Here is a 114,300-nt window from a genome sequence, read left to right as displayed (position 1 = left end):
TGCTGGTCGCGGTCGCGGTCGCCTGGACCGTCGTGCTGTACACGTGGCGGTGGTTCGCCGGGCATGCCGACTCGCTGCTCGCGCGGCTGCTGTCGTGGTCGCGGCGCCATCCGTTGTTCGAGCGATACGCGATCGCACTGGTGGACCCGAACCGGCCCGAATCGCCGTCGCTGCTGATGCTGGCTGTGTGCCTGCTCGCGATCAGCTGGGTGTGGTTCTCGCTGGTCGCGCTGCTGCTCGCGAACGGTGGCCCGCTCGGCATCGACTACCGCGTGCACGAGATGATGATGTCGCTGCGCAATCCGCTGGCCGACCAGTTGATGGCCGGGCTCGCGAGCCTCGGCGATGCGCAGGTGCTCGGTCCCGCCGCGGCGGTCGCGCTGGTCTATCTGGTATGGCGACGCCGCTGGATGGCCGCGGCGCACTGGCTCGCCGCGGTGGTGTTCGGCCTTGCGCTGACCGCAATGCTCGAAGCAGTGGTCGACATGCCGCGCCCGCCCACCGCGCCGCCCGGCTTCGGGTTCCCGTCGGTCGCGGTGACGATGATGACCGTGGTGCTCGGCTTCTTCGCGGTGCTGATCTCGCGCGAATTGCCGGGCCGACGCCGCGTCTGGCCCTACCTGCTCGCAGGCGTGCTGACGACGCTGGTCGGCTTCGCGCGGCTGTACCTCGGCGCGCACTGGACCAGCGACATCGTCGGCGGCACGGTGTTCGGCATCGTCTGGCTGCTGGTGCTCGGGCTCGCCTACCGGCGCCACGTCGCGCGCTCGTTCTGGATGCGCCCGCTGGCGACGCTGTTCTACGTCGCATTGCTGGCCGGCGCGCTGTGGCATGCGCCGCGTGCATCGGCGCCGCTGCTCGCGCGCTTCACGCCGCCCGAGGCGACGCTGGTGCTCGACGCGAACGCATGGTGGACGACCGATTGGCGACAGCTGCCCGCCGCACGCGAGGATGCGGGCGGTCTCGGTGGCTGGCCGTTCAACGTGCAGGTCGCGGGCGATGTCGCGCCGGTGCGCCGCACGCTCGAATCGCGCGGTTGGCGCGTGCAGCCGCAGGCGGACTGGAAAGCCGTGCTCGGCCTGCTCGACGACGACATTTCGCCGCAACGTCAGCCCGTGTTGCCAGCCAGCTTCGGCGCACGCGCCGAGACGTTGCTCATGGTCCACGACGGCGCGCGTTTCGACGAACGCTTCGTGCTTCGGCTGTGGCGCGCGCCGGCGGTGTTGGGTGACGGCACGCCGCTGTGGATCGGCACCGCGCAGCGACTGGTGCTGACGCGACCGTTCGATGCACTCGCGCTCTGGCGGCCGCAGCGGTTCACGCCGACCGATGCGCAACTCACGTTCAATGCGCTTGGCGCGCTGCCATCGCAAACGCAGGACGCGGGCGACGGCACGTCGGTACTGCGGATCCGCACGACGCGCTGAGCGTCGTCGCAGTAATCAACCCGCGGACAGTACGCCTTCGGCACGCAGCAGCTCGACGAAGCGACGCGGCGCACCGTCGAAACCGCCGTTCGACATGAACACCACGTGGTCGCCGGGATGCACGCGGCTGTGCAGTTCGCGCATCAACGTGTCGACGTCGGGAACCGTCAGGCCGTCGCCGCGCAACGCGCCGACCACCTTGGTCGCATCCCACGGCAGTTCCGGCCGATGCAGGAACACCACGATGTCGGCCTGCGCCAGCGACGGTGCAAGCGCATCGGAATGCGCACCGAGGCGCATCGAATTGCTGCGCGGCTCCATCGCCACCGCGATGCGTGCATCGCCGACCTTGCTGCGCAGGCCTTCGAGCGTGGTTTCGATCGCGGTCGGGTGATGGGCGAAGTCGTCGTACACCGCGAGGTCGCCGACGATGCCCACAACCTCCATGCGGCGCTTCACGCTCTTGAAGCGCGCGAGGGACGGAATCACCTTGCGCGGCTCGACCCCAACCGCATGCACAGCGGCGAGCGCAGCCAGCGCATTCATCACGTTGTGCCGGCCAAGCAGCGACCAGTGCACCTCGCCCTGCTCCTTGCCTTTGTGCAGCACGACGAACTTCGAGCCGTCGGGTTCGGTGAGTCGCGCCGTCCAGTCGAAGGGCTTCGCACTGACGTCGGCATCGGCCAGGCCGAAGGTTTCGACCGGCGTCCAGCAGCCCATCTCCAGCACTTCGGAAATGCGCGCGTCCTCGCCATTGACGATCAGGCGGCCGCGGCGCGGAACGGTGCGTACGAGGTGGTGGAACTGGCGCTGGATCGCCGCGACGTCGGGAAAGATGTCGGCGTGGTCGAACTCGAGGTTGTTGAGGATCGCAACCGTCGGCCGGTAGTGCACGAACTTGCTGCGCTTGTCGAAGAACGCGGTGTCGTACTCGTCCGCTTCGACGACGAATTCCTTGCCGGTGCCGATGCGCGCCGACACACCGAAATCCTCGGCGACGCCACCGATCAGAAAGCCTGGATCGCGATGCGCGGCTTCGAGCAGGAACGCGAGGATGGTGGTCGTCGTGGTCTTGCCGTGCGTACCGGCGACGGCGAGCGTCTCGCGTCCCGGCAGCACGTTCTCGGCGAGCCACTGCGCGCCCGAGGTGTAATCCATCTGCGTGTCAAGCACATGCTCGACCGCGGTATTGCCGCGCGAAAGCGCGTTGCCGACAACCACTTGGTCGCAGTCGGCGTCGATCCATTCGGGCGAGTAGCCCTGCGCGAGCTGGATGCCGAGCTGTTCGAGCTGCGTCGACATCGGCGGATAGATCGCCTGGTCGGTGCCCTGCACGTCGTGGCCGAGCTCGCGTGCGAGCGCGGCGACGCCGCCCATGAACGTGCCCGCGATGCCGAGGATATGAAGCTTCATAGGGAATCCGTCATGCGGTCCCCGGCGACGCGGGGACGGGTCAAGGCGTGGCGAGTCGGCTGTTGCGGCAGCCCGAGCTCACGCATTCGCGCACACGATCCTGCAGGAAGCGTGTGCGCTCGATCGTGGTGCGCGTGGCGCAGTCGAGGTCGACGTAGAAGCCGTCGCCCTTGCGCATCGAGCACTGCTCGTTGCGCTGGCGCATCCACGCGAGCTGGCCGTCCTTCAACGCGGTGTGGCCGGCGGCGTCGAGCTTGCCGTTGAGCGCCTTGTACGCCGTGTTGAGATCGGTGTCGGCCTGCTGGTAGACCTTGTTGAGGCAGTACAGCCCGTCGAAATCGTTGTTGACGCGGTCGCAGGCCGAGTTCGCGAACGCGGTGCCGGACACGGCGAACAGTGCGAGGGCGATGAATCCTTTCATGTGCATCTCCTTGGGAAAATCAGCCGACTTCCTTCACCGGCGCGATCGTCTCGACGATGCGGGTGAACACGTCGTCCAGCGAGCCCACGCCGTCCACGACCTTGAGCTGGCCATGCTGGCGGTAGTACTCGACGACCGGCGCGGTCGAGTCGTTGTAGATCTGCAGGCGCTTGCGCACCGATTCGGGGCTGTCGTCGGCACGGCCTTCGGCCTTGGCGCGGCCGGCGATGCGCTCGACCAGCAGCTCGGTCGGCACGTCGAGGCAGACCGCGTGGTCCATCGGCTGGCCGATGCGCTGCAGCAGCGTGCCCATGGCGTCGGCCTGCACGAGGTTGCGGGGGTAGCCGTCGAGGATGAAACCGCCGCGGGTGTCGGGACGCGAGAAGCGGTCCTCGAGCATGCCGAGCAGGATGCCGTCGCTGACGAGCTCGCCGCGCGCCATGATTTCCTTGGCTTCCAGACCGAGCGGGCTGCCGGCGGCGACTTCCGCGCGCAGCAGGTCGCCGGTGGAGATGTGCGGTACCTGCAGGTGCTCCCTGAGCCTCGCGGCCTGCGTGCCCTTGCCCGAGCCCGGGGCTCCCAGAAGTACCAATCGCATTCGTCGCTCCTGATGGATCTCCGACCTGTTCGCAGCCGCTCCACGCGGGGCGACGCCAATGCCGGCATGATGTCGGCAGCTTACCGCATACCGTCCCGAATCCTCGACACCCATGGCCGCCGGAACCCTGCTCTACGCCCAGTCGGGCGGCGTCACCGCCGTCATCAACGCCACCGCCTCGGCCGTCATCCAGGCCGGCCGCCAGCACGGCGTGCGCGTGCTCGCCGGCCGCAACGGGATCCTCGGGGTGCTGCGCGAGGAACTGGTCGACACGACCCCGTTGTCGGCGTCTACGGTGAAGGCGCTGGCCCATACGCCGGGCGGCGCGTTCGGGTCCTGCCGCTACAAGCTGAAGTCGCTGGACGCCGACCGCGCGAAATACGAGCGGCTGATCGACGTGTTCCGCGCCCACGACGTGCGCTGGTTCCTCTACAACGGCGGCAACGATTCGGCCGACACCGCGCTCAAGGTGTCGCAGCTGGCCGGGGAGTTCGGTTATCCGCTGACCTGCGTCGGCGTGCCGAAGACGGTCGACAACGACGTCGCGGTGACCGACACCTGCCCCGGCTTCGGCTCGGCCGCGAAGTACACCGCGGTGTCGGTGCGCGAAGCCGCGCTCGACGTCGCCGCGATGGCCGATACGTCGACCAAGGTGTTCGTCTATGAGGCGATGGGGCGGCATGCGGGCTGGCTCGCTGCCGCCGGCGGACTCGCAGGTCGCGGGCCGGACGACGCGCCGCATCTCATCCTGTTTCCCGAGCGCGCGTTCGATGAAGCCGCGTTCCTGTCGAAGGTGCGCGAGGTCGTCGAGCGCGTTGGGTTCTGCGTCGTCGTCGCTAGCGAAGGCATCCGCACCGCGGATGGCACGTTCGTCGCCGATGCGGGCGCGGGCAAGGACGCGTTCGGGCACACGCAGCTCGGCGGCGTCGCGTCGCATCTCGCCGCGCGCGTCAAAGACACGCTGGGCTACAAGGTGCACTGGACGCTGCCCGATTACATGCAACGCTCGGCGCGGCACCTCGCATCGGAAACGGATCTCAAGCAGGCGCTCGCCGTCGGCCGCGCGGCCGTCGATTACGCGATGAAAGGCCGCAACGCGGTGATGCCGGTGATCGTGCGCATGAAGGATCGCCCGTATCGATGGACCGTCGCGCCGGCCGCGTTGTCGGACATCGCGAACCACGAACGCACGATGCCTGACGACTTCATTCGCGACGATGGCTACGGCATCACCGATGTCGCGCGTCGATACCTTGAACCGCTGATCCGCGGCGAAGCGCCACCGCCGTACGGGCGCAACGGGATACCGAAGTACGTGCAGGTGGATCTCTCTCTCGTGCCGCCACGCCTTTCCGCGTTCCCATAACGCGCTGCTAGACTTCCGAGACCGCGCTTGCTGCGCGGGCCTACTCTCGACAAGGACGCCATGAACACTGCAAGGATCGCGGTTGCTGCCGCGCTGTTGACGATGTGCGCCGTGGGCACGGCATCGGCCCAACGCATCTATTCTCGCTCACGCCATGACACGGTCGAGCACCGTGACGGGCTCTTCGATACCGCCGAGGCAGAGAGACTACTGGAGCCGGGCACAGGCAGCCTCAGCGGCGTACTGATGCTCGCGTCCAAGCCCGGGCTACTCGCGCGAAAGCAGGTGGTGTACGCCGACCGCGAACTCGTCACGCTGTTTCCGATGACCACGTATCTGAAGAGTTGGCTCGATAAGTACCAGACCGACATGGTGATCGGAATGACATTCATGTCGGATGATGCGGCGCGTTACACCGCACGCGTGATAACCGACAAAAACGGTCGCTTCGAGATCCGCGGTCTTCAACCGGGCCGCTACCTCCTGCACGCATCCGTACCGTATTCGGTGGATGGAGTGCGACGCGAAGAGACAGGTAAGCGCCAATACAACATCGACTACTGGAACGGAACCGCGACATCGAGCCCGATCTACAACGAAACCGCGATCAAGATGGATCTCGAGCACTACGTCAACATGGTCGTTGACGTACAAGCCGGAAAGCCCACAGTTCTCGACGCCATCAAGTAACGACAAGGAAGTCGATATGAACCGCCACAACTGCCTAACCCGAGCACTTCCCGCCGTCCTTTTTGTTCTCGGCACCGTCGCCGCGCTACCTGCATTCGCTCGCGAGGGCTGTACGCAAGGCCCACGCTGTTGGTACGTAATCTTTGGCACGGGCGATACACCGAAACGTGACCTGTTCCTTGCCCGGCGCGTGGGCGCACAAGACGGCGATGAGCGACGCGTCGCCGTGACGCAGGTGTTCGAAACGCCTTCGCCTAGCGACTACGTGACCTACTCGATTGCCATCCGTTGCGGGACGCGACAGATAAAGGTGGAGCGGATGTTAGCGGCTGCCACCAACAGCCAATTCATGACGAAGGACAACGTCCTTGATTGGCGAGCGGCGCCGCAGAGCTGGATCCAACGTGCAGTCGAGTTCGCCTGTGACCCGGCGGCCCAGTCTTCGCCCGAGCGACTACAGATGAGCTTCTTTTCCGAGATCTACCGGGATGTCGATGCGGCCGCGCTCGCCCGGCAGGCGTTCTGGCAGGAGATGCTATATCGCTGACACGGACAGCCGATGTGCTGCGTAGCCGCCAAATGCGGTGGCTGACGACCCGCGTCTACTAGCGACGTCGGCAGCCGTAACCGTTTCGCGCCCGCTTACGCGCCACCGCAAACCTTCCCTTCCAACGCGACCTTCGCCGTATACGCAGGCGTCGGTGCGGCCTTCGCGGCGTTGGCCTTCGCGTCCTGCAGGTAGAGGCGCGCGCGGCCCTGGGCGTCGAGCTGCAGGGTTTTGCCGTCGGCGGTCAGACGCCAGATTTCGACGACGGCCTGCAGGCCCGGGCAGTCCTTCGACGGAATGCGCACGACGTCGTTGAGCTTCCAGCCCGATGCCTCGCTCGGCTTCGCCTTCTCCGGATTCAGCAGTCGCGCGCGGGCTTGGCAGGTCGGGCTGCTGCGCACCGGCGCGAACTTGTACGGCGCGGACGCGTTGCCGGTGAACGTGCCTTCGAGCCAGGCGCAGGCCTCGGGAATCGCACGGACCATATGGGTGACGCCGTTCGCCTGCGGCGCGCTGGCGGGGCGCTGGATCTCCGGGGTCGCGGCGGTGGCGAGCCCGGTCGCCAGCACGAGGAACGAGGAAAGGACGGCTGCGCGCATGGACGGTCTCCTGTCGAATGGCGGCGAGCCTCGCACGGATGCACTGAACCGGGCGTTCACCGGCCGCTGGCGGCTCATCACGCAGCGCAACATTCGTTGTCGCAATGCCTGTGCCATAGTCCGGCGGTCCGCGCGGCCGAGGCCGCCAGGAGCTCAAAACACCGTTGTCCGATGTCCACTTTCTAGTTGGGGAGGGGGTTCATGCTGGAGCAGTACGGTTTGATGTTGGCGGTGATCTGCGCCGTCGTCGCGATCCTGTACGGGATCATTTCAGCGCGGTGGATCACCGCTCAGCCCGCGGGCAACGAACGCATGCAGGAGATCGCGGGTGCGATCCAGGAAGGCGCGCGGGCCTACCTCAACCGCCAGTACATGACGATCGCGATCGCGGGCGTGGTGCTGTTCGCATTGATCGGCTTCTTCCTCGGCTGGCCCACGGCGATCGGCTTCCTGGTCGGCGCGGTGCTCTCGGGCGCGGCCGGCTACATCGGCATGAACGTGTCGGTGCGCGCGAACGTCCGCACGGCCGAAGCCGCACGCCGCGGCATCGGCCCGGCGATGAATGTCGCGTTCAAGGGCGGCGCCATCACCGGCATGCTGGTGGTCGGCCTCGGCCTGCTCGGCGTCGCCGGTTACTACGCGATCCTGCACCTGCACATGGGCTACAGCGAGGAAGCGTCGCTGCACGCGCTGGTCGGTCTTGCATTCGGCAGCTCGCTGATCTCGATCTTCGCGCGACTCGGCGGCGGCATCTTCACCAAGGGCGCGGATGTCGGCGCGGACCTGGTCGGCAAGGTCGAAGCGGGCATTCCGGAGGATGACCCGCGCAACCCCGCGGTGATCGCGGACAACGTCGGCGACAACGTCGGCGACTGCGCCGGCATGGCAGCCGACCTGTTCGAAACCTACGCAGTGACGGTGATCGCGACCATGCTGCTCGGCGGGCTGATGTCGGCCGAAGCCGGCACGCACGCCGTCCTCTACCCGCTCGTGCTCGGCGGCGTGTCGATCATCGCCTCGATCTTCGGCACGTTCGTGGTCAAGGTCAGCGAAGGTGGCTCGATCATGGGCGCGCTGTATCGCGGCGTCATCGTGTCGGCCGTGCTCGCGGCGATCGCGTTCTTCTTCGTGACGCAGCAGCTGATGGGCGATTCGAAGTACGGCGCGATGTCGCTGTACTACTGCGCGCTGATCGGCCTGGCGCTCACCGGCGCGATCGTCTGGATCACCGAGTACTACACCGGCACGCAGTACAAGCCGGTGCGGCACGTCGCGCAGGCGTCGACCACCGGCCACGGCACCAACATCATCGCGGGCCTGGGCGTGTCGATGAAGTCGACCGCGATGCCGGTCATCGCGGTGTGCCTTGCGATCTGGGGCGCGCACTACTTCGGTGGCCTGTACGGCATCGCGATCGCAGCGACCTCGATGCTGTCGATGGCCGGCATGATCGTTGCGCTCGACGCGTACGGCCCGATCACCGACAACGCCGGCGGCATCGCGGAGATGGCGGAGCTGCCGCCGGAAGTGCGCAATGTCACCGATCCGCTCGATGCGGTCGGCAACACGACCAAGGCGGTGACCAAGGGTTATGCGATCGGTTCGGCCGCGCTCGCGGCACTCGTGCTATTCGCCGACTACACGCACAACCTCGATGTCGCCAACGCCGCGCGGGCCGCGGCGGCGGGTGTCGCGGCGACGCCGATCACCTTCGATCTTTCCGACCACTACGTGATCATCGGCCTGCTCATCGGCGGCCTGATTCCGTATCTGTTCGGCGCGATGGCGATGGAAGCGGTCGGCCGAGCCGCGGGTGCGGTGGTGGAGGAAGTGCGCCGCCAGTTCCGCGACATCCCGGGAATCATGGAAGGCACGGGCAAGCCGCAGTACGACCGCGCGGTCGACATGCTCACCAAGTCGGCGATCAAGGAAATGATCATCCCGTCGCTGCTGCCTGTCGCCGTGCCGATCGTGGTCGGGCTCGTGCTTGGTCCGAAGGCGCTCGGTGGCCTGCTGATCGGCACGATCGTCACCGGCATCTTCGTCGCGATCTCCATGACCACCGGCGGCGGTGCATGGGACAACGCGAAGAAGTACATCGAGGACGGCCACTTCGGCGGCAAGGGTTCCGAGGCGCACAAGGCGGCGGTGACCGGCGACACCGTCGGCGATCCCTACAAGGACACCGCGGGCCCGGCGATCAACCCGCTGATCAAGATCATCAACATCGTCGCGCTGCTGCTGGTGCCGCTGCTCGGCTCCTGATGCATCGACACAACGCGTGAAAGCGAAGGGCGGCCTGCGGGCCGCCCTTCGTCGTTTCGGACAACGGACAACAGCTCAACGCGACGTTGATCGTCGCTTCGCTACGGTCCCGGGCTGCCGTGCGCCGCATGGCTTTCGTGGAGCCCGACGTGAACGACACCAACTGGCAGGCCTCGTTGCAGAACTCCCTGGGCGTCTACCTGCCGAGCGTGCTCGGAGGCATCGCCATCCTGCTGGTCGGCTGGATCATCGCGCTGGTAGCGGCCACGGCCACGCGACGCGCGCTCGCGGCGATGGGCACCAACCAGCGCGTCGGCGCGCATACGCAGAGCCATGTCGACTTCGAGCGCATCGCCGGGCGCATCGTTTTCTGGCTGATCATGCTGCTCGCGCTGATCGGCATGTTCAGCGTGCTGCGCGTCAACGGCGTCTCCGGCCCGCTCAATACGCTGGCGACGACAGTGATGCTGTACGTGCCGCGCCTTCTCGTCGCGGCCGCGCTCGCTGTCGTGGCATGGCTGGTGGCGACGGTGGTGCGCACGCTGGTCAACCGCACGCTGTCGACCACGCGCGTCGACGAGAAACTCGCGCGCAATGCGGACATGAAGCCGCTGTCGCAGTCGATGGGCAACGTCGCCTACTGGCTCGTGCTGCTGCTGTTCCTGCCCGCGATCGTCGGCGCGCTGCAGATCGAAGGGCTGATGACGCCGCTGACGGGCATGACGTCGACGCTGCTCGGCATGCTGCCCAACCTGTTCGCCGCGGTGATCATCGGCGGCGTCGGCTGGCTGATCGCAAAAGCGGTGCGCGGGCTGGTCAGCAACCTGCTCGCCAGCACCGGCATCGACCGCTGGAGCCAGAAGCATCCCGATACGCGCGGACTCAAGCTGTCCGACCTCGCCGGCACGCTCGCGTTCGTCATGGTCATCGTGCCGGCGCTGATCGCCGCGCTCGATGCATTGAAGATCACCGCGATCTCCGCGCCGCTCACGCGCATGCTGAGCATCTTCTTCGACGCGATCCCGAACCTGCTCGCGGCCGCGGCGATCCTCATCCTCGCGTGGTTCCTCGGCCGCTTCGTCGCGAGCCTGGTCGAGCGCCTGCTGTCGGACCTCGGCTTCGATCGCCTGCCCGCGCGTCTCGGTCTCGGCCATGCATTCAGTGATCCGGACGCGACGTCGACCGCGACCACTGACGCCACATCCGACGTGCTGATGGCGACGTCGACCATGGAACGCGCCGCGGAAGCTGAAGACGCGTTGCCGACGCCGACCGATGCAATGGCGCGCACGCCGGAGTCGACGCCGACCTCGACGATCGCCGCAACGCGCGCATCGTCGACCGGCACGCTGTCCGCGTTCGGCGGCAAGCTCGCGCTGTTCTTCATCATGCTGTTCGCGACCGTCGAGGCCGCCTCGCTGCTCGGCTTCGCCGGCATCAATGCGCTGCTGCAGCAGTTCATCGACTTCGGTGCGGACGTGCTGCTGGGGCTCGTCATCCTCGCGGTCGGCTGGTGGCTTGCCGACGTCGCCGCGCGCGCGATCGAGCGCGCGAACCCGGAAGGCCGCGGCCTCGCCCGCATCGTCCGCTTCGCGATCCTCGGGCTGGTCATCGCCATGGGCCTGCGCGCCATGGGCGTGGCCGACGACATCGTCAACCTCGCCTTCGGGCTGGTGCTGGGCGCGGTGGCCATCGCATTCGCGCTGGCGTTCGGCCTGGGCGGCCGCGACGCCGCAGGCCGCATCACCCGCCGCTGGGCCGACGACTACCTCGAACGCCGCCCGCCGGACGAACCGCATTGAGGGCGCCGGCGGATGACGTCACCTCGTCGACGTCATCCGCCGGCCGGGGCCCGGGTGCTGCAGCGCAGCACAAGGACCGCTAAAATCCGCCACCCGCGCCCGCCGACCGGCGGGCGCATCGCTATCTGGAGCACAACCGCCATGGGCCTGGACCTCGTCCCCACCGGCAAGAACCCGCCGCACGAGATCAACGTCATCATCGAGATTCCGAAGGACGCGGAGCCCGTCAAGTACGAGGTAGATAAGGAAACCGGCGCGATCTTCGTCGACCGCATCCTCTCCACGCCGATGCGCTACCCGTGCAACTACGGCTACGTGCCGCACACGGTCTGCGGCGACGGCGACCCGGCCGACGTGCTTGTCATCCTTCCGCTGCCGCTGATCCCGGGCTCCGTGATCCGCTGCCGCCCGGTCGGCGTGCTGAAGATGACGGATGAAGCGGGCTCGGACGAGAAGATCCTCGCGGTGCCGGTCGACAAGGTCTTCAACGGCTACTCGCACATCAACGACATCGACCAGGTCTCGCCGCACTGGTGCGACCGCATCGGCCACTTCTTCGAGCACTACAAGGATCTCGAGAAGGGCAAGTGGGTGAAGATCTCCGGCTGGGGCGGCGCGGAAGACGCGAAGCAGATCCTCGCCGAGGCGATGAAGAGCTACGACGATTCGAGCGACAAGCCGAAGTATTGATCGGTCGTTCGTTGACGAAAACGGCGCCTTTGGGCGCCGTTTTCGTTTCGGGAGTCATGCGGCGTCGGGTCGCACCGCGACCTGCGCGATCGTCGAGATCATCGCGCCATGCCAGGCCAGTTCGTTGTCGAGTGCGAGCGGTTGGCTGATCGGCGTGACCGCATCGACATAGCGGCGTAACGCGTCGCGGAAGCGCTCGCGACCGACTGGCTCGTCGCCGAATTCGAACCACAGGCCTTGCCACTCGCGCGCGAACCGCGCGGTGAGCTCATGCACGGCGCGCCATGCCGGATGCGGCACTGCGTGCGAGAACAACAGGCCGAAGAGCGACGTCATCTCCCACGGGCTCATCACCGTCGGAAGGTTTCGCGCCTCGCAGGCGAACTCGATGTCCGCATCGCCTTCGCCCGGGGCGATGAGCGTTGGTGACCAGTCCGCACGTCGTTCGTCATGACGGCGGCCGCGCGCGACGAAGTCCCAAAACGTACCGCCGCCCACCGTGTCGACGACGAGATGGATGCGCGACTCAACCGCGTCGTTGAGCACGCGATGCTGCCGCCACGTATCGAAGATCCAGCACTCGCCGGCGGCCATGTTGATCGCAGCGCCACCGCATTCGAAACGCACGGTCGGCTGGGTGACGATGGGAACGTGCACGCGAACGCGCTCCGCCCAGTAATAGAACTGATCGGCGTGGCGGGTGACCTCGGCATGCCCGGAGAGGCGCATCAGCCGGCTACGGCCGACGGTCGCACCGAGACTGGCGAACACGCGACGCAGGTACGGCGAACGCTGCAGCGCGGGCGTCGGACGCATCACGCCGGTAAACGACTCGTCGTGCGGATTACCGTCGACGGCGAGCAGCGGCAGCATGGAATTGCCGGCGAATCCCTGCGGATGCGGCATCCACGCATCTTCGCCGAGTGCATCGACTTCGCGTGCAAGCGCCTCAGCGTCGAAACGCAGCGGCAACTGGATAAACGGAGCGTGGAGTTTCATCGGTGTCGGAACGGGAAATCGCCGTCATCCTACTCCGCGAGGCTGCGACCGGCCGCGGCCGCGGCCCGTTTCGCCAGCTCGCCTCGGGTCGCGAGTTGCGCTGCGACTTCCGCCTCGCGGCGACGCCATTTCGACGCGTCGGGCTTCGTCGTCGTGTAGCGGGATAGCGGCAGGTCGCCGGTGAGCGGGCGGTCCCATTCGAAGCCGGCCCAGTCGCATATGCGCCGAAGCTCTGCATCGGGGTCATCGAGCAGTGCGGCGTAGTCGACTCCGAGCACGCGGTCCGGTTCGAGGGCGGCCAAGTCATCCAAGAGCACGCGCGTCGTTGCTTCCCACTGGTGCCCAACGATGTCGGCAAGGGGTCGGCCGGACAGTTCGCGCCATCCGGGCACGAGCAACAGCGACCACGGCGGGCCGTCCCAGCCCGGCAGCGAGGGATACGTGCGGAATCGCCCCGACTCCCAGCTCTCGAGCATGCTGGCGATCACCTGTCGCGGGTCGCGATGCAGGTAGACAAACCGCGCCTCGGGAAACACCGCCCGCAGGAACGGAATCCGCAGGGCATTCTTCGGCGTCTTCTCCAGCATGCGCACCGGCGACATGCCGTCGACGCGGTGGCCGTCGCGATCGCGCAGCTGGTCCATGAAGCGTGTTCGCAGCGCTGCGGAAACGGCCGGAATCGCATCGCCGGCTCGCAGGATGTTCGATTCAAAGTCATGCGCCGCAGGTGTCAGCGACTCGATGCCTTCGATCAGCGAATGGCTTTCATCGCCGATGGTGACAACACCGCGGGCCCGCGCCAGCGTTTCGAAGAGCAGCGTCGAACCTGCGCGCGGCGGGCTGACGATGAAGACCGGGCGGTCGAATTGCGGATCGCGCGTCTCAAGTGCCGCCAGCCGATCGCGGCTGCTCGCGTCCGCCGAACCGTCCAACCAGGCGAACACCTGGTGCTCGAGCACCGTCACGAAACCGAGTCCGTTGCGAAGGCGGACCGTGTCTGCGCCAGCGCGCTGTAGTCCCACGCGCGCGTCGTCGATCAGTGCGCGATTCCGCGCGGCGGTGTCGACTGTCGCCGCCCAATCACCGCGCCACGCACGTACGAACCGCGAGAGCACCGGTTGAATCCGATCAACGCCGGGGCTTACGACATCGGCAAGCAATGCACCGATCGTCGATTCGATTTCCCACGGGTCAGGCATTCGTTCCTTGCGCCCGAGTCGTAACGACGGAAACTCGCCGCCGTTTCGCGACGCGTACGGCTCCGGCATACCGCAGGCATCGGCGACCAGCGCGAACCCGCGATCGTTGCCGAGATTCGCGAGTCGATGCGGACGCCACGTGTCGATCGCACCCACCTGACGGGGCTGCAGCGGGATGCGGCCGCCGTCGACGTCCAGTGCCCAGCCGGGCGTGAGCGGTACCAGCACCTGCATTCGATCACGCGCCGCGCGCTGTGCATCGGTTTGCAGCGGTGTGTGCGCGCCGGCCTCGAAGCGAAGCACGCGTGCTTCCGCCCAGGCCACGTCGAACGCCGCGAGCCACTGCGTGAACGCGTCGTCCGGTGCCACGTTCGCGGCCCCGGGGCCGACGAGCGCGATCGCCGCGCGCTCACCGACGCCGTCAACCGCATGCCACGCCGATCGGTCGATGCAGCGCACCGCGTCCAGCAGCGTGGACACGGGTGCGGGAAACGGCAACGGCATCCACGGCCGCGGAAGCCTCACCCGGGGTCTCCGCTACCGCCCGCGATGCGTGGCGATTCGTGCATCACGCCTTGTGATAGACCTCAGCGCCCGTCGCACGGAACTCCGCCGACTTCTCCGCCATGCCTTTTTCGATCTCGACCAGCGATTCCGGGTGGTCCTTCGCGTAATCGCGCACGTCCTGAGTGATCTTCATCGAGCAGAAGTGCGGGCCGCACATCGAGCAGAAGTGCGCGCTCTTGTGCGCGTCCTTCGGCAGCGTTTCGTCGTGGTACTCGCGGGCGCGTTCGGGGTCGAGGCCGAGGTTGAACTGGTCCTCCCAGCGGAACTCGAAGCGCGCCTTGCTCATCGCGTTGTCGCGCGCCTGCGCGCCGGGGTGGCCCTTGGCGAGGTCGGCGGCGTGCGCGGCGATCTTGTAGGCCATCAGGCCTTCGCGGACGTCGTGCTTGTTCGGCAGGCCGAGATGCTCCTTCGGCGTGACGTAGCAGAGCATCGCGGTGCCGAACCAGCCGATCATCGCGGCACCGATCGCGCTGGTCATGTGGTCGTAGCCCGGCGCGATGTCGGTGGTGAGCGGTCCCAGCGTGTAGAACGGCGCCTCGCCGCATTCGGCGAGCTGCTTGTCCATGTTCTCCTTGATCAGCTGCATCGGCACGTGGCCGGGGCCTTCGATCATGGTCTGGACGTCGTGCTTCCACGCGATCTTGGTCAGCTCGCCGAGCGTTTCGAGTTCGCCGAACTGCGCGGCGTCATTTGCATCCGCGATCGAGCCCGGACGCAGGCCGTCGCCCAGCGAGAAGGCGACATCGTACGCCTTCATGATTTCGCAGATGTCCTCGAAGTGCGTGTAGAGGAAATTTTCCTTGTGATGCGCGAGGCACCACTTCGCCATGATCGAACCGCCGCGCGACACAATGCCCGTCACGCGGCTCGCGGTGAGCGGCACGTAGCGCAGCAGCACGCCGGCATGGATCGTGAAGTAGTCGACGCCCTGCTCAGCCTGCTCGATCAGCGTGTCGCGGAAGATCTCCCAGTTGAGTTCTTCCGCGCGGCCATCGACCTTCTCCAGCGCCTGGTAGATCGGCACCGTACCGATCGGCACCGGCGAGTTACGGATGATCCACTCGCGCGTTTCATGGATGTGCTTGCCGGTCGACAGGTCCATCACCGTGTCGGCGCCCCAACGCATCGACCACACCAGCTTCTCCACTTCCTCCGCAATGCCCGACGACACCGCGCTATTGCCGATGTTCGCGTTGACCTTGGTCAGGAAGTTGCGACCGATGATCATCGGCTCGCTTTCCGGGTGGTTGATGTTGTTCGGGATGATCGCGCGGCCGCGGGCGACTTCGTCACGCACGAACTCGGGCGTGATCAGCTTCTGGATGTTCGCGCCGAACGCTTCGCCCGGATGCTGGCGCAGCAGGTGCGCTTCGCGGATCGCCTCGATGCGCTGGTTCTCGCGGATCGCGATGAACTCCATCTCCGGCGTCACGATTCCGCGTCGCGCGTAGTGCATCTGGGTGACGTTCGCGCCGCCGATCCCGCGACGCGGAAGCGCGCGGTTGCCGAAACGGATGTGCGCGAGCTTGGGATCGTGTTCGCGCGCGCGGCCGTATTCGGACGACAGGCCGGGAAGCACTTCGGTGTCGCCGCGCTCGGCGATCCACTGCGCGCGCAACGCCGACAGGCCGGTCGACAGATCGATCGTCGCGGTCTCGTCGGTGTACGGGCCGGAGCAGTCGTACACCGCTAGCGGTGCGTTCTCTTCGCCACCGAACAACGTGGGCGTGCGCGCCAGCGCGATCTCGCGCATCGGCACGCGGATGTCCGGGCGCGAGCCTTCGACGTGGATCTTGCGCGAGCCCGGAATCGGGCGGACGACGTCGGCCGAAAGCTTTTCGGCCTGCTGGAGGAGTTCGGTGGCGACTGCGTTCATCGGGTCATCCGCTGCATGAAAGGTCGAACGTCGAAGGTCGACGTTCACTGCGAGCGGGCGGCGCGAGGGCGCAATGCGCCCCGCGAAGCTTCCCTACGGCGGTCTCAACCGCATCAGGTTCGAAGGGACTCTCTCAACCGGTCCGGCCGGTACCCCCGCTTCGAGGCGCATTTCAACACGCGGGCCCGCCCGGGGCCACCGGCCGGGCCAAGCGGCCGTAGCGACAAAGCCTTTGACAAGCCCGGCGCGGCGGGCGTTTACTCGGGTCGTGAGCGCCCTTCGCGCCCCTGCCGCCGCATCTTCCGTCGCGACCTCCGCGACGTGCGGCGCCATGCGCAACGGCCTCGGTACCAGCACCCGCACCACCACGACTCCGTGGCGGATGCGGTTGCGCGTGATTCCGGACTGACCGTCCGCCACCCGCCCCGCATCCGATCAGGATGCGGCGGTAATGCATCCCAACGGACACGGGGCTCCTGCCAAGGAGTGCCCTGCCATGTCCGCCGTACTGACCGAACGCCGACGACCCGCCCCGTTACCGCAGCACGCGCCGCGTGGCGCGTGCGCGCGGACTGCCACCACCACGATCGCGCTCGGCCTGGTGGGCCCCGGCAAGGTCGGCCGCGCGCTGCTGGCGCAGTGGGCCGACGTCGCCCCGCGCTTGCGTGCGCAGGGCATCGACCTCGTGCTGCGCGGCGTGATGGATCGTCGCCATCTGTGGCTCGGCGCCGCGCGCGCTGATCTCGACACGGTGATGCACGAGTTCGATGCGACGTCCGCACCCGACGTCCACCGTTTCGCGCCGCACCTGGTCGACGAAGGGCGCGTGCAGGCGGTGGTCATCGACTGCTCGGGCAGCGACGACGTGGTCGACCACTACGCGCGCTGGCTCGGCCAGGGCCTGCACGTGGTCACGCCCAGCAAGCGCGCCGGCAGCGGCCCGCTCGGACGCTGGCGCGCGATCCGCGACGCCACGCGCAACGGTGCGCGATTCCGCCACGAAGCCAGCGTCGGCGCAGGTCTGCCCGTGATCCAGACGCTGCGCAGCCAGCTCGACACGGGCGACGACCTGCTCGGGGTCGACGGCGTGCTGTCCGGAACGCTCGCGTGGCTGTTCCATCGCTTCGACGGCACGCGCCCGTTCTCGGAACTTGTCCGCGAGGCGCTGGACCTCGGCTACACCGAGCCTGATCCGCGCGACGATCTGTCGGGCCTCGACGTCGCACGCAAGCTCGTAATCCTCGCGCGCGAGGCCGGCCATGCGATCGAACTCGACCACGTCGACGTCGAAAGCCTCGTCCCGGCCGAACTGCGCGACGTGCCGCGCGACGCATTCCTCGCGAAACTCGACACGCTGGACGCGCCGATGCAGGCGCGCTTCGACACGGCGCGCGCGTCCGGCCGTTCGCTCCGGTACATCGCCAGCTTCGACGGTCGCGACGCGCGCGTCGGCCTGGTGATGCCCGGTCCGGACGACGCGACGGCGCACGGCCGGCTCACTGACAACCTGATCCGCTTCCGCACCCGCCGCTACGCGGATAATCCGCTGGTGGTGCAAGGGCCCGGCGCGGGCCCCGAGGTCACGGCCGCCGGCGTGTTCGGCGACGTCCTCGCGATCGCCCAGTATCTCGGAGCCCGCCTGTGAACCAACCCGATGTCAGCCCTCGCGATGTGACCGACCTGCGCCGCGTCGCCCGCGCCTTCGCGCCGGCCAGCATCGGCAACATCGGCGTCGGCTTCGACCTGCTCGGCCACACCATCGAAGGGCCGGGTGATTCGGCGACGGTGCGCATCATCGACGAGCCGATCGTGCGCATCGATGGCATCGACGGGGACGTGCCGGGCTTGTCGCGCATTCCGCTCATCGCCGAGCGCAACACTGCGGGGCGTGCATTGATCGACCTGCGCGCGCATCTCGGTTTGACGCGCGGCTTCGCGCTGACGCTGCACAAGGGCATCGCGCTGGGTTCCGGGCTCGGCGGTTCTGCAGCATCGTGCGTTGCTGCGCTTGTCGCGGCGAACGCGTTGCTCGACGTGCCACTTTCGCGCGAAGCGTTGTACCCGTTCGCGCTGGCCGGCGAATCCGTCGCGAGTGGCAGCCTGCATGGCGACAACGTCGCGCCGATGCTGCTCGGCGGCGTGGTGCTGGCGACCGAAACACGTGCGATTCGGCTCGATGCGCCCGAGCTGTTTTGCGCAGCCGTGCATCCGGCGTACGTGCTGGAAACGCGTGACGCGCGCGCCGTGCTTGCCGCGCCGTATCCGTTGGGTGAGATCGTCCACCAGACGTCGCATCTCGCGCTGTTTCTCACTGGGTTGGCGCGCGGCGATCGTTCACTCATCGGTGAAGGTTTGCGCGACGTACTGGTGGAACCGCGTCGAGCATCACTGATTCCCGGGTTCGCTCAGGTGAAGCAAGCGGCCATCGATGCCGGCGCGCTCGGCGCGAGCATCTCCGGCGCCGGCCCTACGGTGTTCGGCTGGTTCGATACACGTACGCAGGCCGAAACCGGCGGTGCCGCGATGGTCGAAGCCTTCCGTAGCGCCGGCCTCGACAGCCGTGCCTACGTGTCACCGGTGAACGGCCCGCGCGCCGAAATCGTTGCATGAGGTACGTCAGCACGCGGGGCATCGCGCCGGCTGTGGATGTCGACAGTGCGCTTGCGGCGGGTCTAGCGCCGGATGGCGGGCTCTACATTCCCGAGACCATTCCTTCTGTGGCGTCGATCGATCCGTCGCACGGACTTGCACGCACGGCGGCGTCACTGCACGCGCCCTACTTCGACGACTCCCGCATCGCCGATGCGCTGCCATCGATCTGCGATGCCGCGTTCGACTTCCCGGCGCCGCTGCGCGAACTCGATCGCAACACATTCGTCCTCGAGCTCTTCCATGGCCCAACCGCCGCGTTCAAGGATTTCGGCGCGCGTTTCCTCGCCCGTGCGCTCGGCGCGTTACGTCGACCGGATGACCGCGAAACGACCATCCTCGTCGCCACGTCAGGCGACACCGGCGCTGCGGTCGCCGCTGCGTTCCATCGTCGGCCCGGTTTCCGTGTGGTCGTGCTGTATCCCGACGGCCGCGTATCACCACGACAGGCGCACGGTCTGGGCTGCTGGGGCGACAACGTCCGCGCGTTGCGCGTCGACGGCACGTTCGACGACTGCCAGCGGCTGGTGAAGCAGGCGCTCACGGACACCGAACTTCGCGCGAAAGCCGCGCTCGGCTCCGCGAACAGCATCAGTCTCGGTCGCCTCCTGCCCCAGGCTGCGTACTACGCGCAGGCCTCGCTCGAGTTCCAGCGCGACCACGGCGAACCGCTCAACTTCGTCATCCCCACCGGCAACCTAGGCAACGCGACCGCATGCTGGCTCGCGCGACGCATGGGCCTGCCGATCGGCGACATCGTGCTCGCCTGCAATGCCAACGACGTCCTGCCTCGCTATTTCGCGGGCGAGGACTACGCACCCGCCGACACCCGCGCAACGCTCGCGAATGCAATGGACGTCGGCGCCCCGAGCAACTTCGAGCGCCTGCGCGCGTGGCATGCGGACGACGATGAACTCCGCGGCGCGATGCGTGCGGTCAGCGTGAGCGATACAACCATCCTCACCACCATCGACGCGCACCACGCGCAACACGGCGAGCCCATCTGCCCGCACACCGCAACCGGATTCGACGTACTTGCCCAGCTGCGCAGGAGCGGCGATGCGCGACCTTGGGCGGTCGTCGCGACCGCGCATCCCGCCAAGTTCGAAATGGTGGTGGAAGCACGGCTCGGCCACACGATCGAACCACCGCCCGCGCTCGCAGCCTGCCTTGCGCGCCCTGCCACCGCCGAGCCGATCGGCGCGTCGTATCGTGAATTGACTGACGTCCTGCTCGGTTAGATCGATGGCGCGGGCGCGCTGCGTATGATCCGCGCATGACTGCCGCCTGCCTCGTCTGCGAATCGGCCACCGACCATTTCGCACGACATCCCGTGCTGGGTCGGCACGACGCCGAATATCGTCGCTGCACGCGCTGCGGCTACATCTTCGTCGTCGAGCCGCACTGGCTGGGCGAGGCCTACGGAACAGCGATCGCAGCGCTCGACACGGGAATCGTCGTCCGCAACCTGTGGCTGGCGGACGTCACGACTGCCCTGCTGGGCTTGGCGTTCCGCGACGCGGAGCGCACCGTCGATTACGGCGCGGGCACCGGCCTGTTCGTGCGCCTGATGCGCGATCGCGGACACGACGTGCAGTGGAACGATGCCTACAGCCCGAACCTGCTCGCGATCGGGTTCGAGGCCGATATGTCGCAACGCTACGACCTTGCCACCGCGTTCGAGCTCGTCGAGCACCTGCCTGATCCGCGCGCTGCATTCGACACATTGGGCGCCCTCGCGCCACGGCTGCTCATCTCCACGGATCTGCTGCCGGATCCCGCGCCACCGATCGACGCGTGGCCCTACTACGCGCCGGAGAGCGGCCAGCACATCGGGTTCTTTACGCGTTCGGCGCTGCAGGTCGTCGCCGAACGGCTCGGTCGACGCCTGTCGAGCAACGGGCGCAACCTGCATGTCCTCGCCGATACACCGGTCAACGAGCGCCTGCTGCGTCTGCTGCGAAGGCCTAAGCGTGCGAAGTGGCTTGCGCGCTTCGGGCGACGCCCCTCGCGTACGTATCTCGATGCGGACCTGATGGTTGAGCGGCTGCGAGCGGCGCGCCTGCCGTCGGACCCGTGACGACCGCGACCGGCATCGTTCGGCCGAACGCAACGGTCGTCGTCAGCGACCGCGCCTCTGACCCGCGACGCCGCTACCATGGCGGCGTCCGCGGTCGCGACGGGGAGGTCGCTCGATGGCACAGGGAGTTCTCGGCTGGACGCGGTGGCGCGGGCGGTTGCGGCGTCGCGATTTCCTCGCGCGGCTCGTCATCGCGACGCTGGTGTTCGTGGTGCTGTTCGTTTTCCTCGATCGCATCGTCGGTTACGACAGCACGCTCGTGCTGTATCCGCCGTACTTCGTCGTGCTCGCATCGTTGATGACGCGCCGCCTGCATGACCAGGCGCGCTCGGCGTGGTGGCTGCTGGTGCCGATCATTCCCGTGCTCGGTCCGCTGATCCTCGCCTGGCGGCTGCTGCTGACGTGCGGTACGCACGGCACGAACGAGTACGGCGACGATCCGCGACTGCGCGGCTACGACTACCTGCAGGTGGCGATCCATGAACCGGCCTGACGTCCCGGCGATGAGCACGGGCGTGATCGTCAACGACGTCACGCGGCTCAATCCGGTGCGGGTCTGGGCTGTCGCTACGCCGACGTCGACCGACGAGGTCGTGGAAGCGATCCGTCGTTCGGATGGGCCGATCTCGGTAGGTGGCGGCCACTTCAGCATGGGCGGGCAGACCGCGAGCCCGGACAGCCTGCACCTCGACATGCGTCGCATGAATAGCGTGCTGCGCTTCGATCCGGTCGCGCGCACGATCCGAGTGCAGGCGGGCATCCGCTGGTGCGACATCCAGCGCTTCGTGGATCCGCACGATCTCTCCGTGCGCATCATGCAGACGTACGCCAACTTCACCGTCGGCGGGTCGCTGAGCGTCAACGTGCACGGTCGCTACATCGGACTCGGGCCGCTGGTCCTGTCGGTGTGCTCGATCCGCATCGTGCTCGCGAACGGCGGTGTCGTAGATGCAAGCCCGCATGAAAATGCGGAAATCTTCTACGGCGCGATCGGGGGCTACGGCGGGCTCGGGGTGATCGTCGAGGCGGAACTGTCGCTGGACCAGAACGTGCGGGTCGAGCGCGTACATGCCTGCATGCCGACCTCGAACTACGCGCGCTGGTTCCGCGAGAACGTGCGTAACGACCCGGCGTCGGTCTTCCACAACGCGGACCTCTATCCGCCGCATTACCGCCGCGCACGTGCCGTGACCTGGCGACGCACTGAACGCGCGGCCACCGTGCAGCATCGCCTGCAACCGATGCGTCGCTACTTCCCGCTGCATCGCTACTTTATGTGGGCGTTCACCGAGACACCGGGCGGCAAGTTCCGTCGCGAGCGCCTACTCGAGCCGCTGCTGTACCTGTCGAAGCCCGTGCACTGGCGCAACTACGAAGCCGGCTATGACGTCGCCGAGCTCGAGCCCGCGTCGCGTCGCAAGTCGACCTACGTGTTGCAGGAATACTTCGTGCCGGTCGAACGGTTCGACGAGTTCGTGCCGCGCATAGCGGAGATCCTCGGTCGGCATCGCGTCAACGCGGTGAACGTGTCGGTGCGCCATGCGTTCACCGACCCCGGCTCGCTCATGGCGTGGGCGCGCGGCGAAACGTTCGCGTTCGTGCTGTACCACAAGCAGCGTACGCGCGAGAACGCGAAGGCGCGCGTCGCGGTGTGGACGCGCGAGCTGATCGACGCCGCGCTCGCCTGTGGCGGCACCTACTACCTGCCGTACCAGCCGCACGCCACGCCGGAGCAGTTCCACCGCGCCTATCCGCGTGCGAAGGACTTGTTCGCGCTCAAGCGCCGGCTCGACCCCGACTTCCGTTGGCGCAACGTCCTCTGGGACACCTATTACGCACCGCACGCTACCGAGAACCCGATGGACACCACCGCTGCCACGCCCGCAGGCGACTTCCACGCCGTCTACGGCACCACCACGGGCAGCGACGCGTTCTACCGCTTCCTGCAGAACATCTACCGCCTGTACCCGGAAGACCGCTTCCACACGTTGATCCGCGACGCGGTGCGCGAGCGCGGCGATGACGAAGCGATCTACCGCACGCTGCAGGCGAAGCTGCCGTCGATCAAACCGTTCCTGTCAGAGCTGACATACGCGGTGCCGTCGCTGTCGAAGCAGAAGAAGGAGATGTCGCGCCAGATGCTGCAACTGCTCGGCAACCGCCGACGTTTCGACGGGCACATGGAAATCGGCAGCGTCGGGCGTTACGCCAGCGACCTGCGCAAGCATGTCGAGCTGCGCGGCGATCTCGTCGTCCTGCACGAGGCGGCGCCAACGTATTCGCCGATCGACATCGTCGAACGCGGCGGCCTGCGCAAGCTCGGTCGCTACGTGCCGCTTAATGACTACGCGCCAATCCCGCGCGAAGCGGTCGCCGACGAAAGCCTCGACCTCGTGACCTGCCTGATCGGTCTGCACCACATTCCGCTCGACCGGCTTGATGCGTTCATCGCGTCGCTGCGTCGCGTGCTACGCAAGGACGGCGTCTTCATCCTGCGCGACCACGACGTCGCCGACGCGCCAATGAACGCACTGGTGAGCCTGGCGCATGCGGTGTTCAACGCAGGCCTCGGCGTGCCGTGGGAAACCAACGCGAAGGAGCTGCGCCACTTCCGCACCGTCGCCGAGTGGATGGAGATCCTCGGTCGACACGGCTTCGAGCCGATGGGCGACGGCCTGCTTCAGGACCACGACCCCACGCTCAACACGCTGCTGGCGTTCCGACGCACGTGAAGCGCGTACTCGCCGCTATCGCTGCATTGCTGACGCTGCTACCGGTCGCGGCAGCCGTTCCCGCGTCGCTGCCCGATCCGCTCGCAATTCCCGCGGCCGAGCAGCGCACCGGCGACCAGACCTTCCTGACCTTTCCCGAGTGGTTCCTCGTCTTCAGCCCGGACGAATACGCCGACATGTTGGAGGCGCGTCAGTCGCCGAGCCGCTTCCCGTTCTTCGCACACATCGGGCAGTTCTGGCAGGCCTACGGTCGCGTCATCGACTCCGTGCGCGGCCGTTGGGCGTTCAACGGCGAGTACCACACGATGATCGTCGTGATCGGTGCCAGCACGACGGTCGAATACGGGCTCAAGGGTGCGTACGAAACGCTGATCGGACGACTCGGTGAACTCGGTGTGCCGCCGCTGTCGACGCCCGAAGACCGGCTGGCCGCGAAGGAGGCGCGCGACTACGTCGAGTTCATCCGCGTGCGGCCGTGGTACGAGTTCGACTTCGTCACACCGCTGGAGACGCTGTGGCGCGACACGCCGGCGACCGGCGCGCACTTTGTCCGCAAGTGGGAACGCCGCTACCTGCTCACCAGCGAATGGCTGGTCAAGGCGGGTTATGCGGCGCTGATCGAGAAGGCGACGCACACGGCGTTCGAAGCGGCGAAGCCCACGACGAGTGCGGTCGTCGCGTCGCTGCCACCTGACATCGAGGCGAAACTGCCGGAGATGCACGTCCTCGCACGCGATGGCGACGTCGCGCGCGTCACGTTGCCGCGTTATCAGGCATTCACGCCGTACGCGACCGCCATCGCCCGCGACGGCGGCACGTTCCGCGACATCGCCGGCAACCGCGGCGACCTGCTCGTCAGCGTGGTGATGCCCGCCACCGCCGACCCGCCATCCGGTACACGCCTGCTGTTCCGGCAACCCATCCTCACTCGCCCCGGTTACGAACGCCGCGCACTGGTGACGTCGGTCGCAGGCCTCGCGCCACTGCTCGCCGCACGCGATGCAGCCGGCGACGAGGTCGAACACGTGTTCGACTACTGACATGAAACTCCTGCGCGTTGTCCGCCGCACCGCCTTCGTCGTCATCACGACCCTCGTCGCCTACGTGCTGATCAGCGTGGCATGGGTCGGCCAGCACGAGCGCGGGAACGCGCGTGATACGGCGCCGCGTGGCGGTCAATTCGTCGATGCCGGCGGCGTGCGGCTGTTCGTGCAGGTCAGTGGCCCGGCGGATCGCGCGCCCGTGATGCTGGTGCACGGCACCGGTGCGTGGAGCGGCACGTGGTTCTCGCTCGTGCCCGCGCTGACGAAGGCCGGCTACCGCGTGATCGCGGTCGACCTGCCGCCGTTCGGCTATTCGTCGAGGGCTATCGATACGGATTTCTCCCGACCCGCGCAGGCGTCACGACTGCTCGCGGTGCTCGACGCCCTGCACGTGCGCAAGGCGCGCGTGGTCGGGCATTCGTTCGGTGGCGGGCCTGCGCTGGAACTCGCCCTGACCGCGCCGCAGCGGGTCGAACGGCTCGTGCTCGTCGACGCTGCGCTCGCGCTGGATGCCGCGCCGAACGATCCACACACCCTCGCCTGCCGCCTGCTTGCGCATCGCGGCCGTGTAGCCGTCGTCGCGTCGACCGCCACCAATCCGTTATGGGCCCGCACGCTCCTGCGTAGCTTCGTCGCGCGCAAGGACGCGGTGACCGACGCACGCCTGGCCGCCTACCGCGCACCGCTGCAGCTGCGCGGCAGCACGAATGCGCTCGGCGTGTGGGCGCACGACTTCGCCTGCGCGCCACGCACCGGTGTCAGCACGCGGCCGGACGACGTTGCGCGTCTCGCCGTGCCGCTCCATTTGATCTGGGGCGATGCCGACACGATCACGCCGCTCGTGCAGGCACGGCGACTCGATGCGCTGGTGCCCGGCGCGCAGCTCGATGTGCTGCATGGCGTCGGCCACATCCCGCACATCGAGGATCCGGCGTCCTTCGAGCCGCTGCTGTTGCAGGTGCTCGCAAGGACGCCGCCTCCGTCACGCTGACTGCGGCAGCGCGTCGTCGTCCAGCGCAGGTGCGCGCGCCGTCGCATCCGCCGGCACCTTCACCCGGAACCACGCGGCGTACAGCGCGGGCAGGAACAACAGCGTCAGGAACGTGGCGACCAGCAGGCCGCCCATGATCGCCACGGCCATGGGCCCGAAGAACGCGCTGCGCGACAGCGGGATCATCGCGAGGATCGCGGCGAGCGCGGTCAGCACGATGGGCCTGAAACGTCGCACCGTCGCTTCGACGATCGCTTCCCATGCATCGCGTCCATCGTGGCGGTCCTGCTCGATCTGATCCACCAGGATCACCGAGTTGCGCATGATCATGCCGGCCAGCGCGATCGTGCCGAGCATGGCGACGAAGCCGAACGGCACGCGGAACACCAGCAGGAACAACGTGACGCCGATCAGGCCCAGCGGTGCGGTGAGGAACACCATCAGGCTGCGCGAGAACGAACGCAGCTGCAGCATCAGCAGGGTAAACACGACGAAGACGAACAGCGGCACGCCGGCGTTGATCGAGTTCTGGCCGCGTGCGGAGTCTTCCACCGTGCCGCCGATGTCGATCGAGTAACCCGCGGGCAATTGCGCACGCAGCGATTCGACCGTCGGCATCAGCTGTTCGACGACAGTCGGCGGCGTGAGCGCGTCACGGATGTCGGCGCGCACGGTCATCGTCGGCTGGCGATCACGATGCCAGATGATTCCGTCCTCGAAGCCGTAGTCGAGCGTGGCGACCTGCGTGATCGGCACGCTGTGGCCGGTCGATGTCGGAATCATCAGCGATCGCAATGCGTCGAGGTCGCTGCGATCACGCGCCGAGCCACGCACATCGATACCGATCAGCTCGGTGCCTTCGCGATACGTGCCCACATTCGTGCCCGACAACGCAGCCGACAGCGACTGCGCAAGCTGCGAGGAGCTGATGCCGAGCGCACGCGCACGTTCCTGGTCGAGCTTGAGGCGCACCACCTTGCTCGGCTCGTCCCAGTCGAGGTTGACGTTGGTGACGTGCGGATTCGCCAGCACCTTCTCGCGGAGTTGCCCGGCGATGCGGCGCACGTCCTCGATGTGTTCGCCCGATACGCGCAGCTGGATCGGGTAGCCGACTGGCGGACCGTTCTCCAAGCGCGTCACACGAAGCTGCAGGTCCGGAAAGCGTGGGAACACGTCGCTGATCAGCCATTCGCGCACGGCTTCCCGCGCGGCGATGTCCTTCGGCGTCAGCACGAATTGCGCGAAGTTGGCTGCGGGCAGCTGCTGGTCTAGCGGCAGGTAGAAGCGCGGGGAGCCGGTGCCGACATAGTCGACGTAACTCGCGAGATCCTTGCGCGTGGCGAGGACCTTCTCGAGCTTCTCGACCTGCGTCGCGGTCTGCCGGAGCGAACTGCCTTCCGCCAGTTCGACGTCGACCATCAGCTCCGGTCGCACCGAGTCCGGGAAGAACTGCTGCGGCACGAAACGGAACATCACGATCGACAGCACGAACGCGCCGGCGGTGATCGCCAGCACGGTCTTGCGTCGGCGCACGCACCACAGCACCCAGCCGCGGAAGCGGGTGTAGAACTTCGTCGCGTACGGATCATGCGCGCGTCCGTCGTCGGGCTTCGGCAGCGGCGCGATGATGTCGGCGAACGCAGGATGACGATCGGCCAGGCGCAGTCGATAGGCCTGCCAGCGTGCAGCGATCGAGCCGGGCTTCGGCGGGCCTGCGTGGCCGTGATCCGGCAGTAGGCGATCGCCGAGATACGGAATGAACATTACCGCCGCCACCCACGACACCAGCAGCGCGATCGTCACCACCTGGAACAGCGAGCGCGTGTATTCGCCGGTACTCGACTGCGCCGTCGCGATCGGCAGGAAGCCCGCTGCGGTGACCAGTGTGCCGGTGAGCATCGGGAACGCCGTGGATTCCCAGGCGAATGCCGCGGCTTTCAGGCGGCTGTATCCCTGCTCCATTTTGATCGCCATCATCTCGACGGCGATGATCGCGTCGTCGACGAGCAAGCCGAGTGCGAGCACCAGCGCGCCCAGCGAGATCTTGTGCAGGCCCACGTCGAAATAGCTCATCACCGCGAAGGTCATCGCGAGCACGAGCGGGATCGACAGCGCGACGACCAGACCGGTGCGCAGGCCCAGTGAGAAGAAGCTCACCAGCAGGACGATCGCGACGGCTTCGGCGAGCACGCGGATGAACTCACCGACCGATTCTTCGACCGCGGCCGGCTGGTCCGACACCTTGCGCAGTTCCATGCCCACCGGAAGCATCTGCTGCAACTTGTCGCGCTGCGCTTCCAGCGTCTTGCCGAGCGCGAGGATATCGCCGCCGTCCTTCATCGACACGCCGATGCCGATCGCGTCCTGCCCCATGAAGCGCATGCGCGGCGCCGGCGGATCGGCGAAGCCGCGACGCACCGTCGCGATGTCGCCGAGATGGAAAGTGCGATCGCCGACGCGGATCGGGAACGCGGCGATGTCGTCGACGCGATCGAAGCGGCCGTCCACGCGCAATGCGATTCGCGATGAGCCGGTTTCGAAGAAGCCCGCGGGTGCGACGGCGTTCTGCGCATTCAGCGCGTCGAACACGGCCTGCGCGGGGATGCCCAGCGTCGCGAGCCGCGTGTTGTCGAGCTCCACCCAGACTTTCTCGTCCTGCACGCCGAACAGCTCGATCTTGCCGACGTCCGGTTCCTTCTGCAGTTGCAGCTGCACGCGCTCGGCGTAGTGCTTGAGCACCGCGTAATCGAAACCCGTGCCGGTCAGCGCGTAGATGCTGCCGAACGTGTCGCCGAACTCGTCGTTGAAGTACGGACCCTGCACGTCGCGCGGCAGCATCGGCTTGATGTCGCCGACCTTCTTGCGCACCTGATACCAGAGCGGCGCGATCTGGTCCGAATGCAGCGAATCCTTCGCGGCGAAGATGACCTGCGATTCGCCTGGCCGCGAGTACGAGCGGATGAACTCGTACTGCCCGGTTTCCATCAACTTCTTTTCGATGCGGTCGGTGACCTGCGATGCGACTTCGTCGGCGGTCGCGCCCGGCCACATCGTGCGCACGACCATCACCTTGAAGGTGAAGCGCGGGTCCTCGCTGCGACCGAGCTTGAGATACGCGAGCGTGCCGGCGATCGCGAGCACGATCATCGCGTACACGACCAGGCTGCGATGGCGCAGCGCCCATTCGGAAAGATTGAAGCGCATGTCGGTGTCCTTACCGGCGAACGGGGCGGTTGTCGCGATCGACCGGCATCACCGCTTCGCCGTCGCGCAGCAGATGGCCACCCGCCGCGACGATCCAGTCGGACGACGCCACGCCGCGCAGCACTGGCACGCGGTCGCTGCCGAACGCACCGGCCTGCACGGGGCGCAGGTGGACCGTGGAGGTGCGCGTATCGACCACGAACACGGCGTCGCCGCCGGATGCACTGCGTTGCAGCGCGGCGAGCGGCACGCTGACCGTCGAATCGCCGTCGCCCTGCAGGTAGACGCGCGCACTGGCGCCGAGTTCGGCGGACGCGCCGTCGTCGAGCGTGGCGCGCACCGCGAACGTGCGCGACGCGGGATCGGCGGCGGGTGCGATCTCGCGAACGCGTCCAGAGATCCGGGTGCCCGGCGCCGACCACAGCTCAACCTGCACCGTATCGCCCGGTCGAACCTTGCGCACCGCGCCCTCGGGCACGGCGAACGACACCTCGCGACGGCCATCCGCCGCCAGCGTGAACACCGGTTGCCCGGCGCCGACCACCTGCCCGGCCTCAGCCTGTCGGGTCGCGATCGCGCCATCGCGCGGCGCGCGCAGCTGCGTATAGCCCGCTTGGTTGCGCGCGACCTGCAGGTTCTCGCGCGCGGCGTTGACCTCGCCCTGCGCGGCGGCGGCGGCGGCGTTCTGGGCGTCGATGCTGGATCGGCTGACCAGCTGGTCGTGGCCCAGCTTGGCGTAGCGTGCCTGGTCGGCGCGGGCGCGCTCGAGCTGCGCCTGCGCCGCGCCCAGCTGGGCCTGCGCGGCCCGTGCCTGGGCCTGCAGGTCGCCGGCGTCGAGCACGGCCAGCAGGTCGTCGCGATGCACGCGGTCGCCGACGTCGGCCCGGCGCTCGATCAGGTTGCCGCCGACCCGGAACGACAAGACGGTCTCCTCGGCAGCGCGGATCTCGCCGGCGAACGAGGTGGATGCGACGTCGGCGCTGTCCGGATGGACAACGAGCACGGGACGCGGGCGTTCGACGGCCGCCGGGGCGTCACCGCAGCCGGAGAGCGCGAGGGTCGAGGCAGTGACGGCGAGAGCGGTGACGAGGGGGAGCAGACGCATGTCAGCCTCAGCGGCAATTAATGAACCGGTCGGTACTGTAAAATTACCGAACGCCCCGGTCCAGTATTTCGAGTAGGATTCCGACCAATGGCCCCGATCCGCCCCTACCGTGCCGACGACACCGCCACCCGCGCGGCCGGTCCCGGCCGTCCGAAGGACCTCGCCAAGCGCGAGGCCATCCTCGAGGCGTCGAAGAAGCTGTTCGTGCAGCTGGGTTTCGACGCGGTGTCGATGGACCAGATCGCCGCCGAAGCCGGCGTCAGCAAGCTCACCGTGTACAGCCACTTCGGCGACAAGGAGACGCTGTTCGCCGCGGCGGTCGAATCGCATTGCGCGAACGGCATGCCCGCGTCGCTGTTCGAGGACCGGCCGGAAACGCCGGTGCGCGAGCGCCTGCTCGAGATCGCGACGGCCTTCTACGCGATGATTTCGTCGCCCGAGGCCATCGCCGGTCATCGCATCCTGTGCAGCCCGCAGCTGGCGAACTCCGACCTGCCGCAGATGTTCTGGGAGTCCGGCCCGCGTCGCGTGCAGGAAGGGTTCGCGGCACTACTCGACGCACGCGTCGCGACCGGTGAACTCGACGTTCCCGACACCGCGCTCGCCTCGTCGCAGTTCTTCACGCTGCTCAAGGGCGAACCGCACGCACGCATGGTGTTCGGCTGCGGATGCGGCGGCGACGTCAACCTGACGCCCGCCGCGCACGTTGCCGCAAGCGTGGAAATGTTCCTTCGCGCGTATGGCCGTCGATGAGCGCGGATCGTGACCGCAGTCCCGGTGACTTCCGGCACTCGGGTGTTCAGGCGGCAGCACGCGATCCTGAACACCCCGGAGCCACGGGCCCGTCCCGGTAGAATTGCCGTCCTTTTCCCGCCCGATCCACGCCGATGACACCCGACTACGCCTACGCTCGCGAAATGATGGTGGAACAGCAGGTCCGTCCCTGGGATGTGCTGGACCCGCGCGTCGTCGCCGTGCTGGCCGCGGTGCCGCGTGAGCTGTTCGTGCCGACCGCGTATCTCGGCGCCGCGTATGCCGACGTCGCGCTTCCGCTCGCGCATGGCGAATACATGCTCAAGCCGGTGGTCGCCGGTCGCGCGCTCGAAGCGCTGCGCCCGAAGGACACCGACGACGTGCTGGAGATCGGCACCGGCAGCGGCTACGTCACCGCCTGCCTCGCGCAGCTCGCGCGCGAAGTGACCAGCATCGATCGCCATGCCGACCTCGTCGACGCCGCGCGTGCGCGCGTCGAGCAGATCGGCGCGGCGAACGTGCGCTTCGAAGTCGCCGATGCGCTGTCGTGGAGCACCGATCGCCAGTTCGACGCGATCTGCGTTAATGCCGCGGTCGACACGATTCCGAAGCAGTTCGTCGCGATGCTGAAGCCCGGCGGCCGCATGTTCATCGTCCGCGGTCGCGCGCCGGCGATGGAAGCGGTGTGCGTGCGCAACGAAAACGGCACGCCGCGCATCGAATCGTTGTTCGAAACCGATATCCCCTACCTCGCCGGCGCTGCGCCGGTGCCGGTGTTCCAGTTCTGATTCCGATGCCCGCACGGGGACCATGCGGGCACCGGCTCCCGGTTTGCCATGACGACGCCGCGCCGAACGCGCGGTTTTCCAGGAAGCTCCCGACATGATCCGCCGTCCGCTCGTCCTCGCCCTTGTGCTCGCCCTGGCCCCCGTGGCCGCTTCCGCGGAAGACCTGCTGCAGGTCTATTCGCTCGCACGCGACAACGACCCGCAGCTCGCGGCCTCGCAGTCCAACCGGCTGGCCGTCCGCGAAGGCGAGGTGCAGGCACGTGCTGCGCTGCTGCCGCAGATCAACGGAACGGCTTCGTACGACAGGTCTCGGAGTACCGGGCCGTCCTCGCAGCCCCTGTTTGATAATGCGACCGGCCAGTTCGCCACCGGTGACTTCGAAACCACAACCACCTCACGCTCGGTCGGCGTCGACGTGCAGCAGATGGTGTTCGACCGGTCACGCTTTACTATCCTCAAGAGTCAGCAGGCGCTGAGTCGCGCAAGCGACTTCAACCTGCAGGCCGCGGACGATCTGCTGATCACGCGCACATCGGCCGCGTACTTCAATACGCTCGTAGCGATCGAAACGCTGACCGCCGCCGAAGCCTCGGAAGCTGCGCTCAAGAAGCAGTTCGAAGCGGCGTCCAAGCGCCTCGAAGTGGGCCTCGCGCCGATCACCGACGTGCACGAGGCGCGCGCGCAGTACGACAGTGCACGCGCGAACACGATCGTCGCGCGTAACGCGGTGCTTGATGCCTATCAAGCGCTCGCCGAGATCACCGGCAAGCCGCCGGGTGCGCTCAAGGCGCTGCCGGAGGACTTCCAACCCACGCTGCCCGAACATGGCAACGCCGACTCGTTCGTCGCGCGCGCGGTGGAGAACAACCCGTCGCTGCACGCGGCCGAAGAACAGCTCGCATCGGCGAACGAGAACGTTGAAACGGCGCGCTCGGGGCACTGGCCCACGTTGTATCTCAACGGTTCCTACGGCGACCGCAGGAGCAATAGCGACACCACGCTCACGGCCACCGGCATTCCATCGCGAGACATTGCGAACGACAGCCAGAGCCGCGGCCCGAGTGTCGGCGTCACGCTCAACGTGCCGATCTTCTCCGGCGGCGCCACGTCCTCGCGCGTTCGCCAGGCGCTTGCAACCCGCGACGTCGTTGCCGACCAGGTCGAGCAGCAGCGTCGCGCGCTGACGCGCAACACCAATGCGGCCTATCAGGCGCTTGCGGCGGGTATCACCGAAGTCGAATCGCGCCGTGCGGCGCTGATCTCGGCGCGCGCTGCGTTCGAGGCATCGCAGGTCGGTCTCGAAGTCGGTACGCGCACGGTGCTGGACGTGTTGAACAACCAGCAGAACGTGTTCGTCGCACAGCGCCTGTACTCGCAGGCCCGCTATACGTTCCTGCAGGCTCGCCTGCTGCTGGCGCAGTCGGTCGGCACGCTGGGCCTCGATGACCTGCAGGAAGTCAATCGCCTGCTGACCGTCACCGCGCCGACGCCGGTCGCGCTGACGCCGTAAGCGCAAGCCACATCCGCAATGCAGAAGGCCGTCGGAAACGACGGCCTTTTTGTTTGTGCGGCATGGGCCGGCTCGGCGCCCGAATCAGCTGCGCGGCGGCATGTCCGCGTCGACCAGCTCAAGCGTGCGTTCGAGTGCACCGCGCCCGGATTCGACCAGCGCTCGACCCGCATCCGCCATCGATGCGCGAAGGACCTCATCGCCGAGCATCGCGGCCAATGCATCGGCGACGCCGGCTTCGTCCTGCGCGATGCGCAGCGCGCCGGCGCTTTCAAGACGATGCGAGATGTCGGCGAAGTTATGCAGGTGCGGGCCGGTGGTGATCGGCGTCCCGGTCGCGGCCGGTTCCAGCAGGTTGTGGCCGCCGACTGCCTGCAGCGAGCCGCCGACGAACGCGACATCGGCGCAGGCGTAGAAGTTCAGCAGCTCGCCCAGCGTATCGATCACGAAGACGTCGCAGTCGGGTGTCGCCCAGCGGTCTTCGGATCGGCGCGAGGTACGGAAGCCCGCGGCGGTCGACTGTTCGCAGGCAGCACGGAAACGCTCGGGGTGGCGCGGCGCCCACATCAGCAGCAGGTCGGGCCAGCGTCCGCGTAGCCGTCGATGGATGGCGAGCACCGCGGCTTCTTCCTCGACGTGGGTGCTCGCAGCGATCCACGCCAGACGACCCGCCCGGCGTGCACGGCAGTCACGCCCGAACGCATGCACGGCTGCCGGCAGCGCCATGTCGTACTTGAGGTTGCCGGTGTCGTGCACGCGGTCGGCGTCGGCACCGAGTGCAACGAACCGCCGCGCATCCGCATGCGACTGCGCGCCCACGCCACGCAGGGTGCGCACAGCGCGACTCACGAGGGGCGCAAGCACGCGGTAGCCACGCAGCGATCGCGCAGACAACCGCGCATTGAGCACGTAGGCCGCCACGCCGTGATCGCGGCAGCCGAATAGCAGGTTCGGCCACAGCTCGGTTTCCATGATCAACGCCGCATACGGCCGGAAATGGCGCAGGAATCGCGACACGGCACCGGGCAGGTCGTAAGGCAGATACACGTGATCGACGCGATCGCCCCAGAGCGATCGCACGCGCGCCGAGCCGGTCGGGGTGATCGTGGTGACGAGCAGACGCAGGTCCGGTCGACGCTGCAGCAATGCATCCACCAACGGAATCGCCGCGTTCACCTCACCCACCGACACCGCATGCACCCACAGCACGCGATGGTCGCGCGGCGCACCGAAGCTGGCGTAACGCTCGCTCCAGCGTTCGAAGTACGCAGCCTGACGGAAGCCGCGCCAGATCAGGTGGTAGACGGTGATCGGCGTCAACACGTACAGCGCGAGTGAGTACAGCGCGCGCAGCAGCGGTTCGAGACGATCGCGGACGGGCGCGTCCATCAGTACGGCGCGGCCTCGCCGTCGGGACGGCGCTTGAACCGGCGATGGATCCACAGGTATTGCGACGGCGCTTCGCGCACCATCGCTTCGATCGCTGAATTGACGCGCGCACTGTCGGTCGCTGCGTCAGTCGATGGAAAGTTGTCGATCGGCGGCGCGATGCGCAGCACGTAGCGATCACCCTCGCGGCGGTGGAAGAACGGCACCACCGCGCAACCCGTGAGTCGTGCGAACTGATGCGTCGCGGTGATCGTCGCCGCGGGGACGCCGAAGAACGGCGCGAACACCGTGTCCTTGCCGCGCATGTCCTGATCGGGCGCGTACCAGAGGAAACCGCCCTGCTTGAGATGGCGCATCGCCGCGCGGATTTCGTCGTTCGCGAACATCGCCGCGGCGTAGCGCAGGCGGCCACGCTTGACCGCCCACTCCATCACCGGATTGCGGTAACGCCGATACATGCCGGCGAGCGGCACGTGGTCGCAGAGCAGGCGCCCAGACATCTCCAGCGTCATGAAATGGCCCGAGATCATCAGCACGCCACGGCCTTGCGCCTGCAGCTCGCGCAGGTGCTCGAGGCCTTCGATGACGACGTCGCGACGCATCGGCGCAATCTCGCCCCACCACGCACGCGCGAATTCGAACAGGCCGATGCCGAAGTCGCGGAAAGTTTCGCGCAGCAGGCGCGAGCGCGTCGCTTCGTCGAGTTCGGGAAAGCACAGGCGCAGGTTCACGCGCGCCGCATGCCTTCGCGGCGATGCGAGTACGAACGCGACTGCACCCAGCGCACGACCGAGTGCACGCTGCAAACCCCACGGCAGATGCGCCGCACCGGTGAGCACTGCGACGCCCGCGCGCATCGGCCAGTAACGCGCACCGCGCGGCACCGGTCCCGGCGACGTCTGGCTCGCGGCGTCCGTCATGCGTCGACCGTTGAAGTGACGTCGCGATCCGTCGCGTACAGGCTGCCGGCGTACAGCGCGAACAGCATCAGCGTCAGCCCGCCCCAGAACGTCGAATAGAACGCGAGGTGCGTGTTGAACGGGAACACGGTGACGACCAGCGCGTACATCGCCGGCAGTGCGCGGCGTCGCGCCTCGGGCGTCGCGTAACGCCACGCACGCCAGGCCTGCGCGGCGCCGGCGAGCCAGAGGATCAGGCCGAAGACGCCGGTCTCGCTGAGGATCTCGAGCACGATCTGGTGCGCGTGCAGTGCTGGGCCGTCGCCCCACTCCGCGCGCTGGCCCGGTAGCGGGTCGCAGGACGGGAATGCTTGGCGGAAACGACGCACGCCGACGCCGTTGACCGGATGCTCGCGCACCATGCACGTCGCCGCCGACCAGATGCGGCCGCGGCCGGACAACGCGCTGTCGACGTCGCGATGGTCGCCGGCGAGCACGAGCGTGGTGCGCTGGATGCGCTCGCGCACCTGCGGCACGCTCACGGTCAGCAACGCCAGCGCGACGGCGCCGAATGCGAACACGCCCGCGAGGCGCTTCCATCCGAGCAGGCGCCAGCCGGACAGCAGCAGCACCAGACCGTACGTGATCCACGATGCGCGCGAGCCCGCGAGCACGATCACCATGCCGATGCCCGCCGCGGCGACGAGCCAACCGGTCGCACGGAAACGTCGCGCGGCTTCGTAGAGCAGGAACGGCGACAGGCTGGCGACGACCTGGCCGAGCTTGAGGTTGCACGGCCCGAGGAAACCGCTGAGTCGATCGACCGCAATTGCGGCGTCGGCGGGACACATGCCGTGCCCGCTGATCGCGTGCTTGGCGTGGTCGATGACGTTGAAGATCGGGCTCATGCCCGTCATCGCCTGCAGCAGTGCGTCGGCCACCCAGACCAGCACGATGATGCCGAGGCCCGCGAACGTGCGACGGCGGCTTTCCGCATTGGCAACCGATGCAGCGACGAGCCACAGAAAAGGCAGATGGCGCAGATCAGCGGCGGCGTCGAGCAGCGAACGCGGCGGGTCGAAGGTGTCGAACGCGGAGACCAGTCGCGGCACCCAGTAGGCCGCGAACATCAGCGTCGTCAGCGCCCAGGCCTGACCGCTCAGCAGCCGCGTGCCGCCACGGAAGCGCGCGCGCACCAGCATGTACATCGCGATCAGCGCGCCGATGACCAGCACCGCTTCGGCATAGCCTGGCGCGAGCCACAACGCGACGAACGCGAGCACCCATGCCGGCGCCCAGCGCCAGCCGGTTTCGGGCACGCCGTCAGCCGGCGAGTTCGTGATAGACGCCAAGCGTCGACTCCTGCATGGCCTGCAACGTGAGCGGAATGCTAGCCGGCAGTGCCGGTGGCTGCGCGAGAAGATCGCGCGCGGTGGCGTGCAGCCGGTCGAGATCGAACGGCGCAACCGCGCCCTGCGGCTCGAAATCATCGAGCAGTTCGCCGACGCCGCCATGCGCCCAGCCCAGCACCGGGCGGCCGACCGACAGCGCCTCGATCACCGTGCGACCGAACGACTCCGGCTTGCGCGAGAGCTGCAGTACGAGGTCGCTGGCGGCATAGGCGCGCGCGATGGCGTCGGTCGGCGGCGTGAACGCGATCGCCTCGGCGATGCCGAGCTGCGCGGCGTCGCGCTCGAGTTCGGCGATGTAGGCCTCGCGACCGGCCTCGCGCGCGCCGGGCAACCACAGGCGCGCATCGATGCCGTCGCCACGCAGCTTTGCGAGCAGCGCAAGACCGTCGCCGTGGCCTTTCAAACGTGTGCCGCGACCGGGCAGCAACAGCAGCGGGCCGTTGCCCTGCAATGCGGGATGCTGCGACGCAGCCCAGCCACGCGCATCGCGGTCGGGGTGCGGTGCGCGCGGAAATGCGGTTGCATCGATGCCGCGCGGGATCACTCGCAGCTTGGCGGTGTCGGTCGCCGGGTAATGACGCAGCACGTAGTCGCGAACGGTGCGCGACACGCAGATCACACGCTCGCCGCGGGTCATCACCGCGCTGTAGCGCGACGGCGAATTCAAACCGTGCACGGTGGTGACGAAGCGCGGACGTCGCGATGCGTCGATGCCACGAAGCGCCATCAAGCCGAGCCACGCCGGCATACGCGATCGCGCATGCACGATGTCGGCGCCATCGATCGCGCGTCGCAATGCGCCGACGTGGCGCAGCACGAGCGGCGACTTGGCGCCGATGTCGAGCGGCACGTGCTGCGCGCCCAGCGCTTCCAGCCGCGGCGCGAGCCGACCGCCGCGCGAGACGACGACCGCGCGATGCCCGGCATCGACCAGCGCCTGCGCGATCTCGAGGGTGGAACGTTCGACGCCGCCGGACTCCAGCGCAGGCAGCAGCTGGACGACGGTAAGGCGACGATGCGGAGCGGGCGTCATGCGGCGCGAGGCCGTGGACGCCTCAGTCTTCCAGTACGAAGTGCGCGCCGCAGTACGGGCACTGGCACTCGCGCTCGGCCTCGATGGGCAGGTAGACGCGCGGGTGCGAGTTCCACAGCGCCATTTCGGGCAGCGGGCAGCTCAGCGGCAGGTCCTTTGCGCCGACGACGTAGCGCTGGCGGGCATTGGCCGGCTCGGCGGTCTGCGGGGCGCTGGTGGCGTTGCGGTCGGTCATGGACGGCAGGACGGTGCGGTGAGGCCGGCGATTCTACCAGCCGGGCCGCGACGTCCCGTCAGTGCGGCAGGTCGAACAGCAGGACCTCGGCGGCGCCGTTGGCCTCGACCACGAGCGGGCCACCCTCCTCCACGAAGCCCAGCGCATCGCCGGCACGCAGCACGCGGTCGGCGGCCATCACCGTGCCACGCGCGACCTGCAGCCAGTAGCGACGGTCGCTGTCGAGCGTGCGGTGGACGCTGGCGCCAGCCGCGAGCTCGACGCGATGAAGCCGCGCGTCTTGGCGGATCGCGATGCTGCCGTCGGCGCCGTCGGGCGATGCGAGCAGCACCCACTCGCCGCTGTCGTCGCCGGGCTGCGGTGCGCGCTGCGCGTAGGCCGGCGGCGCGTTGACGCGATCGGGCTGGATCCAGACCTGCAGGAAATGCACAGCGTTGGTCTTGGACGCGTTGAACTCGCTGTGCTGCACGCCATGGCCGGCGCTCATCCACTGCACTTCGCCGCGACCGACCGTGCCACCGCCGCCCGCGCTGTCCTTATGCGCGAGCTGGCCGTCGAGCACGATCGACAGGATTTCCATGTTCGCGTGGCCGTGCAGCGGGAAGCCCCCGCCGCCGGCAACGCGGTCTTCGTTGATCACGCGGAGCGGCCCGAAGCCCATCCACTGCGGGTCGTAGAAGCTGCCGAACGAGAACGTGTGGTGGCTGTCCAGCCAACCGCCGTGCTGCGCGTGGCCGCGTGAATCGCCCGGGCGCTCGATGATCATCGTCTTACTTCTTCTTCGGCGGTACCGGCGCGCCGTCGGCCTTCGGCACCATCGCTTCGGTGGTGATATGGATATGGATGTCGTCGCTGACGTTCGGCACGTACTTGGTGACGCCGAAATCGCTGCGCTTGATCGTGGTCGTCGCATCGAAGCCGACGGCTTCGCGCTTGCTCATCGGATGCGGGCCGGCACCGTTGATGGTGACGTCGAGCACTGCCGGCTTGGTCACGCCGTGCACGGTGAGGTCGCCGGTGACGCGCAGCTTCTTGTCGCCGGCGGCTTCCACCTTCGTGCTGGTGAAGGTGATGGTCGGGTACTTTTCGGCGTCGAAGAAATCGGCGCTGCGCAGGTGTTCGTCGAGCGCGGGAATGGTGGAGTCGAGGCCGGCGAGCGGCAGTGTCACCTTCACCGACGAGGCGCCGACGTTCTGCGGGTCATACACGATCGTGCCGTCGGCCTGGCCGAAGTTCGCGAACGGGTGCGAATAACCGAAGTGCGTCCACGTCGCGGTGACCTGCGTGTGGTTCGCGTCCATCGTGTAGGTGAGCGGTGCGGCGAAGGCGACGCCGGCGAGGCCGGCGAGTGCGAAACCGAGGGCGATGCGCTTGAACATGGACGGAGCTCCGTGTGGTGTCGCTTAGAGGATTCGCGCTGCTTCGTCGAACGGCAGGCGCGGCGAACGGTCGAAAATCTTGCTGGCATCGCCTTCCCCGAGATTGACGAGGAAGTTGGAACGGATCTTCGTGCCGCCGAAGAACTCGGCGTCGACCTTCGCATTGTCGAAGCCCGACATCGGGCCGGTGTCGAGCCCCAGCGCGCGCGCGGCGAGGATCAGGTACGCGCCCTGCAGCGAACCGTTGCGCAGCGCGATGGTTTCCAGCTGCGCATCGGGCTTGGTGTCGAACCAGCCCTTCGCGTCGGTATGCGGGAACAGGTACGGCAGCTTTTCGTAGAACGCCATGTCGTGCGCGACGATGGCGACGACCGGCGCTTCCAGCGTCTTTGCACGGTTGCCTTCGTCCAGCGCCGGCGCCAACCGCTGCTTGGCTTCGGCGGACTTGAGGAAGACGAAGCGCGCCGGCGATGCGTTCGCGGTGGTCGGGCCCATCTTCACCAGGTCGTAGAGCCTGTGCAGCGTCTCGTCGCTGACCTCTCCGGTGAAGCGGTTATGGGTGCGGGCGGTGACGAACAGCTGGTCGAGCGCCTCCTTCGACAGCGGCTGCGACATCGGCATTTCCTCGACGTGGGGTGGGCGCAGTGTAGAGTCACGCCCGCAAAACGGCCGTGGCCGCCCCAGAACGGATCGATCTGACCCGTGCAACGTTCGACCCCAACCCGAACCCTCGTCGTCACCGATGGCCATGCCGGCAACGTGCGCCAGGCGCGTGCATTGGCGGACGCCCTGAAACTGCCGACGCAGGACCTCATCCTCAGGCCGCGCCTGCCGTGGCGCTGGTTCGCGCCGCGCATCGTCGGCAATGCCGAGCGTGCGTTCGGCGACGAGTTCGCGCAGCGACTGCGTGATCCGGACCTCGCGCAGACGCTGGTGATCGGTTGCGGCCGCCAGGCCGCGCTGGCGACGCGGCTGCTTCGCGCGCGCGGCGCGCATGCCGTGCAGATCCTCGACCCGCGCATTGATACGTCGCACTGGGACGTTGTCATCTCGCCCGCGCACGATCGACTGCGCGCACCGAACGCGATCGAACTGACCGGCTCGCTCAACCCTGTGCAGGACACGTGGCTGGGCGCATCGCGTGCTGCATTCGCAGCGCTCGGCTCATTACCCGGTCCGCGTACGACGCTGCTGATCGGCGGGCCGACCTCGAACATGCGGCTCTCGGTACGACGACTCGATCGCTGGCTGCGCGACGTGCGCACGCTGATCGAACGCGAAGGCGGCAGCGTGCTGGCAACCACGTCGCGCCGCACGCCGCCGAAGATGGTCGCGCGGGTGAAGAAGCGTCTAGCCGGCTTGCCCGGCGTGGTGTGGACGGGTTCGGTCGACGGCCGCAATCCGTACGCTGCGCTGCTCGGCTGGGCCGATCGCATCATCTGCACCGCGGACTCGGTGAACATGCTGTCCGAAGCATCCGCGACCCGCGCGCCCGTGTTCGTTGCCGGCGAGCGCAAGATCCGCGGACGGCCGCGTCGCTTCGTCAACGCGCTACTCAAGTCGGGACGTATCCAGCCGTTGTCGCGCGAGCTGGCCAGGTTCGATGCGGAGCCGATGCGCGAGACGCAGCGCGTTGCCGCATTGCTGCGGGAACGCTTCGGTCTTCCTGCGCCGTCGAAGTAAGGCTCAGCCGCGGTCGATGTCGCGGCGGTAAACGTGCTGCGTCTTGGTGCGCGTGAAGCCGATCCCTTCGTAGAAGACGTGCGACAGCTCGCGTGCGGCGTTCGAGCGAACGACGAGCGCATCTCCGCCGTGCGCCTGCGCCCACTGCTCGGCCGCCTGGACAAGCAGGCGGCCCGCACCTGTGCGGCGACGGCTGGCGTCGACAACGAGCCCGGTGATCTCGAACGTGATGCCGTATTCGATGGTGAGACGCCGCGCGACGGCGATCCAGCCGACGACATCGGCATCGACTTCCGCAACGAACGCGGCGCCGTGCGCGTCGTCCGCGAGCAGGCTTAATCGCTCGGCCATCTGCTGTTCGGTCGCCGCGTAGCCGAGCTGGCCGGACAGGGCCGCGATCGCTCGGGCATCATCGACATGCGCGTTGCGAACGGTCGTCGTCATCGCGTCATCCGAGAAATTGAAGGCCGCAGGCGTGCACGGCTTCGCGGACGATCGCCCGCGCGGCATCGATCGCGCCGCCGGGCAGAACGCGCCGCGTGCGACGGTCGAGCGTGCAGTCGAGGCCGCTGGCGAGCATCAGTGCGCGCGCTTCGGCGAGTGGTGTCGCGACGGCGTCATCCATCACTCGCGCCGCACGACACGCATCGATCAGGGCGCGCGTATTGCGCGGCTCCAGCAGCGACGGCGCGTGCGACGCATGCGCGAGCACCAGCGCCTGCAGCACGAATTCGAGATCGACCAACCCGCCCTCGCCCTGCTTGAGGTCGAAGTTCGCCGCATCGGAGCGGTCGAGTTCGGCGCGCATGCGCTGGCGCATCTTCGCGACGTCGTCCATCACCGTCGCGACATCGCGCTCGCGTCCGAGCACCTCTGCGCGGACGTTCTCGAAGTCGGCACAGAGCGACTTGTCGCCGCCGATGCATCGCGCGCGCACCAGCGCCTGGTGCTCCCAGGTCCACGCGCGTTCGCGCTGGTAGGCGGCGAAGCTCGCGAGGCTCGAGACGAGCAGCCCCTTCGCGCCATCGGGGCGCAAGCGCACGTCAACGTCGTAAAGGCGTCCTGCACCCGTCGCCGCACCAAGCAGCGCGACGACCTTCTGCGCGAGGCGTGCGAACCAGCGTTGCGCGTCGAGCGTGCGCGCGCCGTCGGACTCCGCATCGGCAGGCGCGTCATAGAGGAACACGAGGTCGAGGTCGGAACCGAAGCCGAGTTCCTCGCCACCGACGCTGCCGTAACCGAGTACGGCGAAACGTGCATCGCGTACGCGCCCGCTCGCGGCGCCGACTTCGTTCTCGGCGATGCGAACCACGACGTCGACGACCGCGTCCGCCAGCCATGCGAGCTGTCGTGCGCTTTCGTCCGCGGGCTGGCGACGGTCGCGCACCGCCATGGCAATGCGGAAGCTCAGCGCCTGTCGTACTTCGTTGAGTGCGCGCAACGCGTGCTCGGTGTCGTCGATGCCTTCGACGGCGGCATTGCACGCCGCGCGCAGCTCGTCGCGGTCGGGCAACGCGCCGGCGATGCGCGCGTCGAGCAACTCGTCGAGCAGCAGCGGATATGCGGCGAGTCGTTCGGCAAGCAGCGCGTTGTGCGCGACGACGTCCACGAGGCGCTCCAGCGCGACCGGTTGTTCGTCCAGCAATGCGAGATACGCGCTTCGGCGCAGCACGTTCGCCACCAGTGCGACCAAGCGGCGCATCGCCAGCAGCGGCTCGCGCGACTGCGCGGCGCCGTGCAGCAGCGCGGGCATGACGCGATCGAGCCGCGCACGTGTCGCATCCGACAACGCATGCACCGCGGGCGATCGCGCGAAGTCGCGTAGCAGCGCGTCGGCCTCGTTCTCTTGCGGAAAGCCGGCGTCGGCAAGCGTCGTCGCGTCACCACGGGCCGGCAAAGCGCACCAGTACGTCGCGAGTGCATCCGGTGCGGCGGTGCGTTCGCGCGGCGCGAGCAGGGCGTTGAATTCGGCGGTCACACGCGCGCGCACCGCGTCGAGTGCAACGCGGAACTCGTCCCAGTCCCGATAACCAAGCCCGGTAGCGATGCGATGACGTGCGGCCTCGTCATCGGGCAGCGCATGCGTCTGCGCATCACGGAGCATCTGCAGGCGATTTTCGACGCGACGCAGCGTGCGGTAAGCGGCGATCAGGGTGTCCCCTGTTGCCGCGTCGACATGCCCCGCGTCGACAAGCGCGCGCAGCGACGGCAGCAGGCGACGACCACGCAACGTCGGCTCGCGGCCGCCGCGGATCAGCTGCAACGCCTGCACGAGGAATTCGATCTCACGGATGCCGCCCGGCCCGCGCTTGATGTCGTCGACGAGTTCGCGACGCGCGACTTCCGCCGCGATCGACGCCTTCATCGTGCGCAGGCCGTCGAGCGCACCGAAATCGAGATAGCGGCGGTAGACGAACGGCCGAAGCGTTTCGAGGAAGCGTTCACCCGCTTCGATATCGCCCGCGACGGGCCGCGCCTTCTGCCACGCATAGCGTTCCCAGTCGCGGCCTTCGCGCTGGAAGTACTGCTCGAGCGCGGCGAACGACCACGCGATCCGTCCGGCCGTGCCGAACGGCCGAAGGCGCAGGTCGACGCGATGCGAGAAGCCGTCGGCGGTGACTTCGTCGAGCAGCTTTGCGAGTTGCTGACCGAGCCGGGTGAAATAGCCTTCGGCGTCGAGCGGACGCGCACCGTCGGAGTCGCCGCCGTTTTCGTAGGCGTAGACGAGGTCGATGTCGGAACTGAAGTTGAGCTCGCCACCGCCGAGCTTGCCGAGGCCGAACACGACCAGTCGCTGCACGCGGCCGTCGGCGTCGCGCACGTGGCCGTGCCGCGCGACGAACTGCGCTTCGAGCGCATCCATCGCGAGCGCGAGGCAACGTTCGGCGAGTTGCGTGCTGCCGGCGAGCGTGGTGTCGACATCGTCCAAGCCGTGCACATCGCGCCAGATCAGGCGCGTCGAGGCGGCGGTGCGATAGCGGCGCAGTTGCGACGGCCAGCCCGATGGCGTCGCAGGGTCGAGCGTGGGTTCGGGGACAGGCGATTCGCCGTCGTCGGCCAGCAGTTGCGCGAGAAGCGTCGGATCGCGTGCGAGTACGTCGATCGCGAAGTCGCTTGCGCGGGCGACGGCGGCGACACGATCGGCCGCGTCCTGCGCGATGCCGAGACGACGGGTCGCGCGTTCGACCGCGGCGTCGACGGCATCCGCGGCGCGGGTCGGTTCGCTCATGCGCGGCATTCTGTCACGCGGCTTGGGCAAACCCGGGACGAAAAAAAGCCCGCTGGTGTCGCCACCAGCGGGCCTTTGCTCCCTCCCCCACGTCGGGATGCAGCTCTATCGTTAAAGAGACGTGACGGTGAATGCACGCTGCAGTGCAGCAAAAACTTTACCGTTCAGGCGGCCCTCCGTGGCCGCCCCACGCTCGGCCCTCTCAGCGAGCGACGGTAATGACCGGCGAACGCCAAGTTTCCCAGTGCGCCGGGTTGCTGGAATCGCCGTTCGCCTTCAGCACCTGCAGCAGCACGGTGTAGCGCCCGTTCGGGACCGTGTACGCCCTGCCGCCCTGGGTCGTCGTGCCGTCCCACGAGAACGCGTAGAAGCCCGTCGCCGACGAGTTGCGGCCGAAGAACTGGGTCGAGAACGCGCTGTGCCACGAACGACCGGAGTCCGCGTCGAACACGTCCATGCGGATCGCGGCGGACTGGTGGTCGAAGTGGATCAGGAAGAACGGGATGTCGTTGCCCGCCATCGTGTAAGCGGCGCCCGACGGCTGGTTGAAGTACGAGCTGCCGGTGAGCTTCGCGAGCCACGGGAAGCCGTTCGCCGTCGGCACCAGCACCTGGCGCGCCTGGTAATCGCCGATGTAGCCGGCAAACGGAACGCGCAACGTGCTGCTGCCATCGTTGGGCGTCATGACGACGTAGCCGCCGTAAATGCCGCCGTCGTAACCGATGCCGGTTTGCGCCGGGGTGATGGTCACGTTGACCGACGCCGTGCCGTGCGGCGCGACCGTCACCGACGGAGCGGAGAAGTTCGCCGCCACGCCGCCACCGATGAAGTACTGCGGCGCGAACGTGCTTCCGAACGTGCCGACCGACTGCACGGCGCTCATCGCATACGTCACCGGCGTCGGCCCGTTGTTGCTGAGTGTCAGCGTGCGTGTCTGCGGGCCCGCCTGGCCTTCACCCAGCGACAGCTTGCCGGGCTCGACGCGCGTGGCTTCGACGATGGCGCGATCGATGTGCAACATGCCGGCGCCCGCGCGATGCGTGGCTTCGATGTACGGGCCACCCGGAGCGCCGGACCATGTCGACGGCTGTGCGGTGTTCTGCAGGATCGAACGCACGGCCTGCGCCGGGGTGCGCGGCAACGCCTGCAGCAGCAGCGCCGCGGCACCCGCGACGTGCGGCGACGACATCGACGTGCCGCTCAGCGAGGCATAGCCCCCGAGTTCCAGCGGGAAGGTCGAGTAGATCGAGCCACCCGGTGCGCCGATGTCGGGCTTGAGCGTCAGGTCGGGCGACAGGCCCCACGACGAGAACGACGAGATCAGCCCGCCGGTCGGGTTGGGCTGCGAGACGTGGAAATCGCCCCAGGTGATCTGAGTCGTGCCGCTGGCGATGCGTCCGTCTAGCAGTACGCCGTCCGCGGCGCTGATGCCGACGGTCGGGATGTTGACCGACGGCGTACCGGCGACGGTCGGGTTCAGTGCGCCCGCCACGTTGTTGTAGAGCAGCACGCCGACGGCGCCCGCGGCCTGTGCGTTCGTTGCCTTGATGTAGAACGAGCACGTGCCGCGACGGATCAACGCGACCTTGCCGGCGAGACTGTTGGCCGGCAGCGCGGAACACGCGTCGCTGGTCGACGACGTCGTGCCGGTGCGCGCGAGTACGCCAGTGCCCGAGCTCGGCGGCGGCGGTGCGCCGGTGGCGGCATTGAAGCCGACCTTCACGTTGTCCGGCGACACCTGGAATGCGGGCTGCGCGATGCCGATATTGTCGTACGACGCGACGCCGATGACCTTGTCGCCGACGCTGGGCGCGCCGAGCGAGTACATGCCGGTGGCGGCGTCGTTGCCGGCGGATGCGACGACGACCATGCCATGGTCGACCAGGCGCGACGCGGCCTTCGCGGTCGGCGATTGCGGCCAGTCGAACGCCGAACCGATGCTCATGTTGAGCACCTGCATGCGGTCGGCCTGCGCGCGTTCCATCGCCGCGAGCATCACGTCGTCCGTGGTCGAACCCGAGCAACCGAACACGCGATACGCACCGAACGACACCTTGGGCGCGACGCCCTTGACCGAACCGTTCGCACCGATGATGCCGGCGACGTGCGTGCCATGGCCCGCGCAGTCATCGGGACGCGCGTCCGGCGTCGGCACCGGGTTGTAGGCGGCGGAGCTGGGATCGGCGTTGTAGGCATCACCCACGAAGTCCCAGCCGGCGATCACGCGCGCGCTCGGGAACGGCGTGCCGCCATTGACACCGCCACCGCCGAAGGCCGGATGGTCGATGTCGATGCCGGTATCCATCACCGCGACGCGCACGCCCGTGCCGTCGAGGCCGAGGCTGTTCTGCGCGACGTCCGCGCCGGTCATCTGCAGCGCCGTGTAGAGGTCGGGGTTGTACTGCGAGCCCGGCGTGCTGTCCGGCATCTTCACCGTCTGCACGGGATAAACCGCCTTGACGCCCGGCATGCGCGCGAGGGTGCCGAGCTGCGCGCGCGAGACGGTGATCGAGAAGCCGTTGAACAGGTTGTCGAACGCGTAGTTCTCGATGTACTTGACGCCCGCGCTGCGTGCGGCGTTGCGGAACGACTGCTTCTCGCTTGAGAGCTGCGCCGCCGAGCCGCGGTCGGCCAGCGGCGCATTGCTCAGCTCGACGAACCAGCGCTGCGGCGACTCGTCGACCGGCGTGCTGTCGGAATCGGCGGTCAGGCCGGACTCCTGCGATTGCAGTTCGATATAAGGCGGCACGTCGGCCGCAAGCGCGGCGACGCACGCGCATGCGAGGACGGATAAAGCGAGGGTGGACGACTTCTTCACGGCGAAACCTCGTCAGTTCGGGGGAGGGGAGCCACTGGACGGCGGTTGAACGCAGCTCCCGCGCCGGACAGGACGGAGCGGGAGCCGTGATTTAGCCTATCTTCACGAAACGCGACACGGGTCACATTCTCTCGGCCGCACGACGAACGGTCGGAAATGTTCCTGACCGGCTACGCCCAGCGGGGCTGGCAGCCGGTGGCGCAAAGAAAAAGCCCCGCTTGCGCGGGGCTTTTCGTGTTGCGGTGCAGCGGAAAGCGGGACTTAGAAGTCCATGCCGCCCATGCCGCCCATGCCACCGCCGCCGCCCATGGCCGGCTCGTCCTTCTTCGGCAGCTCACCGACCATCGCTTCGGTCGTGATCATCAAGCCGGCGATCGACGCCGCGTTCTGAAGCGCGGTACGCGTGACCTTGGTCGGATCCAGGATGCCGGCCTCGATCATGTCGACGTACTCGCCGGTCGCGGCGTTGTAGCCGTACGCGCCATTGCCTTCGACGACCTTGTTGACGATGACCGACGGCTCTTCACCGGCGTTCGTCACGATCTCGCGCAGCGGCGCTTCCATCGCGCGCAGGGCGATCTGGATGCCGTGGTTCTGGTCTTCGTTCGCACCGGTCAGGCCCTTGATCGCAGCCTTGGCGCGCAGCAGCGCAACGCCGCCGCCCGGAACGATGCCTTCCTCGACCGCCGCACGCGTGGCGTGCAGGGCGTCTTCGACGCGCGCCTTCTTTTCCTTCATCTCGATCTCGGTCGACGCACCGACCTTGATCACCGCAACGCCGCCGGCGAGCTTGGCAACGCGTTCCTGCAGCTTCTCGCGGTCGTAGTCGGAGGAGGTCTCCTCGATCTGCGCCTTGATCTGCTTGATGCGGCCTTCGATGCCACCGGTTTCGCCGGCGCCGTCGATGATCGTCGTGTTCTCCTTCGAGACCTGCACCTTCTTCGCGCGGCCCAGATCCTTGATCGTCGCCTTCTCGAGCTGCAGGCCGACTTCCTCGGAGATCACGGTGCCGCCGGTGAGGATCGCCATGTCTTCCAGCATCGCCTTGCGACGATCACCGAAGCCCGGCGCCTTGACCGCGCACACCTTGACGATGCCGCGCAGCGTGTTGACGACGAGCGTCGCCAGCGCTTCGCCTTCGACTTCCTCGGCGATGATCAGCAGCGGCTTGCCGGCCTTGGCCACGCCTTCCAGCACGGGCAGCAGGTCACGGACGTTCGAGATCTTCTTGTCGTGCAGCAGGATGAACGGGTCGTCCAGTTCGGCCTGCATCGACTGCTGGTTGTTGATGAAGTACGGCGAGAGGTAGCCGCGGTCGAACTGCATGCCCTCGACGACGTCGAGCTCGTTCTCGAGGCCCGAACCGTCTTCAACCGTGATCACGCCTTCCTTGCCGACCTTGTCCATCGCCTGCGCGATGAGGTCGCCGATGTTCTGGTCGGAGTTGGCCGAGATCGCACCGACCTGCGCGATTTCCTTGGACGTGCTCGACGGCTTGGAGATGTTCTTCAGCTCGGCAACGGCAGCGGTGACCGCCTTGTCGATACCGCGCTTGAGGTCCATCGGGTTCATGCCGGCGGCGACCGCCTTCATGCCCTCGCGGATCAGCGCCTGCGCGAGCACGGTCGCGGTCGTGGTGCCGTCACCGGCGTTGTCGGACGTGCGCGACGCGACTTCCTTCACCATCTGCGCGCCCATGTTCTCGAACTTGTCGGCCAGTTCGATCTCCTTGGCGACGGACACGCCGTCCTTGGTGATCGTCGGCGCGCCGAAGCTCTTCTCGAGCACGACGTTGCGGCCCTTCGGGCCGAGCGTTGCCTTGACGGCATTGGCGAGCACGTTGACACCGCGCAGCATCTTGGCGCGCGCGTCCTCACCGAAACGAATTTCCTTGGCAGCCATTTGCAATTACCTCTGTCAGCTAAAAGTGTTCAAAAAGGAGATGCGGGTACGGAAGGACGCGATCAGCCGAGGACCGCGAAGATGTCGTCTTCCTTCACCACCAGGTACTCGGTGCCGTCCAGCTTCACTTCCGTGCCGCTGTACTTGCCGAAGAGCACCTTGTCGCCGACCTTGACCTTGGGCGCGCGCACGTTGCCGTTGTCGAAGGCCTTGCCTTCGCCGACCGCGACGACTTCACCCTTGATCGGCTTTTCGGTGGCCGAATCGGGGATGACGATGCCACCGGCCGAGACCTTTTCTTCTTCCATGCGCTTGATGACCACGCGGTCGTAGAGCGGCTTGATGTTCATGCACGAACCTCCGGCTAAGCGATTAAGTGATTGAAATTACAGCGAAAGACGGGGAATTTTAGCAGTCGACGCCCGCGAGTGCCAAACACCGGGCGTGATGCGCCCGCATCGCGGACGGGGCGGGATATGGGATGCGCCTCGCGGCTTTCAAGGGCGAGCGGGCGAAAAAGTTCGGATGGGCCCGAGGCCTACGGTCGTCACAAGTACGAATCGCGCAGACAAAAAAAGAGCGCGTCCCGAAGAAACGCGCTCTCGGCTTTTGAGGATGGCTATCCGAGCTCGCGCGATCCGGCGCGTCTCCCCAAGAACCCGTGACCCCATGTCTGCCGACGGTCCCTGTCGACGTGGGGCGATTGTGGGCGGTCCACGTCACCCGCGCCACCCCGCCGCTACCGATAGAGACGTCCGATTCCGGTAGCGGATGGAAACCGGACATTTATGAAATCGTATTCATTCCCGGGTTTCATCCACCCTTCATCCAATAGTGTGACCCGAAGCGCACCTCATGCCGGTTTTATTGGTAGCGAGGTGAAAAACGGTAAACTCGGCCCTCGGGCGTCATTTTCACTGACGTGGAGCGTCACTTTCGATGAATTCCCAGCAGCGAATACGCCTCGCCCGTCGCCATGCCGGCCTGTCGCAGTCGGCGCTGGCCGAGGCCGTCGGGGTCCAGCGCAGCGCCGTGAGCCACTGGGAGGCCGTGCAGGGCAAGAGCCCGAGCATGTCCAACCTGCGCCGGGTCGCCACGGTGACCGGCGTGCAGTTCGAATGGATCGCGACGGGTCGCGGCCGCATGGCGCTGTCGGCCGACGACGCGATGGACGGCGTCGCCGCAGTGGACGCCACGATGGTGGACGAGCCGCCTCGAGCTGCGCATGCTCACTGCGTTCCGCAGCCTGCCGCCACGCAGCCAGGCGCCGCTGGTCGAACTGATGGAGCAGATGGCCGCACTGCGCACCGGCCGCTCGCGCAGTTCCAAGCGCGAAACCTGAGGCCGCGCGCAGCCGCTCGCTACAATCGCCGCATGCACGCCGTCGTCCTTCATTGCACCTGCCCGGACGCGGCGACGGCCGATCGCATCGCCACGGCGCTCGTCGACGAACGCCTCGCCGCCTGCGTGCAGCAACTGCCCGGCCTGCGCTCGACCTACCGCTGGGAAGGCCGCGTCGAACGCGCGGACGAGATCCTACTGCTGATCAAGACGGCGGACGACCGCATCCCGGACGTCGCCGCCCGCGTACAGGCCCTGCACCCCTATGACGTGCCCGAACTGCTCGCGCTTGATGCGACGGCCGGCGCACCCGCCTACCTCGACTGGGTGATCGCCCAGAGCCGACCGAATGCCTGACCTGTTGCGCCGGATCGCCGGCATCTGTTTCCTCCTCCTCGGCGCCGTGTCGTTGCGCGCGCATGCGATCACGCCCGATCAGCTGCCGCCGGTCGACAGCGTGTTCGTACCGAGCGCGCGCTACACCGACGGCGCGATCGAAGTGCGCTGGACGATCGCGAAGGGCTACTACCTGTATCGCCACCGCATCGGCGTGCAGGCCGACGCCGCCTTCGACGCGGGCGCGGTGCGGCTGCCCAAGGGCGATGCACATCACGACGAATTCTTCGGCGACGTCGAAACCTATCGCGATGCGCTCGTCGCAACGCTGCCGGGCACGCCGTCTGCCGCGAGCACGGTGGTGACGATCAAGTACCAGGGCTGCGCGGATGCGGGCGTCTGTTATCCCCCGCAGACGCGGCGCCTGACTGTCGACCTGCCTACCGCGAACGCTGCGCCCGCAACCGCACTCGGCCGCTCGCCGTTCGCACTTGCACGCGGCGCGACCGCGGGCGTCGACGCCGCACCGTTGCCGGCCGAAGAGGCGTTCCGTTTTGAAGCGATTCCCGGCACGTCGAACACCGTGCTCGTGCGCTTCTCGCCAGCACCCGGTTACTACCTGTATCGCGATCGCACCACGTTCCAGCTCGATGCCGCTTCGCGCGCAGCGGGCTTCGCGCTCGGCGCACCGCGCTGGCCGCAGGCGCGCATGCATCGCGACGAACATTTCGGCGACGTCGCGGTGTATTTCGACCCGGTCGATCTGACGTTGCCGGTGACGCGCACCGCGACGACCGCGCGCGCACTCAAGCTCACCGCACGCTTCCAGGGCTGCCAGAACGACGGCATCTGCTATCCGCCGATGACGCGCACGGTCGATGTGGAATTGCCGGCGGGTGCGATTGCGACGGCTTTGACGATCGCGACACCGACCACGCCGTCGACCGATGCTGCATCGCCTGCGACAAACGACGCAGTGAACAGTGCAACGACGAGCATCGCTGCGCCTGCGACGAGCACACCGCTCGCGATGCCCGCGCGCCAGGCGCCGGCCGCGCCACGCAGCGTGCAGGCCGGCGACGCGCTGTCCGCGCTGCTGCTCGCGCTGCTCGGCGGGCTCGTGCTCAACCTCATGCCGTGCGTTCTGCCGGTCCTCTCGTTGAAAGCGTTGTCGCTCGCCGAAAGCCACTCGCCGGCGGCCGCGCGTCGTCATGCGTTCGCCTACACCGCGGGCGTCGTGCTGAGCTTCGTCGCGCTCGGTGGTCTCGCGCTTGCGTTGCGACACGCGGGACGTGCGCTCGGTTGGGGCTTCCAGTTGCAGGAGCCGATCGTCGTCGCCGTACTCGCACTGGTGATGTTCGCGCTGGGTCTGAGCCTGTCGGGCGTCTGGCATGTCGGCGGGCGCTGGACCGGCGCCGGTCATTCGTTGACGGAGCGAAGCGGCCTCGCCGGAGACTTCTTTACCGGCGTGCTCGCCGTCGTCGTCGCGACGCCCTGCACCGCGCCGTTCATGGGGGCCGCGCTGGCGTGGGCCTTTCCTGGCACCGACCGTTCTCGCGCTTTCCGTGTTCGTCGCGCTCGGGTTCGGGCTCGCCCTGCCCTTCATCCTGATCGGGCTCGTGCCGCAGCTTGCCGCGATGCTGCCGCGTCCCGGCGCATGGATGGAGACGCTGAAGCAGGCGCTCGCGTTCCCGCTGTACCTGACGTGCGCGTGGCTGCTGTGGGTGCTCGGCCGCCAGCGTGGGCCGGATGCGATCGCTTGGACGCTCGCGGCGGCGGTCGCGATCGCGTTCGCCGCGTGGGCGTGGAACCGCACGCATCATCGCGGCCGTGCCTGGGGCGTGGTCGCGCTGGTCGTCGCACTCGTGGGTGCTGGCATGGCGCTTACGACCGTGCATCAGCTGCCGCGCCCGAACGCGACACCGGTCGTGGATTCGTCGCGCGAACCGTTTACCGATGCCCGACTGGCCGCGTTGCGCGCCGAAGACCGCGTCGTCTTCGTCAACATCACCGCCGACTGGTGCGTGAGCTGCAAGGCCAACGAGCGCGCTGTGTTCGCCCGATCGGGTTTCACTGACGCGCTGCGCGCCGCGAACGCCACGTATCTGGTGGGCGACTACACGGACGTCGACCCGGCGCTGACCGCGTTCCTGCAGAGCCATGGCGCGGTCGGCGTCCCGCTCTACGTCGTCTACCCGCGCCAAGGCGATCCGAAGGTGCTGCCGACGCTGCTCACGCCCGACATGGTCGCGACCGCACTCGCTGCAGCGGCACGATGAGGACGCGAACGGTCGTCATCGTCGCGGTACTCGCGGGGATGCTCGGCGTAGCGGCGAGTCTCGCAACGGATGGCAGGTGGCTCGAGGGAACGCGCCTGGGCCAGCTCGTGGAACGCAACGCGCCGACGGCGCCATCGCCCGGCACGCACGCCCCACAGATCGAACTGCCCGGTCTCGACGGCAAACGCCACACCGTCGTCGAACTCGCCCATGGCGGACCCGTGCTGGTGAATCTCTGGGCCAGCTGGTGCGGCCCGTGCCTCGAAGAAATGCCGGCGCTCGACCGATTTGCCCGGCAACAGGGTGCAAACGGCGTGCAAGTGGTCGGCATCGCGCTGGATGACGCCGCAGCGATCCAGACCTTCCTGAGCGCCCACCCGGTCGCGTATCCGATCCTGATCGACACCCCGGGTCCGACCGATACGGGCACGCGGCTCGGCAACACGCGCGGCGTGCTGCCGTACAGCGTGCTCGTCGCCCCGGACGGCCGGATCCTGCGCACGTCCGCAGGCCCGCTCAGTCCTTCTGACCTCGACGACTGGGCGGCGCAGGCGCTTCGAACGCGCGATTGAATTTCGCCCAACGTCGGCGATACGGTAGCGAACGTCTGGACAGGTTTTGCGCCGAAGCGCAGACTGCCCGGCCACGACGTCGGAACGGGTGAGCCATGGCGAAGCTGCTGGTCCTGCATGGCCCGAACCTCAACCTGCTGGGCGAGCGCGAGCCCACCGTCTACGGACGCACCTCGCTCGCCGCGATCGACCGCGCACTCAAGCTCGACGCCGAATCGCATGGCCATACGCTGGACTCGATGCAGTCCAACGCCGAGCACGAGCTCATCGACCGCCTGCACGCCGCGCGCTCGGATGGCACCGAGTTCCTGATCATCAATCCCGCTGGCCTCACGCATACCAGCGTGTCGCTGCGCGATGCCGTGGCCGCGGCCGACCTGCCCTTCATCGAAGTGCACCTGTCGAACCCGCATGCGCGCGAGCCGTTCCGCAAGCAGAGCTATTTCAGCGACCTCGCGATGGGCGTGATCTGCGGCTTCGGCGCCGACAGCTACCGCTTCGCGATGGACGCCGCAGTGACCTGGCTGGACAAGCGCGCGGCGGCGCACGCCAACCGTTCCTGATACCTCCGCGATCGGCGCGCGATGCGCGTCGATCGACTCCGAATCCACACACGAGGCCCGACATGGACCTGCGGAAAATCAAGAAGCTGATCGACCTGCTCGAGGCGAGCAATCTCTCCGAGATCGAGATCAAGGAAGGCGAGGAAACCGTGCGCCTGGCGCGCACGCCGACGCGTGAGGTCACCTACGCGCCGGCGCCGACCTACGCGATGCCGCCGCCGCAGCAGCAGGCCGAGCGCCCGATGCCGATGCAGAGCCCGAGCGAAGCCGCGACCGGCGGTTCGGCCAAGCCCGGCAACGACCTACCCGACGGCCACGTCGTGCGCGCCCCGATGGTCGGCACGTTCTATGCGTCGCCGTCGCCGGACAAGCCCTCGTTCGTCAGCGTCGGCCAGTCGGTGAAGGCGGGCGAGACGCTCGCGATCATCGAAGCGATGAAGATGTTCAACCCGATCGAAGCCGACGTCTCCGGCACCGTGCTCAAGGTGCTCGTCGAGAACGGCCAGCCCATCGAGTTCGACCAGCCGTTGTTTGTTATTGGGTGAGCAGGAGCTGTCCCGCGGCATTGCCGCGGGCCTGCGAACGCCCGTCGGCCGCGCGGCCGATGGGCAGGACGTTCCCGAGCTCCAAGCCGCATTGGACATAACCCATGCTCGATAAAGTAGTCATCGCCAACCGCGGCGAAATCGCGCTGCGCATCCTGCGCGCGTGCCACGCGCTCGGCATCCGCACGGTCGCCGTGCATTCCACCGTCGACCGCAACCTCAAGCACGTCGCGATGGCGGACGAGTCCGTCTGCATCGGCCCGGCACCGAGCGCGCAGAGCTACCTCAACATGGCGCAGATCATTGCGGCCGCCGAGGTCACCGACGCGCAGGCCATCCATCCGGGCTACGGCTTCCTCAGCGAGAACGCGGACTTCGCCGAGCGCGTCGAGCAGTCGGGCTTCATCTTCATCGGCCCGAAGGCCGACACGATCCGCCTGATGGGCGACAAGGTCGAAGCGATCCGCGCGATGAAGGCGGCGGGCGTTCCGTGCGTGCCCGGCAGCGGTGGTCCGCTCGGCGACGACCCGACCGAGAACGTGAAGATCGCGCGCGAGATCGGCTATCCGATCATCGTGAAAGCCGCGGGCGGCGGCGGCGGTCGCGGCATGCGCGTGGTGCATACCGAAGCCGCGCTGGTCACCGCGATCCAGACGACCAAGCAGGAAGCCAAGGCCGCGTTCGGCAACGACATGGTCTACATGGAGAAATTCCTGGAGAACCCGCGCCACGTGGAGATCCAGGTACTGGCCGACGGCCAGGGCAATGCGATCCACCTCGGCGAGCGCGACTGCTCGATGCAGCGTCGCCACCAGAAGGTCGTCGAGGAAGCACCGGCACCGGGCATCACGCCCGAGCTGCGCGCGGAGATCGGCAAGGTCTGCGTCGAAGCCTGCGTGCGCATCGGTTATCGCGGCGCCGGCACGTTCGAATTCCTGTTCGAGAACGGGCGCTTCTATTTCATCGAAATGAACACCCGCATCCAGGTCGAGCATCCGGTGACGGAACTGGTGACGGGCATCGACCTGGTGACCGAACAGCTGCGCATCGCGTCGGGCGAGAAGCTGCGCCTGAAGCAGGAGGACATCGTCCTCGAAGGTCATGCGATCGAGTGCCGCATCAATGCGGAAGATCCCGACACCTTCATGCCCTGCCCCGGCCTGATCGCGCATTTCCATGCGCCGGGCGGCCCGGGTGTGCGCGTCGACAGCCACATCTATGAGGGCTATCGCGTGCCGCCGAACTACGACTCCATGATCGGCAAGCTGATCGTGCACGGCCCGACGCGCGAGATCGCGATCGCGCGCATGCGCGTCGCGCTCAACGAGATGGTGGTCGACGGCATCAAGACCAACATTCCGCTGCAGCAGCGCATCCTCGCCGACGCGGGTTTCCAGCAGGGTGGACAGAACATCCACTACCTGGAAAAGCGCCTGAAAGAGCAGAAGGAAAAGGCGATCGCGATCGGTTGATCGCGGCGATCACATCGCGACGCACGGCGGTCATCCGATCGCCTCATCGTGCGTTGCACACGGTTTCACTACAGGAGTCCACGATGCACAAGGGAATTGCGACCGCGTCGCTGATCGCGCTTGCCACACTCGCCGGCTGCAAGAAGCACGACGCCGAAGCGCCGGCCGATGCCGCCACCCCGCAGACGCCAGCGCCGGCCGCGACGCCGGCACCGGCCGCTGACGCGACACCGGCCGCCGATCCCGCGAAGTCCGAAGCGCAGGCCAAGCTCGACTACGCGACGATGGAAGACGGCTACATCAACGATGCGAACGCGCAGTGGGCGGTCGCAGCAAAGGCCAGCTCGGCGTTCGGCGATGCCAACAAGCTGCCGCCGGATTCGCACGACCAGAACACGGCGTGGCAGGCCACCGGCGCGGTCAACGGCGACGAGTGGACCAACAACAACCAGGACATCGGCTTCGACTGGCTGCAGCTCGACTACGAGCGCCCGGTGTCGGCAACCGAAGTCCGCGCGGTGCTCGACGAAGACGCGGTGAAGTCGATCACTAAGGTCGAACTGATCGGCGTCGACGGCGCCGCGCACACCGTGTGGAGCGGCATCAGCGACACCGGCCGCGACGAGCGCGGCTCGCGCACCTGGTTCGTGCGCAAGTTCGACGCGACGCCGTATCCGGTGAAGTCGGTCAAGCTCACCTTCGCCAACAACGTCGCGTCCGGCTACAAGACGGTCGACGCCGTGCAGCTGGTGGGCAAGTAAGCGATGCCGTTCCTCGAGCTCTCGCTGCCGTGCACGGAAGCGCTGCAACCGCGCTACGAGCGAGCGCTCGAGGATGTCGGCGCGCTCGCTGTCACGCTGGTCGACGCGCACGCCGATGCGCCGGACGAACAGGCCATTTTCGAGCCCGGCGTCGGCGAAACGCCGCTGTGGGGCGAGATGGTGCTGACCGCGCTGTTCGAAGCCGGGACGCCGCGCGAGCCCTTGCTGCAAGCTCTTGCCGCGCAGGACGAAGGCCTCGACTGGTCACGCGGTGAGTTCCGCGACGTCGAGGACCAGGACTGGGAACGCGCGTGGATGGACCAGTACGAGCCGCTGCAGTTCGGGCGTCGTACGTGGATCGTGCCGTGGAATCACGAACTGCCTGATGGCGCGGATGCGCTCGACGCGGCAGTCGTGCGATTGGACCCCGGCCTCGCGTTCGGCAGTGGCACGCATCCCACCACTGCGCTGTGCCTGCAATGGCTCGATGGGCTCGCGGACGACCGCGTACTCGACGGCGCGCGCATTCTCGATTTCGGCTGCGGCTCCGGCATCCTCGCCCTCGCAGCGCTCAAGCTCGGCGCGGCATCGGCGATCGGTGTCGACAACGATCCGCAGGCGGTGACGGCGACGCTCGACAACGCGGAACGCAATGGCGTCGCGGATCGTTTGTCGGTGTACCTCCCGCAGGACGAACCAGTGTCGACGTATCCCGTCGTTGTGGCGAACATCCTTGCGTCCGCGCTGATCGAACTGCGTGACGTGATCGCCGCGCGTTGCGCGCCGGGCGCGTTGCTCGCGATGTCCGGCATCCTCGCCGGGCAGGAAGGCGAGGTCGCGGATGCGTATGCCGACGTGCTGGACGACGTGCAGATCGAACAGCTCGAGGACTGGATGCGGGTGAGCGGTCGACGCCGCTGACGGCGCCGCCTGTGAACCACGTCGCATTCCGGGCGCGAGGCATGGTGGAATAGCGCCCATGTTCAAGCCCTGCCCCAACTGCGGATTCCTGGTCGCCCTGATCGCCGGGCGCGAAGCCAGCCAGCGCTGTCCGCGCTGCGGCAGCGCGCTAGTCGGCGAGAACGAGGTGCTCGATCCGGATCAGGACGTGCCGCAGCGTCGCCGCCTGGACACTGAGCGCGCGCCTGCGCAGACGGCGCCTGCAGAAGCACCGTTGCGCGAACGCGCTGAAACCGAATTGCGCACGCCCGCCGACCCGGCGCCGACGCAAGAACCCGTTGCCGCGATTCAGGCCGTCGACGACGACGTCCAACCGGCGCGCAACGACGTGCCCGCCGACGTCGCTCCAGCGCCCGACACCACGCCCCGCGCGACCCACGATGGCCCCAGCTTCGTGCGACGCCGCGTCGCCCGCCCCGCAGGTCGCCGCTGGCCGCTCGCCACCGTTATCGGCGCGCTAGCCGTGCTGTTCGCGCTGCAGCTGCTGCTCGCGCAACGCACCGCGCTTGCCGCCGACGCACGCTGGCGACCGCTAGTCATGAACGCCTGTGGCGTGCTCGGCTGCAACGTACCCGCGTGGCACGAACCGCAGGCCTACCGCATGGTCACGCGTAACGTGCGACCGAACCCAGCCAAGCGCGGCGTGCTGCACGTCACCGCCACCGTGCGCAACGATGCACAGTGGCCGCAGCCGGCGCCAACGATCGTGCTGAGCCTGTCCGACCTCGACGGCCGCCTCGTCGGCGCGCGCCAGGTCACGCCGCACGACTACGGCGAGCGCGTCGGCGCACTGATCGCGCCCGGCGACAGCCTCGACATCGCATTCGATGTGCGCGAGCCCGGCGCACGCGTCGAGTCGTACGACTTCCAGCTGCAGTAATCCCGGTTCATGCGTGATGTTCGCCACCGTTCGTCGCGCGGCGACCGGCGGCGTTGCGTCGCCCCGTTGTGCGCGACGTGGTCGGGCTAGACTCCGCGTCCGCCCGCGCAGACCGCGGGTTGTCGAACTGCCATGAGCGCTGCTGCATCCGACCTCGCCCCGAACGTTACCGACATCCGCCCCGGCGCACGTACGCCGCTGCGCGAGCACGTCGCTGTTTCGATCCGCCGCTTCCTGCGTGATCTGGACGGCTGCGATACCTGCGATCTGTACGAAGTCGCGCTTCGCGAACTCGAGATTCCGCTGTTCCAGGAAGTGCTGCGCCATTGCGACGGCAACCAGAGCCGCGCCGCGCAGCTCCTGGGCATCCATCGCGCGACGTTGCGCAAGAAGCTGCGCGAATACGGCCTAGCGCAGGGCTGATCGCGTCGCTCGCTAGATAACTGGCGCCGGTTCCGCGACGCGCCAGTACGCACTCAACTCATCCGGAATGTCCGGCGGACAAACGCCACAGGCGCGATTGCCCGGAACCGCGTAATCGATGAATTTCGGATACGGCAGGCTGAGCCCCGCCATGATCGCGACGAACTCGTCCACGCTGCGCTCACCGCCAAGGCGCGGGTTGCGCGTGCGTTCCTGTCCGATGCTGGACACGCGGCGGCCCTGGTAATCGTGCGCGGGATACACGAGCACGTCGTCGCCGAGCGGGAAGAGTTTGTTGTGCACGCTCGCATACAGCACGTGCGCGTCGCCGTTCTGGAAATCGGTGCGGCCGCAACCGTCGATCAACAACGCGTCACCGGTGAATACGCGATCGCCACTCGCGATCGCGAAATGGCTGTCGGTGTGGCCCGGCGTATGGATCGGTTGCAGCTGTAACGAACCGATCTGCAGCTGCACGCCATCGACCAGCGGGACGTCGGTCAGCGGTAGCGCATCCATCTCCGGAAACGCCATGCGGCTGCCGGTCTCGTGCTTGAGCGTCAGCGCCGACGTGACGTGGTCCGGCATGGATGTGCGTGTCGATGGTCATCGCCAGGCGCAGGCCGAGCGAGCGCAGCAACTGCAGGTCGCGCTGCCACTGCGGCAATACAGGATCGATCAGCACGGCCTCCCCGGTTTCCGCGCAGGCGACGAGATAGGTGTAGGTCGACGACACCGGATCGAACAGCTGGCGGAAGATCATCGGGCGTTCCTTTGCGATGTCGGCATCGTCGCGTCGCGGCCGGGGCTGGCGGGGACGATGTGGCGTCCACACGAACGGTAGCGCAGTCCCGGGCCGGGGGCGGCGCGCCGCTATAATTCGCGCTTCCCCACGTCGCTCCCAACGCCATGACTGCAGCCCTGAACGGCCCGTCGGTGAAGCTCCGCCGCGCCCTGTTGTCCGTCTCCGACAAGACCGGGCTGCTGCCGCTCGCACAGGCGCTCGCGCGCCACGACGTCGAGCTGGTGTCGACCGGCGGCACCGCGAAGGCATTGCGCGACGCCGGCCTCGCCGTTCGCGACGTCAGCGAGCTCACCGGCTTCCCGGAAATGATGGACGGTCGCGTCAAGACGCTGCACCCGATCGTGCACGGCGGCCTGCTCGGTCGCGCAGGTACCGACGACGCGGTGATGCGGCAGCACGGCATCGGTGCGATCGACCTGCTGGTGCTGAACCTCTATCCATTCGAGAAGGTGTCATGTGATCCGTCGAGCTCGTTCGACGACGTCATCGAGAACATCGACATCGGTGGCCCGGCGATGCTGCGTTCGGCCGCGAAGAACTTCGCGCGCGTCGCGGTGGCGACCGATCCCACGCAGTACGACGCGCTGGTCACCGAACTCGACGGCAACGATGGCGCGCTCTCGGGTGCGACGCGTTTCCGACTCGCGGTCGCCGCGTTCGATCGTGTTGCGCAGTACGACGCGGCGATCGGCAATCATCTTTCGTCGCTGCAGGACGACGGCACGCGCGCCGTATTCCCCGCGCAGCAGAACAGCAACTTCGTCAAGGTGATGGACCTGCGCTACGGCGAGAACCCGCACCAGCAGGGCGCGTTCTATCGCGACCTGTGGCCGGTGCCCGGCACACTGGCCACGTTCACGCAGTTGCAGGGCAAGGAACTCAGCTACAACAACCTTGCCGACGCCGATGCCGCATGGGAATGCGTGCGTCAGTTCGAGCGCCCGGCCTGCGTGATCGTCAAGCATGCGAATCCGTGCGGCGTGGCCGAGGGCGTGGCCTGCGGCGATGCATACGAACTCGCGTACGCGACCGATCCGACGTCGGCATTCGGCGGCATCCTCGCCTTCAACCGCACGCTCGATGGCGCGACCGCGAAAGCCATCCTCGATCGCCAGTTCGTCGAAGTACTGATCGCGCCGGATTACGACGACGAAGCACTCGCCTACGCCAAGAAGAAGGCGAACGTGCGCGTGCTGCGCATCCCGCATGGCGACGGCCGCAACAATGTCGACGTCAAGCGCGTCGGTTCGGGCCTTCTCATGCAGACCGCCGACATCCGCGAAGTCACGCGCGACGAATTGAAGGTCGTCACCAAGCTCGCACCGAACGACGCGCAGATGGCGGACCTGCTGTTCGCATGGCGCGTCGCGAAGTACGTGAAGTCCAACGCCATCGTCTACGCGAAGGACCACCGCACCGTCGGCGTCGGCGCCGGGCAGATGAGCCGCGTGGTCAGCGCCAAGATCGCCGCGCTCAAGGCCGAGGAAGCCGGGCTGGTCGTGCCGGGCTCGGTGATGGCGTCTGACGCGTTCTTCCCGTTCCGCGACGGCATCGACGCCGCTGCGGCGGCGGGCATCAAGGCGGTGATCCAGCCGGGCGGCTCCATGCGCGACGCGGAAGTCATCGCCGCAGCCGACGAGCACGGCCTCGCCATGGTCTTCACCGGCATCCGCCACTTCCGCCACTGACGCCGGCTTCGCGCGGTCCCCGGACACTGCGCGCATGCTTCGAGCGCCTCTCCTCCTCCTGGCCGTCGCCACCGCGGCGTCGGCCCGCACGCCGCAGCCGGCGCCCGCACCTGTGCCGACGGACGTCGTCGTGTCCGACCGCGAGGCGGTGCGCGTGCTGTCGTCGGAATACGAACACGAGACCGCGCGCATCAAGGGCGACTGGAAGGTGGCGAACGATGCCACGTCGACGCGCCGCATCTGCGCCGACTCCGGCGTGCAGCCGCGCGAACGCCGCATCGCGGTCTGCACCGCGACGTCCGCGTCCAGCACCAGCTCACCGCGCATCGACCTGTTCGTGATCCGCGCCGGCGCGACGCGTCGCGATCCCGCGCAACTGCGCACGCGATTCCGTGGCATCGACGCACGCGGCGTGGATGCGACGTCTGGCGATGTCGGCTTTCTTGCGCTCGGCCCGGCGGATACCGGTTTCGTGATTACCCGGCATGACACCGCTGCGATGCCGCAGCGCGCGTACGAATCGCTGTACGCGGAAATCGCCGGGGAGCTGCGGCAGATGCTCGCGGTGACGTCGGTCGTCACCAATCGCGGTGCGTGCACGCCGATGACCTCGCGTCATTGCAGCAAGCGCCTGCTCGAACTCGAGTGCACGCTGCAGGCCAATGCCTCGCACATCGACAACGGCTATTACCTGTTGCAGCTGCAGGTAGCCGGCACGCGACGCGGCGACATCGTCGAACGCACCATCGACATTCCGCGCGACGCCTACGGCTACCGCATATCGGCGCGCGACCTGAAATCCCGCGGTTGCGACACCAGCGAGTGACACCGGCGGGCCGCCCGGCCCCATGAGTCCCGTAAAATGCCGCGTCCCCGCATTGATCGACGCGCACGCATGAAGATCCTCGTTATCGGTTCCGGCGGCCGCGAGCACGCGCTGGCGTGGAAGATCGCGCAGTCCGCACGCGTGTCCGAAGTGCTGGTCGCCCCGGGAAATGCCGGCACCGCGCGCGAGGCCAAGTGCCGCAACGTCGACGTACGCGCCACCGATATCGACGCGCTGCTCGAGCTGGTCGAACGCGAAGGCATTTCGATCACCATCGTCGGCCCTGAAGGCCCGCTGGTGGCCGGTGTGGTCGACCGCTTCCGCGCCGCCAACCACCGCATCTTCGGGCCGACCGCCGCGGCCGCGCAGCTGGAGGGCAGCAAGGCGTTCGCGAAGGAGTTCCTCGCGCGCCACGGCATCCCGACCGCGCATTACGCGGTGCATACCGACGTCGATGCGGCGCTCGCCTACGTGCGCGAGAACGGCGCACCCATCGTCATCAAGGCCGATGGACTCGCGGCCGGCAAGGGCGTGATCGTCGCGATGACGCTCCCTGAAGCCGAAGACGCCGTGCGCGACATGCTCGCCGGCAACACGTTCGGCGATGCGGGTTCGCGCGTGGTGGTCGAGGAATTCCTCGACGGCGAGGAAGCCAGCTTCATCTCGATGGTCGACGGCCGCACCGCGCTGCCGATGGCGACCAGCCAGGACCACAAGCGCGTCGGCGACGGCGACACGGGCCCGAACACCGGCGGCATGGGCGCGTACTCGCCCGCGCCGGTGGTGACGCCCCACGTGCATGCGCGCGTGATGCGTGAGATCGTCGAGCCCACCGTGCGTGGCATGGAACGCGATGGCGTCCCCTTCAGCGGCTTCCTCTATGCCGGCCTGATGATCGACGCGAGCGGCGCACCCAAGGTCATCGAATTCAACGTGCGCTTCGGCGATCCGGAAACGCAGCCGGTGATGCTGCGCCTGCAGTCGGATCTGGTGGATCTCGTCGAAGCGGCGATCACCGGCAAGCTTGATGCCGTGCAGGCGGAATGGGACACGCGCGCGTCGCTTGGCGTGGTGATGGCGGCGGCGAACTATCCGGACACGCCGCGCACCGGCGACGTCATCAACCAGTGGGACGTGCCCGACGAAGAGCCGGGCGCGAAGGTCTTCCACGCGGGCACGAAGCTCGTCGGCGAGCACGTCGAAACCGCAGGCGGCCGCGTGCTGTGCGCATGCGCGCTGGGCGACACGGTGGCCGAAGCGCAGAGTCGCGCGTATTCGCTGGTCGCCGGTATCTCGTGGGACGGCGAATTCCATCGCCACGACATCGGCTGGCGCGCGATCGAACGCGAGCGCGCCGTCGCCGGCTGAACGGTTCTTCAGCCCGGCGGCTTCAGAACCGCCGCTGTCCACGGTCCCCATGCACGGCCGCCCGTAGGGTGATGGCCGCACCGCCGCCTGGGCCCGCATGGACTTCAATTCCACCCGCTTCATCGAACCGGCCGAGGCGTTCGCGCCGGATGCCGGCGACAGCCTCGCGGCCCGCTTCCTCGACCATGTCGCCGATGCCCGCTTTCCGTGCGTCGGCGCGAAGGCGGCGCTGAGCCGCGGCTCGATCCAAGTCCGCGAGTACCCGGCGCTGGGGTGCCCACGCGGCGCCGCGCGCCTGCTTGATGCACTGACCGACTTCGGCGACGGCATCGACGCGCTCGGCGACGACGACAGCACGGTCTACAGCTTCGTCGCCGTATTCGACACGCCGATTCCAGCGGACGAAGCCGCGTTCGAACGACTGCTGTGGCTGCAGCTGCAGCACCTGCATGACATCGACCGTGCGCGCGGCAATGCGTGGGCCGACGATGTCGCCAGCGGTCCCGATCATCCGCTTTTCAGCCTCAGCCTCGCCGGCCATCCGTTCTTCGTGATCGGCCTGCATCCGAATGCATCGCGCATCGCGCGTCGTTTCGAGCGCCCGGCGCTGGTGTTCAATTCGCATCGCCAGTTCGATCGCCTGCGCGCCGATGGCCGCTACGCGAAGATGCAGGCGGCGACGCGCGGGCGCGACACCGCACTGCAGGGTTCGATCAATCCGAACCTCGCCGACTTCGGCACCGCATCGGAAACGCGGCAGTACAGCGGTCGCGCGGTCGAAGCGGAATGGCGATGCCCGCTGCACGTGCGCACCGGAGGGCTGCACTGATGACGCAGGTCCATCGCATCGAGCCGTGCTCGGCACAGGCCTTCGAACTCGACGAAGGCGACGAGCTGATCGTCATCGACCCGGAAGGCCAGCAGGTCAGCGACCTCACCGCGTTCAATCGCGACGACCTGCGCGAATATCTTTCGTCCGGCCGCACGATCGACTACGCATCGAAACTCTTTCTGACCGCCGGCGACGTGCTGTATTCGAACCGCAGCCGGCCGATGTTCGACATCATCGAAGACACCTGCGGCCGCCACGATTTCACGCTGACGCCGTGCTCGAAGGACACGTTCTCGATCATCTACGGCGAGACCGAAAACCGCCCCGGCTGCGAAGGCAACCTCGTGCGTGCGTTGCAGCCTTACGGCATCGAGGTCGACCGCATCCCGATCGCGTTCAACGTCTTCATGAACGTCGCCGTCGACGGCGATAGCGGCGTCATTCGCGTGCTGCCGCCACTGAGCCGTGCGGGCGACCATGTGCGCCTGCGCGCGCGCATGCCGCTGGTGGTCGGCATGACGGCGTGTTCGGCCGGGCAGTCGAACAACTTCCACTACAAGCCCATCGATTACCGGATCGAGCGTGGACACGCTTGACGCCGCTGTGGTCGCTGCATCGACCGAGCCGGCCGCGCCACTGCCGACCGGGCGCTTCGAGCGCCTTCCGAAATCGCTGAACCTGGTGCCGATGGTGTTGCAGTGGCTGTGGCTGGGTCTGCGCTACCGCAGCATCACCCTGCCGTCGTGCGCGAACCCGGGCATCACGTCGGGCGGGCTCGTCGGCGAAGGCAAGCTCGAATACTTCGAGGCGATGGGTACGTTGGCGCGCAGCGCGACCGCCGACTACATCGACATCGTGGCCGGCCAGTGCACGCGCGACAATGTGCTCGCGCGCATAAGGGCGTCGGGGCTCGGCTTTCCGATCGTCGCCAAGCCCGACGTGGGCTGGTGCGGCTATGGCGTTCGCCTGCTGCGACACACGTCCGAACTCGACGACTACCTCGCCCGCTTCCCGTCCGGCCACCGCTTCCTGCTGCAGCGCTATCTGCCGGCACCCGGCGAAGCGGGCCTGTTCTACGTCCGTGAGCCGTGGGACGCGCGCGGGCGGCTGCTCGGCATCCTGCTGCGCCACTATCCCGCGGTGGTCGGCAACGGTCGCGACACGATTGCCACGCTGGTCGAACGCGACACGCGACTCCAGCGCGCACTGCACGCGCCCGGCCACGAGCTGGCATTCGATCCCGCGTATGTGCCGCGCCCCGGAGAACGCGTGCGCCTGTCGACGGTCGCGTCGACACGCGTAGGCGGCGCGTACGAGGACGGCACGCTGCATGCGACGTCGGCACTCACCGAGCGCGTCGATGCGATCGCGCAGGACATGGGCGAATTCCACGTCGGCCGTTTCGACGTGCGCTACGAATCGATCGACGCGCTGCGCGCGGGCGAATTCACCATCATGGAAGTCAACGGCGCCGGCTCGGAAGCGGTGCACGCCTGGGATCCGAAGTATTCGATCCGCCACGTCTACCGCATCGTCTTCGCGAAGCAGCGCCTGTTGTTTCGCATCAGCGACGCGATGCGCCAGCGTGGACATCGTCCGATCGGTGCGATCGCACTGGCGCGGTTGTACCTCGCGCAGCGTCGTGCGATCCGCGCGTATCCGCCGTCGAACTGACGAGCCGGCGCGCCGCACCCGAGGCGAGCCCGAGACCGGCGATCGCCGCGGGCAGCAGGTTGTAGACGACTCGGAACACCAGCAACGCGGCGAGCACGCCGGCGCGGTCGCCAGGCAGTGCCGCGAGCATTCCGGCTTCGAACACGCCGACGCCGCCGGGCGAGTGGCTCACCACGCCGATCGCGGCGGACGCGATGAACGCCACGGCGAAGTGCGCCGGGTCGCGCTGCACCGCGTCGGGCATCAACACGTACAGCGCGGCGATCGCGCACAGTGCCTCGGCGATCGCGATGATCACGATGCGCGGCGTGGTCCGCAGCAGTGGGCGTGGCAACCACGACGCCACGGCGGTTGGTAGTCGCGGCAGCGCATACATGGCGACGCCGATGAGCGCGGCGAGCATCAGCGCGGCGACCACGCCGAACCACTTCACCGTCATTGCAAGCGCGGCCAGCACGACCGTGCCGGATACGATCGCAGCGCCCACCACCACCACGATGCGTGCGACCTCGGCAGCGGAGATGCGGTACGCGCGATAGAACGCGAGCCGGAACGACGGCGCGAGCACGGCATGGAAGCCGAGCGTGTTGCACAGCGCATGCGCCATCGCACCGCGGGTAAGCGCGTGGCTCGCGGGAATCCGCGACGCGCCCGTCATGCGGCACGCGAACACCTCGATCACGCCGAGGGCGATGAAGCTGAGCGCGGTGAATGCCGCACTTGCGATCAGCTTGGTAACCGGAATCGCCGCCGCTGCGCGCGCGACAGCGTGCATGTCGAACGTACGCAGCTGGACGAACAGTTCGACGCCCGCCCATACGATGGTCGCGGCCGCCGCAAGCACCACAACCACTCGCATCGCTCGCGATCTCATGCGCCCGCTGCCGGCAGCACGGACGCAACCGTGTCACGCACGCGCGATGCCGCGACCTTTCGATCATCGCCTAGTTCAGCTGCCGCAACCGATGGATGCAACGTCACCCGCACATCGGTATTTCGACGCGCGAGGAACCGCCACAGATGCGACGCCAGCGTGTCGTCGTCGATGTAGGCGTACGCGCGGCGGGCTTCCGGATCCGGACCCGTGACTTCGATGGTCACGGGCTGCACGGTCGTGCCGTCGACGGCTGCGAGCGCGGCGAATGCGGGCGAGCGGAATGCACGTACGGCGCGGCCGTCGCTGGTGGTGCCTTCGGCGAACAGCACGATGTTCGCGCCTTCGACCAGTGCACCGGCCATGGAGTCCAGCGCCACCCTCGCATCGGCGCTACGGCGGCCGATGAACACGGTGCGTTGCAGTCGCGACAGCAGGCCGAACAGCGGCCAGCCGCGCACCTCATTCTTTGCGACGAAGCGCGCCGGCAGATACGCGCCAAGCACCGGCACGTCGAGATAGGACAGATGGTTGGAAATCCACGCAGTGCGCGGAGCGGTGCTCGCCACGCCATGGACGCGCACGCGGAGCCCCAGCAGACGCGTTGCGGCGCGATGGAACAACATCGGCAAGCGCGAGGCCAGCGGATGTCCGCGACGCAGCACGCACAGCAGCAGCGCCTGCGCGACGCCGAGTGTCAGCGCGCAGGCCAGCAGCGCGACCAGGCGCCAGGCACGTCGCACGGCTCAATGGTCGCCGGCGTAGGCGACGCGTGCAGGCTCGGCGCGAACCGGGCGATAGCGACGCACCGATCGCGCGGACAGCGCTTCCGTCGGCAGCACGATGCAGACGTCGATCGTGCCGAAGTCGTGGTCGACGTAAGCGCCGTCGCCGATGCGCGCGCCGAGGCGGATGTAACCCTTGATCAGCGGCTCGAGCGAGAACAGCGCGCGATGGTCGTCCAGCGGACGCACCGGCCCGACCGGCAGCGGAATCGCGCCATCGCCACGCGCGCGCGGACGGATCGCCGACGGCGCGAGGTGGTGACGTTGCAGGTAGGCGAGCTGCAGCCGCGCGGCATCCGGATCCGTGCCCGGAATGCTCGCGCAGCCGAACATGAGCTCGATATGGTTCGCGGCGACGTAGTCGCCGATCGCGCGCCACAGCAGCGCGAGCACGCCACGCGTGCGATACGGCGGCAGCACGCAGGAGCGGCCGAGCTCCATCAGCGGCCCGTCGACGTTCGCCAGCGGCGCGAGGTCGAACTCCTGCGCGGCGTAACCGCGTAGTGCGGCGGCGGCATCCGCATGCGTCACCACGCGGTAGGTGCCGACCACGCCCGCGTCGTTGCCGCGGTAGCTCGGATCGATCACCACGATGTGCTCCATGCGCGCGTCGTACTCGTCGCGATCGAGCCGCACATCGGGATCGGTGTCGCCTGACGCCCGGAACACCGCATGGCGCAGTTGCTGTGCGGCGCGGATTTCCGCCGGCGTGCGCGCGAGGCGCACTTCGAGCGGACCGGTCGGCGCGGAACTCGGCAAGGGAAGCGGCATGTTCGGTACGCGCGAAAGACCAGCGGTCACCTTCCGGGCGGCCGTGTGTAGCGGCCATGAAGCGGCAGTTTCGCCGGCGTGACAGCCCGGTTAGTGGGCCGCGACGGCTTCCGGATCCAGCGGAAGGCGCAGCTCGAACGTCGAACCGAGACCCAGGCCCGGGCTCGATGCGGTCAGCGAGCCGCCGTGCAGCTGCGCAAGGCTGCGCGCGAGTGCGAGGCCGATACCCAGCCCGCCGTGCCCGCGCTCGGGTGTTTCTTCCGCCTGCTCGAACAGCCCGAACACGCGCGCGAGCAACGCATCGTCCATGCCGACGCCGGTGTCGTGCAGGCGCACCACGACATCGCCGCCATCGATGCCGACGGTGAGGGTGATCGTTCCGCCCGGCGGCGTGTACTTGGCCGCGTTGTTGAGCACGTTGGTGAGGATCTGCGTCAGACGCACCGGATCGGCGTCGAGCGTGATGCCGTCGGTGCTGTCCTCGACGTGCAGGCTGTGGTGATGGCGCGCGATGATCGACTGTGTCTGCTCGACCGCACCGGCGACGATGTCCGACAGCTGCACGCGACGCGTCTGCAGCGTGGTCAGGCCACGCGTCACACGCGAGACGTCGATCAGGTCCTCGACGAGGTTGCGCATGTGGCCGGCCTGGCGATCGATGATCTCCGCCGCCTGCCGCACCGTGGCTTCGCGATCCGGCGCCATGCGCAGCAGCTGCACGGCGGTGACGATGGGCGCGAGCGGGTTGCGCATCTCGTGCGCGAGCGTCGCGAGGAACAGGTCCTTCTGGCGATCCGCTGCGCGCAATGCGTTCTCGCTGCGCTCGAGCATCTGCTGCGTGCGCTTGATGTCGTCGATCTCGGTGCAGGTGCCCATCCAGCGCACGATCGCGCCACTGCTATCGCGCACCGGCAGCGCGCGACCAAGCACCCACTGGTATTCGCCGTTGCGGTCGCGCAGCCGGTATTCGACTTCGTAGGGCTCGCCCGTTTCCAGGCTGTGCCGCCAGCGCGCCCACGCACGCGGCTGGTCGTCGGCGTGGAACATGCCGGCCCAGGCTTCGCCGTCGGTCGAACCCACCGGCACGCCGGTGAAGTCGTACCAGCGGCGGTTGTAGTAGTCGTGGAAACCGTCGGGCTGCGTCGACCAGATCATCTGCGGCACGAGGTCGGCGATCGTGCGGAAGCGCGCTTCGCTGTCGCGCAATGCGATCAGCGCGGTTTCGCGATCGGTAACGTCCGCGCCCTGCACGAAGATCGCGTCGACCACGCCGCTCGCATCGCGCACGGGCTGATAGACGAAGTCGACGTAACGCGTGTGTTCGATGCCCTCGCCTGCGCGCAACGCGACCGGCACGCCGCGGCCCACGAACGGTTCGCCCGACGCGCGCACCTGGTCGAGCAATTGCACGAAGCCCTGGCCGGCGACTTCGGGCAACACGTCGCGCAGTGCGCGGCCGAGGAAATTGGTGCGGCCGACGAGCAGTTCGTACGCTTCGTTCGCGAGTTCGAACACGAAGTCCGGCCCGCGCAGCACCGCCATGAACCCCGGCGCCTGCGCGAATAGATCGGTAAGGAATGCATCGCGTGCGCTGAGGCGGTCGTTGTCGCGCTGGACCGCCGCCGCGCGCGACAGCACGCCGCTTTCGACCTGCGCGCGCGTCAGCCCCGTCGCGCTACGCGAATGCTCGAGCTCTTCGCGAAGCCGCTGCACTTCGGTGACATCGGTGGTGTGCTGCATGACGGCGACCACGTGGCCGTCTTCATCGAGGATCGGTGTATGCGTCGCGCTCCAGTAGCGCACGTCGACCTCGACACCGTCCGGCGTCTCGGTGCTGATCGCGTACGGGATGAGCGCCAGCGTGTCGCGCTCGCCGGTTTCGAATGTGCGTTCGAACGAACGGCGCAGGATCGTCGACTGCGAGGTGCCGTCGTCGTTGACCGTGCCGGGAAACATCTCGAACACGCCGCGGCCCACGAGATGCTCGCGGGAAAGTCCCGTCAGCAATTCGTAGGCGTGGTTGGCGTCGAGATAGCGCAGGTCACGGTCCAGCACCATGTAGGCGTTGGGCGAGCTCCGGAACAGCGCGTCGAAACGGATGGGCAAGGGCGCCTCCGGGGGGAGAGGCGCCCAGTATGGAACGGTCCGGTCGCAACAGGCGCGCCGAACCGTTCACCTAGCGGACTGAGCCGTTCAGTAGCCGCCGAAGCTGCCGGCCGCGCCGGGGAACACCACCGGGCTTTCGGTGCCGTCCTTCGCCACGGCCGCCACGCCGAAGAAGTAGTTGTCGATGACCACGTTCTTCAGCGTGTACGCGGTGACGTCGCCCACCCAGCGGCTGTGCGTCCACTGCGGGTCGGTGGTGAGGCGCCAGTAGACCTTGTAGCCGGCGAGGTTCGGCGCTTGCGCAGCACTCGGGCGCGTCCACGTAAGTTTGGTGTCGGCGGTGACCGCGCCTTCCACCTTGACGCCCGCCGGCGGCGGCGGCGCCCATGCCATGGACGCAAGGCTGACGGCATCGAGCGCGGTGAGCTTGGCCGCGTAGCCGAAGTCCACGCCCTCGATGACATCGCCGTAGTGCTTGCCGTTCTCGACGCGCACGTCCTGGTGCTGGCGGTCGTAATTCTCGTTCGTCTCCATGACGCGCACGCCCGGATACCCGGCCTCGTTGAACGGGCGATGGTGGCCGCCGCGACCGAAGCGATCGAGCCGGTAGACCATCATCACGTCGAGGTTGGGCACGTAATCGGCCATGCGGTCGATGTAACGGCCGAGGTTGCGCGACGGCGAATCGTCTTCGCCGCCTTCGAAGCGACGCTGCTTGGCTTCGTCCGCCGTCTCGACGATGCGCACGCCTTCGGAGAACACGCGTGCCGTGGTGTTGTCGACAACACCGTTGATGCCCGACGAGTTGCCGATCATGTCGTTGTTGAGTTCGGCCTCGAGGCGCCAGCCGTTCTTCTTCGCCTCGGCCGCGACGAACTTGCCGCCGAACAGGCCCTGTTCTTCGCCCGACAGCGCGCCGTACACGATCGACGCCGGGAACTTGTACTTCGTCAGCACGCGCGCGGCTTCGATCGTGCCCGCCATGCCCGATGCGTTGTCGTTCGCACCCGGTGCGTCCAACGTTGAATTCATCACGTCCGACACGCGCGAATCGATGTCGCCGCTCATCATCACGTAACGGTTCGGGTCCGACGTGCCGCGCTGGATCGCGATCACGCTGATCACCTTGAGCGGCCCGGGAATGCGCGGCTCGCCCTGCACCGTGCCTTCGACATAGCGCACGTCCAGGCAGCCGCCGCAGTCCTTCGAGATGCGCTGGAACTCCGCATAGATCCACCGCGTCGCCGCACCGATCCCGCGCGTATCCGACGTCTGGTCCGACAGCGTGTGCCGCGTGCCGAACGACACCAGCTTGCGCACGTCGGCCTCGATACGCGCCGCCGACGGCGCGGTGCCGATGTCGTAGAGCTTGGGGTTGCCGGCCGGCGGTTGCGGCGCGTCGGCGGCGAAGGCCGGGGTGGCGAGCATCAGGGCGAGTGCGGGAAGCGTGCGGCGCATGGCGGAAGCCTCGGTGATCGATCGGCCAAGCGTAGACGGACGGATGCATGCGTGCCGAGACCGGCGTCGTGCCGTGGCGGCGTCGTGACGCGGGCTACCCGCCGCGGCCGCAACCTCCACACAAACGATCGGGTCGCGGGTCGCCTTCCTGCGCGAACCCGAAGCTTTCAGCGACGCGCTACCGCGCGATAGCCGGCAGCAAGAACGAACCTCAGAACCGCCGCTGCGGGCGCGCGCTCAGCCGCCCAACCCGGCGACCTGCACGACGGCGAAGATCAGCCCGCCGATCAGCGCACCCACCGCGGTGCCGTTGTAGCGGATGAACTGCAGGTCGCTGCCGACCGCCAGCTCCATCTCGCGCGTCATTTCCTCCGCGTTCCAGCGATGGATGCGTTCGACGATGAACGTGCGGATGCTGTCGCGATGCTCGTCGATCAGCGGTTCGATCGTCTCGCGCACGCCGCTGCTGATCCACGCGCGCATGTCCGCGTCATCGAGCAGGCGTGCGCCGACCTCCGCGATGCCGCGCGCCACGCGATCGGCGATCACCGAATCGGGCTTGGCCGCGTCCTCGTGCACCCACTGCACCACGTCCATCAGCAACGCACGCACGTAGGTCGCGAACTCGTCGCCGTCGAGCAGGCGGTCGCGGTACTCGGCAATATCGTCGCGCAGTCGTTCGTCGCTGCGTAGGCGCACCACCAGGTCCTGCACCTGCCGCTCGACGTACTGGCGCATCTCGTGGTCGGGGTCTTCGGCCATCTCGCCGATCAGGTCGATGCCCGCCGAGATCAAGCGGTTCGCCGCGTACGCATCCGCGCCGAGCCAACTCATCACCCGCCCCACTTCGCGCCCCACGCGGCGCTTTACCTCGTCCTGCACCTCCGGGGATTGCAGCTTCTCCGACACGAAGCGCAGCAGGTCCGTCACCAGCGCCTGGTGCCGGCCGTCCGCGGTGAAGCGCTCGATGCCGAGCGCCGCGAGCCCCGACAGATCGAGCCTGCGCAACTTGTCGCGCGAAAGGTCGTGCACGAAGCGCAGCAGGCGCTCGTCCGACAGCACATCCAGAAACCGCGACGCACCGCGCGCGACCACGCGCCCCACCTTCTGCGCCGTCACCGGATCCGCAAGCCGACGCGCCAGCGCGCCGCCGATGTCGACCTCGCGCAACTTCTCCGCCACCTGCTCGCGCCCGAGGAAATGGTTGCAGACGAAATCCGCCAGGCTCTCGCCGATGGCGTCCTTGCGCGTGGGAATGATCGCCGTGTGCGGAATCCAGCGCTGCCCGAGCGGATGGCGGAACAACGCGACGACGGCGAACCAGTCGGCGAGCCCACCGACAAGCGCGGCCTCGGCCATGGCGGCGAGGAGGCTGAGGGACCAGTGCGGCGTGTGCTGCTGCGCGATGCGTGCTGCGAGCAGGACGAGCGCGGCGAAGATGAGCAACGCGGCGGCGATGCGCTTGCGGCGGTGGAGAGCGGCGACGCGGGGGTCGGTTTCGGGCGTCATCGCATGAGCCTAGCAACCTCGTCGATTACGGCGGAGCGATGAAGGTCGCGGCCTCAGCCTAGTAGACGCGCATACAAAGATGGGCCCTGACCGCCGGGTCCCGATCGCTCTTCAAGTCGAAACGCCTTCGGATGAAGTCGCAGAAGGTCGCTCAACTTCTTCTTGCCATACAGCCGCGGGTCGAAGTCGGATCGAATTTTGTTGAGGTAGTGCCCCACCGCACCCAAGTGCGCCCACCCTTCTTCGTCGGACGCCTCGTCGATGGCCTGACGGATCAGGTCCACCGGTACGGGCAAAGGCGCCGTGGGTGCGACCACTGGCTGCGGGGCGGCCGGCGCGGGCTTCGCCGCCGACTTCGACATGTTCACCGCCGCGGCTGGCGCAGGCAGCTCCGCCCGCAACACTTCCGTGTAGATGAACTTGTCGCAGGCGGTCCGGAATGCCTCGGGCGTCTTGCGCTCGCCAAAGCCGTATACGGTCAGGCCTTCCTCGCGTAACCGCTGCGCCAGCCGAGTGAAGTCGCTATCACTGGACACAAGACAGACGCCGTCGAATCGACGCGTGTACATCAGGTCCATCGCGTCGATGATCAGCGAGCAATCGGTGGCGTTCTTTCCCGTCGTGTATGCAAATTGCTGCACCGGCTGGATGGAGTGCGTCAGAAGCGCTTTCTTCCAGCTGGATTGCTGATTCGAGGTGAAATCGCCATAGATCCGCTTCACGCTCGCGACCCCGTACTTCGCGACCTCATCGAGCAACCCCTCGATCACCAACGGCTGCGCGTTGTCGGCGTCGATGAGAACAGCCAAGCGGCGAAGTCCATCGTCGTGCGAATGCAGGCGAGTTTTCATGAGGGTACCGTTCCAGTTAGAGGTCGCGATACACGGCTACGGCGCTGCAGCGCGCGCCTGCCCTTTGGCTCTGAGCATCTCGTACAGCTGCCCGGGGCCCAAGAGGAAGTCGAGCAGCCCTTCGCGCAGGCGCTCCGAATTGATCGCCTCGGTGCTCATCGCGGTATGTGCGCCTTCGGCATCGATGATCGCGTCCATCAGCGCGGCACGCAGGTCCGGTGAATTCGCAAACTGTGACTTGCTGTTGACTACCGACTGCTCGAGCAAACGTTCGTTCTCAGCCAGCTTCCCCTTGATCACGCCATTGACGTAGACCAGCTTGTCGCCGTCGCTAACCTGCGACTCGAACAGGCCGTTGACCTTCTCGATGATCTCCGCGAGATAGGCTTGCTCCTTCTCCTGGACGTGGCCGCTGCCCGCGGCATCCATTGCGGGCAGCTTGTAGCCGCCATCGGCGTTGAGACTCATCGCCTGCTTGCCGCCACTTCGCAGCGTGTGATGCGTCAGCACCACCTTCGACAGGTCGACCGTGTCGCGTTCGCGTCCGAACTCCAGCAAAGGCAGCAGGCGCTTGTAGAACAGGAAGCGCTTTTCGATCGCGGTATTGCCGTAGTCGAACATCTGCGACAGGAACGCATAGACGCGGTTGAACGTACCGAGATCGCCCTTGAAGAGCATCAGCGCGTCGAGCGCGTCCTTGGCAGTCTGAGCAGCTGAGGAATTACCGGCGGCTTCGGCGGCGGCCCGATCCTGCTGGGCGGCCTTGTAGCGTTTGAGGAGGCGATCGGCGACGGGCTGGATCGCCGCCGCGAGTTGGGCCTGCTTCGCGTTCGGATCAAGTTCGACCTTCGCGACGCGGTCCACCTCGAACTCGTCGTAGTGGCCGCTCGCGTCGAGCTTCGCGCGCAGGTCGTAGACGAGATTTGGATCTGTCGCGGCCTCCAGCTCTGCCGACTCGTAGTACGTCTTGAACGCCTGCAGCACTTCCGCCGGATCGTTCTGGAAGTCGAGGATGTAGGTGGTGTCCTTGCCCGGGTGCGCGCGATTCAGGCGCGACAGCGTCTGCACCGCCTGGATGCCGGCAAGGCGCTTGTCCACGTACATGCCGCACAGCAGCGGCTGGTCGAAGCCGGTCTGGAACTTGTTCGCTACCAGCAACAGGTGGAACTCCGGCCGCGCGAGCGCCTCGCGGATATCGCGGCCGTTGAGCGTCGGATTCAGCGCCTTGCTGGTCTCGCTTACGGGATCGGGATAGCTCGCCGGGTCATCGATCTCCCCCGAGAACGCGACCAGCACGCCCAGCGCATAACGCTGGCGCTCGATGTATTCGCGGATCGCCTTCTGCCAGCGCACGGCTTCGAGGCGCGAGCCGACCACCACCATCGCCTTGGCTTGCCCATCGAGCAGCGGCTGCACGTTCTCGCGGTAGTGCTCGACAACCACCTGCACTTTGGCCGCGATGTTGTACGGGTGCAGGCGGACCCACTGCATGATCCCCTTCATCGCGGTGCTGCGTTCGACCTCGGTGTTGTCGAACTCCTGCCCGTTGTGGGCCAGCCGGAACGCGAGGTCGTACGGCGTGTAGTTCTTCAGCACGTCGAGGATGAACCCCTCCTCGATCGCCTGCCGCATCGAATACACATGGAACGGCTGCGGCAGCCCGTCGGGCCCGGGCCGGCCGAACAGTTCCAGCGTCTTCGCCTTCGGAGTGGCGGTGAACGCCACGTAGGTCAGACCCGACGATGCACTGCGCGCGCCCATCTGCGCGGCGAGCATCACTTCGGTATCGACTTCACCGCCGTCCTGCAGATCGGCCCATTCCTGCGCGCTGAGCAACTCCTTCAGCTTGGAGGCCGACTGCCCCGTCTGCGAGCTGTGCGCCTCGTCTGCGATCACCGCGAACCGCTTGCCTTCCGTCGCAGCCAGTTCCTGCACGGCCTGCAGCGCGAACGGAAAGGTCTGGATCGTGCAGACGATGATCTTCTTGCCGTCCTTCAGCGCCTGCCCCAGCTGCGCGCTTTTGGCGCCGCGCTCGCTGGTGATACTGGCCACCACGCCGGCGTTGCGCTCGAAGTCGAAGATGGCTTCCTGCAGCTGCGCGTCCAGCACGGTGCGGTCGGACACCACCAGCACGCTGTCGAACACCTTCTTCCGCTCGGCGTCGTGCAGGTCGGCGAGGAAGTGCGCGGTCCATGCAATCGAGTTGGTTTTGCCCGAGCCGGCCGAATGCTGGATCAGGTAACGCTCGCCCACGCCGTTCCCGCGCACGTCGGCTACGAGCTTTCGCGTGGCGTCCAGCTGGTGATAGCGCGGAAAGATCACCGCTCTGATTTGCTTCTTCTCGTCGCGCTTGCCGATCAGGTAGCGGCCAAGGATCTCCAGCCAGCCGTCGCGCGCCCAGACCTCTTCCCACAGGTAGCTGGTCGCGAAGCCCTCCGGGTTCGGCGCATTGCCCGCGCCGCCATCGTTGCCGCGGTTGAACGGCAGGAAGGATGTCTCCGTACCCGCCAGCCGCGTGGTCATCATTACTTCGGCCTGGCTCACCGCAAAGTGGACGAGTGCGCCACCGGGGAAGGACAGCAACGGTTCGACACGCCCGCCTTTCGGCTGCGGGTTGCGGTCGTGCCGGTACTGGTCCACCGCGTCCCCCGCGCACTGGGTGAAGTCCGACTTCAGCTCAGCCGTAGCGACTGCGACGCCATTGACGAACAGCACCAGGTCGATCGCTTCCAGCGGGTTGTTGAGCGAATGCCGCACCTGCCGCACCACACGCAGGCGGTTGGCCTCGTACGCGGTGCTGATGGCTTCATTCATCGCCAGTGCCGGCTTGAACTGCACCAGCGACAGCGGCGCCTTCAGGCCAAGCATCTCCACGCCGTGGCGCAGTACGTCCAACGTACCGCGCTCGTCCAGGCTCTTGCGCACGCGCTGCGCGAGGCGGTCGCGCAGCTGCGGGCCGTGCGTTTTGACGAGGCGATGCCAGCTATCGGGCTGGGTGGCTTCGATCCAGGCCAGCAGATCGGGCAAGAAAACCGTGCTCTCACGGTCGTACTGCGCGGCGTCGCCTTCGGCGTAGAGCCAGCCGTGCGCGGCGAGGTGGTCGCAGATCTCGCGCTCGAAATGGACTTCCTGATGCAGGCTCATACCGGCTCCTGTTCGGATAGAAATGGAATCGCCTGCTGGCGGCCCAAAGCCGTAGCGTCACTCGGCGTCATCTGCCATTCCACCGCTCTGGCAATTGCCCATTGCGGCTGACGTATAGGAACCGGCCAACGCCAGAACCTCAACGACGACGTGCTGCACGACGGCATCTTCGTACACCGGAACCTCATCGTCGCGGCCGACATCTATCCACTCCATGCCATCCGCGGTCTGCAGTGACAGCGCCTGCTGCATTGCCGTCGCCAGCTGGAAAATGGCGCCGCGGGCAGCCTGCTCCAGAGTCAGCCGATAGCTCTCCCACTCCAGCGATTCACCGCTTTGGACCTGCACACAGATCTCATCCCACGCCGTAGAGCGGCCTTCATCCATCGCCCCGGGCAGCCCGTTCAAATGCGCGACGACGGACGCAACCACGTTTGCGCTTGCCAGCCGAGCGATATCGGTCACTAGTCGGTCGAGGACGGCACACTCGCGACGCAGATCAGTCATACGCTGACATCGATTGATGTTCTGGCTTCCGCAGCCGCTTCCAGCGGCTTCATCTCGTGCTCCCACAGCGTGACGCTGTTGGCGTCCCGCCATTCCAGTGGCCCGTTCGCAGTGCGGCCGAGCACGCACGCCGCCGCCGCGCTGGGCGACTTGAAAAGCGTGTCCCTCACAAAGCGCAGCCGCGCCCCTTCGGCCGCTAGCGCCCCCTCCTGTATCAGCTGCTCCCGCTGCCGGTAATACCCAGTCGGCTGGAAGGAAGACACCGCCTCGGCGCGCGCCGTTGATCCGGCAAGGACCACGAACCCCTCATTGGTGTAGATCCCGCGCGCCTCAGCCTCCCGACCCGCACAGAAGTACAAGCGTCGGGCTTCCAGTTCCGTCGGCATAGGCTCCGGCTGCTCGTGCAGTACAGCGCCCTCAGCAACGATCGGCTCGAGAGCACGGCGCGCTACAGCTTCGAACAAGGGATAGCCGAGCGTGGCCAGTAGCACGCGAATCGTCTCGTGTATCTCCGTGCAGTCCGCGAGCAACGGTGGCGGCGTGTGCGGCCGGCCTCCAGCGTTTCCGTTCTCCAAAACGTAGCGCGCCGCCTTCTGCGCCTTCTGGATTGAAAGCCACTCCAGAAAGCTCGCATGTGTGTTGGTCAGGCTGTTTGTAAGCGAAAGTGCGATAACGGCGCGATTCCAGAAGTCCTTGTGCGCGTTGTGTTGTGCGAGACGCGTGCGGAGAGAGCCTGTCTGGCCGATATAAGTCATGGGCCGACCACTGGCCTCGTCCTCACCAAATAGGAAATAGACGCCCACCTGTTCCGACTCTGGCGCCGCCAGGAACTCGGCCAGGTCACTTCGTGGCACTTCGATCACTCTCACGATGCGAGTCGTGATCTCCGCCACCCGAATACCCTGTGGATCGCCAGTGGGCAGGAAAATCTGGATCGTCTGCGGATGCGGCTTCATTGCTCAGGCTCCGAACGGCTTGCTCAGGAGATTGACGAGGATGCCGCGGCCGAACTCCATTGCGGTCTTGCCGGCCCGCATCCACGCGGACGGTGGCTCGGCGAGTTGCGGCAGGTAGGCGGTGCAGCCGGTCTTGAAATGGAAGTGTCTCGCCATGAACCACAACTCGGCGGCGATCGCTTCTTCGGGCGCACCGATGCCATGTAGACGAACGTAACGCTCAAGTGCAATCGCGGCGAGCATTTCGCCCTCGACAATGCTCTCGCGGCGCGGATCGCCCTGCCAGTGGGCGCGCACAGTGCCGCGCTCCTCGTCCCAGTCCGATTCGTCGACTGGCAGGATCACCGTCCCGTCCTGCAAAGAACGCGCGCCATCCGCGCCTTCGTACTGCTCACGGTCGTACAGCGGCAAGAGGCTGGCGAGGAAGGCGACGATCGCCGTGCTTTTCTCGGTCATGCAGCGCAACCTTGAGAGACGTAGTCGCGCACGTCGATCTGGCCGGTGACCGCGGCGGTAACCAGCGCATTTCGGCGCTCGCGCAATAAGCCGACGGCAGTTACCGAACGGAGACGAACCCTCTCCAACTTTTCAAGCTCCGATTCGACAACATCAATCGTCCTCTGCTGTTCCTCGAGAGGCGGGGCCGTGATCGGCAGGCAAGCAATGTCGTCAAGGCTGAGCTGGACCTTGGTACCGCCGTAACCCTGGGTGGCCAGGTACGTGGCGCCCACGCGCGACAACGTTGCATACGCCACCCATTTCGGCAGAAGCCTGGAACCCTGCAGGCGAGCAAGCGCGACGTGCTGGCTGACGTATGCCGCTTCCAGCCGCTCCGGAACAACTGCAACAGATCCCAAATACGCAGTGATTGAGAAGAGGACGTCGCCCGGCTCGACCTTTGTGCGCTCGCCCTCTGAACCTACAGGTGGAGCAACACGCTGGATATCGCCAAGGTCCAGCTCCACGCGATCTCGTGTGAGATTCCCAATTCGGAGGAACAGCGCACCTTGGTCAGCGTAGTGCTCTGCCCATCCGCGGGAGCCACTAGTCAGAAATGCAAGATCACGCTTTAACGTCAGCATGTCCCAATGCGCCGGCACATCACCCAGCCACGGGATGCCGGAGTCCTTCATCGGGACGTTGGGGTTGAGACCGCGGGTGACGGCGTGGGAGATGGTCGCCTGGCGCTTTTCGGCCAGCAGCGCCAGCAGCTTTTCCTGCTCGGCGATCAGCGCGTCGATCTTGGCGGTTTCGCGAGCGAGGAAACTCGCAATACTCCGCTGCTCCGCCACAGTGGGAACCAGTACCGGCAAACGCTTTACGTCGTCGTACTTCATCGACTGCCGTAGTCCGCCACCCATGGAATAGAAGACCTTGCTCAGGTCGTAGCTTCGAAGGAGATGGGAGAAGTAGCCGCTATCGATGTCCTGCGGCTCGATGGCTAGATACGCCGACGTAATGATCCCGACTTCCAAAACTGGCGCAGTACGAAGGCTCCGCTTGTCGTTCTGCAGATCGGTCAGCCGAAATACGACATCCCCCGGCCGCACAATCTGATAGGTCTCGAACGATTCTGGAAGCAAACCGTCGTTGGACGCCATGTCCTTTTGGACAATACGTCCATAGCTTAGGGAAAGAAGGTTTGCTTCTTTCATTCCATGATTCGATTCGTACCGCTCGCGCGCAATTCCGAGTAACGGCGTCACCTGCCATTCGCTCGGTATGGTCCCGATCCATGGCACGCCGCTGTGCTTGTACTCCGCATACTTCGGCAAACTCATTCCGCCAGCTCCCCCAGCATCCGCATGATGTTCCCGGCGACCTGCTTCAGCTCCGCGTCAATTTCCTCAAGCGAACGCGGCGGCTCGAACACATAGAAGTGGCGGTTGAACGGGATCTCGTAGCCGACCTTGCTCTTGGCCTCGTCGATCCACGCATCAGGTGCGTGCGGCAACACCTCACGCTCGAAGTACGCGCGGATGTCCTCACCCAGCGGCACGTTCTCGGTATCGCGCAGGCTGCTGTCGGGTTGCGGCTGCCCCTTCTGTTTGCCCTTAGCGATCAGCAGGACGTTGCCGGCGGGGTCGCGTTGCGGGCGCTCGACGATGATGGTGGTGTAACCGAATGCCTCGTTGCAGAACCGGCGTGCCAGAGGCGCGCGTTTCACCTTTCCGCCCTGCGGCGCTTCAGGTACGGTGTCGCCATCGCGCAGCACGTGGCGCGCTGTTTCCTTGCCTTCGCTATTCAGCACGGTGACTAGGTCGGCCTCGGCGAAGCCACCGAACAAACGGGTGACCTCGGCGATGTGTGCGTCGCCCATTTCCTTGCGCTTACTGCCGAGGCTCTTGCGCATCTTCTGCCAGAAGGTCCCGGCATCGATCAGCTGCACGTACCCACGCCGATGTGCCGGCTTCTTGTTGGAGACGATCCAGACATAGGTCGCAATGCCGGTGTTGTAGAACATGTCGGTGGGCAGGCCGATGATCGCCTCCACCAGATCGTTCTCCAGCAGGTAGCGGCGGATCTCGCTTTCACCGGAACCAGCGCCACCTGTGAACAGTGGCGAGCCGTTGAGCACGATGCCGAACCGGCTGCCGCCCTCGCCATTCACCACGGGCGCCATCTTGGCGACCAGGTGCAGAAGAAAGAGCATCGATCCGTCGGACACGCGAGGCAGCCCAGGGCCGAAGCGTCCGTCGAACCCCTTCTGCTCGTGCTCGGCGCGAACGACCTTCTCGACTTTCTTCCACTCCACGCCGAAAGGCGGGTTGGACAGCATGTAGTCGAAGTGGCGTCCCGCGTGGCCGTCTTCGCTCAGGGTGTTGCCCGGCACGATGTTGGCGACGTTCTGCCCGCGGATCAGCATGTCTGCCTTGCAGATGGCATAGGACTCGTCATTGAGTTCCTGCCCGAACAACGTGAGGCGTGCCGCCGGGTTGTGCTCCAGCAGGTGCTCGGCCGCGACGGACAACATGCCGCCGGTGCCTGCGGTGGGATCGTAGATGGTGCGCACCACTGCGTAGCCCGGTGTCAGCACCTCGTCGTCCTCGATGAAGATCAGGTTGACCATCAACCGGATCACTTCGCGCGGCGTGAAGTGCTCGCCGGCCGTCTCGTTTGAAAGTTCGGCGAACTTGCGGATCAACTCCTCGAAGACATGCCCCATCTGCGCGTTGTCCACGCGGTCGGGGTGCAGATCGATGTTGGCGAACTTCTCGGTCACCAGATACAGCAGCCCCGCCTTCGCGAGCCGCTCCACCTGCGCGTGGAAGTCGTAGCGCTCGAAGATGTCGCGCGCCTCGAGCGAGAAGCCCTCGATGTACGCATAGAGGTTCTGGCGGATGTGGTCCTGATCGCCCAGTAGCGTCGGCAGGTCGAGCTTCGACGTGTTGTAGAACCCGGCAGCGCCCACGACACGCTTGAGGAACGGCTCGGGATTGACGCCGGCGGCCGTGCGCTTATCGAACTCCGCCAGCACCTTGGCTTTGGTGGGCGCCAAGACGCAGTCGAGGCGGCGCAGCACGGTGAACGGCAGGATGACCGTGCCGTATTCGTGCGGCTTGTAGTCGCCGCGGAGAAGGTCGGCGACCGACCAGATGAAGGCGGAGAGGTTCGTGGAGTTCATCAGCGACCGGAATGGCATGAGCGCGCCAGACGGGCCCGCGACCCGCCCATAGTGCCGTTGCTCGTCTCACGGGGCGAGCCGAACCGGTTGAGTCGGCTGACCGAGTCTGCAAAACTCCGCCCCGCTCCACCGCCAACACGACGTTCGGCGACAACTCATCAAAGACCGCAGGGAAGGCGGCGGGGCTTCGAGCCCGGGTCGGCATACGCCGGACGGGCAACCCATCACATGGAATGCAAAGGAACGCACGTGAGTAATCAGAATCTTTTGAGCCTGCCCTTGCCCGATAGCCAGCTGATGGCGATCGACAATCTCTTGACCGACCTCGAAGCGCAGCTCGCAGGGCTCGGGTCCATGGAGGCGGAAAAGCGCAAGTCGCTGGCGCGCATGGGCGGCAAGAGCGAGGCGTTCTGCCGGCAGACGTTGTCGGTACTCGAGCAGAACCCGCAGATCGTGCCGCCCAGCCTGAAGCTGGCCGAGGTGCGCGCCGATCTCGATGCGATCGACCGCCTTCGCCCGCGCCTGCAGCGCCTGCAGCGGCTCACCGAGCGCGCGCAGGACTCGGAGACGATGCTCGGCAGCGACGTGATGAGCGCGGCACTGCAGGGCTATGCGCTGCTGAAGGTGGCCGGCAAGAACCAGGGGCTGGAAGGCCTGCGCAAGGACCTGGGCGCGCGCTTCGCCAAGGTGGCGCGCGCAGCGGCCGAGCCTTCCGCGCCGATCGGCCCGGTGGTGCCGCCGATCAGGACGTCCGAACCGGCCTGATCCGCCGACTTGTTGGTGTGTCACGGAAAGCCGCAGCGATGCGGCTTTTCGCGTTTCTGGCGGCGTGGTGGGTGTCGACGCAGCGGCACCGGGCGCGGCGCGCGGCGCATTTTCCGCCATCGCTGCGGTGGTGGGCGCGTCGCGTGCCGCTATATGCGCCACGGCCGCCCTCACGCGCCGCACGCGTGGCGCTTTTTTCGCCATGCGTGGCGCGCATTGCGGCACGGCTGCCGCGCCGCGCGGCTCGCATGCCGTGCAGCGCGCCGGCGATGTCGCGTGCCGGCTCGGCGTCGCCTCGCATGAAACGGCCGCCCAATCGCACCGCGTCGCCCACGCCCACCGGGGCTGAACCGACCCGCCCCGTATCATGTGGCATGACCGAAGCCGTCGAATTCTCCGATCTCGCCCTCGACCCCACGCTGTTCGCCGGACTCGCCGCGGCTGGCCACACGCGCATGACGCCGGTGCAGGCGCGCAGCCTGCCGGCGTTGCTGGACGGCCGCGACGTCATCGCGCAGGCGCCCACCGGCAGCGGCAAGACGGTCGCGTTCGGGTTGGGGCTGCTGCACCGGCTCGACGTGTCGCGCATCGCGCTGCAGGCGCTGGTGCTCTGCCCCACGCGCGAGCTAGCCGACCAGGTGGCGCGCTCGCTGCGCAAGCTCGGCACCGGCATGCCCAACCTCAAGCTGCTCACGCTCACCGGCGGCGTGGCGCTGGCGCCGCAGCTGGCGTCGCTGGGGCACGCGCCGCATGTGGTGGTCGGCACGCCGGGGCGCGTGCAGGAGCTGCTGCGCAAGAAGGCGCTGAACCTGCGCGACGTGGGCGTGCTGGTGCTGGACGAAGCCGACCGCATGCTCGACATGGGGTTCGAGGAACAGATCCGCGAGATCGTGAAAGCCACGCCGCGCTCGCGGCAGACGCTGCTGTTCTCGGCGACGTTCCCCGATGCGATCCGCGAGGTTGCGCAGGCGTCGATGCGCGAACCCGTGGAAGTGCATGTTCGCGACGAGAGCGATGCGCCGGCGATCGAGCAGCGCTTCGTCGAGGTCGAGCCCGCGCAGAAGGTCGCCGCGCTTGCGGGTGCATTGCTCGCACAGTCCGACGGCCGCGCGGTGGTGTTCTGCAACATGCGGCGCGATGCGGATGAAGTGGCCTCGTCGCTCGCGCACCTGGGTTTCGACGCGCTCGCATTGCACGGCGACATCGAGCAGCGCGACCGCGAGGAAGTGCTGGTGCGCTTCGCCAATGGAAGTTGCGACGTGCTGGTGGCCAGCGACGTGGCCGCGCGCGGGCTGGATATCGACGACCTCGGCCTGGTGGTGAATTACGACGTGCCGAGCGACCCCGACACCTACGTGCATCGCATCGGCCGCACCGGTCGCGCGGGGCGTGGTGGCGTTGCGCTCACGCTGTGCACCGGTCGCGAGCGTTCGCGGCTTGCGGCCATCGAAACCGCGTTGGGCATTGATGCCGTTCTGCGCAAGCCGTCGCTCGCGCCGTTGCGCAATGGCGTGGGCCGTCGCGCACTGATGAATACGCTGCGCATCGACGGCGGCCGCACCGACAAACTGCGCCCCGGCGACATCGTCGGCGCGCTCACCGGCGAAGCGGGCCTGCCCGGCGATGCGATCGGCAAGATCGACGTGTTCCCCACGCGCAGCTACGTGGCAGTGAAGCGCGAGCACGCGGCGCGTGCGCTGTCGCGCCTGCAGGAAGGCCGCATCAAGGCCAAGCGCTTCCGCGTGCGCCGCATGTGAGCGACGAAGCGCCGCGCATCTGGGTCGACGCGGACGCCTGCCCGGGCCCGGTGCGCGACATTCTGGTGCGTGCGGCGAACCGCGCGCAGGTGCACGTGGTGTTCGTCGCGAACCAGTGGATCCGCCTGCCGACGTCGCCGTGGCTGCGTGCGATCCAGATGCCGCAGGGGCCGGACGTGGCCGACAACGAAATCGCGTCGCATGTGCGCGCGGGCGACCTGGTGGTGACGCAGGACATTCCGCTGGCCGCGCGTGCGATCGAAGCCGGTGCGACGGCGATCAATCCGCACGGCGTGGTGTTCACGAAAGACACCATCGCCGAGCGACTCTCCATGCGGAACTTCATGGACGAGTTGCGCGGGGCCGGCGTGCAGACCGGCGGGCCGGCGCCGTTCCACGCGCGCGACCGCCAGGCGTTTGCGGCGGGTATCGATCGGTGGTTGGCGCGACGTCGCTGACGGACGTCGCGTAAGGCCGCGTCAGGCGGCGACGAACTGCGCGAGTTGTCCGCTGCCTGCGATCAGCAGGCCGATCACCGGCAGGCAGGCGAGCATCGCGCGCGGCGTGCGCATCGGCGACACACCGGCCTGCGCGAGCAGCGCGCCGATGAAGACGCCCGGAAACAGGTTCATCGCGATCGCCCAGCTGCCGCCTACGAGCAGGCTGACCAGCGCGGTCATGCCGCTGATGGCGGTGGCGGTGATCAGCGGCGACAGAGCATCGGTCGCGGCGATCGGTCGGATTTCGGCATCGAGAAAGCGCATGACGCTATCGATACCCCGACGTCGGTGTAGATAACGTTACGCCCGGGTGAGCCGACGGGCGCAACGCCATGCCACTCAAGGGTTTCGCGACGCAGCGAGCAGTTCGGCGCCGGCCTGCGGGGCCCGCCTGAACAGGTTCACCGCGAACAGCAGCAGCGCGAGAAGCACCAGCACTGAGCCCGGGCCCACCACCGGCCCGGCCCACGAGCGGCCGGCGATCGAACCGTAGATGCCGATCGGCAGCAGCACCGCGCCCAGCGTGTGGGTGACGTAGTGCGCGGTGACCATGCGCCCGGCGAGGTCGGGCCGCGAGTTGTAGAACAGGCCCGCGACCATCATCAGCACGCCGCCGACGAGGTTGAGGTGCGCATGCACCGGCGCGTAGGTGAAGTTCTGGCTTGCGCCCATGACCATGCCCATCACGATGCCGCCCAGCAGGAGCAGGATGCCGGTGCGCAGGAACAGCGTGCCCTTCATGGAGACTCCCCTGACGCGCCGGATGGCGCGCCGGAATCATCCGATGGCGACGGCCGCTGCGGAGGCCGTCCATCGGCACGCAGCGCCGCCATATCGACCGCGCCCGCCATTGCGACGGGCGCGGCACAGGTCACACGCGCGGCGGATCGGTCTCGCGGTCCCAATGGCGATGCATGGCGACGGCCTGCACGAAGGCTTCAAGCGCCGCGTCGACATCACCGCCGTCCATCAACAGCAGGCCGGGGTCCGGCGAGCCGTCGGGCAGATCGGTCGGCAGGCCGGCGGCGGCGACGAGCCGCTGCGATTCGCCGAGCGCGAGGATGGTCTTGCAGTGGCGGTACTGATCCTTGAGGCCTTCCAGCGTGCGCCCGTTCGCGAGCAGCGTGTCGACCGCGCCAGCGCCATCGGGCAGCACGATCGCGTCGAACAGGAACGCCGGTTCGTTCTCGAGCGAGGCATCGGCATCGAGCACGCCGCCATCGGACGTGCGCACCGGGCCGATGCGCGGGCCGACCAGACGCGGCACCGCGCCTTCGTCGAGCAATGCCGCCTGCATCGCGGTGACCGATGCACCGTCCACACCATCGGCGACGACCAGCGCGATCTGCCGCGTGCGGATGCTGCCGTCGCCGGGACGCGCGAGTAGCGATAGCGCATCGGAACTCGTGACCTCGGGCTTGGGCGCCTTCGCGAGCACCGGCGGCATCGGTTCCGGCACGTCCATGCCAAGGCCTGCAGCAACGCCCTCGGCCAGCATGTCCGACACGTTGGCGAGCATCGATACCACGCGTTCGCGCACGGCCGGCACCGTCACCTTCGAGAGCTCGAAACGGAACGCCGCGATGATGTGCGCCTGCTCGATCGGCGTCTGGCTGTCGAAGAACAGGCGCGCCTGGTTGAAGTGTTCGGCGAACTTCTCGGGCTTGCCGCGTACTTCGTTGCCTTCCACCGGTTCGGGGAACGCGACGAAACCCGCGCCGCCCGCCTGGAACGGACAACCGCCTGCAAGACTGTTGGGCTCGTACGACACGCGGCCGCCGATTGATCGCCTGGCGATGGAAGCCGTCGCGCTGGTTGTTGTGGATCGGCGCGATCGGCGCGTTGATCGGAATCTCGTGGAAGTTCGGCCCACCAAGACGCGTGAGCTGTGTATCGACGTACGAATGGATGCGCCCGGCGAGCAACGGATCGTTGGTGAAGTCGATGCCCGGAATGACGTGCGCGGTGCAGAACGCGACCTGTTCGGTCTCAGCGAAGAAGTTGTCGGGATTGCGATCGAGCACCATGCGGCCGACCGCGCGCACCGGAACGAGTTCTTCCGGCACGATCTTGGTCGCATCGAGCACGTCGAAACTGAATTGCTCGGCCTGTTCCTCGGTGAACACCTGCAGGCCGAGTTCGTACTCCGGGTACTGCCCGGCTTCGATCGCTTCCCACAGGTCGCGACGGTGATAGTCGGGATCGGCGCCGGAAATCTTGACCGCTTCGTCCCAGACCAGCGAATGCGTGCCGAGCACCGGCGTCCAGTGGAACTTGACGAAGACGGCGCGGCCCTTCGCATTGACCATGCGGAAGGTGTGCACGCCGAAGCCCTGCATGGTGCGATAGCTGCGCGGGATCGCGCGGTCGCTCATCTGCCACAGCAGCATGTGCGTAGATTCGGGCATCAGCGACACGAAATCCCAGAACGTGTCGTGCGCGCTCGCCGCCTGCGGCATCTGGTGATGCGGCTCGGGTTTGACGGCGTGCACGAGGTCCGGGAACTTCATCGCGTCCTGGATGAAGAACACCGGGATGTTGTTGCCAACGAGATCCCAGTTGCCCTGCTCGGTGTAGAACTTCACCGCGAAGCCGCGTACGTCGCGCGCGGTGTCCTTGCTGCCGCGCTCGCCGGCCACGGTGGAGAAACGCACGAACACCGGCGTGCGCTTGCCTGCGGCCTGGAACGGCGCGGCCATCGTGATGTCGGTGATCGGCTCGTACGCTTCGAAGAAACCGTGCGCGCCCGAACCGCGCGCATGCACGATGCGTTCGGGAATGCGCTCGTGGTCGAAGTGCGTGATCTTCTCGCGCAGGATGAAGTCCTTGAGCAGCGCGGGACCGCGCAGGCCGGCCTTCAGCGAGTTCTGGTTGTCAGAAATCGGCACGCCCTGGTTGGTGGTGAGCGCCTGACCGGTCGAATCGACGCGCACGCGATCGAGCGGATCCACCGTCGGGTTCTCGCCGATGCCGGCGGGCGCACCGGCCTTGTCGTTGACGTTGACCTCGGTGAGCGTGCTGGCGCCGACGATGGGTTCGATGTCGACGTGGTCGCCTTCGGGCGCGATCGGAATCGCGCCGCGCTTTGCGTGTTCGGCCGCCTTCGCCGTGTTCATCGGCATCGCGGCCGCGACCTGCTGCGTCTGCGCCATCTTTTCGGCCGCTGCATCACCGGTGCCGCTCGGCGGACCCTTCGCACTGCCGCTGTCCGTCTTGCGTGCGGCGGCCTTGCCCGCGGTTTTACTCGCCTTGCTCGCGCTGGTGGACGCTGTCTTGCGGCCGCTCGTCTTCTTCGTCGCCATCGTGTCGCTCCTGTGCGGCACGGCGCCGCGACGCGCAGGCTAGGAGTGCCGCTGTGACGGCAGCTTGATTCGGCGACGACAACGGCCGCTTGCTTCGATGCATCGCACGACGCACGCACGCCTCGCGCTTCCAGTTCGCATTGCTCGACGACGACGCGTTCGCGCGTCGCTGCAACACGGCGCTTCGCCGCTTGCTTTCACGATCTGCCGTCGCAACGCGGCCTACTGTCGCGGCCTCCGCACCATCGCGGCTTTCGATGCCCGGACCGGACGCGCGACAAACCTACGTCTTCAAACCGCACGAGCGTCCGCTGCTGCCGGGTTCGCCCGCCACGCCCGAGCACCCGATGCCGCGCCGCATCGCGTACGCCGCGATCGGCGTGCTCATCGCAGTCACTGCGGGCTTCAGCAACGGTCTCCTGGTCGCGAACCTCCCGCAGATACAAGGCGCACTCGGGCTGACATCGGTCGAAGGCGGCTGGTTGAGCGCGGCGTATTCGATGACCAACGTCTGCACGAGTTTCGTGCTGATCAAGTTCCGACAGCAGTACGGCTTGCAGCGCCTGACGCGCGTGTTCCTCACCGGCTTCGTCGCGCTCAGCGGCCTGCAGCTCATCGTGCACACCTACGGCGGCGAGATGGCGATGCGGCTCGCGGCGGGCGTGATCGCCAGCGGATTCACGCCGCTCGGCTTCTTCTACATCATGCAGTCGATGCCGGCGGCCGCGCGCATGTCGGGAATGATCATTGGCGTCGGGCTCGGGCAGGTCGCATTGCCGCTGGCGCGCGCGATCTCGCCGATGCTGCTCGCCAACGGCAGCATCGAAACGCTCTACATGTTCGAGTTCGGCCTGAGCCTGCTGTGCCTCGGCTGCGTCGCGTTGTTGCGACTGCCGCCCAGCGACACGGTGCGCGTGTTCGAACCGCTCGATGCGCTCACGATCGCGTTGTTCGCGCCGGGCATCGCGCTGCTCACCGCGGTTCTGGTGCAAGGGCGCATCGTCTGGTGGACGACGCCGTGGATCGGCTACGCGCTCGCCGCATCGGTGGTGCTGATCGGCGCCGCGTTGCTGGTCGAACATCACCGCGCCAACCCAATGCTCAATACGCGCTGGATCGGCAGCCGCAACATCCTGCGATTCGCCGCGGCGGCGGCCGTCATGCGCGTGCTGCTGTCGGAGCAGAACTATGGTTCGGTCGGCCTGCTCACCACCGTCGGCATGGGCCAGGACCAGCTGGTGAAGTTCTGGTCGGTGGTCGCGCTGGCCACACTGTTCGGTCTGGCCGCCAGCATCAAGAACCTCGACACGCGCGACCTGTTGCGCCCGGTGGTGACGTCGACCGCCTTGATCGGCCTGGTCGCTCTGTTCGACGCGCACGCCAGCAATCTCACGCGACCAGCCAACCTCTACATCACGCAGGCGGTGATGTCGTTCGCGGCGATCTACTTCATCGGCCCGATGATGATGACCGGCGTGCTGCGTGCGCTCGCGCGCGGGCCGAATCACATGGTCAGCTACTCGGCGGTGTTCGGCATTTCGCAGACGCTGGGCGGCCTGGGCGGCGGCGCGCTGCTCGGCACGTTCCAGATCATGCGCGAGCGTTTCCACTCGAACGAACTCGTGCAGGGCCTGCTGCCCACCGACCCGCTGGTGAGCGGCCGGCTGCAGACACTCGGCGCGGCCTACGGGCGCGTGCTCGGCGACCCGACGCTACGGCAGGCCGAAGGCGGCGTGCTGCTTTCACAGCAGGTCACGCGCGAGGCGAACATCCTCGCGTTCAACGACATGTTCCTGCTGATCGGAGCGATCGCCTGCGTCGTGCTCGTCTGGCTCGGCGGGCGCTGGGTCTACCTGCGCACGCACGGCATCAATCCGCTGGCCGAGGAATTGAGTGCACTGCAGAAGATGAGGGCCAGCCAGCAATGACCGAAGGCCGCGAGCCGGCGCACGACGCCCCGTCGAAACCGCGACTCGACGACCCGATCGAGACCGGCGCCGTGCCCTCGTCCGACTCGCGCGGCTGGTCGCCACCGCGCAACGGCCCGTGGCTGACGGTGCTGTTCGCCGCATTGCTGGTCGCCGGCGCGTGCGTCGTGTTGTACGCATGGGACCTGCCGCCGTTCCGCCACAACGCGCAGGTGACCGACAACGCCTACGTGCGCGGGCAGACCACGATCATCGCGCCGCAGGTCAACGGTTACGTCACCGAAGTGCTGGTGCAGGACTTCGTGCAGGTCAAACGCGGGCAGCCGCTGGTGCGCATCGATGACCGCATCTACCGGCAGCGCGTGCAGCAGGCCGAAGCGAATCTCGCATCACAACGCGCGGCGCTCGCGAACTCGTTGCAGAGCCGGCGCGCAAGCGAGGCGACGGTGAGCGGGCAGTCGGCCGCGGTGGCGAGCGCGCAGGCGCAGCTGCAGCGCGCGCAGGCCGACATGCGCCGTGTCGATGATCTCGTCGCCGAAGGTTCGGTGTCTCTGCGCGAGCGCGACCAGACACTCGCCGCATTGCGGCAGGCCGAAGCCGCGGTGCGTCAGGCGCAGGCGCAACGCAGCGTGGCGAGCGAGCAGGTGCGCACGGTCGAAGTGGGACGCGGAAGTCTGGAGGCGGCGGTGGCGAGCGCGCAGGCCGCGTTGCGGCTCGCGCAGATCGATCTGGAAAACACGGTCGTGCGCGCGCCACAGGCAGGCCAGGTGAGCGAGGTCGGCGTGCGGCTCGGGCAGTACGTCACCGCGGGTTCGCAATTGTTGTTCCTCGTGCCGTCCAACGTCTGGGTGGTGGCGAACTACAAGGAAGCGCAGACCGCGCGCATGGCGCCCGGGCAACGCGCGACGTTCCGTGTCGATGCACTCGGCGGTGCGATGCTCAACGGGCGCGTGCAGCACCTTGCGCCTGCCGCCGGCAGCGAGTTCGCAGTGATTCGCCCCGATAACGCGACCGGCAACTTCGTGAAGGTGCCGCAGCGCATCGCGGTACGCATCGCGATCGATCCGGGCCAGCCGCTCGCCGCGCGCCTGCGGCCCGGCATGTCGGTGGAGGCCAGCGTCGACACGCGTTCGAATGGGGGCGGTCGTTGAAGGTCGCCGCAGCCGCGATGCTTGCGACGCTGCTTGCCGGTTGTGTCGGCCCGATGCCGCGCGCACCGGATGCGGCCCACGTGCAACCACCGGTCGCGTGGCGCACGTCGGTCGGGCCGACGATCCCGGCGACGACGACGTGGTGGACGCATTTCGGTGATCCGGTGCTGACGCAGCTGGTCGAGCAGGCGTTGGCGAACAATCCCGACGTGGCAATCGCGGCGGCACGCGTCGCTGAAGCGCGCGCGCAGGAACGCGTCGCGCGTTCGCAGTTGCTGCCGTCGCTCGATCTCGGCGTGTCGGCATCGCGTTCGCGCAGCCTGAGTGCGCTCGGACGCGCGACTGAAAGCACGGTGGCGCAACCGGTGTTCCAGGCGGCGTATGAAGTCGACCTGTCGGGTCGATTGCGCGATCAGGTCGAAGCGTCGAGAGAGACGACGCTCGCGACCGATGCCGCGCGCGAAGCGACGACGCTGTCGGTCGCGGCGGCGACGGCGAGCGGCTACATCACGTTGCGCTCGCTCGACGCGCGGCTCGACGTCGCGCGCACCACGCTGAAGACCCGCGCCGAGGCACTGCGCATCGCACGGTCGCGCGCGCAGGCCGGCTACACGTCGCAGCTGGAACTGCGTCAGGCGCAAGCGGAGTTCGAAGCCGCGGCGCAGATCGTTCCGCAGGTCGAACTGGCGATCGCGCGTCAGGAGAACGCATTGCACGTACTCGCCGGCACGCCACCCGGCCCGGTGCCGCGCGGTCTGCCGCCATCGCAACTGCTGCCGCCGCCGGTGCCGGAAGGCCTGCCGTCGGACCTGCTGCGACGACGGCCGGACATCGCGCAGGCGGAATACACGCTGGCCGCGAGCGACGCGAACCTCGCCGTCGCACGTGCGCAGTTCCTGCCGCAGGTGCGTCTCGCCGCGACCGCCGGCGGCCTGTTCACGCGCGCCCTGCCCGACCCCATCGCCATCTGGTCGATCGGCGGCAGCATCCTCGCGCCCTTGTTCAACGGCGGACGACTGCGCGCGCAGGCCGATGTCGCCGCTTCGCGTCGCGACCAAGCCGCGTTCGCCTACCAGCGCACGGTGCTCAACGCGTTCCGCGAAGTCGACGACGCGCTCGCCGCCACGGTGTCGCTCGCACAGCAACGCTCCGCGCTGCAAGCCGAAGTCGACGCGCTCACCGACGCGCTGCGTCACGCGACCAATCGCTACCAGGCGGGCTACACGTCCTACCTCGAACAGCTCGACGCGCAGCGCGCGCTGCTCAACGCGCAGCTCGCGCTGGTACAGGCACGCGCCGACGAGCTCAATGCGCGCGTCGCGCTGTTCCAGGCCATGGGCGGCGGTTGGACGATGCAGTGACGCGCGAGGCGAGGCGAAACTACGCGGCGCTCTGCTAGGCTCCGGCCCGTCCCGGGGGAGACCAGCGCATGGCGCACAACCAGTTCCAACTGCTCGGCCAGCGCCGATTCGCGCCGTTCTTCGCCACGCAGGCGATCGGCGCGTTCAACGACAACGTCTATCGACAGGCGATCATCGGCCTGCTCGCGTTCCTCGCGGTCGGCACGGCGCAGACGACGCTCTACGCCAACCTCGCGCCGGCGATCTTCATCGTCCCCTTCTTCATGTTCTCCGCGTTGGCGGGGCAGATCGCCGAGAAGTACGAGAAGTCGCGACTGATCCGCGCGGTGAACCTGTTCGGCATCGCGGTGATGGCGGTGGCGGCAATGGGCTTCGCGCTCAAGAGCCTGCCGGTGCTGATGGTCGCGCTGTTCCTTACGGGTGTGCACGCCACGCTGTTCGGGCCGGTGAAGTACTCGATCCTGCCGGCGGTGCTCGAGCCGCAGGAACTCACCGGCGGTAATGGCCTGGTCGAGATGGGCACGTCGGTGGCGATCCTGCTCGGCATGCTCGCCGGCGGCGGCATCTTCGCGATGGGTCATGCGGATGCGCCGATGATCGCTGCGGGCGCGGTGGTGCTGCTCGCGGTGCTGGGCTACATCACCAGCCGTTCGATCCCGCGTTCCGATGCGAACGCGCCGGACCTTCGCATCAGCTTCAATCCGTTCCCTGAATCAGTGCGCATCATCCGCATGGCGCGCAAGCAGCTCGCGGTGCGCAATTCCATCCTCGGTGTCTCGTGGTTCTGGTTCGTCGGCACGATGCTGACGTCGCAGCTGCCCGCGTATGCGGACGTCAACCTCGGCAACGGCGCGCTCTACCTGTTCGCGCTCGCGCTGTTTTCGGTCGGCACCGGCATCGGCTCGGTGCTGTGCGAGAAGCTTTCGGCGCGCACGGTGGAAATTGGGCTGGTTCCGGTCGGTGCGTTCGGCATTACCGCGTTCCTGCTCGATCTCTACTTCGCACGCACGGGCGCACCGCCGGCGACGGGCCTCGCGCTGCGTGAGTTCTTGCATGCGCCGGGCGGCGTTCGCATCGCGATCGCGCTCGCAGGCGTCGGCCTGTCCGCCGGCATCTTCGTGGTGCCGCTGTTCGCGCTGATCCAGAGCCGCACGCCGAAGAGCGAGCTGTCGCGCGTGATCGCGGCGATGAACATCCAGAACTCGGTGTTCATCGTCATCGCGGCATTGAGCGCGATCGCACTGCAGCGCTGGCTGCACTGGACGATCCCGCAGCTGTTCCTCGCGCTCGCGATCGCGAACGCATTGGTGATGATCTGGATCCTCAGCATCGTTCCCGAATTCGCGATGCGCTTCCTCAGCTGGGTGCTGGTGCGCTCGCTGTACCGACTGCGCTCGCGCGGCATCGAGAACATTCCCGACGAAGGCGCGGCGCTCATCGTCTGCAACCACGTCAGCTTCATGGACGCGCTGATCCTCGCCGGCAGCATTCCGCGGCCGGTGCGCTTCGTCATGTACTACCGCATCTTCAACGCGCCGCTACTGCGCTGGATCTTCCGCACCGCGAAGGCGATCCCGATCGCCGGCGCACGCGAAGACCCCGCACTCATGCAGAAGGCATTCGACGAGATCGACGCCGCACTGGCCGAAGGCGAACTGGTCGGCATTTTCCCCGAAGGCGGGCTGACCAAGGACGGCGACATCGCGGCGTTCAAGTCGGGCGTCGAGAAGATCCTCGAACGCCGCGCGGTACCGGTGGTGCCAATGGCGCTGCGCGGCATGTGGTCGAGCATGTGGAGCCGTCGCGACGATCGCCTCGGCCGCGCCCGCCTGCCGCGTCGCGTGCGCGCGCATGTGGACGTCATCGCCGACGCACCAGTCGACGGCGCCACCGCCACGGCCGATTCGCTGGAAGCCCAGGTGCGTGCGCTGCGCGGCGACGCGGCCTGATCGACGCGCCCTGCTAGCATCGACCCCGACGTTTCAAACTCCGACCCGACAGGACGACCCGCCATGAGCACACCGCCACCCATCACGCCGCCACCGTCGCCGATGCCGCCGCAGGCCGGCGGCGTTCCCGTTCCGAATTACATGGTGTGGTCGATCATCATCACCATCGTGTCGCTGTGCGTCTGCTGCATCGTCGGCACGATTCCGGGCATCGTCGCGATCGTGTTCTCGTCGAAGGTCAACAGCGCGCTGGATCGCGGTGATTTCGCCGAGGCCAAGCGTTCGTCCGACACCGCCAAGCTGTGGTGCTGGATCACGACGGGCCTGTGCGCACTCGGCCTGCTGATCAACATCGGCATGATCGCCACCGGCGGCATGGCGCGTTACACGCAGGAGCTGCAGCAGCTGCAGTCCATGCAGCATCGATGAACCCGCTCGACGCCCGACGTACTGCGACTGTCACCGCGCTCGGCGCGGTGGCGCTCGCGGGCGTCGGGCTGCTCTACCGTTTTGATCCGAATGCCGCGTCCAGCCCGTTTCCCGGCTGCCTGTTCCGCGCGTTCACCGGGCTCTACTGTCCCGGGTGCGGCATGACCCGCATGCTGCATGCGCTGGTGCATGGCGATATCGCGGGCGCAGCGTCGATGAACGTACTCGCGCTGATCGGCCTGCCGGTGCTCGCGCTGTTCGCGTTCGAACAGATGACGCATCGCCGCGTTCTGCATGGCGTGGCACGACGCATCGCGTTCAACGGCCCGCTGTGGATCATCGGGGCGCTCGTCTTCGGTGTATTGCGCAACCTGCCGTGGGCGCCGTTCACGGCGCTCGCGCCGGGCTGATCAGGCGGTCGCGGCGAGCCATTCGCGCAGCAGCCAGTGCGCGATCGACAGGCGCGCCGGCGGCATCAGCAACGAACTCTCGGTGTCGTCGCGCGCTTCGGCATCGAGCGCCGCGACGATCTCGTCGCGTTCGAACCAGCGCGCATGCTCGAGTTCGTCGCTGACATGCACGTCGCCCGGCCGCGCGACGGCGATGAAGCCGATCATCAGCGATGTCGGGAACGGCCACGGCTGCGAGCCGAGATAGCGGCACGCAAGCACGCGCACGCCGGTTTCTTCCATCACCTCGCGCACGACGGCCTGTTCGAGCGTTTCGCCGGGCTCGACGAATCCTGCGATCAGCGAATGACGCTTGGCCGGCCAGCTCGCCTGTCGACCGAGCAAGAGGCGCGTGCCCTCGCCCACCGCGACGATGATCGCGGGATCGGTGCGCGGGTAATGCTCGCGCGTGCAACGCAGGCAGCGGCCGAGCCAGCCGGCGCGAACGAACTCGACTTCGCCGCCGCAGGTGCCGCAATAGCGATGGCGTAGATGCCAGTGATGCAGCGCGTGTGCGGTCGCGAATGCGCTGGCTTCGGTGAGTGGCCATGTGGCCGCGGCGGAGCGCAGGTCGATGCGTGCGTCGCCGAGGTCGGCATGCGTCTGCGCGAACCAGCCGACGCCGTGATCGTCGAGGCCCAGGAAATACGCGCCGTCATGCGACGCATCCAATGCATCGCCGCGAACGATATCCGCCGCGCCGGACGCATCCGCCGCCGCGCGACCTTCCCCGTCGATGCGCAGAACGCGTCCACCGCGCCACAGCGACGCAAGCGCCGTCGCGTCACCGCGCAGGTGCTCGGCGCGATCCAGCGGCGCAAGGCAGGGGTTTTCTCCGACGAGCGAATACGGCGCGCCGGATGCGGAGGTCATGCGGAGAACGAGGACCCGCAGCCGCAGGTGGTCTTCGCGTTCGGATTGCGGATCACGAACTGCGCGCCGTGCAGGCTTTCGGTGTAGTCGACTTCCGCGCCCATCAGGTACTGCAGGCTCAGCGGGTCGACGACCAGCGTGACGCCATCGGTCTGCACGGCCAGGTCGTCCTCGCCGCGCTCCTCGTCGAACTCGAAGCCGTACTGGAAGCCCGAGCAACCGCCGCCCTGGATGTAGACGCGGAGGTTCAACGCGTCATTGCCTTCCTCGTCGATCAGCTGACGCACTTTCGCGGCCGCGGCCGAGGTGAACAGCAGCGGCCGATCCAGCGACTGGTAATTCGGCGCGGTCGGCAGGTCGATCATTTCCATGCGGTCAGGATACCAGCGCCCGTCGCAACGCCCGGCGAACGTGCCGCGACGCTGCGTTCAGTGCGCGGCGTCGGGGGAGCCGGTCGCTTCCGCCCACGAGAGCGCGCGCTCCACCACCGCCCCGCCGCGCGGCTGCAGGCGCACGGTGACCTGCGCCGGGGCAAAGCCCGCCGGCAGGAACAGGTCGCCGTCGATCTGCTGGAAATAGCGGAACGAATACGGCTCGCCGGCCGCCTGCGGCTGTTGGCGGAGCGTCGCCCAGTCGAGCGTCTGCAGGCGGCCCTGCTGGCTGCCTTCGACGGCGAGGGTCAGCGTGCCCGTGCTGACCGCGGCGCGGTCGAGGTTCTGCGTCAGCACCGCGGCGAAGTGCCATGCGCCGCCCGGCTGCCGCTGAAGGTGCAGCCCATGCACGCTCAGGCCGTGGCGCTGGCCGGTCGCGCCGACCAAGCGCTCGTAGAAGTCGACATCGGCCTTGAGCTGCGCGATCTGCTCCTCGCGATCAGCGAGCGTCGACTGCAGCCGCCCGTTGGCGTCGCGACTGACCTGGTCCGAGCGCGTCAGCGTTGCGACGCGCTGGGCGAGCGCGTCGGTCGCCGTGGCATCGCAGGGCGCACGCGTAGTCCGCGCCACCTGCCAGACGCCCCAAGCGCCGAACAGCAGCGCGAGCAGGAAGACGAACAGGGCGGCGACCAGCCCGATCCCGGTGCGGGCGACGGTGGACGGTGTCGGACGTGGCGACATGTCGGCCTCGACGAAGCGGCAGTGCCCGCAGTATGCCGACGCCGCCTGCACGCGGGCGGACGTTCCATGTCAGCGGCCGTCCGGAGAGCCCGTCATGCCTGCAGCCCCGTTGTTCGCGCTCGGCCTCGTACTGGCCTGGCTTTCCGGAATCCGCGTCTACCTGACGGTGTTCGGCATCGGCGTCGCGGGCGCGCTGGGCTGGATGGACCTGCCACCCGCGCTGGAAGTCGCCAAGTCGCCGTGGGTGCTGGGTGTATCCGGCGCGTTGGCGTTGATCGAATTCTTCGCCGACAAGATCCCCGGCGTCGATTCGGCCTGGGATCTCGTGCATACGCTGCTACGCGTGCCGGTCGGCGCATTCCTGACCGCCGCGGCGCTGTCGCCCGATGGCCATCTCGGCGCGGGCGCACTCGCAGCGGGCGCGAGCGTCGCGCTGGCGAGTCACGGCTTGAAGTCGGGCACGCGCGCCCTGCTCAACCTGTCGCCGGAACCGGTCACCAACTGGAGCGCGTCGCTCGGCGAGGACACCGCGACGGTCGGCCTGCTGGCGTTGGTCGTCGCGCATCCGGTCGCCGCGCTTGGCCTGGTGGCAGTGATCAGCTTGTTGATCGCGCTCGCGATCGCCTGGCTGTGGCGACGCGTGCGTAGCATGATGCGGCGCGCGACGCCGACATCGCGCGCGGTCGTCTGATCAGCTCTCCATCTTCGACTGCAGATAGAGCGCGTCACCGAGGCGATCCATCAGCGCGAGCTGCGTCTCGATCCAGTCGATGTGTTCTTCCTCGGACTCGAGGATGTCAGCGAACAACTGGCGGCTGACGTAGTCGCCGACCTGCTCGCAATACGCGATTGCCTCACGCAAAACCGGCAGCGCTTCGTATTCGAGCGCGAGGTCGCAACCCAGCACTTCGCGTGGGTTTTCGCCGATCTTGAGCTTGCCCAGCGCCTGGAAATTCGGCAGGCCGTCGAGGAAGAGGATGCGCTCGGACAGCTTGTCCGCATGCTTCATCTCGTCGATCGACTCGTGGTACTCGTGGTCGGCGAGTTCCTTCAGGCCCCAGTTCTTCAGCATCTTGGCGTGCAGGAAGTACTGGTTGATCGCCGTCAGCTCGTTGTAGAGCGAGCGATTGAGGAATTCGATGACCTTGGCATCACCCTTCATGGGCCGGCTCCGTGACGCGGAGCGCGAACTCTAAACCGGTGCGCGATGCGATGTCGGTAATGCGAATCGACCGCGTTGGGTCAAGCAGCCCGAAGCACCGGAAGCGGTACGGCCTGCAGACGCGCGGTGGTCTCGTCGAGGATCGCGGTCGCCATCTCGACGCAGCTGCCGCAGGTCGCGCCGGCGCCGGTGCGCATCGTCAGCTCGGGCAGCGTCCGGCAACCGGCTTCGGCCGCCTGGCGGATGTCGCGATCGGTGACGCCGTTGCAGATGCACACGTACATGGGGATCGAGAGCGCTATTGGGACGCCACCAGTCGAACACGAATGAGAATGATTGTCAATTGGAGGCGGGCTCGGGCGCCCCGGCCTGAAGCGGCCCGTACCCGCCGGACCGCGGCCGCTGGCGGTTCTGCGGGCGGGTATTGCGCGGGTCGTACGGGTCCGGCATCGGCGTCGGGATGGCCGACGCGCCCGCGATCTGCCGGGCCGACGGCGCCAGGTGCCGCAGCGCCCGCGAATACACACCGCGCTTGAAGGTCACCACGTGGTCGAGCGGGTACCAGAAGTCCACCCAGCGCCAGTGGTCGAATTCGGGCTTGTCGGTCAGGTCGAGGCGGACCTCGGTCTCGTCGCCCTTGAGGTGCAGCAGGAACCACACCTGCTTCTGGCCGATGCAGACCAGCCGGTCGCGGCGCCGGATCGCCCGCTGCGGCAGCCGGTAACGCAGCCAGCCGGGCGTGGCCGCCAGCACGTCAACGTGCTCGGGCAGCAGCCCGGTCTCTTCACGCAGCTCGCGGTACATCGCCTCGAGCGGCGTCTCGTCGGTGTTCATGCCGCCCTGCGGGAACTGCCAGCCGTCGCGATGCACGCGGCGGGCCCAGAACACGCGCCCGTCGGCGTTCATGATCACGATGCCCACATTGGGGCGGTAGCCGTCCGGATCGATCACGATGCGGACCTCGATCGCTTAGGCACGAAGCCATTGCGATCGACTCTGCCACGCGGGCCGGTCGACAACAAGCGAACGCCGCGCCCGGCCGCCAGCGATTGACAGCCAGCGGCCGAACCGGAAGAATTCGCGGTTCACCGCATGGCTATGTAGCTCAGCCGGTTAGAGCACAGCACTCATAATGCTGGGGTCGGTGGTTCGAGTCCACCCATAGCCACCATGCAAAAAACCCGCCGATGTGCGGGTTTTTTTGTGGGCGGCGTTTGGTTCTGGAGATCGCGATCGACCCATCGAGTTCGTGCCGAGGGCCGAACGAGCCCAATGTCGGTGACAGCCCCGGATCGACGCCGGACAATCGCATCACCTGTTTCGACAACCGCCGGCCCGCCAACCAGCATGCGCATTCTCGTCATCGGTGCGTACGGGCAATTCGGACAGCGGATCGCCTCCGAGCTCGTGCAGGACGCCGCGATGCAGGTGATCGTCGCCGGGCGAAGTGCGTCTGCAGCGGACGGGTTCGCCTCGGACCTGCGGAAGCGTTACCCGGACGCGTCCGTCACCGCTGCGAGCCTGGACGTCGAGTCGGCCGATCTGCAGAGCAAGATCGCAGCGCTCGCGCCCGATGTCGTAATCCACACCGCCGGGCCGTTCCAGCAGCGCGACTACCGTGTCGCCGAAGCTGCGCTCGCATGCGGCGCGCACTACATCGATCTTGCCGACGGACGCGAATTCGTCATGGGCATCGCTCGACTCGATGCGCTGGCAAGAGCAGGCGGGCGATGGGTCGTATCGGGCGCAAGTACCGTGCCCGGGCTCAGTGCAGCCGTCGTCGCGGCGCATCAGCACGAGTTCGCCGAACTGCGTTCGATCGAGTCCGCGATCAGCCCCGGCAATCGCACGGCGCGCGGGCTCGCGACCACGCAGGCCATCCTCGGCTATGTCGGCCAGCCGTTTCCCGCGCTTATCGATGGACGGTGGCAGGACGTTCGCGGATGGCAGTCGCTCCGGCGAATCCGCGTGCCGGGCGTGTCACCACGTTGGGTCGCACGTTGCGACGTGCCCGACCTGTCCGTGTTGCCCTCGCGCTATCCGACGCTGCGTCATTGCGACTTCCGCGCCGGTCTCGAACTGCGGCGCATGCATTTCGGACTGTGGCTCGCCAGTTGGCTGGTGCGCGTCGGCGCAGTGCGCAGCCTTGCGCGATGGGCGCGGCCTTTGCTTCGAATGAGCGAGTGGTGGCAGGCGACGGGAAGCGACGTCGGCATCATGACGGTCGAGATGCGAGGCGTCGGCCACGACGGCAAGGCGAAGCACGTCATGTGGTCGATCGTCGCTAGGGATGGGAGTGGCCCGCAGATTCCCGCGACCGCCGCCGTCGTGCTCGCACGCAAACTCGCACGCGACGAATTGCCGAACAGTGGCGCGCGTTCTTGCGTCGATCTCTTCACGCTCGACGAGTTCATGCAGGCGCTCGAGAACTTCTCGATCACCGCGACCACGCACGTGCACTAGCTGATGAAACGTTCGCGTTGTTCCGGCGACGGTACGTGGCATGACGCGTACTGCCCGAAGTAGCGATAACGATTTCGCGCGATTGCGCGATAGATCGGATCCCGCGCGAACCGCGGCACCAGCGTCACGACAGCGGCCGCCACACGCCACACCCCGCCGAGGCCGGAAAGCACGCGCGCGATCGCGTCGGTATCGGTCCACGCGTTGGCGCCGGCGACGAGAAGGAACGAGACCGGATCGTCGGGATCGAGCCCATGCGCTTCGAGCAGTGAACGCCCGGCCGGCGTCTGCATCGCCGCGAAGCGATAACGCTGCTTACGGTCGTATCGCAGCAGGAAACGCACCCATCCGTTGCACAACACGCAGACACCGTCGAAGACAATGACTTCCGGTGGATCAATGTTCGACATGCAGCCATCCGCGGTAGTGCACGAGCGGGCCGACGACGGGAAGGCGCGCACTTACATCGAAGGTATAGCGACCGTCGGGCATCTCGCATTCCAGCGCAGCCACGCCGTCGAACCATCGGGCAGGAAGCGGAACACCAAGCGCACGCACACGTACTACGGTCCATGTCAGCCGGCCGTCGTCGACGCCGAGCCGGAAGGCGAACGTCACGAGGCCGAGTTGCTCGCACAGCAATCCGTCCGCCGCCCAGAGTCGCGAACGCATCGCGTGGCCGGCGACGTGGCGAGTCCAACGCTCGTCACTGCTCGTTGCTTCGATGTCGACATGGATCGGCCCTCGTCCCGCGGGCGGCAGTCGCGTCGCCCATGCGCAGAGTCGCGCCAACAGACTGGTACCGCGCTCGACCTCCACCTCACCGGCGTAGGCATTTCTGCCTGCGCGTAGATGCAGGCGCTGCACGACGTCCGGCAGCTGGTCGAACGCGGGGCCGAGCAGGTGCGCGAACAGTGGACGTCGATCGCGCGAGGTCACGCGCGTATCGCCGTGTCGGTCAGTGTGGCGTTTGCGACAGGCGCGGGCAGCGCAGCGAGTGCGTTGAGGAAAGCCGATGGCAGCGGCACCGTGCCTAGCCACCCCTGCCGCGTACCCGACAGTACGCGAAGCATCTGGCCGCGACCGCCGGGCAGGCGCGACATCGGGTGGAAGGTCAGATCGCGCAGGCGCGCCCAGCCGTCGCGCTCGGACTGGAACAACGGCGTCAGCCATCGACTCCAGAAGTGATAAATGCCGACGTGGCGGCGACGCGTCGCCACCGCCTGTTCGAGCGCTGCCTCGACCGACGCGCACGACCGCAATGCATCGCGAAGGCCGAGCGCGTCGAGCAGCGCCATGTTGACGCCCTGGCCGAGCTGCGGGCTCATCGCATGCGCCGAGTCACCCAGCAATACCGCGCGACCGCGATGCCAGCGTCGATGCACCGTGTCGCGATAACGCGCACGCGCGAGCCCTTCGGGAATCGCGACTTCACTCAAACGCTCTACGGCGGCCGGCCAAACGCTCTCCACTTCCGCCCGCCATGCGTCGGCGTCGGCGTCGGCGACAGCCGAATCGAGCGCCGTCGCCGGCACGCTCCAGAAGAAGCTCAAACGCGATACAGGATCACCGGGGCGCGTGCCGACCGGCAGCATGCCAACCATGCGTCGCGCACCGACATAACGCTGCTGCAGGACGTCGCGCCATTCCCAATCGTCCGCAGGCACCAGGCACCACTGCGCGCCCCAAGGATACGGCCGATCAAGCTTCGCCGGTGCGATCTGCGACCGCAGCGACGACGCCGCGCCGTCCGCAACCACGACAAGATCGAACCCGTCGTGACGATGTCCGTCCGCATCGGTGATCGCGCCCGCCTCCGCATCCACGTCGACGATCGTCGAGCCGCAATGCAGCACGCGGCCTTCCGACCACGCGGAGTCGAGAATTGAAAACAGCGCACCGCGCTGTAGGCCGAGACCGAACAGGCGCGCGTCGAGTTCGCCGTAGCGCATGTCCATGACCGGTCGCCCGCTGGCGGTCTCGCCGTATAAACGCGAGACGACAGCGCCGTGCGCGAGCACTGAATCGAGCAGCCCGAGTTCCCACAGCACGCGCTGGCCAACGGGTTGCAACAGAAACCCTGCGCCGACCGGTCCGAGTGTCGTCGTGCGTTCGAAGACTTCGACGTCGTGCCCATCGCGAGACAGAAACAACGCGACGGCCTGACCGGCCGTGCCGTAGCCCACCACCGCGACCCGCAACCGCCTGACCATCCGAACCGTCTCTGCGCATTGCGACGGGTGCAATTCTAGCGGGCCGGCGTTCGTATCATTCGGCGCCAACTCGTCCTGCCCAGCCATTTCAGCGTGGCGGACGACACCTCATGCCGGGAACCGTGCAGCGCCCGGCTCGATCGCGTCGTCCGACTCATCCGCATCGACCACGCGATCGCGCCCCATGGCCTTGGCGCGGTACATCGCGCGATCGGCACGCGCCATCCAGCCGACTTCATCGTCGCCGGGCCGTTTCGCCGCGAAACCGATCGAGCAGGTCACCTGCACCTCGCGCAGGCGCACGTCGCGACGGATGCTGCCGGCGAGCGCGTGCAGACGTTCGCTTGCCGCGCTGCGACTCTCGTCGCCGAGCAGCACGACGAATTCCTCGCCGCCGAGCCGGTAGAGATCGCCCGCATCGAGGACGTGGTCGCGAATGACCGCCGCGGTTTCGCGAAGCACGCGATCGCCGACGGCATGACCGTACGCATCGTTGATGCTCTTGAAATGGTCGAGATCGATCACCGCGAGCACCGCCGGTGCGTTCGAATGGGCGGCACGTCGCACGGCGTCGTCCATCGCACGCCGATTGCCGGCCTCGGTGAGCGGGTCGCGCAACGCGAGACGACCGAGCAGGCTTCGAAGCCGCTCGACGTGCCGCGCGACGACGTACGACAACAGGGTGATCAACGCGCCGGACAGTGCGAACGCGACGGTCGCATCCAGCGGCGCGAACCGCGGCGTCAACACGAATGCGTTGACCAGCATGGTGAGTGACACGACCAACGCCGCACGCGTCGCGCTGATCGCGAACGACGTGACGATGATCGGGAACACCCAACCCAGGCCGTTCAGCCCGACCACGTGCATGTTGACGGACGCGAAGATGGCATTGACCAGCACCAGCGCGTCGCCGGGCCACGGGCGCGAGCGGGCCACGTGTATGGCGACAAGGACGCCGATCAGGCACGCGATCCATGCCGCGTCCAGGATGGCCGCGTTGTCGCGCTCCACGCGGATGTTCAACGCGCCAACGACTACGAGCTGCACGGCGAACGCGCGCGCGATCCAGAGCCGAAGGCGGTAGCGGTAGCGCGCGTCGATGCCGTCGAGCGTGGCGAACATGCGCAGATCCCATGGGTCGCCCCACATGCGTAGCGGCGCGGCACGCGCGAGAACGGCCGCATGGAACGCCCGGTAATTGCGGCTATGCAATACGACCACGCGGTACGCGCGGCGACCATTCGTCGGGACAAAAAGCGCGAGAGCGGCCTCGGCAATGGCTTCGCGTGCGCCAGCGTTCGTCGTTGCCGAAAGTTCAGCAGCGCGACCAAATCACCGTGCGAGCATTCGGCATGACCGGTCGCGAGCGTGCCCACGACGAATTGTCCCTCGAGCTGGAGTCGCTCCAGCGTGCGCAGGCTGCGCTCCGCGCAAGCGAGATGCGCGTATGGACGCTGGTGCAGGCCCGCTGCCCGGAACTTGCCGCCTTGCTGCTGGATTTCTGGAAGAACGACGAGGCGGCGCTGGCGAGATGGCTGTGCGCGCGACGCGGCGAAGAATCGCCGGCCGAACTCATCGAGCGCGGCCGCGTGAAGGAAGTGATCGCGCAGGTGAAGTGGGCTGCGAGCAGCGCTTACGTTTGAGGTTGCGGCACGCGTGATGACGAGGCAGCGTCGAACGCGCAGAGCATCGTAAAGCGGTCTTCTATAGCCGTATGCACTCCGTTGCAGCTAATTGCCGCTACCTGAACTGATCGTCTGGCTGATCGACCCATGTGTTGCACACGGAACGCGCATCACGACGATGCATCTGCGCACCGCCGCATTGCCCCAAGGTGAATCCGCGACCAGCGGTCGTTCGACGCAAACATCGGGCTCCTACGATCGAGGTCGGAGGCCGACATGAATACGGATGTCCGCGTCGACGGCGATACCTTCGTGCTACGCGTCACCGGCACCGCGACGCTTGCGAAACTGCGTTCGGCGGCGCTGGACGCGGTGCTGGCCTGTCGCGACAGCGGAATGCATCGCCTTTTGCTGGACCTGCTCGATGCCCGCGTCGAGCCGGTGCCGGGGCTCGTGCAACGCATCGACATCGTGCAGGAATGGGCCGAAGCGGCGCCGGACGGGTTCTCGCTCGCACTCGCGGCGCGCGAGGAGCTTCTGCACAGCGACCGTGCCGGGCTGTACGTCGCATCAAGACTCGGCCTGGATGCGCATGCATTCACCGATCGCGCGTCAGCGGAACGCTGGCTGCGCGAGCCGTCCACCCCTGCGCACACGTGAGGTCACGCATGGAACTCGCCCGCCACCTCGACGACAACTGCCTGATCGTGCACCCGATCGGCGAACTGCCACTGACCAACGCCCGCGCGATCGCGCTCGACGCCATCGCCGAGGCACGCGCCTACGAACTGCAGCGCCTGCTGCTGGACTTCACCGACGCAACCATCTCGCCGCTCCCCACGCTGGCCGAGCGCTTCGAGATCGTGCGCGAATGGGCCGATGCGGCGCCCGAACCCTTCACGCTCGCGATCGCCGCGCGCGAGGAAATGCTCGACCCCGATCGCATCGGTCAGATCATGGCGACCCGCCTGGGCCTGCAGACGCATGTCTTCGAGGATTCGGTCGACGCGCTGATGTGGGTGAAGCGCCAGCGGGTGCCACGGTCGTTGCTGCTCGAGAATCCGATGTATCACTAGCGATCTCCAGCCACCGCCCTGCCCGCCACGTTGATGCGTGCCCATCGCGATGGGCATCTGCCGTCGCGATCCACGCGGCCACGCGGTGCCGCCTCATCGGTCAGGCAGGAAGCGCCGCGCGAACCGTTGCTTCGGACTATTCCTACCCGCCAGCGCGGTGTCGCCGGATAGCGGCCTTAGCCGGCGAAGGCCAGCATGGCTGTCACCCAGTGCCGCGATAGCGGACACCGAAAGACGCCAGTGGTCGCGACGCGCGACGCAGCGTCGGGTGACGTCGGAGAGTCCTCATGACGAGCTACCGTGCTCGCCGCAATCGCACCGCCGTGCTGACGACGCTCGGGATCATGGTCGCGCTCGCGAACCTGATCGGCGCATTCGCCCTCGCGATCCGCTGACGATCCTGCGGGAATGCTCGGCCGCGGCGACCCGCGCGAGGCCGTCGCGACGTATTCCCGGCGGCGCCCAACTCGCCTACTTCAACTCGAACTCGCCGACGAAGATCGTTTCCTTCTTGTCGCGCAGGCGCAGGGTGATCCGCTGGTCCTTCTGGCGCGGCGTGCCGAAATGCGTGCTCAGCCATAGCTGCAGCGTCGTCGCACCGGTGACGATCTGCTGGCGATCGCCGAAGTAATTGGCCTCGACCTTGTAGCGGCCCGGCTTCGCCGTGCGCAGCGCGAATTCTTCCGGTCCGTAGCCGCCCGTGAAGTCGCGCGACATCTGCCCGCCGTGGTACGTGAGGCGGTGCCCGTAGTACGCCTTTTCGCCGTTCGGATCGGTCACCCACAGGTCCATGTCGCTGTTGTCGGCATCCCAGCTGAGGACGGCGCGCAGGTCGAGCGGCATATTGCGGATGAGGTCGGCCGGGATGCGGTGCGTGTCGAGCGGCGTCGTTGAGGTCGCAACGAGGGCATTGAGTTCCGCAAGCGCCGTAACCTCGATGCCGGGGAAGCGGTCGTCCCAAGTGCCGGCCACGACTTCGTACAGCAGGTCGACCGCCTTCTGGCGATCACCGAGCGCAGCCTGGGCCAGCGCGAGATCGCGATAGCTCTGCGGCTCGTCGTCACTCATCGCGAGCACCTGTTCCAGCACCGGCACCGCGAGGTCCGCGCGCCCCGCCTGCATCAGCCGATAGCCGAGCACGCGCAGCACGTGGCGATTGTCGAGATCCATCTCGGCGACGTTCGACAGCACGCGCAACGCGAGGTCGTCGCGCTTGCGATCGAACAGCACGTCGGCAACGTCGAGGTAGAACGCAGTGCCCGGTTCGGCGCGGGCACGCTCGTCGAGATACGCCGCGTACGCCGCGTCCGCATCCAGGCCGCGCAGGCGACGCGCGAACGGCGAATCCGGCGTCCACGGCTGCAGTTGCACACCGATCTCGGCGGCACCTTCGGCGCGTTCGGCACGGCTGATGCGGCTTCCCGTCACCTCGACGCGGTCGAGCGATTGCGCGCGGCGCTGCGCCTGCTCGGCGTTGGCCGTCGCGCTTGCCGCAGCCGCGTCGCTGGCCGCACGCTCGGCCAGCATCGGCGCTTCCTCGACCGACATGGGTGAGGGTGCAGGTGGAGGCGCGTAGGCAACAGCGCCGCGCACGTCCTCATTCTTAGTCTTCGGCGGCGCGCCCTTCGGGAAGGCCGTCGACCACCACTGGACGCGCTCCTTCCACTGCGAGCGCACTGCGTCGAGCTGCTTGCTCCGTGCTTCATCCTGTTCGGCGGCAACAGCGGCGGCGCGTCGCGCGTACTCATCGCGCAATTCATCAGGCGGCGCGATCGAATAGCGGACGTAGTCGTCGACGTTTTCGAGGACGATCAGCGAGCTGCCCGGCGTGACGATGCCGAACTCGCTGCCCATGCGTGCGATCGCGGCGCGGTTGCGCTCCGGCGCGTCCATCAGGTGGGCGACGCTGTATTGCGCCCATAGCGGCGCGGCGGCGTCGCTTTCGACTGCGCCATTCAACGGTACGTCGATGCGCGTGCGTTCGACGCCGCGCGCGACGTTCAGCGTGACGCGCGGCTCGGCATCCAGCATGCGACCGGCGACGCGTACGACGCCGTCGCGGGCAATGGTCGACTCGGCGACCACGTCAGTCGCGCCGACCGCGTCGATACCGACGATGCGCGGCAGATCGAACAGCAGAAGGTTGCGTGCCGCGGCAAGGTCGCTCGTCGAGTCGAGATTGATCGACGCACCGTTGCGCGCGTCGGCTAGCGCAGCGAGTTGTGCCGAATCGCCTGCGACGCCCGCACGCACGGTGTAAAGCCGCTGGCGCGTGTCCAAGGCCGCGAACGTCGCGTCGCCATAATTGAACAGGCCGTCGCTGAAGAGGAGGACCTCGCCCACGTCCGCCGGCGCCGTCCAGCCGCGGAGGCTCGTCGCGCCGTCGTAGACGGTGGTTTCGAGCGCCTTGCGCAATGCGCTCCAATCGCCGGTGCGGATGCTGAAGTGCACCGCAGGTTCCGTGGTGTCGCGGAAGCGGACGAGGTCGACATCGATTGAGCGTGTCGAGCCGAAATACGCATCGAGCAGCGCGAACTCCAGATCGTGCGCACGCTTCGCGCCCGACGCGGAACTGTCCCAGAGCAGCACCATCTTCGATGGCAGCGCACGGCGTTCCGGCGTCAGCGTCACCGGCACGTCGGCGACGAAATAGCGTTCGCCGTGCCACGTCTGTACTTGTGCGACGGGCGCCGTGGTCGCCGGAAACACTAGGCGGATGCTGCGCCCCTTAGCGACGTCGCTGGCATGCAGCGTCGTCTGGTAACGCCCATGCGCACCGCGCTGGAATACCGGGGCATGAAGCGCGCCGTCGATATGCGGAACGCCCGCGGCGTGCACAACGAGTGGCAACGTGTCGAGACCTGCGGCGAACGAGGTCGGCAGCAACACGGACGCTGTGTTCGCCGGCAACGCCTGCGACAGCACGATGCGGACGCTGCGCGTGCCCTGTGGCGCAAACGGATAGATGCGTAAGCGGAAATGCTCGCCCTGCGATTGCTCGAGCAGGCCCGGGTCCGCGCCACGACGCTCGATCGCTTCCAGCACCTGGCGGCCGCGCTGCTTTTCGACCGGCACCGCCGCGCGCATGTGGCCGCCGATATCGAGCGCGAACGCGACCACCTGCTGGCCGGGCTGCAACGGGAAGTCGAGGGTCCCTTCGAGGACGCGCGACGACGGATTGCGGAAGGTCATGTCCAGCGTGGTGCGGACGGTGCCGCCAGCCTGGTCGACGGACATCGCTGCGCGTTCCAGCCGCACCGGCGTGTCGTGCTCGGCGGTGGATACCAGCGGCGGTGCAGTTAGGTCGCGCTGCGCGTATACGGCGCACGGCAAGGCGAAAAAGGCGCAGACGAGTGCGGCGATGAGCGATCGCATGGCGTGAATCCGTTGAATGTCCCCGGCTAGAACGTACCCGAGGACGGGCTGGGGTTACAGCCGCTTCGGTCGCCACCGGTGGCGTTGCCGGGTCACGCGTCCATCATCCAGCCGCATCGTCGATAAACACGACCTTCCACGGCACGAACACGTCGACATCGCGTGCAGTCGCGGCGTGCAACGCTGCAGGCTCCCGCGCGACGAGGCCTTCCGCATGGTCCGCAATACGCGAACGCTGATGATGTGGGGCCTACTCGCGGCGGCGACGGTCGCGGCGCTGGGCAGTCGCACGATGCCGTTGCCGCGCAGCGCGGACGCGCCATCACTGCTCGACCTGATGCCCGGCGTGGTCGGGCTCGGTGCTTACGAAACGCAGGCGTGGAAGAAGGGGTCGCCGGCCGCGGTGAACGTGCCGCCGCCGGTCACGACGGACGTGACGCTGGAAGGCAATCGACAGCCGCGCGGTCCGCGCGAATCACGCGACGAACTCGACCGCCCGATGCGTTGAATCAGACGCGCACGTCTTCCGCGCGCGGGAACACCGCGGGCTCGGGCGCCGTCACCTGCAGCAAGACTTCGAGCGCCTCGCGCAGCAGTTCGCCGGGCGGCGGGCCGTCGTGCTCGTCGGCGGCAAGCGCGGCATCGGCACGACGCAGCCACTGCGGCACCACGACGTCGCGCACGTGCGCATAGCGCGCAAGCAGCAGTTCGTCGTACTGGCGCACGAGCCGCATGTGCGCCATCGCGACATCCCACGAACTCAGCAGCATGGTCAGGTGATCGAGGCGACGGCCCATCGCATCGGGCCGCGTACCGGCCTCGACCGCGAACGCGTCGTAGGCCTCGCGGCCGCGCTCCGCGATCTCGGCAAGGCGCGCACGTTGGCGTGAGATGTGTGCAGCCGCGTCGTCGAGTTCACGTACGTGGGTGAGCACGTCGAGCGCGCGACGCTCGGCGAGTTGCAGGCGGATGCGGATGTGTTCGTGCGCCTGGCGTGCACGCGCCTGCGAGGAGAGATCACGACCGAGCAATCGGCCGACGATGGTGCCGCGACGCGGAACTGTGCGTGGATCTGCGACTTCCAGCGCCTGCACGATCGCGGCGATTTCATCGAGCAGGCCTGATGCGCTGCGACGTTCGATCAGCGCCGTGGCGCGATCCAGATCGACCTGACAAATGATTTCCCGGTCGACCCGACCCGCAGGGTCCTGGTCGCTGCCCTCGGTCGCATCCACCGCGGTCTGGAGCAGTTGGGACGTCACATCGACTCCTGGCTGGCGCGAAGCGCATGACGGCGCGTTCGACTGTTTCGTCGCATGCCGACGCGGACCGTGATGGCGCGCACAGTCCCGAGTGTATACCGAGTTTCGCGGGCGGCGGAGTGCGCCCGGTCGCGGTCCGACTGCAGGGTCATGTCTTCACTGAGGCCGGCGACGCATGCGCGCTGGCACCAGGCGCTGACCTTCACGAGTGCGTTCAATGACCTCGTGCGCCGCGGACTCGCAGTCATCGTCCTCGAGGTTGGGGTCAGCGGAGTCGGCGCACCGGCAACGATACGCAACGGTATCGACCGCGACGACTCGCGCTCGACGTCATTGCGAGCTGCTGGACTCAGGCGTCGTCCGAAGCAAATCGACGCACACGCCCAACCGCGGCCTGCACCGCATCCACGCTGACCGGCTTGGTGAGATGCAGATCGAAACCGGCGGCCGCGGCCTGCAACTTGTCGGCCTCACCGCCCCATCCACTCACCGCAACCAACGTGATCGACTCGCCATCGGCGCGTCCGCGCAGGCGACGTGCAAGCTCGTAGCCGTTCATCACCGGCATGCCGATGTCGAGGAACGCGATCTCCGGCTGGAATTCGTCGACCAGTCGCAAGCCGTCGATCGCCGAGTACGCCACGCAGGTCGCGTGGCCATCGAGCTCGAGCATCATGCCCAGCGTTTCCGCCGCGTCTTGGTTGTCGTCGACGACCAGCACGCGACGTCGCGGCTGCGCGTCGATGGCTGTTGCACGCGGCGCGGCGAAATCCGGCAGGTCGGGCGCGAGCGGCAGGCAGACTGTGAACGTACTGCCGCGCCCCAAGCCATCGCTGTGCGCGGTAACCGTACCGCCGTGCATGTCGACGAGGCGACGCGCGAGCGCCAGCCCGATGCCGAGTCCACCCTGCGCGCGTTCGAGCGTGCGGTTCACCTGCGCGAACATGCCGAACACCGCACCCAGCGAATCCGTTGGAATGCCGAGTCCGGTATCGGACACCGACACGCAGGCCGTGTCGTCGCAGTCGTAGACGCGCAGCGTGATGTCGCCGCCATCCGGCGTGTACTTCGCGGCGTTCGTCAGCAGGTTGCCCATGACCTGCGCGATGCGCGTGGGGTCGGCGTCGATCCAGAGCGGCGTGCCCGGCAGGTCGAGATGCAGGCGATGGCGCGCGCCTTCGATCAACGGCCGTGCCGATTCGATCGCGGCGAGCGCGGCGTCCTGCAGCGAAATGCGATCGCGCTGCAGCACGACCTTGCCACTCGTGATGCGCGAGACGTCGAGCAGGTCGTCGATCAGCCGCACCATGTGACCGAGCTGGCGCTCCATCATCTGCCGCGTGCGACGCGCGGTGTCCGCATCGTCGGTGAGGTTGAGCACCTGTAGGCCGGTACGGATCGGCGACAGCGGGTTGCGCAGTTCGTGCGCGAGCGTGGCGAGGAATTCGTCCTTTCGACGATCCGCCTCGCGCAGCGATTCTTCGGCTTCGCGACGTTCGGTCACGTCCATCACCGCACCGATGTAACCGAGGAACTCGCTGCCCGCACCGAAGCGCGGACGCGCGGTGACGTGCAACCAGCGATACGCGCCATCCCAGCGCAACGCGCGGTATTCGTCGGAGAACGCGCGGTGCTCGCGCGCGGCTTCCTCGAACGCGATCGAATAGCCTTCGAGGTCGTCGGGATGGATCATCGCCTTCCAACCGAAGTCGAGTTCGGCTTCGTAGAGGCGCCCGGTGAATTCGGTCCACCGCCGGCTGACGTAACTGCAACGTCCATCCGCCTCGGCGACCCAGATCATGATCGGCGCGGTGTCGGCGAGCTGGCGGAAGCGCGCTTCCGACTCGCGCAGCGCCGACAACGCCTTCGCGCGCTCGATCGCCGGCCACAGTCGCGCGATGACCTCGCGCACCAACTGCTTCTCGTCGCTGCGCCAGTCGCGTGCATCCGCCGCGGCGACCATCAGCGTGCCGACCAGGCGGCCTTCGATGACGTATGACGCGGCCGCAAGCGCGACGGTGCCGTGCGGCACGAAGTTGATCGCGAATGGCGCGGTCATCCGATCGCGTCGCACGTCCGAGATGGCGACCGCATCGCCGGACGCCAGCGTGATGCCGAGTTCGCTGGTGAAGAAGGCGCGCGCGTCGTAACTCTCCGAGAGCCGCGGCACGCCCTGCGTCCACTCGTGCAGCACGCGCACGCGCCCGTGCTCGATGTCGATATCCGACAACGTGCAGCGCACGAGTCGCAGGTGTTCGCCGAGCAACTGCAGCCCAATGTCCGCGACCTCGTCGACGTTCAAGGTCTGGCCGATGCGCTTGTCGAGCTCGGCGAGGAATGC

The 114,300-nt window shown here is 67.4% G+C and carries 102 protein-coding genes, 1 tRNA gene, 4 pseudogenes and 1 riboswitch (2 of these 108 cut by a window edge); of the genes and pseudogenes, 54 read left to right on the top strand and 53 right to left on the bottom strand.

What is annotated here, in order from left to right; all coding sequences use genetic code 11:
• Positions 1-1,427: the 3' portion of a bifunctional DedA family/phosphatase PAP2 family protein gene (locus ACVWWW_RS04240; protein ID WP_027083741.1), read on the top strand. The gene continues 559 nt to the left of window position 1, outside the view; the window shows 1,427 of its 1,986 coding nt (coding positions 560-1,986); its start codon lies beyond the left edge, outside the window; the stop codon is at positions 1,425-1,427.
• 15 nt (positions 1,428-1,442) lie between these two features.
• Here ACVWWW_RS04240 and mpl read toward each other — a convergent pair whose 3' ends face one another.
• Genes mpl through ACVWWW_RS04225 form a run of 3 tightly spaced genes read right to left on the bottom strand, consistent with a single transcriptional unit; the run spans position 1,443 to position 3,859 of the window.
• On the bottom strand, positions 1,443-2,840 hold the full coding sequence (gene mpl, locus ACVWWW_RS04235; protein WP_027083742.1) for a UDP-N-acetylmuramate:L-alanyl-gamma-D-glutamyl-meso-diaminopimelate ligase: 1,398 nt from the start codon (positions 2,838-2,840) through the stop codon (positions 1,443-1,445).
• A 40-nt stretch (positions 2,841-2,880) separates the two neighbouring features.
• Positions 2,881-3,261 (bottom strand): lysozyme inhibitor LprI family protein, encoded by a 381-nt coding sequence (locus ACVWWW_RS04230; RefSeq protein WP_027083743.1) that lies wholly within the window; start codon positions 3,259-3,261, stop codon positions 2,881-2,883.
• A gap of 19 nt (positions 3,262-3,280) precedes the next feature.
• Positions 3,281-3,859: an adenylate kinase gene (locus ACVWWW_RS04225; RefSeq protein ID WP_027083744.1), complete on the bottom strand. Its 579-nt coding sequence runs from the start codon at positions 3,857-3,859 to the stop codon at positions 3,281-3,283.
• A 112-nt stretch (positions 3,860-3,971) separates the two neighbouring features.
• On the opposite strand from ACVWWW_RS04225, the gene ACVWWW_RS04220 reads away from it, so the two are divergent.
• The 3 genes from ACVWWW_RS04220 to ACVWWW_RS04210 are packed head-to-tail and all read left to right on the top strand — an operon-like array spanning position 3,972 to position 6,462.
• On the top strand, positions 3,972-5,225 hold the full coding sequence (locus ACVWWW_RS04220) for a 6-phosphofructokinase (RefSeq protein WP_027083745.1): 1,254 nt from the start codon (positions 3,972-3,974) through the stop codon (positions 5,223-5,225).
• Between the two features lie 60 nt (positions 5,226-5,285).
• Positions 5,286-5,915: a carboxypeptidase-like regulatory domain-containing protein gene (locus ACVWWW_RS04215; RefSeq protein WP_027083746.1), complete on the top strand. Its 630-nt coding sequence runs from the start codon at positions 5,286-5,288 to the stop codon at positions 5,913-5,915.
• Positions 5,916-5,931: 16 nt separating this feature from the next.
• Positions 5,932-6,462, top strand: coding sequence for a hypothetical protein (locus ACVWWW_RS04210; protein WP_155914428.1), 531 nt, complete (start codon positions 5,932-5,934; stop codon positions 6,460-6,462).
• Positions 6,463-6,557: 95 nt separating this feature from the next.
• Here ACVWWW_RS04210 and ACVWWW_RS04205 read toward each other — a convergent pair whose 3' ends face one another.
• Entirely contained in the window at positions 6,558-7,061 is a 504-nt protein-coding gene (locus ACVWWW_RS04205; RefSeq protein WP_027083748.1) for a hypothetical protein, read from the bottom strand.
• A gap of 201 nt (positions 7,062-7,262) precedes the next feature.
• On the opposite strand from ACVWWW_RS04205, the gene ACVWWW_RS04200 reads away from it, so the two are divergent.
• The 3 genes from ACVWWW_RS04200 (at position 7,263) to ppa (ending at position 11,818) form a co-directional block, all read left to right on the top strand.
• The gene (locus ACVWWW_RS04200; protein WP_027083749.1) at positions 7,263-9,326 is read left to right on the top strand and encodes a sodium-translocating pyrophosphatase; all 2,064 of its coding nucleotides are present in this window, start codon (positions 7,263-7,265) and stop codon (positions 9,324-9,326) included.
• Positions 9,327-9,475: 149 nt separating this feature from the next.
• Positions 9,476-11,128, top strand: coding sequence for a mechanosensitive ion channel (locus ACVWWW_RS04195; RefSeq protein WP_196804412.1), 1,653 nt, complete (start codon positions 9,476-9,478; stop codon positions 11,126-11,128).
• A gap of 141 nt (positions 11,129-11,269) precedes the next feature.
• On the top strand, positions 11,270-11,818 hold the full coding sequence (gene ppa, locus ACVWWW_RS04190; RefSeq protein WP_027083751.1) for an inorganic diphosphatase: 549 nt from the start codon (positions 11,270-11,272) through the stop codon (positions 11,816-11,818).
• A gap of 54 nt (positions 11,819-11,872) precedes the next feature.
• Here the strand turns inward: ppa and ACVWWW_RS04185 are convergent, their stop codons facing one another.
• The 3 genes from ACVWWW_RS04185 to thiC are packed head-to-tail and all read right to left on the bottom strand — an operon-like array spanning position 11,873 to position 16,459.
• Complete coding sequence (locus ACVWWW_RS04185) at positions 11,873-12,817, bottom strand: aspartyl/asparaginyl beta-hydroxylase domain-containing protein (protein ID WP_051235498.1); 945 nt, start codon at positions 12,815-12,817, stop codon at positions 11,873-11,875.
• A 29-nt stretch (positions 12,818-12,846) separates the two neighbouring features.
• Positions 12,847-14,541 (bottom strand): sulfotransferase family protein, encoded by a 1,695-nt coding sequence (locus ACVWWW_RS04180; RefSeq protein WP_155914429.1) that lies wholly within the window; start codon positions 14,539-14,541, stop codon positions 12,847-12,849.
• Between the two features lie 43 nt (positions 14,542-14,584).
• Positions 14,585-16,459 (bottom strand): phosphomethylpyrimidine synthase ThiC, encoded by a 1,875-nt coding sequence (thiC, locus tag ACVWWW_RS04175; RefSeq protein WP_027083752.1) that lies wholly within the window; start codon positions 16,457-16,459, stop codon positions 14,585-14,587.
• Positions 16,460-16,531: 72 nt separating this feature from the next.
• A riboswitch (TPP riboswitch) is annotated at positions 16,532-16,626 on the bottom strand.
• A gap of 329 nt (positions 16,627-16,955) precedes the next feature.
• Here thiC and ACVWWW_RS04170 point away from each other — a divergent pair.
• From ACVWWW_RS04170 to ACVWWW_RS04135, 8 genes are all read left to right on the top strand, one after another.
• The gene (locus tag ACVWWW_RS04170) at positions 16,956-18,104 is read left to right on the top strand and encodes a hypothetical protein (RefSeq protein ID WP_027083753.1); all 1,149 of its coding nucleotides are present in this window, start codon (positions 16,956-16,958) and stop codon (positions 18,102-18,104) included.
• Positions 18,101-19,069 carry a homoserine kinase gene (locus ACVWWW_RS04165; protein ID WP_051235502.1) on the top strand — a complete coding sequence of 323 codons (969 nt, stop codon included), beginning with the start codon at positions 18,101-18,103 and terminating at the stop codon, positions 19,067-19,069. Before ACVWWW_RS04170 ends, ACVWWW_RS04165 begins: the two co-directional genes overlap by 4 nt.
• On the top strand, positions 19,066-20,349 hold the full coding sequence (gene thrC, locus ACVWWW_RS04160; protein ID WP_027083755.1) for a threonine synthase: 1,284 nt from the start codon (positions 19,066-19,068) through the stop codon (positions 20,347-20,349). The genes ACVWWW_RS04165 and thrC overlap by 4 nt, the downstream gene beginning before the upstream one ends.
• 35 nt (positions 20,350-20,384) lie before the next feature.
• A complete protein-coding gene (locus tag ACVWWW_RS04155) occupies positions 20,385-21,188 on the top strand; it encodes a class I SAM-dependent methyltransferase (RefSeq protein WP_051235504.1) in 804 nt (267 codons plus the stop codon).
• A gap of 115 nt (positions 21,189-21,303) precedes the next feature.
• Entirely contained in the window at positions 21,304-21,681 is a 378-nt protein-coding gene (locus tag ACVWWW_RS04150; RefSeq protein ID WP_081672264.1) for a DUF805 domain-containing protein, read from the top strand.
• Positions 21,668-23,920 (top strand): FAD-binding protein, encoded by a 2,253-nt coding sequence (locus ACVWWW_RS04145; RefSeq protein ID WP_027083757.1) that lies wholly within the window; start codon positions 21,668-21,670, stop codon positions 23,918-23,920. The genes ACVWWW_RS04150 and ACVWWW_RS04145 overlap by 14 nt, the downstream gene beginning before the upstream one ends.
• Positions 23,917-24,960 carry a hypothetical protein gene (locus ACVWWW_RS04140; RefSeq protein ID WP_027083758.1) on the top strand — a complete coding sequence of 348 codons (1,044 nt, stop codon included), beginning with the start codon at positions 23,917-23,919 and terminating at the stop codon, positions 24,958-24,960. Before ACVWWW_RS04145 ends, ACVWWW_RS04140 begins: the two co-directional genes overlap by 4 nt.
• Before the next feature lies 1 nt (position 24,961).
• Positions 24,962-25,954 (top strand): alpha/beta fold hydrolase, encoded by a 993-nt coding sequence (locus ACVWWW_RS04135; RefSeq protein WP_051235506.1) that lies wholly within the window; start codon positions 24,962-24,964, stop codon positions 25,952-25,954.
• Here ACVWWW_RS04135 and ACVWWW_RS04130 read toward each other — a convergent pair.
• Both ACVWWW_RS04130 and ACVWWW_RS04125 read right to left on the bottom strand, forming a co-directional pair.
• Entirely contained in the window at positions 25,946-29,158 is a 3,213-nt protein-coding gene (locus ACVWWW_RS04130; protein WP_051235508.1) for an efflux RND transporter permease subunit, read from the bottom strand. The two genes, ACVWWW_RS04135 and ACVWWW_RS04130, sit on opposite strands and share 9 nt — an antisense overlap.
• A 10-nt stretch (positions 29,159-29,168) precedes the next feature.
• Positions 29,169-30,263: an efflux RND transporter periplasmic adaptor subunit gene (locus ACVWWW_RS04125; protein WP_027083759.1), complete on the bottom strand. Its 1,095-nt coding sequence runs from the start codon at positions 30,261-30,263 to the stop codon at positions 29,169-29,171.
• Positions 30,264-30,350: 87 nt separating this feature from the next.
• Here ACVWWW_RS04125 and ACVWWW_RS04120 point away from each other — a divergent pair, with 87 nt between their 5' ends.
• The 3 genes from ACVWWW_RS04120 (at position 30,351) to ACVWWW_RS04110 (ending at position 33,314) form a co-directional block, all read left to right on the top strand.
• Positions 30,351-31,016, top strand: coding sequence for a TetR/AcrR family transcriptional regulator (locus ACVWWW_RS04120; protein ID WP_027083760.1), 666 nt, complete (start codon positions 30,351-30,353; stop codon positions 31,014-31,016).
• A gap of 134 nt (positions 31,017-31,150) precedes the next feature.
• Entirely contained in the window at positions 31,151-31,804 is a 654-nt protein-coding gene (locus ACVWWW_RS04115) for a protein-L-isoaspartate O-methyltransferase family protein (RefSeq protein ID WP_027083761.1), read from the top strand.
• Positions 31,805-31,898: 94 nt separating this feature from the next.
• Positions 31,899-33,314: a TolC family outer membrane protein gene (locus ACVWWW_RS04110; protein ID WP_027083762.1), complete on the top strand. Its 1,416-nt coding sequence runs from the start codon at positions 31,899-31,901 to the stop codon at positions 33,312-33,314.
• An 84-nt stretch (positions 33,315-33,398) separates the two neighbouring features.
• Here ACVWWW_RS04110 and waaA read toward each other — a convergent pair whose 3' ends face one another.
• From waaA to ACVWWW_RS04070, 8 genes are read right to left on the bottom strand one after another with little or no spacing between them, the layout of a single operon-like run.
• Positions 33,399-34,703 (bottom strand): lipid IV(A) 3-deoxy-D-manno-octulosonic acid transferase, encoded by a 1,305-nt coding sequence (gene waaA / locus ACVWWW_RS04105; protein WP_036143165.1) that lies wholly within the window; start codon positions 34,701-34,703, stop codon positions 33,399-33,401.
• A complete protein-coding gene (gene lpxL / locus ACVWWW_RS04100) occupies positions 34,703-35,623 on the bottom strand; it encodes an LpxL/LpxP family Kdo(2)-lipid IV(A) lauroyl/palmitoleoyl acyltransferase (RefSeq protein WP_027083764.1) in 921 nt (306 codons plus the stop codon). Before lpxL ends, waaA begins: the two co-directional genes overlap by 1 nt.
• Complete coding sequence (locus tag ACVWWW_RS04095) at positions 35,620-36,945, bottom strand: O-antigen ligase family protein (protein WP_051235638.1); 1,326 nt, start codon at positions 36,943-36,945, stop codon at positions 35,620-35,622. The genes lpxL and ACVWWW_RS04095 overlap by 4 nt, the downstream gene beginning before the upstream one ends.
• On the bottom strand, positions 36,926-38,047 hold the full coding sequence (locus ACVWWW_RS04090; protein WP_027083765.1) for a glycosyltransferase: 1,122 nt from the start codon (positions 38,045-38,047) through the stop codon (positions 36,926-36,928). Before ACVWWW_RS04090 ends, ACVWWW_RS04095 begins: the two co-directional genes overlap by 20 nt.
• A gap of 22 nt (positions 38,048-38,069) precedes the next feature.
• Entirely contained in the window at positions 38,070-38,282 is a 213-nt protein-coding gene (locus tag ACVWWW_RS04085; RefSeq protein ID WP_027083766.1) for a zinc-finger domain-containing protein, read from the bottom strand.
• Positions 38,283-38,340: 58 nt separating this feature from the next.
• Positions 38,341-39,048, bottom strand: a complete 708-nt coding sequence (locus ACVWWW_RS04080; RefSeq protein ID WP_027083767.1) for a pirin family protein — start codon at positions 39,046-39,048, stop codon at positions 38,341-38,343.
• A 4-nt stretch (positions 39,049-39,052) separates the two neighbouring features.
• Complete coding sequence (locus tag ACVWWW_RS04075) at positions 39,053-39,661, bottom strand: YceI family protein (RefSeq protein WP_027083768.1); 609 nt, start codon at positions 39,659-39,661, stop codon at positions 39,053-39,055.
• A gap of 24 nt (positions 39,662-39,685) precedes the next feature.
• Complete coding sequence (locus ACVWWW_RS04070; protein WP_027083769.1) at positions 39,686-40,276, bottom strand: malonic semialdehyde reductase; 591 nt, start codon at positions 40,274-40,276, stop codon at positions 39,686-39,688.
• A gap of 87 nt (positions 40,277-40,363) precedes the next feature.
• Between ACVWWW_RS04070 and ACVWWW_RS04065 the strand changes: the two genes are divergently transcribed.
• Positions 40,364-41,344, top strand: coding sequence for a mitochondrial fission ELM1 family protein (locus ACVWWW_RS04065; protein ID WP_027083770.1), 981 nt, complete (start codon positions 40,364-40,366; stop codon positions 41,342-41,344).
• Positions 41,345-41,347: 3 nt separating this feature from the next.
• Here ACVWWW_RS04065 and ACVWWW_RS04060 read toward each other — a convergent pair whose 3' ends face one another.
• From ACVWWW_RS04060 to groES, 5 genes are all read right to left on the bottom strand, one after another.
• Positions 41,348-41,788: a GNAT family N-acetyltransferase gene (locus ACVWWW_RS04060; protein WP_036143170.1), complete on the bottom strand. Its 441-nt coding sequence runs from the start codon at positions 41,786-41,788 to the stop codon at positions 41,348-41,350.
• Between the two features lie 4 nt (positions 41,789-41,792).
• A complete protein-coding gene (glnE, locus tag ACVWWW_RS04055; RefSeq protein WP_051235510.1) occupies positions 41,793-44,582 on the bottom strand; it encodes a bifunctional [glutamate--ammonia ligase]-adenylyl-L-tyrosine phosphorylase/[glutamate--ammonia-ligase] adenylyltransferase in 2,790 nt (929 codons plus the stop codon).
• A 193-nt stretch (positions 44,583-44,775) separates the two neighbouring features.
• Positions 44,776-47,391, bottom strand: coding sequence for a S8 family serine peptidase (locus ACVWWW_RS04050; protein ID WP_027083772.1), 2,616 nt, complete (start codon positions 47,389-47,391; stop codon positions 44,776-44,778).
• A gap of 261 nt (positions 47,392-47,652) precedes the next feature.
• Positions 47,653-49,293 carry a chaperonin GroEL gene (groL, locus tag ACVWWW_RS04045; protein ID WP_027083773.1) on the bottom strand — a complete coding sequence of 547 codons (1,641 nt, stop codon included), beginning with the start codon at positions 49,291-49,293 and terminating at the stop codon, positions 47,653-47,655.
• Between the two features lie 62 nt (positions 49,294-49,355).
• Positions 49,356-49,643: a co-chaperone GroES gene (groES, locus tag ACVWWW_RS04040; RefSeq protein ID WP_027083774.1), complete on the bottom strand. Its 288-nt coding sequence runs from the start codon at positions 49,641-49,643 to the stop codon at positions 49,356-49,358.
• Between the two features lie 589 nt (positions 49,644-50,232).
• Between groES and ACVWWW_RS04035 the strand changes: the two are divergent.
• The 11 genes and pseudogenes from ACVWWW_RS04035 to fis form a co-directional block, all read left to right on the top strand.
• Positions 50,233-50,406: pseudogene (locus ACVWWW_RS04035) on the top strand (helix-turn-helix transcriptional regulator); the annotation flags it as partial.
• A 261-nt stretch (positions 50,407-50,667) separates the two neighbouring features.
• On the top strand, positions 50,668-50,991 hold the full coding sequence (gene cutA / locus ACVWWW_RS04030; RefSeq protein WP_027083775.1) for a divalent-cation tolerance protein CutA: 324 nt from the start codon (positions 50,668-50,670) through the stop codon (positions 50,989-50,991).
• Positions 50,984-53,249 (top strand): annotated as a pseudogene (locus ACVWWW_RS04025) (protein-disulfide reductase DsbD family protein). The gene cutA and the pseudogene ACVWWW_RS04025 overlap by 8 nt, the downstream one beginning before the upstream one ends.
• Before the next feature lie 107 nt (positions 53,250-53,356).
• The gene (locus tag ACVWWW_RS04020; RefSeq protein WP_051235640.1) at positions 53,357-53,821 is read left to right on the top strand and encodes a TlpA disulfide reductase family protein; all 465 of its coding nucleotides are present in this window, start codon (positions 53,357-53,359) and stop codon (positions 53,819-53,821) included.
• A gap of 95 nt (positions 53,822-53,916) precedes the next feature.
• Positions 53,917-54,384 carry a type II 3-dehydroquinate dehydratase gene (gene aroQ / locus ACVWWW_RS04015; RefSeq protein WP_027083778.1) on the top strand — a complete coding sequence of 156 codons (468 nt, stop codon included), beginning with the start codon at positions 53,917-53,919 and terminating at the stop codon, positions 54,382-54,384.
• A 62-nt stretch (positions 54,385-54,446) separates the two neighbouring features.
• Positions 54,447-54,929, top strand: a complete 483-nt coding sequence (gene accB / locus ACVWWW_RS04010) for an acetyl-CoA carboxylase biotin carboxyl carrier protein (protein WP_027083779.1) — start codon at positions 54,447-54,449, stop codon at positions 54,927-54,929.
• A 104-nt stretch (positions 54,930-55,033) separates the two neighbouring features.
• On the top strand, positions 55,034-56,401 hold the full coding sequence (accC, locus tag ACVWWW_RS04005; protein ID WP_027083780.1) for an acetyl-CoA carboxylase biotin carboxylase subunit: 1,368 nt from the start codon (positions 55,034-55,036) through the stop codon (positions 56,399-56,401).
• Between the two features lie 83 nt (positions 56,402-56,484).
• Entirely contained in the window at positions 56,485-57,162 is a 678-nt protein-coding gene (locus tag ACVWWW_RS04000) for a hypothetical protein (RefSeq protein ID WP_027083781.1), read from the top strand.
• A gap of 3 nt (positions 57,163-57,165) precedes the next feature.
• Positions 57,166-58,083, top strand: a complete 918-nt coding sequence (prmA, locus tag ACVWWW_RS03995; RefSeq protein ID WP_027083782.1) for a 50S ribosomal protein L11 methyltransferase — start codon at positions 57,166-57,168, stop codon at positions 58,081-58,083.
• 58 nt (positions 58,084-58,141) lie between these two features.
• The gene (locus ACVWWW_RS03990; RefSeq protein WP_051235517.1) at positions 58,142-59,002 is read left to right on the top strand and encodes a DUF3426 domain-containing protein; all 861 of its coding nucleotides are present in this window, start codon (positions 58,142-58,144) and stop codon (positions 59,000-59,002) included.
• 132 nt (positions 59,003-59,134) lie between these two features.
• Positions 59,135-59,425, top strand: a complete 291-nt coding sequence (gene fis, locus ACVWWW_RS03985) for a DNA-binding transcriptional regulator Fis (protein ID WP_027083783.1) — start codon at positions 59,135-59,137, stop codon at positions 59,423-59,425.
• Positions 59,426-59,437: 12 nt separating this feature from the next.
• On the opposite strand, the gene ACVWWW_RS03980 is transcribed toward fis, so the two are convergent.
• Positions 59,438-60,013 carry an MBL fold metallo-hydrolase gene (locus ACVWWW_RS03980; protein ID WP_456998639.1) on the bottom strand — a complete coding sequence of 192 codons (576 nt, stop codon included), beginning with the start codon at positions 60,011-60,013 and terminating at the stop codon, positions 59,438-59,440.
• Between ACVWWW_RS03980 and ACVWWW_RS03975 the strand changes: the two genes are divergently transcribed.
• The 7 genes from ACVWWW_RS03975 to ACVWWW_RS03945 all read left to right on the top strand — a co-directional run bounded on the left by ACVWWW_RS03975 (position 60,012) and on the right by ACVWWW_RS03945 (position 66,618).
• Positions 60,012-60,269: a hypothetical protein gene (locus ACVWWW_RS03975; protein WP_456998638.1), complete on the top strand. Its 258-nt coding sequence runs from the start codon at positions 60,012-60,014 to the stop codon at positions 60,267-60,269. The genes ACVWWW_RS03980 and ACVWWW_RS03975 overlap by 2 nt on opposite strands.
• A gap of 65 nt (positions 60,270-60,334) precedes the next feature.
• On the top strand, positions 60,335-61,918 hold the full coding sequence (gene purH, locus ACVWWW_RS03970; RefSeq protein WP_027083785.1) for a bifunctional phosphoribosylaminoimidazolecarboxamide formyltransferase/IMP cyclohydrolase: 1,584 nt from the start codon (positions 60,335-60,337) through the stop codon (positions 61,916-61,918).
• Positions 61,919-62,048: 130 nt separating this feature from the next.
• Positions 62,049-62,744 carry a hypothetical protein gene (locus ACVWWW_RS03965; protein WP_155914431.1) on the top strand — a complete coding sequence of 232 codons (696 nt, stop codon included), beginning with the start codon at positions 62,049-62,051 and terminating at the stop codon, positions 62,742-62,744.
• 69 nt (positions 62,745-62,813) lie between these two features.
• The gene (purD, locus tag ACVWWW_RS03960) at positions 62,814-64,112 is read left to right on the top strand and encodes a phosphoribosylamine--glycine ligase (RefSeq protein ID WP_027083787.1); all 1,299 of its coding nucleotides are present in this window, start codon (positions 62,814-62,816) and stop codon (positions 64,110-64,112) included.
• Between the two features lie 97 nt (positions 64,113-64,209).
• A complete protein-coding gene (gene gntA / locus ACVWWW_RS03955; protein ID WP_027083788.1) occupies positions 64,210-64,941 on the top strand; it encodes a guanitoxin biosynthesis heme-dependent pre-guanitoxin N-hydroxylase GntA in 732 nt (243 codons plus the stop codon).
• Positions 64,941-65,540 carry an urea carboxylase-associated family protein gene (locus ACVWWW_RS03950; RefSeq protein WP_027083789.1) on the top strand — a complete coding sequence of 200 codons (600 nt, stop codon included), beginning with the start codon at positions 64,941-64,943 and terminating at the stop codon, positions 65,538-65,540. Before gntA ends, ACVWWW_RS03950 begins: the two co-directional genes overlap by 1 nt.
• Positions 65,527-66,618, top strand: a complete 1,092-nt coding sequence (locus tag ACVWWW_RS03945; RefSeq protein ID WP_051235519.1) for a hypothetical protein — start codon at positions 65,527-65,529, stop codon at positions 66,616-66,618. Before ACVWWW_RS03950 ends, ACVWWW_RS03945 begins: the two co-directional genes overlap by 14 nt.
• Here ACVWWW_RS03945 and ACVWWW_RS03940 read toward each other — a convergent pair.
• The 13 genes from ACVWWW_RS03940 to ACVWWW_RS03880 all read right to left on the bottom strand — a co-directional run bounded on the left by ACVWWW_RS03940 (position 66,509) and on the right by ACVWWW_RS03880 (position 83,204).
• Positions 66,509-67,492, bottom strand: coding sequence for a putative bifunctional lysylphosphatidylglycerol flippase/synthetase (locus ACVWWW_RS03940; RefSeq protein WP_155914432.1), 984 nt, complete (start codon positions 67,490-67,492; stop codon positions 66,509-66,511). The two genes, ACVWWW_RS03945 and ACVWWW_RS03940, sit on opposite strands and share 110 nt — an antisense overlap.
• Positions 67,489-68,235: a lysophospholipid acyltransferase family protein gene (locus ACVWWW_RS03935; RefSeq protein ID WP_051235520.1), complete on the bottom strand. Its 747-nt coding sequence runs from the start codon at positions 68,233-68,235 to the stop codon at positions 67,489-67,491. The genes ACVWWW_RS03940 and ACVWWW_RS03935 overlap by 4 nt, the downstream gene beginning before the upstream one ends.
• 3 nt (positions 68,236-68,238) lie before the next feature.
• Positions 68,239-69,048, bottom strand: coding sequence for a GNAT family N-acyltransferase (locus ACVWWW_RS03930; protein ID WP_036143174.1), 810 nt, complete (start codon positions 69,046-69,048; stop codon positions 68,239-68,241).
• Between the two features lie 90 nt (positions 69,049-69,138).
• The gene (locus ACVWWW_RS03925) at positions 69,139-71,154 is read right to left on the bottom strand and encodes a PAS domain-containing protein (RefSeq protein WP_155914433.1); all 2,016 of its coding nucleotides are present in this window, start codon (positions 71,152-71,154) and stop codon (positions 69,139-69,141) included.
• 87 nt (positions 71,155-71,241) lie between these two features.
• Complete coding sequence (locus ACVWWW_RS03920) at positions 71,242-72,612, bottom strand: M28 family metallopeptidase (RefSeq protein WP_027083791.1); 1,371 nt, start codon at positions 72,610-72,612, stop codon at positions 71,242-71,244.
• Between the two features lie 237 nt (positions 72,613-72,849).
• Positions 72,850-74,121: a DUF445 domain-containing protein gene (locus ACVWWW_RS03915; RefSeq protein WP_027083792.1), complete on the bottom strand. Its 1,272-nt coding sequence runs from the start codon at positions 74,119-74,121 to the stop codon at positions 72,850-72,852.
• A gap of 53 nt (positions 74,122-74,174) precedes the next feature.
• A complete protein-coding gene (locus ACVWWW_RS03910) occupies positions 74,175-74,972 on the bottom strand; it encodes an NYN domain-containing protein (RefSeq protein WP_036143178.1) in 798 nt (265 codons plus the stop codon).
• Between the two features lie 36 nt (positions 74,973-75,008).
• Positions 75,009-78,116 (bottom strand): DEAD/DEAH box helicase family protein, encoded by a 3,108-nt coding sequence (locus ACVWWW_RS03905; protein ID WP_027083794.1) that lies wholly within the window; start codon positions 78,114-78,116, stop codon positions 75,009-75,011.
• 57 nt (positions 78,117-78,173) lie between these two features.
• The gene (locus ACVWWW_RS03900; RefSeq protein ID WP_027083795.1) at positions 78,174-78,623 is read right to left on the bottom strand and encodes a hypothetical protein; all 450 of its coding nucleotides are present in this window, start codon (positions 78,621-78,623) and stop codon (positions 78,174-78,176) included.
• Positions 78,620-79,579, bottom strand: a complete 960-nt coding sequence (locus ACVWWW_RS03895) for a GIY-YIG nuclease family protein (RefSeq protein WP_036143181.1) — start codon at positions 79,577-79,579, stop codon at positions 78,620-78,622. Before ACVWWW_RS03895 ends, ACVWWW_RS03900 begins: the two co-directional genes overlap by 4 nt.
• Positions 79,580-79,582: 3 nt before the next feature.
• Entirely contained in the window at positions 79,583-80,035 is a 453-nt protein-coding gene (locus ACVWWW_RS03890; RefSeq protein WP_051235524.1) for a hypothetical protein, read from the bottom strand.
• Positions 80,032-81,360, bottom strand: a complete 1,329-nt coding sequence (locus tag ACVWWW_RS03885; protein ID WP_027083796.1) for a restriction endonuclease subunit S — start codon at positions 81,358-81,360, stop codon at positions 80,032-80,034. The genes ACVWWW_RS03890 and ACVWWW_RS03885 overlap by 4 nt, the downstream gene beginning before the upstream one ends.
• Entirely contained in the window at positions 81,357-83,204 is a 1,848-nt protein-coding gene (locus ACVWWW_RS03880; RefSeq protein ID WP_027083797.1) for an HsdM family class I SAM-dependent methyltransferase, read from the bottom strand. Before ACVWWW_RS03880 ends, ACVWWW_RS03885 begins: the two co-directional genes overlap by 4 nt.
• Before the next feature lie 249 nt (positions 83,205-83,453).
• On the opposite strand from ACVWWW_RS03880, the gene ACVWWW_RS03875 reads away from it, so the two are divergent.
• From ACVWWW_RS03875 to ACVWWW_RS03860, 4 genes are all read left to right on the top strand, one after another.
• Positions 83,454-83,969 (top strand): hypothetical protein, encoded by a 516-nt coding sequence (locus tag ACVWWW_RS03875; protein ID WP_196804414.1) that lies wholly within the window; start codon positions 83,454-83,456, stop codon positions 83,967-83,969.
• A gap of 67 nt (positions 83,970-84,036) precedes the next feature.
• A complete protein-coding gene (locus ACVWWW_RS03870; RefSeq protein ID WP_155914434.1) occupies positions 84,037-84,318 on the top strand; it encodes a hypothetical protein in 282 nt (93 codons plus the stop codon).
• A 25-nt stretch (positions 84,319-84,343) separates the two neighbouring features.
• Positions 84,344-85,726, top strand: a complete 1,383-nt coding sequence (gene dbpA, locus ACVWWW_RS03865; protein WP_027083799.1) for an ATP-dependent RNA helicase DbpA — start codon at positions 84,344-84,346, stop codon at positions 85,724-85,726.
• A complete protein-coding gene (locus ACVWWW_RS03860) occupies positions 85,723-86,184 on the top strand; it encodes a YaiI/YqxD family protein (protein WP_027083800.1) in 462 nt (153 codons plus the stop codon). Before dbpA ends, ACVWWW_RS03860 begins: the two co-directional genes overlap by 4 nt.
• Before the next feature lie 21 nt (positions 86,185-86,205).
• Here the strand turns inward: ACVWWW_RS03860 and ACVWWW_RS03855 are convergent, their stop codons facing one another.
• The 4 genes and pseudogenes from ACVWWW_RS03855 to ACVWWW_RS03840 form a co-directional block, all read right to left on the bottom strand.
• Positions 86,206-86,490, bottom strand: coding sequence for a hypothetical protein (locus tag ACVWWW_RS03855; RefSeq protein WP_027083801.1), 285 nt, complete (start codon positions 86,488-86,490; stop codon positions 86,206-86,208).
• A gap of 75 nt (positions 86,491-86,565) precedes the next feature.
• A complete protein-coding gene (locus ACVWWW_RS03850; RefSeq protein ID WP_027083802.1) occupies positions 86,566-86,967 on the bottom strand; it encodes a hypothetical protein in 402 nt (133 codons plus the stop codon).
• 130 nt (positions 86,968-87,097) lie between these two features.
• Positions 87,098-87,568, bottom strand: a pseudogene (locus ACVWWW_RS03845) (DJ-1/PfpI family protein); the annotation flags it as partial.
• Positions 87,569-87,592: 24 nt separating this feature from the next.
• A pseudogene (locus ACVWWW_RS03840) lies at positions 87,593-89,195 on the bottom strand (catalase); the annotation flags it as partial.
• Between the two features lie 590 nt (positions 89,196-89,785).
• Here ACVWWW_RS03840 and ACVWWW_RS03835 point away from each other — a divergent pair.
• The 6 genes from ACVWWW_RS03835 (at position 89,786) to ACVWWW_RS03810 (ending at position 96,756) form a co-directional block, all read left to right on the top strand.
• The gene (locus ACVWWW_RS03835) at positions 89,786-91,456 is read left to right on the top strand and encodes an MFS transporter (RefSeq protein WP_027083804.1); all 1,671 of its coding nucleotides are present in this window, start codon (positions 89,786-89,788) and stop codon (positions 91,454-91,456) included.
• Positions 91,453-92,607: an HlyD family secretion protein gene (locus ACVWWW_RS03830; protein ID WP_027083805.1), complete on the top strand. Its 1,155-nt coding sequence runs from the start codon at positions 91,453-91,455 to the stop codon at positions 92,605-92,607. Before ACVWWW_RS03835 ends, ACVWWW_RS03830 begins: the two co-directional genes overlap by 4 nt.
• The gene (locus ACVWWW_RS03825) at positions 92,604-93,968 is read left to right on the top strand and encodes an efflux transporter outer membrane subunit (protein WP_027083806.1); all 1,365 of its coding nucleotides are present in this window, start codon (positions 92,604-92,606) and stop codon (positions 93,966-93,968) included. The genes ACVWWW_RS03830 and ACVWWW_RS03825 overlap by 4 nt, the downstream gene beginning before the upstream one ends.
• Positions 93,969-94,036: 68 nt before the next feature.
• Positions 94,037-95,917 carry an MFS transporter gene (locus tag ACVWWW_RS03820; RefSeq protein WP_027083807.1) on the top strand — a complete coding sequence of 627 codons (1,881 nt, stop codon included), beginning with the start codon at positions 94,037-94,039 and terminating at the stop codon, positions 95,915-95,917.
• 63 nt (positions 95,918-95,980) lie between these two features.
• Positions 95,981-96,346, top strand: coding sequence for a CD225/dispanin family protein (locus ACVWWW_RS03815; RefSeq protein WP_027083808.1), 366 nt, complete (start codon positions 95,981-95,983; stop codon positions 96,344-96,346).
• Positions 96,343-96,756, top strand: a complete 414-nt coding sequence (locus ACVWWW_RS03810; RefSeq protein ID WP_027083809.1) for a DUF2752 domain-containing protein — start codon at positions 96,343-96,345, stop codon at positions 96,754-96,756. Before ACVWWW_RS03815 ends, ACVWWW_RS03810 begins: the two co-directional genes overlap by 4 nt.
• Here ACVWWW_RS03810 and nudC read toward each other — a convergent pair whose 3' ends face one another.
• The 3 genes from nudC to ACVWWW_RS03795 form a co-directional block, all read right to left on the bottom strand.
• Entirely contained in the window at positions 96,757-97,668 is a 912-nt protein-coding gene (gene nudC, locus ACVWWW_RS03805) for an NAD(+) diphosphatase (RefSeq protein ID WP_051235528.1), read from the bottom strand.
• The gene (erpA, locus tag ACVWWW_RS03800) at positions 97,665-98,033 is read right to left on the bottom strand and encodes an iron-sulfur cluster insertion protein ErpA (RefSeq protein ID WP_027083811.1); all 369 of its coding nucleotides are present in this window, start codon (positions 98,031-98,033) and stop codon (positions 97,665-97,667) included. Before erpA ends, nudC begins: the two co-directional genes overlap by 4 nt.
• A 63-nt stretch (positions 98,034-98,096) precedes the next feature.
• A complete protein-coding gene (locus ACVWWW_RS03795) occupies positions 98,097-98,780 on the bottom strand; it encodes a DUF6776 family protein (RefSeq protein ID WP_051235532.1) in 684 nt (227 codons plus the stop codon).
• A 94-nt stretch (positions 98,781-98,874) separates the two neighbouring features.
• Between ACVWWW_RS03795 and ACVWWW_RS03790 the strand changes: the two genes are divergently transcribed.
• Positions 98,875-99,471, top strand: a complete 597-nt coding sequence (locus tag ACVWWW_RS03790) for a DUF4126 domain-containing protein (RefSeq protein ID WP_027083812.1) — start codon at positions 98,875-98,877, stop codon at positions 99,469-99,471.
• Here the strand turns inward: ACVWWW_RS03790 and bfr are convergent, their stop codons facing one another.
• From bfr to ACVWWW_RS03775, 3 genes are all read right to left on the bottom strand, one after another.
• Positions 99,472-99,942: a bacterioferritin gene (bfr, locus tag ACVWWW_RS03785; RefSeq protein ID WP_027083813.1), complete on the bottom strand. Its 471-nt coding sequence runs from the start codon at positions 99,940-99,942 to the stop codon at positions 99,472-99,474.
• Positions 99,943-100,022: 80 nt separating this feature from the next.
• Positions 100,023-100,226 carry a (2Fe-2S)-binding protein gene (locus ACVWWW_RS03780; RefSeq protein WP_027083814.1) on the bottom strand — a complete coding sequence of 68 codons (204 nt, stop codon included), beginning with the start codon at positions 100,224-100,226 and terminating at the stop codon, positions 100,023-100,025.
• A 55-nt stretch (positions 100,227-100,281) separates the two neighbouring features.
• Positions 100,282-100,893, bottom strand: a complete 612-nt coding sequence (locus ACVWWW_RS03775; RefSeq protein WP_027083815.1) for an RNA pyrophosphohydrolase — start codon at positions 100,891-100,893, stop codon at positions 100,282-100,284.
• Between the two features lie 143 nt (positions 100,894-101,036).
• Between ACVWWW_RS03775 and ACVWWW_RS03770 the strand changes: the two genes are divergently transcribed.
• Positions 101,037-101,113, top strand: a tRNA-Met gene (locus tag ACVWWW_RS03770).
• A 176-nt stretch (positions 101,114-101,289) separates the two neighbouring features.
• Entirely contained in the window at positions 101,290-102,405 is a 1,116-nt protein-coding gene (locus ACVWWW_RS03765) for a saccharopine dehydrogenase NADP-binding domain-containing protein (protein ID WP_027083816.1), read from the top strand.
• On the opposite strand, the gene ACVWWW_RS03760 is transcribed toward ACVWWW_RS03765, so the two are convergent.
• From ACVWWW_RS03760 to ACVWWW_RS03745, 4 genes are all read right to left on the bottom strand, one after another.
• Entirely contained in the window at positions 102,402-102,815 is a 414-nt protein-coding gene (locus tag ACVWWW_RS03760; RefSeq protein WP_027083817.1) for a thiol-disulfide oxidoreductase DCC family protein, read from the bottom strand. The genes ACVWWW_RS03765 and ACVWWW_RS03760 overlap by 4 nt on opposite strands.
• Positions 102,802-103,344 carry a DUF4166 domain-containing protein gene (locus tag ACVWWW_RS03755; protein WP_027083818.1) on the bottom strand — a complete coding sequence of 181 codons (543 nt, stop codon included), beginning with the start codon at positions 103,342-103,344 and terminating at the stop codon, positions 102,802-102,804. The genes ACVWWW_RS03760 and ACVWWW_RS03755 overlap by 14 nt, the downstream gene beginning before the upstream one ends.
• A complete protein-coding gene (locus tag ACVWWW_RS03750) occupies positions 103,341-104,618 on the bottom strand; it encodes an FAD-dependent oxidoreductase (RefSeq protein WP_027083819.1) in 1,278 nt (425 codons plus the stop codon). The genes ACVWWW_RS03755 and ACVWWW_RS03750 overlap by 4 nt, the downstream gene beginning before the upstream one ends.
• Positions 104,619-104,726: 108 nt before the next feature.
• Positions 104,727-105,743 carry a GGDEF domain-containing protein gene (locus tag ACVWWW_RS03745; protein WP_196804415.1) on the bottom strand — a complete coding sequence of 339 codons (1,017 nt, stop codon included), beginning with the start codon at positions 105,741-105,743 and terminating at the stop codon, positions 104,727-104,729.
• Positions 105,744-105,958: 215 nt separating this feature from the next.
• Between ACVWWW_RS03745 and ACVWWW_RS03740 the strand changes: the two genes are divergently transcribed.
• The 3 genes from ACVWWW_RS03740 (at position 105,959) to ACVWWW_RS03730 (ending at position 107,322) form a co-directional block, all read left to right on the top strand.
• Positions 105,959-106,264 carry a hypothetical protein gene (locus ACVWWW_RS03740; protein ID WP_196804416.1) on the top strand — a complete coding sequence of 102 codons (306 nt, stop codon included), beginning with the start codon at positions 105,959-105,961 and terminating at the stop codon, positions 106,262-106,264.
• Between the two features lie 258 nt (positions 106,265-106,522).
• Entirely contained in the window at positions 106,523-106,906 is a 384-nt protein-coding gene (locus ACVWWW_RS03735) for a hypothetical protein (protein WP_027083821.1), read from the top strand.
• Positions 106,907-106,914: 8 nt separating this feature from the next.
• Positions 106,915-107,322, top strand: a complete 408-nt coding sequence (locus ACVWWW_RS03730; protein ID WP_027083822.1) for a hypothetical protein — start codon at positions 106,915-106,917, stop codon at positions 107,320-107,322.
• Positions 107,323-107,793: 471 nt separating this feature from the next.
• Here the strand turns inward: ACVWWW_RS03730 and ACVWWW_RS03725 are convergent, their stop codons facing one another.
• Positions 107,794-110,697: a VIT domain-containing protein gene (locus tag ACVWWW_RS03725; protein ID WP_036143189.1), complete on the bottom strand. Its 2,904-nt coding sequence runs from the start codon at positions 110,695-110,697 to the stop codon at positions 107,794-107,796.
• Between the two features lie 214 nt (positions 110,698-110,911).
• Between ACVWWW_RS03725 and ACVWWW_RS03720 the strand changes: the two genes are divergently transcribed.
• Complete coding sequence (locus ACVWWW_RS03720; protein WP_027083824.1) at positions 110,912-111,205, top strand: hypothetical protein; 294 nt, start codon at positions 110,912-110,914, stop codon at positions 111,203-111,205.
• Between the two features lies 1 nt (position 111,206).
• On the opposite strand, the gene ACVWWW_RS03715 is transcribed toward ACVWWW_RS03720, so the two are convergent.
• Both ACVWWW_RS03715 and ACVWWW_RS03710 read right to left on the bottom strand, forming a co-directional pair.
• A complete protein-coding gene (locus ACVWWW_RS03715) occupies positions 111,207-111,959 on the bottom strand; it encodes a hypothetical protein (protein ID WP_027083825.1) in 753 nt (250 codons plus the stop codon).
• A gap of 349 nt (positions 111,960-112,308) precedes the next feature.
• Positions 112,309-114,300 carry the 3' portion of a PAS domain S-box protein gene (locus ACVWWW_RS03710; protein WP_051235536.1) on the bottom strand. 1,668 nt of this gene lie beyond the right edge of the window, so 1,992 of the gene's 3,660 nt are visible here — the last part of the coding sequence; its start codon lies off the right edge, out of view; its stop codon occupies positions 112,309-112,311.

Source organism: Lysobacter sp. HA18 (assembly GCF_054057595.1).
The sequence above is the reverse complement of the archived record's forward strand: the minus strand, read 5'-3'. Positions and strand labels throughout refer to the sequence as shown.

Coding starts and splice junctions, on each gene's coding strand:
- mpl (WP_027083742.1), bottom strand. CDS start 2,840: ATGAAGCTTCATATCCTCGGCATCGCGGGCACGTTCATGGGCGGCGTC.
- ACVWWW_RS04230 (WP_027083743.1), bottom strand. CDS start 3,261: ATGAAAGGATTCATCGCCCTCGCACTGTTCGCCGTGTCCGGCACCGCG.
- ACVWWW_RS04225 (WP_027083744.1), bottom strand. CDS start 3,859: ATGCGATTGGTACTTCTGGGAGCCCCGGGCTCGGGCAAGGGCACGCAG.
- ACVWWW_RS04220 (WP_027083745.1), top strand. CDS start 3,972: ATGGCCGCCGGAACCCTGCTCTACGCCCAGTCGGGCGGCGTCACCGCC.
- ACVWWW_RS04215 (WP_027083746.1), top strand. CDS start 5,286: ATGAACACTGCAAGGATCGCGGTTGCTGCCGCGCTGTTGACGATGTGC.
- ACVWWW_RS04210 (WP_155914428.1), top strand. CDS start 5,932: ATGAACCGCCACAACTGCCTAACCCGAGCACTTCCCGCCGTCCTTTTT.
- ACVWWW_RS04205 (WP_027083748.1), bottom strand. CDS start 7,061: ATGCGCGCAGCCGTCCTTTCCTCGTTCCTCGTGCTGGCGACCGGGCTC.
- ACVWWW_RS04200 (WP_027083749.1), top strand. CDS start 7,263: ATGCTGGAGCAGTACGGTTTGATGTTGGCGGTGATCTGCGCCGTCGTC.
- ppa (WP_027083751.1), top strand. CDS start 11,270: ATGGGCCTGGACCTCGTCCCCACCGGCAAGAACCCGCCGCACGAGATC.
- ACVWWW_RS04185 (WP_051235498.1), bottom strand. CDS start 12,817: ATGAAACTCCACGCTCCGTTTATCCAGTTGCCGCTGCGTTTCGACGCT.
- thiC (WP_027083752.1), bottom strand. CDS start 16,459: ATGAACGCAGTCGCCACCGAACTCCTCCAGCAGGCCGAAAAGCTTTCG.
- ACVWWW_RS04170 (WP_027083753.1), top strand. CDS start 16,956: ATGTCCGCCGTACTGACCGAACGCCGACGACCCGCCCCGTTACCGCAG.
- thrC (WP_027083755.1), top strand. CDS start 19,066: ATGAGGTACGTCAGCACGCGGGGCATCGCGCCGGCTGTGGATGTCGAC.
- ACVWWW_RS04155 (WP_051235504.1), top strand. CDS start 20,385: ATGACTGCCGCCTGCCTCGTCTGCGAATCGGCCACCGACCATTTCGCA.
- ACVWWW_RS04150 (WP_081672264.1), top strand. CDS start 21,304: ATGGCACAGGGAGTTCTCGGCTGGACGCGGTGGCGCGGGCGGTTGCGG.
- ACVWWW_RS04145 (WP_027083757.1), top strand. CDS start 21,668: ATGAACCGGCCTGACGTCCCGGCGATGAGCACGGGCGTGATCGTCAAC.
- ACVWWW_RS04135 (WP_051235506.1), top strand. CDS start 24,962: ATGAAACTCCTGCGCGTTGTCCGCCGCACCGCCTTCGTCGTCATCACG.
- ACVWWW_RS04130 (WP_051235508.1), bottom strand. CDS start 29,158: ATGCGCTTCAATCTTTCCGAATGGGCGCTGCGCCATCGCAGCCTGGTC.
- ACVWWW_RS04125 (WP_027083759.1), bottom strand. CDS start 30,263: ATGCGTCTGCTCCCCCTCGTCACCGCTCTCGCCGTCACTGCCTCGACC.
- ACVWWW_RS04120 (WP_027083760.1), top strand. CDS start 30,351: ATGGCCCCGATCCGCCCCTACCGTGCCGACGACACCGCCACCCGCGCG.
- ACVWWW_RS04115 (WP_027083761.1), top strand. CDS start 31,151: ATGACACCCGACTACGCCTACGCTCGCGAAATGATGGTGGAACAGCAG.
- ACVWWW_RS04110 (WP_027083762.1), top strand. CDS start 31,899: ATGATCCGCCGTCCGCTCGTCCTCGCCCTTGTGCTCGCCCTGGCCCCC.
- waaA (WP_036143165.1), bottom strand. CDS start 34,703: ATGGACGCGCCCGTCCGCGATCGTCTCGAACCGCTGCTGCGCGCGCTG.
- lpxL (WP_027083764.1), bottom strand. CDS start 35,623: ATGACGGACGCCGCGAGCCAGACGTCGCCGGGACCGGTGCCGCGCGGT.
- ACVWWW_RS04090 (WP_027083765.1), bottom strand. CDS start 38,047: ATGACGCCCGCTCCGCATCGTCGCCTTACCGTCGTCCAGCTGCTGCCT.
- ACVWWW_RS04085 (WP_027083766.1), bottom strand. CDS start 38,282: ATGACCGACCGCAACGCCACCAGCGCCCCGCAGACCGCCGAGCCGGCC.
- ACVWWW_RS04080 (WP_027083767.1), bottom strand. CDS start 39,048: ATGATCATCGAGCGCCCGGGCGATTCACGCGGCCACGCGCAGCACGGC.
- ACVWWW_RS04075 (WP_027083768.1), bottom strand. CDS start 39,661: ATGTTCAAGCGCATCGCCCTCGGTTTCGCACTCGCCGGCCTCGCCGGC.
- ACVWWW_RS04070 (WP_027083769.1), bottom strand. CDS start 40,276: ATGTCGCAGCCGCTGTCGAAGGAGGCGCTCGACCAGCTGTTCGTCACC.
- ACVWWW_RS04060 (WP_036143170.1), bottom strand. CDS start 41,788: ATGACGACGACCGTTCGCAACGCGCATGTCGATGATGCCCGAGCGATC.
- glnE (WP_051235510.1), bottom strand. CDS start 44,582: ATGCCGCGCATGAGCGAACCGACCCGCGCCGCGGATGCCGTCGACGCC.
- groL (WP_027083773.1), bottom strand. CDS start 49,293: ATGGCTGCCAAGGAAATTCGTTTCGGTGAGGACGCGCGCGCCAAGATG.
- groES (WP_027083774.1), bottom strand. CDS start 49,643: ATGAACATCAAGCCGCTCTACGACCGCGTGGTCATCAAGCGCATGGAA.
- cutA (WP_027083775.1), top strand. CDS start 50,668: ATGCACGCCGTCGTCCTTCATTGCACCTGCCCGGACGCGGCGACGGCC.
- aroQ (WP_027083778.1), top strand. CDS start 53,917: ATGGCGAAGCTGCTGGTCCTGCATGGCCCGAACCTCAACCTGCTGGGC.
- accB (WP_027083779.1), top strand. CDS start 54,447: ATGGACCTGCGGAAAATCAAGAAGCTGATCGACCTGCTCGAGGCGAGC.
- accC (WP_027083780.1), top strand. CDS start 55,034: ATGCTCGATAAAGTAGTCATCGCCAACCGCGGCGAAATCGCGCTGCGC.
- ACVWWW_RS04000 (WP_027083781.1), top strand. CDS start 56,485: ATGCACAAGGGAATTGCGACCGCGTCGCTGATCGCGCTTGCCACACTC.
- prmA (WP_027083782.1), top strand. CDS start 57,166: ATGCCGTTCCTCGAGCTCTCGCTGCCGTGCACGGAAGCGCTGCAACCG.
- ACVWWW_RS03990 (WP_051235517.1), top strand. CDS start 58,142: ATGTTCAAGCCCTGCCCCAACTGCGGATTCCTGGTCGCCCTGATCGCC.
- fis (WP_027083783.1), top strand. CDS start 59,135: ATGAGCGCTGCTGCATCCGACCTCGCCCCGAACGTTACCGACATCCGC.
- ACVWWW_RS03975 (WP_456998638.1), top strand. CDS start 60,012: ATGGATGTGCGTGTCGATGGTCATCGCCAGGCGCAGGCCGAGCGAGCG.
- ACVWWW_RS03980 (WP_456998639.1), bottom strand. CDS start 60,013: ATGCCGGACCACGTCACGTCGGCGCTGACGCTCAAGCACGAGACCGGC.
- purH (WP_027083785.1), top strand. CDS start 60,335: ATGACTGCAGCCCTGAACGGCCCGTCGGTGAAGCTCCGCCGCGCCCTG.
- purD (WP_027083787.1), top strand. CDS start 62,814: ATGAAGATCCTCGTTATCGGTTCCGGCGGCCGCGAGCACGCGCTGGCG.
- gntA (WP_027083788.1), top strand. CDS start 64,210: ATGGACTTCAATTCCACCCGCTTCATCGAACCGGCCGAGGCGTTCGCG.
- ACVWWW_RS03950 (WP_027083789.1), top strand. CDS start 64,941: ATGACGCAGGTCCATCGCATCGAGCCGTGCTCGGCACAGGCCTTCGAA.
- ACVWWW_RS03940 (WP_155914432.1), bottom strand. CDS start 67,492: ATGAGATCGCGAGCGATGCGAGTGGTTGTGGTGCTTGCGGCGGCCGCG.
- ACVWWW_RS03930 (WP_036143174.1), bottom strand. CDS start 69,048: ATGCCGCTTCCCTTGCCGAGTTCCGCGCCGACCGGTCCGCTCGAAGTG.
- ACVWWW_RS03920 (WP_027083791.1), bottom strand. CDS start 72,612: ATGCGCCGCACGCTTCCCGCACTCGCCCTGATGCTCGCCACCCCGGCC.
- ACVWWW_RS03915 (WP_027083792.1), bottom strand. CDS start 74,121: ATGACGCCCGAAACCGACCCCCGCGTCGCCGCTCTCCACCGCCGCAAG.
- ACVWWW_RS03910 (WP_036143178.1), bottom strand. CDS start 74,972: ATGAAAACTCGCCTGCATTCGCACGACGATGGACTTCGCCGCTTGGCT.
- ACVWWW_RS03905 (WP_027083794.1), bottom strand. CDS start 78,116: ATGAGCCTGCATCAGGAAGTCCATTTCGAGCGCGAGATCTGCGACCAC.
- ACVWWW_RS03900 (WP_027083795.1), bottom strand. CDS start 78,623: ATGACTGATCTGCGTCGCGAGTGTGCCGTCCTCGACCGACTAGTGACC.
- ACVWWW_RS03895 (WP_036143181.1), bottom strand. CDS start 79,579: ATGAAGCCGCATCCGCAGACGATCCAGATTTTCCTGCCCACTGGCGAT.
- ACVWWW_RS03890 (WP_051235524.1), bottom strand. CDS start 80,035: ATGACCGAGAAAAGCACGGCGATCGTCGCCTTCCTCGCCAGCCTCTTG.
- ACVWWW_RS03885 (WP_027083796.1), bottom strand. CDS start 81,360: ATGAGTTTGCCGAAGTATGCGGAGTACAAGCACAGCGGCGTGCCATGG.
- ACVWWW_RS03880 (WP_027083797.1), bottom strand. CDS start 83,204: ATGAACTCCACGAACCTCTCCGCCTTCATCTGGTCGGTCGCCGACCTT.
- dbpA (WP_027083799.1), top strand. CDS start 84,344: ATGACCGAAGCCGTCGAATTCTCCGATCTCGCCCTCGACCCCACGCTG.
- ACVWWW_RS03855 (WP_027083801.1), bottom strand. CDS start 86,490: ATGCGCTTTCTCGATGCCGAAATCCGACCGATCGCCGCGACCGATGCT.
- ACVWWW_RS03850 (WP_027083802.1), bottom strand. CDS start 86,967: ATGAAGGGCACGCTGTTCCTGCGCACCGGCATCCTGCTCCTGCTGGGC.
- ACVWWW_RS03835 (WP_027083804.1), top strand. CDS start 89,786: ATGCCCGGACCGGACGCGCGACAAACCTACGTCTTCAAACCGCACGAG.
- ACVWWW_RS03830 (WP_027083805.1), top strand. CDS start 91,453: ATGACCGAAGGCCGCGAGCCGGCGCACGACGCCCCGTCGAAACCGCGA.
- ACVWWW_RS03820 (WP_027083807.1), top strand. CDS start 94,037: ATGGCGCACAACCAGTTCCAACTGCTCGGCCAGCGCCGATTCGCGCCG.
- ACVWWW_RS03815 (WP_027083808.1), top strand. CDS start 95,981: ATGAGCACACCGCCACCCATCACGCCGCCACCGTCGCCGATGCCGCCG.
- ACVWWW_RS03810 (WP_027083809.1), top strand. CDS start 96,343: ATGAACCCGCTCGACGCCCGACGTACTGCGACTGTCACCGCGCTCGGC.
- nudC (WP_051235528.1), bottom strand. CDS start 97,668: ATGACCTCCGCATCCGGCGCGCCGTATTCGCTCGTCGGAGAAAACCCC.
- erpA (WP_027083811.1), bottom strand. CDS start 98,033: ATGATCGACCTGCCGACCGCGCCGAATTACCAGTCGCTGGATCGGCCG.
- ACVWWW_RS03795 (WP_051235532.1), bottom strand. CDS start 98,780: ATGTCGCCACGTCCGACACCGTCCACCGTCGCCCGCACCGGGATCGGG.
- ACVWWW_RS03790 (WP_027083812.1), top strand. CDS start 98,875: ATGCCTGCAGCCCCGTTGTTCGCGCTCGGCCTCGTACTGGCCTGGCTT.
- bfr (WP_027083813.1), bottom strand. CDS start 99,942: ATGAAGGGTGATGCCAAGGTCATCGAATTCCTCAATCGCTCGCTCTAC.
- ACVWWW_RS03780 (WP_027083814.1), bottom strand. CDS start 100,226: ATGTACGTGTGCATCTGCAACGGCGTCACCGATCGCGACATCCGCCAG.
- ACVWWW_RS03765 (WP_027083816.1), top strand. CDS start 101,290: ATGCGCATTCTCGTCATCGGTGCGTACGGGCAATTCGGACAGCGGATC.
- ACVWWW_RS03760 (WP_027083817.1), bottom strand. CDS start 102,815: ATGTCGAACATTGATCCACCGGAAGTCATTGTCTTCGACGGTGTCTGC.
- ACVWWW_RS03750 (WP_027083819.1), bottom strand. CDS start 104,618: ATGGTCAGGCGGTTGCGGGTCGCGGTGGTGGGCTACGGCACGGCCGGT.
- ACVWWW_RS03745 (WP_196804415.1), bottom strand. CDS start 105,743: ATGTTCGCCACGCTCGACGGCATCGACGCGCGCTACCGCTACCGCCTT.
- ACVWWW_RS03735 (WP_027083821.1), top strand. CDS start 106,523: ATGAATACGGATGTCCGCGTCGACGGCGATACCTTCGTGCTACGCGTC.
- ACVWWW_RS03730 (WP_027083822.1), top strand. CDS start 106,915: ATGGAACTCGCCCGCCACCTCGACGACAACTGCCTGATCGTGCACCCG.
- ACVWWW_RS03725 (WP_036143189.1), bottom strand. CDS start 110,697: ATGCGATCGCTCATCGCCGCACTCGTCTGCGCCTTTTTCGCCTTGCCG.
- ACVWWW_RS03720 (WP_027083824.1), top strand. CDS start 110,912: ATGGTCCGCAATACGCGAACGCTGATGATGTGGGGCCTACTCGCGGCG.